This window comes from Bradyrhizobium sp. HKCCYLRH2047 (genome assembly GCF_051168175.1).
GTDB lineage: Bacteria > Pseudomonadota > Alphaproteobacteria > Rhizobiales > Xanthobacteraceae > Bradyrhizobium.
Window position 1 is genome coordinate 448,950 of the sequence record NZ_JBNPUM010000001.1, and the last position, 113,048, is coordinate 561,997.

Genomic DNA, 113,048 nt, shown 5'->3' on the forward strand with positions numbered 1-113,048 from the left:
GAAGCCCTCGATGCCGGCGAGATCCTTGAGGTCGACCAAAGCGAGCTCCTCGACCGAGGTGAAGCCTTCGGACGCCAGCAACTGGCCGACGACCTCGTCGACGTTCAGCGATTCCATGAACACGCGGGTGGAATTCTCGAAGTCGGCCTGGCGGCGCTCCGATTCCTCCTGCTCGGTCAGGATGTCGATGTCCCAGCCGGTCAGCTGCGAGGCGAGCCGGACGTTCTGGCCGCGGCGGCCGATCGCCAGCGAGAGCTGGTTATTGGTGTCGGGGACGACCACCTCGATGCGCTCGCGGTCCTCGTCGATGACGACCTTGGCGACTTCGGCCGGCGCCAGCGCGTTGACCACGAAGGTCGCGATGTCCGGCGACCACGGGATGATGTCGATCTTCTCGCCCTGCAGCTCGTTCACCACGGCCTGCACGCGCGAGCCGCGCATGCCGACGCAGGCGCCGACGGGGTCGACCGAGGAGTCGCGGGAGACAACGCCGATCTTGGCGCGCGAGCCGGGGTCGCGAGCGACCGCCTTGATCTCGACGATGCCGTCATAGATCTCCGGCACCTCCTGCGCGAACAGCTTGGCCATGAACTGCGGATGGGTGCGCGACAGGAAGATCTGCGGTCCCCGGGTCTCGCGGCGCACGTCGAACACATAGGCGCGGACGCGGTCGCCGTTGCGGAAGACCTCGCGCGGCAGCATCTCGTCACGGCGGATGATGGCCTCGCCGCGGCCGAGGTCGAGGATCACGCTGCCATACTCGACGCGCTTGACGACGCCGTTGACGATGTCGCCGATGCGGTCCTTGAACTCCTGGTACTGCCGGTCGCGCTCCGCCTCGCGCACCTTCTGCACGATGACCTGCTTGGCCGATTGCGCGGCGATGCGGCCATATTCCAGCGGCGGCAGGGTGTCCGCGATGGTGTCGCCGATCTGGGCGCCCGGGTTGGCGCGGCGCGCATCATCCAGCGAGATCTGGTTGGAGGGGTTCTCGACCTTCTCGACCACCAGCATGTGGCGCGACAGCCGCAGCTCACCCTTCTTCGGATCGATCTCGGCATGAACGTCGGTCTCGCTGCCGTAGCGGGCGCGGGCGGCCTTGGCGATCGCGTCTTCCATCGCGGCGATCACGATGCCGCGGTCGATCGACTTCTCGCGCGCGACGGCGTCGGCGATCTGCAGCAGTTCCAACCGGTTGGCGCTGACGGCCATGGCTCAAGTCTCCTCTAATCAGGATCGATCTCGCCCCTGCGCGCGCGGTCGGCAGCGAGGCGATGTTTCTTGGTGTTGGTCGGCAGCGGCTTCTTGGCCGGCTGCTTGTCTTTCAACTTCGGCTTCGGCTTGGCCTGGGCCGCCGGCTTGGCGTGCGGCGCCAGCGGCGGCGTAATGCCGAGCTCGCGCTTCTTCTCACGCTCGGCGGCCTTGCCGCGGCGCATGGATTCGGCGATCAGCTCGTCGGTCAGCACCATCTTGGCGTCGCCGATGTCGGTCATCGGCAGCACGACATCGGCATCCTGGTCCTTGGCGACGTCGTCGCGGGTGATGCGGACGCCGTCGCCTTCGACGCCCTTGATGATGCCGCGGAAGCGTTTGCGGTTCTGATGCGCCAGCGCCATCTCGATCTTCACGAGATGCCCGATATGGCGCTCGAAATCGGAGCGGCGGACCAGCGGCCGGTCGATGCCCGGCGAGGAGATCTCGAGCCGGTAGGGACGGTCGATCGGGTCGGCGATATCCAGCACCGGCGACAGCGCCCGCGACACCGCCTCGCAATCCTCGATCTGCATCGTGCCGTCGGGGCGCTCGGCCATCACCTGGACCGTGCAGCCGCCTTCGCCCGAAATACGGATCCGCACCAGGCGGTACCCCATTCCCTGCAGCACCGGGTCAGCCACTGCCGCAACGCGCGCCGCGACGCCCGGCTCGACGACGAGACGGGGCTCGGTCAGGAGGTCGGTGTCAGCGGTTGCGAACGTAGGTTCCGTCATCGAGGCGTCGATCGCGTGTCTTGCTTGGTTGGGCCGTCGGGCCTGTTCGATCGCGCTCACCGGACCGATCCCGCCCGTGGCGGAGCGATCCAGGTAACAAAAAAGAGCGGGTCCGGAAGGGCCCACCCTCACTACGCGATCGTATATGAGATGATGTTTGATGGCGCTCATATAGCCGCTTTGCCGCCTGACGGCAAGGGTCGTGTCGGCTCAAACGGCGCCTGGAACTGGGAATCTGCTCCGCGCCAGGAGTGCGGATCGGATCGTTTTCCCCGACCGGGAACGGCCGAATGCCGCGGGGTCTAACCCTTCATTCACCAAGATCGCTTAAAAATGAGCTGAGTTCGCGCTTTTCGCCTCCGTAGTCGTGCCGCACGGAGCGGAGCGCACGGAAACGTGTCGTGTTGCGTATCGAGTAGACGTCATGACCCCGGCAACCGCGCTGATCCCCGGCCTCGGCCGGATCGTCAGGCAGGGCAATGCTGAACGCGGCCTCGAGGCCACGCGCCGCATCGCCGACCTGTTCTTCGAGGATGCGACGAAGCTGCGTCCCGAGCACATCAATCTGTTCGACGGTCTCCTGATCGATCTGGTCCCGTTCGCGGATCTGCCGACGCGGATCGATCTGGCGGAGCGGTTGTCGCGGCTCCTCAGGGCGCCCCGTGCCGTCGTCAGCCGGCTGGCGCGCGACGACGAGGTTGCGGTGGCGGGTCCGCTGTTGCGCCGTTCGCTCGTGCTCGACGATCCCGTGCTCATCGCCATTGCGCGCGACAAGAGCCAGGGACATCTGCTCGCGATGGCAGAGCGGACGCGCCTGTCGGCCGATATGACCGATGTGCTGGTGCGCCGTGGTGATCGCGACGTGGTGCGGCGGACCGCTGCCAATGATGGCGCCGCGTTTTCCCCGCGCGGCTATGCCGCGCTGATCCACCGCGCGAGTTCAGACGGCGTGCTGACGCTCACGGTCGGCCGGCGCGACGATGTTTCCGACGATCATCTGAAACAGCTGCTGGCCGGCGCGCTCGATGTCATCAGGCGGCGGCTGTTCGATGTGGTGCCGCCGGACAAGCAGGCGAGGATCAAGCAGGCCCTCGCCGAGCTCGCCGATGCGGCGCAGCCAACAGACAGCGCGCGCAATTTCGTGCCGGCGCAGCGGACCATCCTGTCGCTGTATGAAGCCGGTGCCTTGGACCAGTCGGCGCTGTTCGGCTTCGCATCCGAGCACAAATACGAGGAGGTCATCGCGGCGCTCGCCCCAATGACGGGATTGAAGATCGCGACGCTCGACCGGCTCATGTCGGGCGATCGTCACGATCCGCTTCTGATCCTGGGGCGCATGATCGGGCTCGATTGGCGCACCGTGTACGCAATGATCCTGCTGCGCCTCGGACCGAAACGCGTGCCGGCGCCGCGCGACATCGATGCGATCAGGGTCAGCTACGCGCGCCTGCTGCCATCGACCGCCGAGCGGGTCGTCGCGTTCTGGAAGACACGGCATTGAATGACGCCTACGGCGCAGCGGTCAGCGGCGGCGGAAGATCAGATAGTTGGCGACGCGGCCCTCGCGCGTCGCCTTCCGTCCGTAGCGCGTCATGGTGTAACCCGGCCAGGGCAGACGCCAGTCGTCGGCGCGCTCGGCCGTCCAGGCGAACTCGGGCGACCGGAGCAGATGCCACAGCGTCCAGGCGCAATAGTCGGCGATGTCGCTGACGAAGCGGAACTCGCCGCCGGGCTCGAGAGCGCGCGCCATCGCGGCGATCGTCGCATCCTGCACGAAACGCCGCTTCCAGTGCCGCCGCTTCGGCCAGGGATCGGGATGGATCAGGTCGATCCGCTGCAGCGATCGCGGCGGCAGCCAGGCCAGCAGTTCGGCGGCGTCGCCGGCCAGCAGCCTGATATTGCCGATGTTGTCGGCCTCGATCGCCGACAGGATCTTGGCCATGCCGTTGACATAGGGCTCACAGCCGATGAAGCCGGTGGTCGGAAACGCCTTTGCTTCGGCGGCAAGATGCTCGCCGCCGCCGAACCCGATCTCCAGCCGCAGCGCGTCGACCGGCGGATCGTACAGCGTGGGCAGCACGGCATCCGCGGGAGCGGCGAGATCGAGCGCGAGATGCGGCAGCAGGTTGCCGACCAGGTCGGCCTGATGCGCCCGCAGCTTGTGGCCCTTGCGCCGGCCGAAGAACGAGCCCTGACCATGCAGGGCCGCGGTGTCGGTGTGATTGTCGTCGTCGACGGGCATGTTGATTGCGGTGCTCATCGCAGCGTTTCATAGAGGCGGTAGAGCAGCCTTGTCCGCGGCTCGATCGAGGAGATGTACATCTGCTCGTAATGTGTATGCGCGCCCTTGCCATCGACGCCGAGCCCATCGAGCGTCGCCGTGAACGGTGCGGTGAAATTGCCGTCGGAACCGCCCCCGGTATAGGTGTCGATCAGCTCGAAGCCGATTTCGTCGGCGAGCGATTTCGCATGCTCGAACAGGGCGGCGCCGGCGTTGCCCTTGACGTAAGGCGGCCGGTTCACCTCGCCGCTCACCTCGACGGTGACGCCATCGCTGCGCGAGGTCAGCCCCAGGATCTTGGGCAGGATTTCCTCGGCATCGGCAGGCGTCGGCAGCCGTGCGTCGACCTCGGCATAAGCTTCCTCGGCGATCACGTTCGGACGTGTGCCGCCGCGCACGACCCCGACATTCACGGTGATGCCGCGGGCGGGGTCGTTGAGCGCCTCGAGGGCGTGAATGACCTTGGCGAGTTCGCGGATCGCACTGCGTCCATCCTGTGGACGCGCGCCGGCATGCGCGGGCACGCCGCGGATCGTCACGTCGAACCGCGCCACGCCCTTGCGTCCGGTCACGATCTTGCCGCCGTCACGGGCGGGCTCGGTGACGAGAACGTATTTGGCCTTGCGGCCTTCCTCCTCGATCAGCGCACGCGAGGTCGGGCTGCCGATTTCTTCATCCGAGACGAACAAATGAGTAATGCCGAGCGGCGATTTTTGACCGTCTTCGCAGAGCTGACGAAAGGCGTGAAAGGCGAGATACGCGCCGCCCTTCATGTCGTAGATCCCCGGACCGTACGCGACGTCGCCGTCGACCGAGAACGGCAGCCGCGCGATGAACCCGATCGGATGCACCGTGTCGAGATGGCTCAGGACCAGGATGCCAGGCTCGTCCTGTCCCCACGACGACCGTGCGACGAGGTGGTCGCCGCAGCCGTCGCGTCCGGCGATCCGTTCGATCGTGGCATCGAGCCCGCGATAGCCACCCGCGACCAGGGAAGCCAGCTTGTTGACCTGATCAGGTGCATCGGTCGGGGTCTCGATCTCGACCCATTGGCGGATGCCTTCGAGGATTGTGCGACTATCGAACGGGCTGCTGGTTATCATGAGCTTTGTAAATCGTTCTCGATGGTTACGAAGTGGTAGCAGGCGGTTGGGCGCACTGGCGCGTGGCAGGGCGGGCTGGCGGCCGGGACGCCGGAGTTCCAGGCCACATGTGCATAAAAAGATTTAGAGCGCGATAGCCTTTCCCGAAGGAGAGCCATCGCGCTCTATTGGTCGTGATCCAACCTGTCTATCGGCTCATTCGTCTGTCGGAACGCAGCGTGCCCAGCGCGTCGTCCGCAAACGTGCCCCGCTGATGGCCCCCCGAGGGCGCTGACATTCCTATGAGAGTGATCACGATAGGAATGTCAGCGCCGGCGCATCAGCTAGCCTTCTTCCGGAGCTTCGCGATCAGCGATCTGCTCGACCAGGTCGACGATGCTGCGACGGAGCTTCGAATCGTGGATCCGCGTGAATGCGCGGGTCAACGCCAGTCCTTCGGAGGTCGCCAGGAAATCAGACACATAGGCGGGCGAAGCGCCTTCGCCGAAAGCTTCACCGTTGGTCCCGCCACTCGGGACCCCTTCGAACAGGAAGGAGACCGGGACCTGCAGAACCTCCGAGATCTGCTGAATCCGGCTGGCGCCGACTCGATTGGTGCCTTTTTCGTACTTCTGTATCTGCTGGAACGTGAGTCCGAGAGCCTCACCAAGTTTTTCCTGGCTCATGCCCAACATGATACGGCGCATCCGCACCCGGCTGCCGACATGCTTGTCAACAGGGTTGGGCGCTTTCGTCGACATCTCTCAACTCCTCAGAATGGGCCTCGGAACGAGGCGGTCGCAGTATGCCTCAGGCGCTCGCACCGTCAATTTATGTTCGCATGTCGTACTAACGAAGACGGCCGAGCAACGAACTGGACGGCTCATGCTGCCGCGCGAGAATGCGAATTGCAGCAGCTATCTGTCAACACTTGGGGTTTTGCTTGTCAAAAAAAATCTTACTGACCCGGAAAGAATCGAGATCTTGCTGTCGTCAGGGAAGCTTTTGAGCAACACGTCTGCGAACGACGGTGCTCAGGGCGATCACTAACAGGATCGCAACCGGAATGTCGCCGAGCCTTGCATAGACGGTCGGCTGCAACGCAACAGGCAGCGCGGAATCCAGCACGCCCTCTGCGCCGAGAGGCAATTGCTTAACGATACGGCCGACCGGATCGATCACTGCGGAGATGCCGGTGTTCGCAGATCGAACTAATGGAAGTCCTTGCTCGATCGCGCGCCACTGCGCCTGCTGCAGATGCTGATGAGGACCGGTCGATATGCCGAACCAGCCATCGTTCGTCAGGTTGACGATCCAGCCCGGTCGTTCTTCGCTCGGCACGCTGTCGCTCGGAAAGATCGCCTCGTAGCAGATCAAAGGAAGCACACGTGGGGCGTGTGGCACGTCCAGGTTGCGTCGCACCGTGCCGGGGATGAAGCCGCCCTGCACCCGCGTGAGCTGCTCGAGCCCGATCCGCTCCAGCAGAGTCTGGAACGGCAAGAACTCGCCGAATGGGACCAGATGGAGCTTGTCGTAGACCGACAGCACGGTGCCGTCGTGATCGATCACGTAGATCGAATTGTAGGCCCGGGTGATGGGGGTGTTGCGAGGCGCGTCAGGGGCGCGGACCGAACCGGTGATCAGCACAGTGCCCGGTGACAGCAGGTCGGCGATCTGGCCCATCGCGTCCGCCTCGCGGGTCAGGAAGAACGGGAACGCCGATTCCGGCCAGATCAGGACGTTGGCGTCCCGGACACCGGTGGCGTTCGGGCCGGAGGCGCGGTCCGACAGCGCCAGATAGCGGCGCATGACGTCGGCCTTGGCGCCGTAGTTGAACTTCACGTCCTGTTGCAGGTTCGGCTGCATGATCCGCAGCTTGAGGTCGGCGACGAAGGCGGTCGGATGCAGTCCGAGCCGGATGACGCCGAACACGCCCATCATCACGAGCAGGGCGGCCGCCGCGGCCGGCGCCCGCCAGCGTTCACGCCATGTCTTGCCGTCGATCAGCACCGCGGGGCTGGCAAAGATCGCGATCGCCAGGAACGTCATGCCCCAGATCCCGATCAGCGAGGTCGATTGCGCCAGCGCGAGCGGCTGCGACAGGGCATAGCCGAACGTGTCCCAGGGGAAGCCGGTCAGCGCGTGGCCGCGCAGCCATTCGCTCGCGGTCAGGCAGACGGCGAGCGCCAGGATGCGGGTTGCATCACGCGTCCAGATCAACCGGGCCAAGGCGAAGCCCAGCGCCGGAAACAGCGCGAGATAGGCCGGCAGGCCCAGCACGGCGAACGGCATCAGCCAGGCGAAGGTGTCGGCATCGACCAGGAACGCGTTGCCGATCCAGTACAGGCCGGGCACGAAATAGCCCATGCCGAAGCAGAAGCCGGTGAAGGCGGCAGCCGGGATGCCGCGCCGCCGTCCCGCGGCGGCGCCGTCGATCAGCCAGACCAGAACAGGGAAGGTGATCGCGAGCACCGGCCAGGCGTTGAACGGGGCCATTGCCAGCGAGGAGAGCGCGCCGGCGGCGAGCGCGATCGCCGCACGCTTCCAGCCCCAGGCCAGGACAACGCCGATGGCGAGGCCGCGAATCATCGATGGGCGGATCACTGTGAGCTGGCTCCGTCGCCCCGTGGCGGGCTGCTATCATCATGGACCGGCGCAGGGCCGGCCTCTGCCGGCGGCGGCTCGGCCGGGACGTCCGTGTCCGGCGGGGTCACTTCCGGCGCAACGTCTCGACGCCGGCTTTCGCGCGGCGGGCGGGGCGTGGGGCGTTCCTTGCGCGGCGCGATGCGCAGCCGCTTGACCCGGCGCGGATCGGCATCGAGCACCTCGACCTCGAAATTGCCGGGGCCGGAGATCAGTTCGCCGCGCACCGGCAGCCGGCCGACATGGTTGACGAGATAGCCGCCGAGCGTCTCCACGCCCTCGCCGGCCTCGCCCGTCACGAACTCCTCGCCGATCACCCGGCGGACGTCGTCGAGGCTGGCGCGGGCGTCCGCGATGAAGGCGTTGTCGGCCTGCCGCACGATCGCCGGCGGCTCGTCGCTGTCGTGCTCGTCGTCGATCTCGCCGACGATCTGCTCGACGATGTCCTCGATCGAGACCAGTCCGTCGGTGCCGCCATATTCGTCGACCACCAGCGCCAGATGGATGCGCGAGGCCTGCATCTGCGCCAGCAGATCGATCGCGCGCATCGATGGCGGCACATAGAGCAGCTTGCGGATGATGTTGGCCTCGAACAGCGGCATCGAGAGGTCGACTGCCTTCAGGTCGAGCCCGGCCGGCAGCGGCTTCTTGCGCCGCGCCTTGACCTCGTCCGAGACGCGCGCCTGTGCGGTGGTGAAGGCGAGCAGGTCGCGGATGTGGACCATGCCCTCGGGATCGTCGAGCGTGTCGTTGTAGACCACGAGCCGTGAATGCGAGGCACTCTCGAACAGGCTCATCAGCTCGCCGAGCGTGATGTCGCGCCTGACCGCGACGATGTCGGCGCGATGTACCATCACGTCGGCGATCCGCCGCTCGTGCAGATCGAGGATGTTGCGCAGGAGCGTGCGCTCGACCGCGGAGAAGCCGATGTCGTCGGGTGTCGAGGCGTCGAGCACGACCTGCAGGTCGTCGCGCACCGATCCGCCGCCCTTCCATCCGAACAGATTGCGCAGCGCGCGAAAAAGCCAGTTCTCGCTCGGCGAGCGGCCGAGCTCGGATGCCGGCACCACGGCCGGAAGATTGCGCGTGTTGCGCGGATTGTCGTGAATGGGTTCGGAGTCGGCCATGATCAATTCGTCCGCTCCCGGTCGGCATAGGGATCGGGGATGCCGAGATGGGCCAGGATCTCGCGCTCGAGCGCCTCCATCTCCTCGGCCTCGTCGTCGGTCTCGTGATCGTAGCCGATCAGGTGCAGGAAGCCGTGCACCGCGAGATGGCTGAGGTGCTGGTCGAACGGCTTCTGCTCCTCGTCGGCTTCGCGCCGCAGCGTCTCGTAGGCGATGGCAATGTCGCCCAGCATGCGCGGCGCGTCGTCGTCGCCACGCGGGCCGGTCGGCTGCAGCGCCGGAAACGACAGCACGTTGGTCGGCTTGTCGATGCCGCGCCAATTGCTGTTCAGGGTGCGGATGCCGTCGTCGTCCGTCAGCATCACCGCGATCTCGGCGTCGCCGACGTCCGCGTCGACCGTCTCGGCGGCGGCGACGATGGCGCGATGTATGACGTCCTCGGCGTCGGGCTGGTCCTGCCAGCAGTCGGCGGCGACGATCACCTCGGTGGTTGGAATGGGACTTTGTGGCATCCTGGTCGTTCTGTGCGGATGGCGCTTGGATCACGCGCCGATCGGCGAGCTTGCTCTCGGGGTCAGCGCGCCTTTGGGCTCTCATAGGCGGCGACGATACGCGCCACCAATTCGTGGCGAATGACGTCCTCGCCGGTGAACCTGACCTGCGCGATCCCGTCGACGCCGTCGAGCAGCCGCGCGGCCTCGGCGAGGCCCGACGTCTGGCCGTTCGGCAGATCGACCTGCGAGGGATCGCCGGTGATGATCATGCGGCTGTTCTCGCCCAGGCGCGTGAGAAACATCTTCATCTGCATCGACGTCGTGTTCTGCGCCTCGTCGAGAATGATCGCGGCATTGGTCAAGGTGCGCCCGCGCATGAAGGCGAGCGGCGCGATCTCGATCTCGCCGGCCTGCAGCGCACGCTCGACGATGCGCGCATCCATCAGATCGTACAGCGCGTCGTAGATCGGGCGCAGATAGGGATCGACCTTCTCGCGGAGGTCACCAGGCAGGAAGCCGAGCCGCTCGCCGGCTTCGACAGCCGGGCGTGAGAGGATGATGCGGTCGACTTCCTTCCGCTCGAACAGCTGCGCTGCATGCGCGACCGCGAGCCAGGTCTTGCCGGTGCCGGCCGGACCGATGCCGAACACCAGCTCGTGGCGCTTCAGCGCGCGGATATAGGAATCCTGCGCGGCGGTGCGGGCGCGCACCGGACGCTTGCGCAGGTTGATGCTCTCGAACGCGTTCTTGGCGTTCTTGGCGTCGAACTCGAACAGCGAGCCCTGCGCGACCACGGCGCGGATCGCGCCCTCGACGTCGCCCTGCGCCAGATCCTGGCCCTTGACGGCCTGCGCATAGAGCGATTCCAGCACGCGCCGCGCGGCATCGCAGCCGTCGCGGGTGCCGCCGATGGTGATGTGGTTGCCGCGGGAATCGACGACGACGCCGAGGCGTCGTTCGACCAGCGCCAGGTTCTGGCCGTAGGGGCCGACCAGGGCGGATGCGGCGCGGTTGTCGTCGAAATCGATGACGACCTGGGTCTCGGGGGGCATGGACATGTCGCGGTCGTACTTGCGGCTGGGAGCGAGGGAAGACGAATCCGATGCGCTCTTGGGCAAGTGCTCAGCCTCCGATGGACACGAGGGGCGTGGGGGAGATCACTGCCGGCGCGGCCGTGACGAGCTCGCCGAGCAGGCTGTAGCGTTCGAGACTGTCGATCCGCACCGGCAGAACCTGGCCGATGATGTCGTCGGACGCCATGACGTGAGCCGGCTGCAGATACGCGGTCCGTCCGACGAGCTGCCCGGGCCTGCGCGCTGGCCGCTCGAACAGCACGTCGACGACCTGGCCGATCGCGGCCTTGTTGAAGGCTGCTTGCTGGCTGTCGATCAAGCTCTGGAGGCGCTCCAATCGCTCGTCCATCTCGGTCGCTGACACCATCTCCGGCATGTCCGCTGCCGGAGTTCCCGGACGCGGCGAATACTTGAACGAATAGGCCGCAGCGTAGCCGATTTGGTCGATCAGGGCGAGGGTGGCGCGAAAATCTTCCTCGGTCTCGCCCGGGAACCCGACGATGAAATCCGAAGAGAATGCAATGTCGTCACGGACGGCGCGGAAACGGTCGACGACTTTGCGATAATCGGTCGCCGTGTGTTTGCGGTTCATGGCGCTCAGGATGCGGTCGGATCCCGACTGAACCGGCAGATGCACGAACGGCATCACCGCTGCGAGATCGCGATGCGCCGCGATCAGGCTGTCGTCGACGTCGTTAGGATGGCTGGTCGAGTAGCGGATCCGCGCCACGCCCGGAATCTCGGCAATCCTGTAGAGCAGCCGACCCAGCGTCCAGGGCAGGCCGTCGGGGCCTTCGCCGTGATAGGCGTTGACGTTCTGGCCGATCAAAGTGATCTCGCGAACGCCGTTGTCGGCGAGCTGCGCCACGTCGTCGACGATGCGCGCCACCGCGCGCGACATCTCGCTGCCGCGTGTATATGGCACCACGCAGAAGGTGCAGAACTTGTCGCAGCCTTCCTGCACGGTGACGAAGGCCGAGACGCCGCGGGCGCGGATGGCCTCGCGGCTGGGCTTCGCCAGGAAGCCGAACTTGTCGTCGGCCGGGAATTCGGTCTCGATCGCCCGCTCGCCGCGGCGGGCCTGGGCCAGGAGCTGCGGCAGATGGTGGTAGCTCTGCGGCCCGACCACGACGTCGACGGTGGGCGCGCGGGTGATGATCTCCTGGCCTTCCGCCTGCGCCACGCAGCCGGCCACGGCGATCTGCATCGTCCGGCCGGCCCGCGCGGCGTCCTCCTTGGCGACCCGCAGCCGCCCGAGCTCCGAATAGACCTTCTCGGAGGCCTTCTCGCGGATGTGACAGGTGTTGAGGATCACGAGATCGGCGTCGCTGGCCTCGGCGGTCTCGACGAAGCCCTCAGGCGCCAGCGTGTCCACCATGCGCTGGGCATCGTAGACATTCATCTGGCAGCCATAGGACTTGATGTGCAGCTTGCGCGGCGGCGTCATGAACCCTTGCATGCAGTCGGAGGCGCGCCCAATTGGCGCCGCGCTCAGATATAGGCTAGGGGGCCGGAAATCCAGCGATCGCGGGCTTTTTCTCGGCCAGCCGGCTCAGAATCGCCGGCAACTGCCGCATGTCGTCGAAAACCAGGGTGGCGCCGGCGGCGCGCAGGTCGTCGGCGTGCCCGGGCCGGCAGTGGCTGCCGCCGTGAAACCCAAGCACCGTCATGCCGGCGGCGACACCGCCCCGGATACCGGCCGTGCTGTCCTCGACCACCACGCAGGCCGCGGGACGCGCCTTCATCTGCGCTGCCGCGAACAGGAACAGATCGGGCGCGGGCTTGCCGTTCTCGACCTGGGAGGATGAGAAGATGTGCGGGGCGAGGCGATCGTAGAGCCGGGTGGCGCCGAGGCTGACGCGCATGCGCTGGTGCGATCCGGAGGAGGCGACGCACACCGGCACGTCGATGGTGTCGAGCGCCTCCATGATCCCGTCGATGGCCGCGAGGTCCTGCTCGAAGGCGCGGAACAGGCGATCCTGCAGTTTCGGGTTGAAATCGTCGGGCAGGCTGCGGCCGAGTTCGGCCTCGACCTCGAGCTTCGCCTGTTTCAGCGACCGGCCCAGGAACCGCGCGAACACCTGCTCGGTCGTGATCGGATAGCCGCACAGGCTGAGCACGTCGGCGTGCGTTTGACAGGAGATCACCTCACTGTCGACCAGCACGCCATCGCAATCGAAAATGACGAGATCGAAGTTCGAAGCCGGCGCTACGTCAGCCATTCGTCTCTTCGTCGAGCGGCACGCAATACAGCTCCAGCCGGTGGTCGACCAGCTTGTAGCCGAGCTTGCGGGCGATCTCGGCCTGCAGCTTCTCGATCTCCTCGGAGGTGAACTCGATCACCTTGCCGTCGCGCAGATTGATCAAATGATCATGATGGCTGTCGCGCATCTGCTCGTAGCGGGCGCGGCCCTCGCGGAAATCGTGGCGCTCGATGATGCCGGCATCCTCGAACAGCTTCACGGTGCGATAGACCGTGGAGATCGAGATCTTGTCGTCGACGGCGACGCAGCGCCGGTACAACTCCTCGACGTCGGGATGGTCGCAGGCTTCCGCGAGCACGCGGGCAATGACCCGGCGCTGCTCGGTCATGCGCATGCCGGTGGCGGCACAGCGGGCCTCGATTCCGGTGGAATTGAGCGCTGGCGTAGTTTTCAAGGAGGAGGTCATCGTGTCTCGCCTCAAGGATGCGCTTTCTGCCACCAAGCGCAGGTTACGACAAGTCCCGGCGCATCAGAAGCGCATTCAACTGTTCCCCGCCGGGCTGAAGGTAATAGCGTTCCCGACGGCCCACGGTCGCAAATCCGGCGCGTTCATAGAGTCGGCGGGCCGGCTGGTTGTTTTCCTCCACTTCGAGAAAGACCGTCCGGACCCCGCGCCCCGCGAGGTGCCCGAGATGCTGCAGCAACAGATCACGAGAAAATCCGCGGCCGCGCTGATTTGGGTCAAGTGCAACTGACAATATTTCCGCTTCGTCCGCGCCGATCCGCGAGACGATGAAGCCTATGAGCTTCCGCCCGAGCCGCAGCCGATGGATCATGGTGTTGCGCTCGGCCAGCATCGCCTCGAACTCGCCTTCGCCCCAGCCGCGGTGAAACGAGGCGGCGTGGATCTGGGCGAGTCTGGCGGCGTCGCGCAGCGAGGCCGCTTCGATCAACGGTTTGGGGCTGCCGAGCCAGCGGAAGAACATGTTCATGACGAGATGGCCGTCTGCACCGGTTGACGCGTTGCGCCGGCGGGCGGCTTGACGTCGGGTGCGCGCAGATAGAATGGCCGCGCCGGCGCGTGCACTGGGTCGGCGGCCGCGCCGAGCCAGGCGACCCAGCCGATGTCGGGTCCGTCTTGCGAGTCGACCGCAACTGGCGCGGCTGATTCCTTCGGCCACCGCTCGGCCAGCAGCGCCGCGGCGTTGCCGACGAGGTGTGGGGCGCCGAGCCGCGCGACCGCCAGAACGTCGTCCATCGCGGCGACCTGGGGCGCGACCAGCTCTTCGCCGCTGCCGCTCACCACTTGATAGTAGACATGGTCGTGCCGGGCATCGATCGCCGAGATCACCGGGTTGGCGCGGTCCTCGCTGACGATCGGCGCCGCGTAGGCGGACAGCGTGGTCACGCCGACGACCGGCTTGTGGGCGGCCAATCCGATGCCGCGGGCGGCGGAGAGCCCGACCCTCAACCCCGTGAAGCTCCCGGGGCCGGTCGTCACCGCGATGCGGTCGAGATCGGCGAAACCGACGCCGGATTGCTGCATCACGCGCGCGAGCAGCGGCATCAGGGCCTCCGCGTGGCCGCGCTTCATCGGGAGTGTCTCCTGCGCCCGCATCAAGGCCGAATCAGTATCCAGCACGGCAGCGGCGCAATGGTCGAGGGCAGTATCGATGGCGAGGATCAACATCCGGTCGGGTTCGCATTGAAGAGAGCGCAAATACCTATTGTGGTACCGTGATAAAGTTAGTTGACGCCTTCTTACATCCTCATCGGGAAAAACGCATCAAGGCGCAACTACTGATACGCTAAGTTACTGAACTATATGCCATTTAAGCAAATCTTTCCGCGCCTGTGGGAATTATCCGCTCGGCACGTTCGGGGGAGAGATGACGCGCCGCCCGTTGGCGGATGGCCGGCCCCGTCCCGAGAAGAGGAATTTCCATGTCATTCTGGTCAGGCAGTTCGGCATCGCGCGATGCGATGGCGCAGGTCGCGGCGATCAACCGCTCGCAAGCGGTGATCGAGTTCGACACCGACGGCACGATCATCACCGCCAACCAGAATTTCCTCGACGCGATGGGCTACTCGCTGAGCGAGATCCAGGGCCGGCACCACGCGATGTTTGTGGCGCCCGAGATGCGCGACAGTGCCGAGTACCGCGCCTTCTGGGCCGATCTGCGGGCCGGGAAGTTTCGTTCGGGGGAGTACAAGCGGTTCGGCAAGGGCCACCGCGCCGTCTGGATCCAGGCGAGCTACAATCCGGTGATCGACGGCGGCAAGCCGGTCAAGATCATCAAATTCGCAACCGACATCACCGAGCAGAAGATGCGCAGCATCGAGGACGCCGGCAACATCGCGGCGATCGGGCGCGCCCAGGCGGTGATCGAGTTCAATCTCGACGGCACCATCATCGATGCCAACGATCAGTTCCTGAGCGCGATGGGCTACACGCTGGCCGAGATCAAGGGCCGGCATCACAGCATGTTCGTGCTGCCCGACGAACGCGACAGCGCCGCCTACAAGGAATTCTGGACCAGCCTCAGTCGCGGCGAATTTCGCTCGGGCGAGTTCAAGCGTTGCGGCAAGGGCGGCCGGGAGATCTGGATTCTCGCGTCCTATAACCCGATTCTCGATGACGAGGGGCGGCCGTTCAAGGTCGTCAAATACGCCTCCGACGTGACGCAGCAGAAGCTGGCTGCGGCCGATTTCGCCGGCCAGATCGCCGCGATCCGCAAGTCCCAGGCGGTGATCGAATTCGACCTGAACGGCATCGTGCTCGACGCCAACGAGAACTTCCTCGCCACGCTCGGCTACACGCTGGCGGAGATCAAGGGTCAGCACCATCGCATGTTCATGCCGGCGGGCATGGGCGACAGCGCCGCGTATCGCGAGTTCTGGGCCGCGCTCGGCCGTGGCGAATTCCAGATGGGCGAGTTCGAGCGCGCCGGGAAGGGCGGACGACAGGTCTGGATTCAGGCGAGCTACAATCCGATCAAGGATCTCAACGGCAAGCCGTTCAAGATCGTGAAATTCGCGAGCGACGTCACTGCGCAGGTGATCAGCCGCATGAAGGGCGACAAGGTGCGCGGCATGATGGAGCACGTCGCCGCCGGCGCCGAGCAGCTCAATTCCTCGGTGCAGCAGATCGCCGATGCCATGGCGAAGTCGAAGGAGACGGCGACGGCGGCGGTATCGCGCGTCGAAGACGCGGACCAGCAGGCCAAGCGCCTGTCCTCGGCAGCCGGCGCCATGAGCAGCATCGTCGAGCTGATCGGCAGCATCACCGGCCAGATCAATCTCCTGGCGCTCAATGCGACGATCGAATCGGCCCGTGCCGGCGAGGCGGGGCGCGGCTTTGCCGTCGTCGCCGGCGAGGTGAAGAACCTGGCCACGCAGGCCAAGCAGGCCACCGATCGCATCGGCAGCGAGATCGGTAATCTCAACGGCATCTCGTCCGACGTCGTCGGCGCGCTCGGCGCCATCAAGAACGCGATCGAGAGCGTGAATGACTACGTTTCATCGACGGCGCACGCCGTCGGCGAGCAGAGCGCCGTCACCAGCGAGATGTCGGAGAACATGCGCCAGGCAGCTGCGGAGGCAGCGTCCATCGGCAAGGCGGCGTAGAGAGCGAATGGCGAATAGGGAGCAGCGAATAGGGAATGCATCTACTCGCTACTCACTATTCCCTACTCGCTCGCCCCCCTTGTCACATCGGCCGGACTTCGACCACCTCGGGCACGAAATGCTTCAGCAGGTTCTGGATGCCGTGCTGCAGGGTCGCGGTCGATGACGGGCAGCCGGAGCAGGCGCCCTTCATGTTGAGATAGACGATGCCGTCCTTGAAGCCGCGGAAGGTGATGTCGCCGCCGTCATTGGCCACGGCCGGGCGGACGCGGCTCTCGATCAGGTCCTTGATCATGCCGACCGTCTCGGTGTCGGCCTCGTCGTAGAACTCGTCGTCCTCGTCGGCGGATTCGTCATTGGCGGCGCTGCCGTCGGCGAGCAGCGTCGCGCCCGACATGTAGTGCTCCATGATCGCGCCGAGGATCGCCGGCTTGAGGTGCTGCCATTCACCGTCGCTCTTGGTGACGGTGATGAAATCGGCGCCGTAGAACACGCCGGTGACGCCGTCGACGGCGAACAGGCGCTCGGCCAGCGGCGAGCGCGCGGCGGCGTCGCGGCTGTTGAATTCCATCGTGCCAGCGGGCAGCACGACGCGGCCCGGGATGAACTTCAAGGTGGCGGGATTGGGGGTGGCTTCGGTCTGGATGAACATGGTTTTCTCCGGCAGCGCCGGTTCAAGGCCGGCCTGTGGTGTCCTCATAGCAGATGGCGCGAGCGCGCGCACGATCAAGGGGGCTCGGCCGGCGTTTCCGCTCTAAGCCTATGAAAGAGCGTCGAGATCGGCGTCACCGAGATCGCCCGGCACGATCACCAGCGGGATCGGGAAGGCGCCGCTCGTCTTGGTGACATGGGTGACCAGGGGTCCCGGCCCCTCGGGGCCCGAATGGGCGGCGAGCACCAGCAGCGCGATGTCGCTGTCATGCTCGATCGTCTCCAGGATCTGCGCTGTCGGCTCACCCTCGCGGATGACCCGTTCCGGCGCGGTCACGCCGATCGCGGACAGCAGCGCCGCGGCCTGGTCGAGCTCGGCATGCGCTTGCTCCTGCGCCTCCGCCCGCATCAGGTCGGCGACCCCCAGCCATTGCTGGTTCTGATCCTCCGTTTCGATGACGTGGAGCATGACGATGCGGCCACCGGAACGGACCGCCCAGCGGCCGGCATAGCGGACCGCGCGGTCCCATTCCTCGCTGTCGTCGACCACGACCAGGCATTTCGGCGCATGGCCGGTCTGGTAGCTCTGCCGCTGCGCCGCCATCGCGTTCCCGCCTGCTGCTGCGAGTCGATCCGGCCGCGATGCTGCCACAGCCCATCTCCGTTGGGGAGAGGGCTGCGGGTTCCATGGCGCCTGCAATGACACCGGTGGTGCGGCAGCAAGGCCGACTTCGGGAGCTCGCGCCGTGCTGGTCTGGTCAGGGCTTGCGGATGAAGCCGACGATGTCCTTGGCCGTCTTCATGGTCTCCGCGGCGATGGCCTGGGCGCGGTCGGCGCCGTCGACCAGCACGGACTCGACATAGCCGGGATCAGCGGTCAGGCGCTTCATCTCGGCGGCGATCGGCCCGAGCTTGGTGACGCACAGCTCGACCAGCGCATTCTTGAAGCTGGAGAACTGGCCGCCGCCGAAATCCCTGAGCACATCGGCCTTGCTGCGGTCCGACAGCGCGGCGTAGATGCCGACGAGGTTATCGGCCTCGGGACGTGCGTCCAGCCCCTTTTCCTCGGTCGGCAGCGGCTCCGGATCGGTCTTGGCCTTGCGGACCTTCTGCGCGATCGTATCGGCATCGTCGGTGAGGTTGATGCGCGAATAGTCCGAGGCATCGGACTTCGACATCTTCTTGGTGCCGTCGCGCAGCGACATCACGCGCGTCGCGGGACCGGTGATGAAGGGTTCCGGCAGCGGGAAGAACAGGCCGTCGCCGAAGCCGTGGCTGCGGATCGAGTTGCCAAAATCATTGTTGAACTTTTGCGCGATGTCGCGCGAGAGCTCGAGATGCTGCTTCTGGTCCTCGCCGACCGGAACATGGGTGGCGCGGTACAGCAGGATGTCGGCGGCCATCAGCACCGGATAGTCGTACAGGCCGACCGATGCGTTCTCGCGATCCTTGCCGGCCTTCTCCTTGAACTGCGTCATGCGGTTCAGCCAGCCGATGCGCGCCACGCAGTTGAAGATCCAGGCCAGCTCGGCGTGTCCCGAGACCTGGCTCTGGTTGAACACGATGTGCTTCTTCGGATCGATGCCGGCGGCGATGAAGGCGGCCGTGACCTCGCGGGTGTTGCGCGCGAGCTCGGCGGGGCCGCCCCAGACGTCGATCGGCATGGTGATCGCGTGCATGTCGACGACGCAATAGATGCAGTTGTGGGTCTGCTGCATCTTCACGAAGTTGACGATCGCGCCGAGATAGTTGCCGAGATGCAGGTTGCCGGTCGGCTGGACGCCCGAGAAAACCCGTTCCACGAAGGCCATGGTCACTGTTCCGGATGATGGATTTGGGCGTCGTTTGGCACGTGCGCCTCAAAGGTGCAAGTCGGCGGCGGGCTTTTGCCGGATCGCCCGGACTGTTTCGCGCCAGCTCACGGCGCCGAGGGACACGAGAAGCCCTCCGTAGAGGATGACGGCGCCGCCGATCAGGGCGCCGAGCAGCGCGGCCGCGCCGAGATGGCTGCTGCTCCAGGTGCCGGCAAAGCGTCCGGCGGCGATCCAGAGGACCGCGCCCATGACCATGGCGGCCAGCGTGATGCGCGGCAGCCGGCGTCGCGAGGCCGGGGAAAGCGCGAAGCCGAAGCGCGTGGCGCCGCGCCGGATCAGGACCGCGGCATTGGCCCAGGCACCGAGCGCGAGCCCCGCCGCGATGCCGCTTGCCGCGAAGACGTGTGCGAGCAGGAACGCCAGCGCGATCGCGACAGAGCATCCGATCAACGTCGCGCGCAGCGGCGTCTGCGTGTCCTCGCGCGCGAAGAAGGCGGGCTGCAGCGCCTTGGTCAGCACCTGCGCCGGCAACGCTGCCGCGAGCCATGTCAGCACCTGCGCCGTCGCGGCGCCATCGTCCGAACTGAATGCGCCATGTTCGAACAGCAAACGAATGATCGGCTCGTTCAGGATCATGAGTCCGAGCGTCGCAGGCAGCGCGAGCCCGATCGTCAGCTCGAGGCCGCGCGATTGCACCTCCGCGAGAGCCGCCTTGTTGCCCTCGTGCAGCGCGCGCGTCAGCTCCGGCACCAGCACCGTGCCCATGGCAACGCCGACGAGCCCGAGCGGCAGCTCGATCAGGCGGTTGGCGAAATACAGCCACGACACCGCGGACGGCGAGGTGGAGGCGATGACCGCGCCGCCGACCGCGAGCAGTTGCGGGCCGGCGCTGGCGACCATGCCGGGCAGCGCCTTGGCGAAGAAGCCGCGCATCTCGGCGTCGAGGGCGATACGCACCGGCGCGGCAATGCGGCTGCTGCGTCCGCGCCGCGCGAGCAACGCGAGCTGCAGCAGCCCGGCGATGCCGATGGTCGCGGCGAGCATCAGCGCGGCCCGCGAGGGATCCGGATGTTGCATCAGCAACACGATGGTCACGCTGATCAATGCCACGTTGAACAGCAGCGGGGCGAAGGCCGCGAGTGCGAAGCGTCGTTGCGCGCTGGACAGTGCGAGCAGCACCGTCGAGGGGCCGGCGAAGGCGAGATAGGGTAGCATCAGCCTGGCATCGTTGACGGCCAAGGTGAGCGTCTCTTCACCGGCGAAGCCCGGCGCGAGCAGGGTCATCACGAACGGCATCAGCAGCGCCAGCACCAGGGTGGCGGCGAGCAGGCCGGCGCTGACGGTGCCGAGCACACGGCCGGCAAAAGCTGCCGCATGTGTCGTACCAGCCTGCTGGTATATTCGCAGCCAGGCCGGCACCAGGGCCGCATTGAGGGCGCCCTCCGTCAGCAATCGCCTGATGACGTTGACGAGTTGAAACGCTGCGAGAAATGCGTCCGCAACCGGACCGGCGCCGAGCAGCGCGGCCATCAGCGCATCCCGGATGAAGCCGAGCAGGCGCGAAGCCAGTGTTCCTGACAACACAGTCACGAATGAGCGGATCATCAGGCTTCTATAGCAGCGCCGCTTGTGATAGGCCGCAGCGTTTGCAAAACGCCGTAAACGGGGCCAGTGGATGACTGACGCGAAATACGATGTTCTCGGGATCGGCAACGCGATCTTCGACGTGCTGGTGCATGCCGATGAAGCCTTTCTCGCCCGGCACGGCATGACCAAGGGCAGCATGGCGCTGATCGACGAGGCCCGCGCGGCCGCGATCTATGCCGATATGGGCCCGGCCACCGAGATGTCCGGCGGTTCGGGGGCCAACACCATCGCCGGCCTCGCCAGCCTGGGCGCGCGTGCCGCCTACGTGGGCAAGGTCAAGGACGACCAGATCGGCCGGATGTACCGGCACGATATCCGTGCCGCCGGCGTGACCTTCGATACCGCGCCCGCTGCCGACGGCCCGGCGACCGGCTGCTGCTACATCCTGGTGACGCCGGACGGCGAGCGCACCATGAACACCTATCTCGGCGCCGCGCAAAATCTCACCGCCGCGGACATCGATCCCGCGCAGATTGCGGCGGCGCGCATCATCTATCTCGAAGGTTATCTGTGGGACCCGAAGGACGCCAAGGATGCGTTCGTGAAGGCGGCGGCGATCGCGCATGACGCCGGACGCGAGGTCGCGCTGACCCTGTCGGATTCGTTCTGCGTCGACCGCTATCGCGAGGAGTTTCTCGACCTGATGCGCGGCGGCACCGTCGATCTCGTGTTCGCCAACGAGGCCGAGCTGCATTCGCTGTACCAGACCTCGGATTTCGACGGCGCGCTGAAGCAGCTGCGCGAGGACGCCACGCTCGGCATCGTCACCCGCAGCGAAAAGGGCTGCGTCGTGGTGTCGAATGACGGCGTGATCTCGGTGCCGGCGCATCCGATCGAGAGCCTGGTCGATACCACCGGCGCCGGCGATCTGTTCGCCGCCGGCTTCCTGTTCGGGCTGGTGCGCAAGACCGGCTACGAGATGGCCGGCCGCCTCGGCGGCCTGGCTGCGGCCGAAGTGATCCAGCACATCGGCGCAAGGCCGCAGGTGTCGCTGAAGGAGCTGGCGGTGCAGAGCGGGCTGAAGGTTTAGGCCTGGGCTGAGGCGGCTCGGCCATTCTCTGTCGCGTGTGACACATCTCTCTCCATCGTCATGGCCGGGCTTGACCCGGCCATCCACGATCTTCGGTTTGCAGGATCAAAGACGTGGATGCCCGGGACAAGCCCGGGCATGACGCGCAACTAACCACGATCTTGCCTGCGTGGATCGAGCGTTGGGTTCTCTCACGCCGCCTTCTTGCCCGCCGCATCCAGCCCGGCATACACGCCGCGCTCGAAGCCGGCAAAGGTCTCCAGGCACAGCCGGTCGGCGAACGGCAGCAGCTGCATCAGGATCACGCCGGTGACGTCACGCGCCGGATCGATCCAGTAGTAGGTGTTGGCAAGGCCGGCCCAGGCGAGGCTGCCGGCGCTGCGGCCTTCCGGAGTCTGCGCGGTCGTGATCATGAAGCTGAGGCCCCATTTCTTGACGATGTCGGGATAGAGATCGACGTCGTTGGTCACGCCGGGCACGGCCGCGGCCATCTTCGTCATCTCGAGCTCGCCGATGTGGTTGTCGCGCATCGCCGCGACCGTCTCGGGCTTGAGCACCTGGTTGCCGTTGCCGCGGCCATTGTTGAGGATCATCCGGGTGAAGCGGATGTAGTCGCCGGCCGTGCCGTAGAGCCCGCCGCCACCCATGTGGAATTCCGGCTCCTGCTCGAGTTCGAACGGAATCGGCGCGAGACTGCCGTCCTCGCCGCGCGCATGCATGCCGACCAGGCGGGCGCGCTGCGACGGACCGAGCTTGAAGCCGGTGTCGTCCATGCCGAGCGGCGCGAACAGATGGTCGCGCAAATAGGCGTCGAGCTTCTGGCCGCTGGCGGCCTCGACCGCCTTGCCGACGAAGTCGATGTTGATGCCGTATTCCCAGCGCGTGCCGGGATCGGAGGCGAGTGGCAGCGCCAGCGCATCGTTCTTGCAGGTAATGATGCCGGGCGTGCCGGCCTTCTGCACATAAGTGGCCATGTCGCCGTTCCACATGTCGTAGCAGAAGCCGGCGGTGTGAGTCATCAGATGGCGCAGCGTGATCGCGGTCTTCGCCGGCCGCAGGATCGGGTCGCCATTGGCGTCGAAGCCGTCGAGCACCTTGGGCGCCGCGAGGTCGGGCAGCACCGTGCCGATCGGCGCATCCAGCGACAGCCGGCCCTGCTCGACCAGCTGCATCCCGGCCGCGCAGGTGATGGCCTTGGTCATCGAGGCGATCCAGAACACGCTGTCGGCGGTCATCGGATCGTCGCGGCCGAGGTCTCGCCTGCCGAAGGCGCCTTCGTAGATGATGCCGTTGCTGTCGGCGGCGACGGCGACGACGCCGGGGATCGCTCCCGCCTCCGCCTTCTGCCGCAGCACGCCGTCGATGTCGGTCTTGTTCTGCATGGTCTCCTCCGTTCCGTTCTTGATGACGGTAGGCGATTGTTCCTCGCGCCGGCCCGGCCAGCAAGGACCGCCGGTCCCACGGCCGGTCGCGATCTCGTGATGATGCGGCGCGAACGAAGCAGCCGGGGACAACAGCGCTGCGGAGGCCACAGCGCTTCAATTTTCCGCCAGAATCATGATTAGTTCCACGTAGCCGCGAGACCGACACATGGGGGCCATGTTCCCACCACGGGCTTGCGCCTGTTGTGAGTTGCAACCATTTTTGCATTAAAGAGTTCGAGAACCGGCTTTTTCGAGCCGATGACGTGTTTTGGCGGCAATGTCCGCCGTTGGGGGCGATATGATTTCGACATGGAGCGAGTGGAAGCGGTATCCCCGCCCGGGGCGCGGTGACAATATCGAGGCGCCCATCACGCCCGGCATCTACGAAGTGCGCATTGCGGCGACCGGAGCGCTGTACGCGTTCGGCGCGGTCGACAATGTGGCGCAGGCGCTGGCGCTGCTGCCCGTGGGGCAGAAATCATGGTTCGGCCGTCGTGATCCCGCCACCTTGCCGGACCTGGAATACCGCACCTGCGCCACCTCGACCAAGGCCGACGCCAAGGCGGCGGCGGAGCGCATGATCGGCCGCCGCGAGACCTATATGAGCGGCGCGGCCTGATCCCGCGCCGGCGCGTCGGCATTCAGCATCCGGTGCCGTACAGGCACGGATCGCCGGATCGAATGTACCGTTGAGGAGGCGCACGAGTCGTGCGCTGCCGCCGGGGCTTGGCTATAGTCGGGGGAAAGATCGCTCGCTCCGAGGAGTAGCCCGATGACACCGCCCGCCGCCGCCCGTGCCTCCACTGCCGCTCCGAGCCTGCGTGACCGCCTGAAGGATCCGTCGCTGCTGCGTGAGCAGTGCTACATCGATGGTGCGTGGGTCGGTACGCCGGTGCTCCCGGTCAACAATCCCGCCACCGGCGCCGAGCTCGCCAAGGTCGCGCAACTCGGCGCGGCGGAGACCACGCGAGCCGTCGAGGCCGCCGCGCGCGCGTTCCCGACCTGGGCCAGGCTGACCGCCAAGCAGCGCTCCAACATCTTGCGCAAATGGTTCGAGCTCATCACGGCCAACCGCGAGGACCTCGCGCTGATCCTGACCTCCGAGCAGGGCAAGCCGCTGACGGAGGCGCTCGGCGAGGTCGATATCGGCGCCGCCTATATCGAGTTCTTCGCCGAGGAGGCGCGCCGCGTCTATGGCGAGACCATCCCGACGCAGAAGCCGGATGCACGTCTCCTGGCGCTGAAGCAGCCGATCGGCGTCTGCGGCGCCATCACGCCGTGGAATTTCCCGAACTCGATGATCACCCGCAAGGTGTCGCCCGCGCTGGCGGCCGGCTGCACCGTGGTGCTGAAGCCGGCCAACGAGACGCCGCTGTCGGCGCTGGCGCTCGCCGTGCTGGCCGAGCGCGCCGGGATTCCTGCGGGCGCGCTCAACATCATCACCGGCGATGCGCCTCCGATCGGCAAGGTGCTGTGCGAGCATCCGTCGGTGCGCTTCGTCGGCTTCACCGGCTCGACCGAGGTCGGCAAGATTCTCTATCGCCAGTCGGCCGGCACTGTGAAGAAGCTCGGCCTCGAGCTCGGCGGCAACGCGCCGTTCGTGGTGTTCGACGATGCCGACGTCGATGCCGCCGTCGAGGGCGCGATGGTCTCGAAATATCGCAACATGGGCCAGACCTGCGTCTGCGCCAACCGCCTCTACGCGCAGGACGGCATCTACGACCAGTTCGTGCACAAGCTCGCCGCCAGGGTCGCGGCGATGAAGATCGGCGACGGCACCGAGGCCGGTGTGGTGCAGGGACCGCTGATCAACGAGGACGCGGTCGAGAAGGTCGAGCGCCACATCGCCGATGCGGTCAAGGGCGGCGCCAGGATCGTCACCGGCGGCAAGCGCCATGCGCTCGGCCGCACCTTCTTCGAGCCGACCGTGCTGTCGGACGTGAAGGCCGATGCGCTGGTCGCGCATGAAGAGACGTTCGGCCCGCTCGCGCCGGTCATTCGTTTCCATAGCGAGGCCGATGTGATCGCGATGTGCAACGCCTCGCCGTTCGGTCTCGCGTCCTACTTCTTCGCCCGCGATCTCGGCCGGGTCTGGCGCGTCGCGGAGGCGCTGGAGTCGGGCATGGTCGGCGTCAACACCGGCCTGATCACCACCGAGGTCGCGCCGTTCGGCGGCGTCAAGGAAAGCGGCCTCGGACGCGAGGGCTCGCATCACGGCATCGAGGAATATCTCGAGATCAAATACGTGATGATGGCGGGCGTCTGAACCTCGGACGCCTGAGTTCAGGCGAGGCGATATTGGGAATCAGGCCGTCTTGGGCAGCTTGTCGACCGGTACCAGGTAGGACTTGTTGCCGACCTGGAAGATGACCTTGCCGCTCTTGCCGTCGGTCGTCGAGATCTGCGACTGGCCGAACATGATGACGTTGTTGTAGACGATCCCCGTGCCCTCGCGCGTGACGCCGTTGGTCGTCACGCTGACCTGCGCCTCCTTGCCGCTGACGGACAGCACGCGAAAGCTCGCGCTCTGGCCGTTCTCGCCGGAGTAGCCGGCCCAGCTGCCGACCAGATTGCTCTCGTCGGCTGGAGGCGCCTGCTTTTCAAGCATCGCGGTGGCCTTGCCGCCGCCGGCCGAGAACAGCAGCACCGCGTTCTTGCCGTTCTTGGTGCCGAGCGTGACCGCGCCGAAGTCGATGGTCGAGCCGTTCACCTGGCCGATGCCGCGCTCGGTGCGGCCGTTGTGGGTGTATTCCACCGTCGCCGCGGCGCCTCTGATGTTGATGACCTTGAAGCTCACGGCCTGGCCGTTGGCCGTCCAACTGCCCTTCCACTCGCCCAGCAGGTTGCTCTGGCGATAGACCCGCTCATTGGCGGGCGAGATCTGGTTGGTGCTTTGGATGGCGACCATGCGTGCTTCCAAGGAGCTCGATTGCTCGTTTACCCCGTATGTCGGATCGTTGCAGAGTGTTGCTAACGAGACGTAGGTCGAGGGGGTTAATGAAACGTAAACTGGCCCCGGCGAGCCGCCCGGGTCGCGGTGCGGCCCATCGTCTCAGCGTCCTCCGGAGCGATGGCGGTCATGGCCGGATGAATGCAGCAGCGAGGGGCACCTGGCGACCTGGGAGCGAGCGGACGCTTGCCGCGGAGCGCCGGATCGCCGACCATGATGCAGCGAACCACGCCCTCTCTTGTGCGAGCCCACTATGACCGCAGCCCTCACGCGCAGCAGCGTCGGCCAGCTTCAGGACGCGGAGGCGCGCCGCCTCGATGGGGATGGCTATCTGCTGCTGCGCGGTGCGATTCCGGCGGACTGGCTTGTCGCATTACGCGACGCCTTCGAGCTGGGCACGCGGCCGTCCGAGCAATGGCCGGTGCCGCGCGGCCGCGACTGGCGCCACGCCATGGTCGATCTCGATGCGACGGTGCAGCAGGTCTGCCGCCTGCCGGTGATGCTCGCCGCCGTGCATCATGTCCTGAAGGCGCCGTTCTTCCTCGGCCAGGTCGAAGGGCGCGAGCCGTGTGCCGATGGCGGCCAGCAGCCGCTGCATCGCGACGGCGTCGATCGCCGGCGCACCGACGCCGTGTCGGCGCTGGCCTTTCTCGATTCCTTCGGCCCCGACAATGGCGCCACGCAAGTGGTGCCGGGCTCGCATCGCCTCGACGCGGACGATGCGCGGGCCGCGTCGTCTGCGTTCGTCACGGCGGGCGAGGCCGGCGACATCCTGCTGTTCGACGTCAACCTGCTGCACGGCGCGACGCGCAACCGCAGCGGCGCCCGCCGCCGCTCGCTGCTGATCACTTACGCCGTCTTCTCGCAGCAAGAGGACTGGCGCAGGACGCGCAAGTTGCGCGCGGTGCGGATGGATCAGGACGAGATTTTCGGGGCTGACTGATCCGGCTGCGTCATGACCACCGAGGCCGCGGGCCTGGGAACATGCCACGACGTCGATCGTGACAGCGCAGAACGACCCGCGCCGACTCGTTCCGACGTCACGCGCCCGTGGTTTGGTCAGACAGAGAGAACGCTCATGAAGCTGTACGATGCCGCAGTCGCCCCAAGCCCGCGCCGCGTGCGGATCTTTCTCGCCGAGAAAGGTCTCGCCATTCCCATGGTTCGGCTTGATCTGCGTGCCGGCGAGCAGTTCGAGCCGGAGTTTCGCGCGCTGAATCCGCAATGCACCGTTCCGGTGCTGGAGCTCGACAGCGGGGCTGCCATCACCGACGTCATCGCGATCTGCCGCTATCTCGAGGAGCTGCATCCCGCACCGCCTCTGATGGGCCGCGACGCCGAAGAACGGGCGCTCATCGAATGCTGGATCCGGCGGATCGAATGGGACGGTCTCCACGCTCTCCAGGAGGCCTTTCGCAACGGCACCCCTGGGCTGGAGCGCCGGGCATTGCCGGGTCCGCTGCCGCTTGAGCAGATCCCGGCGCTCGCGGAGCGCGGACGCCTGCGCGTCGCGCACTACTTCGCATGGCTCGACGCGCGGCTGGCCGAGCACGCCTTCGTCTGCGGGCCCGATTTCAGCATCGCCGACATCACCGCCATGGTGTCGGTCGACTTTGCAGCCCGCGCCAAGCTCGATCCGCCGAATCATCTCCATCATCTCAGGCGATGGTACGGCGAGGTTTCGAGCCGTCCGAGCGCAAAGGCTTAGGGCGGATGCGCGCCCGCGAGTCTCTTCAGCGTGATCCGAAGCGCTGTCTGGCTGCGTCGCTCACCGGCGTATACAAACTCACGATCGTGCCCTCCGGGTCGCGGAACTGAGCGGCGCGGTTGCCCCACGGCATCGTCTTCGGCGCGTGCACCACCTCGACCTCGTCCTTCAACCGCGCGAAATCACCATCCACGTCATCGACCTCGAACTCCAGAATGGCGCTGCGATTGGCGCCGGGCTCGGCGCTGCCCTCCTTGAACAGCGCCACGGTCTCGGCGCTGCCGATCGCGAGCGTTGCGCGCGACGTGACGATCTCGGCGAACACCGGCGCCAGCCAATCCGCCGTCTGCTCGGTGACCTTTTCGTAGAAGCTGACCACGGCCTTGATGTCGGCCGCCACCAGACGGGTCGATGCGAACTTCATGACTTTTACCTTGCGTTCGAGGATCGGTCCCCGACCCGCTATCGCAGGGCTGCTGACAGCCTTGTGTCAGCAGTGGTGTCCCAGCATCGGCCGCATTACGCCGCGAGCTTCGCCAGCCCCTCCCAGTCGAACGCGATGCCATGGCCCGGCCGCGCCGGCGCCTGGGCCAGGCCATCCCTGAGCACGAGCGGATGCTCGATGTAGCGGTCGAGGCCAAAACCGTGCGCTTCGAGGAACGAGCGGTTCGGGCAGGCCGCCAGCAGGTGCACGGTGATATCGTGCGCGCCATGGCTGGTCACCGGCAGATTGAACGCCTCGGCGAGCCGCGCGATCTTCATGAACGCGGTGACGCCGCCGCAATTGGTCACGTCGGGTTCGGGATAGGACACCGCACCGGCGGCGATGTAGTTCTTGAAGTCCCACAGCGAGCGCAGATTTTCACCGGCCGCGATCGGCACGCCGCCGGCGCTCAGGATGCGCGCGTGGCCGGCGATGTCGTCGGGAATGGTCGGCTCCTCCAGCCAAGTGAGATCGAACGGCTGCAACGCGCGGGCGGCGCGGATCGCCTCCTCGACCGTCCACTTCATGTTGGCATCGGCCATCAGAGGAAAGCCGTCGCCGAGATGTTGCCGCATCGCCTGCACGCGCGCGACGTCGGCGGAGAGAGCCGGCCGGCCGACCTTCATCTTGATGGCGCGAAAGCCCTTGGCGAGATTGTCGTCGGTCTGCTTCAGCAGAGCGTCGACCGACAGATCGAGGTCGATGCCGCCGGCATAGCAGGGCACCCGGGCATCGAAGCCGCCGAGCAGCCGGAACAGCGGCAGCTTCGCGCGCCGCGCCTTCAGATCCCACAGCGCGATGTCGAGCGCCGACAGCGCCAGCACGACCGGACCGCCGCGCCCGCCATAATGCAGGCCCCACCACACCCGATGCCAGATCGCCTCGGTGTCGTCGGCCTCGTGCCGCGCAACCAGATCGGGGATCTCGCGCCTGACGATGTCGGCGACCGCGGGGCCGTTGCGGCCGACCGTGTAGGTGTAGCCGACACCCTCCGCGCCGTCGGCATCGCGCACCCTGCACGTGATCAACTCGAAGGCTGTCATCTCGCCATGCGTGCTGTCGGACAGCGTGACGGAAAGTGGGATGCGATAAAGACCGGTCTCGATCGATGCGATCACTGCCATCGGCTCGGTTCCTTCCCTGGCGTTTTTTATCAGCGTAGGCCTGCGGCGGACCGCGGGCAATTGCTCAAGCCATCGGCCTGATGCATTCATTGTCGCGGCGGAACTGATGCCCGCGTCTGCGCGGCGCGGAGCGGGCGTTTACGCGTCTCACACCGGCCGCTATGCTCGGACATGTCTCCGGTTCACTCAGTGCTGCTCGACCTCGACGGCACGCTGATCGACTCGCGCCCCGGCATTGCCGCGAGCGCGCTCGCGGCAATGCGGTCGCTCGGTCATGCGCCTGACGACACGCTCGACGTCACCGCCGTGATCGGTCCGCCGCTGCAGGACATGCTGCGTGTGCTGCTGCAGGCCCACGGCGACGGTCGCGTCGACGAGGCCGTCGTGGCCTACCGCGAGCACTATGGCGAGATCGGTCTGTTCGGCAGCACGCTCTATCCCGGCATCCGGGAGGCGCTGCAGGCGATGCACGATGCGGGCTTGCGCATCTATCTCGCAACGTCGAAGCGCGAGCTGTTCGCGCGGCGCATCCTGGAGCATCTCGATCTCATATCGTATTTCCAGGCCATTTATGGCTCGGTGCCGTCGGGTGCGCTGGATCACAAGCCCGAGTTGCTCGCGCATATCCTCACCGAACGGAATATCGCCGCGCGCGACAGCCTCATGGTCGGCGACCGCCGCCACGACATCGCAGGCGCCCATGCCGTGAAGATGCGGAGTCTCGGCGCGCTCTGGGGCTATGGCAGCCGCGACGAGCTCGAAACCGCCGGTGCAGACCGTCTCGTGGAAAATCCAGATGATCTGGCGCGCGCGGTGCTGACGATGCTGAGGCGTTAGTCCGGTTCGAGGCGGTGACGCAGATGATCGCCTGCGCGTCGCAACCTTGCACTGGAACCGGAAAGTCGCGAAGATCGCGGCCAGCTCAGGGATCATTCCGGGAATACCAGCATATGCAGTTTGACGACGTCATCCTCGGCCGCCGCAGCATCCGTGGCTACAAGCCGGATCCGGTGCCGCGGGCGCTGATCGAGGAAATCCTCACGCTGGCGATGCGCGCGCCATCGTCGATGAACACCCAGCCGTGGAATTTCTACGTCATCACCGGCGAGCCGCTCAACCGCATCCGTGCCGGCAACACCGAGCGCATGCTCGCCGGCGTGCCGCAGTCGCGCGAGTTTCGCATCGGTCAGCCGTTCGACGGCGCGCACCGCGAGCGCCAGATCGGCGTCGCCAAGCAATTGTTCTCCGCGATGGGCATCGCGCGCGACGACAAGGAGAAGCGCCAGGACTGGGTGCTGCGCGGCTTCCGCCAGTTCGACGCGCCGGTCTGCATCATCGTCACCTATGACCGCGTGCTCGACGGCAGCGACGACACGCCGTTCGACTGCGGCGCCGTCACGACCGCGCTGGTCAATGCCGCATGGTCACGCGGCCTCGGCGCCGTCATCAACAGCCAGGGCATCATGCAGTCCCCCGTCGTCCGCGAGCACGCCGGGATCGCCGACGACCAGGTCATCATGAAGAGCATCGCGCTCGGCTGGCCGGATCATGATTTCCCGGCCAATGCCGTGGTGTCGGAACGGAAGTCGGTGAAGGACGCGACGGTGTTCGTGGGGTTCGGGGATTAGTGGCGGGCCGGGGAGATGAGGTCCGTAGACCGATGAGGCCAATGACGTGCGTTGTCGGATCCAAGCTGTAGCGTGGGCAAAGCCGCCGCCGAAGGCGGCAGCGTGACCACCGTCGACCGGCGCATTCGTCTGGCGATAGCGTCACTGCACGTGCTGCAGCGGCAGCGGTGCCGCGGCCTTGCGGGTCTGGATCGCGATGTTGCTTTTGACCTCGCGGACGATGGGCAGGTTCAGCAGCCGCTCGACCAGGAACTGCCGGTAGTGCTCCAGGTCGGCCGTGACGACCTCGAGCAGATAGTCCGACTCGCCGGAGACCAGATGGCAGGCCAGGACTTCCGGCATCGCGCAGACGGCCTCTTCGAAGGCCAGAGCGTGCTCGTTCGCATGTCCCGCGATCTTGATCGCGAGGAATGCCGAGAATCCGAGGCCGACGCCGTCGCGATTCAGGACCGCGCGATAGCCCTGGATGACGCCGTCCTGCTCCAGCCGCTTGACGCGACGAAGACAGGGAGACGGTGACAGGCCGACCCGGTCGGCCAACTCGACATTGCTGAGCCGGGCGTCGGCCTGCAATTCCCCGATGATGCGCTGGTCGATCGCATCGAGCTTGGCTTTTGGCATATCTCTGACATCAGTCGCGGAAAACAGCGGGTTTATTGCGTAACGAGCCCGTACGTTAGCACAGTTCGCAAGGACATGCGCGCCGGTTCGGGGCGAGGATGACGTGCTTCCCACGAGCCTCCGGAGACCTGGATATGACCGACACCGCTGTGCCCCAGACGTTGCTCGATGCCGTCGAGCGATACTTCGACACCATGTTCGACTCTGATGTCGAACGATTTGACCGGGTGTTTGCGCCGACCGCGCAACTGCACGGCCTGCGTGACGAGGCTCTGCGCGTCCTGACCGCGGCCGAGTATCGTCAGCTGTTGACGACCACCCCCTCGCCGCAGTCGAAGAGCGCGCCCCGCCAGCAGGAAATTCTGCTCATCGACTTCGCATCATCCACGCAGGCGGTCGTGAAGGTTCGCGTCAGGATCGATCTGATTCTCTATCTCGACTATCTCTGCTTTCACCTGATTGGCGGCGAGTGGCTGGTGACGGCCAAGTCGTTTCATGTGGAGCGGCGTTTTGCGGACGGGAAGTAATTGTTCAGCCGACCTGCGCCAAATGCGCGCCGTACGCAACTGCCCGTCGGGCTATTCTGCCGCACCAGTTTGTGCTTGCTAATTTTCCGAAATCATGTTTCTATCCGCGCATCCCGTCCTCATGCAGAGGGGCGTACGCGTCGTCACGATACGTAGAGGCGGGGAGCGGTGGCCGCGGGTCTGTCAGGTGCTGATGCGCTGGACGATGGACAGCTCGCGGACGTTCAAGCTGTGTGGTCCTGGCGCCCCGAAGCTGGCGCCAAGTCCGCGGTGACGCGATCCCTGACAGGACGTGTCATCAGGGCGACGGGGGCAAACAAGCCGGTCCCCGGGGAGAGCGCGGAGCAGACGTAAACCCATCGCGCAGGGAGGGCCGGGATGTCTCGGCTGAACCTGTGGTACCTGCCGCCTGCATTTTTTTCCGCAGGCGGGCCATGGGAGCAGCCAGCTCCCGGCCTTCCCTGCGCCCTCGGCATTTCCAGAGGGCGGGATCGATCAGCAGAACTCGGGCCATTGCGCCGCGAGGCCGATCAGGCGCGTCTTAACATGGATGGCGGGGCTCATGCATGCTCGGCGCTCGCCTCGCTTGCAATAGGGCCATTTCATATGAGGTACGGGCTGTGGCGACAAACAATCCCGGACGTTAGTTACGCCGTCATGCCCGGGCTTGTCCCGGGCATCCACGTGGCGCTCAGCGTGCTGAACGACGTGGATGGCCGGGACAAGCCCGGCCATGACGATGTGGCGACGCATGAGCGCACGACTCTGATCGCCAGATACCATGGCTCTGCCCCTTCCAGGGGAGCTCGGATTGCCTCGAATGCGATCCGGATCAGCGGCTCCCCTCCCTGCCAGCGGGGTGAGGGGGAGCACTGCCGATGCGGCATGAGTTCAGCTCACACGTCCAAACAAGAGCGCTGGTCGTGCAACCGCTGACCGCAGAAAAGCGATCCTTAGATCTTCAGCTCGCTGCCCGTCACGCGCCGGAACGCCTCCAGATAACGCTGGCTCGTCGCGTCCACCACGCTCTGCGGCAGCGGCGGCGGTGGGGCGTCGCCGTTCCAGCGGCCGGCCTTGCGCTCGGCGTCGAGATAGTCGCGCAGCGGCTGCTTGTCGAAGCTCGGCTGCGGCTTCCCCGGCTGATAGGCGTCGACGGCCCAGAACCGCGAACTATCCGGCGTCATGACCTCGTCGATCAGGATGATGTTTCCATCCTTGTCGCGGCCGAACTCGAACTTGGTGTCGGCGATGATGATGCCCTGCTCACGCGCCAGCGTCTCGCCGAGCGTATAGACGGCGCGTGTCATGCTCTCCAGCGTGTAGGCCGTGTCGTCGCCGACCACCTCGCGCATCCGCGCAATGGTGATGTTCTCGTCATGGCCAGTCTCGGCCTTGGTCGCCGGGCTGAAGATGGCGGGCTCGAGCTTCTGGCTCTCGACGAGGCCGGCGGGAAGCTGCTCGCCGGCCAGCGTGCCGCTGGCGGCATATTCCTTCCAGGCCGAGCCCGAGAGATAGCCGCGGATCACGCATTCGATCGGAAACACGGTGGTGCGCTTGCACAGCATCGCCCGCCCGAGGATCTCCTCGCGATGCGGCTGCAGCGCCGGCACCTCGGCGATGATCTCGTCGGTGTCGGCCGAGATCATGTGGTGATGCACGACGCCTTCCAGCGCGTTGAACCAGTAGGCCGAGATCTGCGTCAGCACTGCGCCCTTCATCGGGATGGTCTCGTTCATCACGACGTCGAAGGCCGAGATGCGGTCGGTGGTCAGCAGCAGCACGCGGTCGTCGCCGACGGCATAGATGTCGCGGACCTTGCCGCGGCCGATCTTCGGGAGCGGCAGATTGCTGGCGAGAAGCGTGGTCATCGTTCGGGGCCTTCGAAAGGGAGCATCGCCTCCCATAGCCTATTCCGGCAGCGGAATGAACTCGTGCTCCTGGGGAACAGCGGCGAAGCGGCCGGTTTTCCAGTCCTGCTTGGCCTGCTCGATGCGCTCTTTGCTGGAGGAGACGAAATTCCACCAGACGTGGCGCGGCCCCTCCAGCGCGTCGCCGCCGAGGAACATCATCCGGGTCGGCTTCACCGTGCGCACGCTGATCGCATCGCCAGGCCGGAAGATCAGCAGCCGCGGTCCCTCGTGGCGCTCGCGGGTGATCTCGACCTCGCCGTCGACGATGTAGATCGCACGCTCCTCGTGGTCCGGATCGAGCGGCACCACTGTGCCGGCCTGCGCCGTCACCTCGACATAGAACCAGGGCGAAACCATCGTCACCGGAGAGGCTTTTCCAAACGCCCGGCCGGCAATGATGCGCGCGGAGAAGCCGGTGTCGCTGACCGTCGGCAGCGCGCCCGCCGCGTAATGCTGGAAGCTCGGCGCGATCTCTTCCGATTCCACCGGCAGCGCGATCCAGCTCTGCAGGCCCAGCATGTTCTGGCCGTTCTGCCGCTGCAGGTCCGGCGTGCGCTCGGAATGCGCGATGCCGCGGCCGGCGGTCATCAGGTTCATCGCGCCGGGCTGGATCTCCTGGACGTTGCCCTCGCTGTCGCGATGCATGATGGCGCCGTCGAACAGATAGGTTACGGTGGCCAAGCCGATATGCGGATGCGGCCGCACGTCCATGCCCTTGCCGGAAACGAATTGCACCGGACCGAAATGGTCGAAGAAGATGAACGGCCCGACCATCTGCCGGCGGCCATGCGGCAGCGCGCGGCGTACCGCAAAGCCGTCGCCGAGATCACGGGTGCGCGGCACGATGACGTGCTCCAGCGCATCGCACGAGGTGGGATCGCCGAATTCGGGATCGTTCGAAGGCTGCCAGCTCATGGGACGCTCCTGAGATGTGGTCACGCGAGCCTAGCAGCTTCGCGACGGCGAGGGCAGGGCATGAGGTCGCGGCGTCGGCGTGATTTGAACGGAGCGGCACTCCGGCCTAGAGTTCCGGCGCTGACAACGGATCCGTGACGATGACGCTCGACAGCCTCGATCTCGTGCTTCGCGCCGCCGCCATTGCGCTGCTCGCCGTGCTCGCCGTCGCGTTGGGACGTGACCTCGGTGGTCAATGGCGCGGCCGGCTGGCGATCGCGCTGGCGCTCGGCTCGGCCGCGCATGCGGCGACCTTCAACATCGGCGGGACGGCGGCGCCATCGCTCGCTTCCGCGCCGCTGATTGCGCTCGCGACGGCCGACATCGTCGTGCTCTGGCTGTTCTGCCGCGCGCTGTTCGACGACGGCTTTGCGTTGCGCGGGCTGCACGGCCTGATCTGGCTGGCTGTGTTCGGCTTCAGCCTGATCGGCTGTCTCGTGCTCGGACCTGCCGGACATGGCCGGCTCGTGATCGTCGCCAACAATGTGCTGGCGCTCGGCTTCCTTGGCCTGACCTTGGCGCAGACCATTCGCTCCTGGTCGGCGGATCTCGTCGAGGGACGGCGGCGCATCCGGGCCTTCGTCGTGATCGCGGCGCTGTCCTACGGTGGCGTCAATGCGCTGCTGCAGATGGCGTCCGCCGGCAGCGGCCCATCCGAGCTTGCCAATGTGGTCAATGCGGCGATGTTCCTGGTCGTGGTCGGCGCCGTCGCGCTGATGCTGCTCAGGGTCGGTGCCGGCGATGTGTTCGCGCCGGAGACACCGCCGGTCGCAGAGCCCGAAGCCACGGCTCCCAGGGCCGCGGACCGCAGGCTGGTCGACGCGCTGATGCGGCTGATGGCGGATGAGCGGATCTATCGGCGGGACAACGTCACCATCGGGATGCTGGCGACCAGGCTCTCCATTCCTGAATACCGGTTGCGGCGGCTGATCAATGGCGAGCTCGGCTACCGCAACTTCAACACCTTCCTCAACGCCCACCGTATCGAGGAGGCCAAGGCCGCGCTCGCCGATCCCGCACAGGCCGAGGTGCCGGTCATCACCATCGCCATGGACGCCGGGTTCCAGTCGCTCGGTCCGTTCAACCGGGCGTTCAAGGCGGTGACTGGGGTGACGCCGACCGAATACCGGCGCATGAGGCTGGCCGCAGCGTGATCTGTTCGGCCTTGAAATCACGGAGGAATTCCAGAATCGGCGAGGTCCCGGCCATTCCCGGCTGGTGCGATTTGCGAAATCGGCGAGCATCCGGGCCGCAGCCGCGGTCTGGTCCGGCGGATCCAACTTCCGGAGCTCCTCATGACCAGACGCCGCCTGCTGCCTGCTCTCGTTGCCACCACCGCGCTGACCGCCCTGGCGGTCGGCGGCGCCCGCGCCCGCGATGTGCCGAAGGTGGCAACCGGCTTCATCGCCAGCGTGCTGTGCTCGGAGACCTTCGTCTCCGGTCTCGACCCGGACCGCACGCTCTCCGAGACCCGGGCCGCGATGCCTGGCGCCGGCCTGCTGAGCTGGGCAATGGACGTCCGCGTCGATCGCGCCGCCAAGGACGTCAGCGTGACGCTGCTCGGGCTCGGCCGGAGCCACGCCGTGTATCGCGACGGGCTCGGCTGCCACATGGACCATGGCGAGAGCCGCGACTGGCCGGCCGTCCGGTTGTCGCCGCCGCAGCCGGCCTTGCTGCCCGACATCGCTCCGCCGCATGTCGTGGCGCCGGCGACACCGGCGCTCGCCGCGGCGCTCGACCGCGCCTTTGCCGAGCCGGAGGTGCCTCCGTTCCGGCGCACCCATGCCGTCCTGGTGATGAAGGACGGCAAGGTGATCGCCGAGCGCTACGCGCCCGGCTTCACGCTCGACACCCCGCTGCTCGGCTTCTCCGCGACCAAGTCGATGACCGCGACCCTGATCGGCATTCTCGTCCGCCAGGGCAAGCTCGCGCTGCATGCGCCCGCGCCGGTCGCGGCGTGGCAGAACGAAAGCGATCCGCGCCATGCGATCACCGTCGATCATCTGCTGCGCCACACCGCCGGTCTCGCGCTCGGCAGCTCGCTGCAGGCCTCGTTGTTGTCGGCGCTCGAGCCAGTCAACCGGATGAAGTTCGTCGAGCCCGACCGCGCGGCCTTTGCCGAATCCATGCCGATGGAGACTGCTCCGGGCGCGGTCAGCAACTATCACGACGGCAACACCGTCATCCTTTCCCATCTCATCCGCGATGCCGCCGGCGGCAGCGCCGCGGATGTGCTGCGCTTCGCGCATCGCGAGCTGTTCGATCCGCTGGGCATGGCCAGCGTCACGATCGAGTTCGACGCCGCCGGCACGCCGGAGGGATCGAGCCAGATGCTGGCCTCGGCGCGCGACTGGGCACGGCTCGGCCAGCTCTATCTCGACGACGGCGTGGTCGCCGGCCGGCGCTTTTTGCCCGCGGGCTGGGCGGACTACGTCGCCACGCCCACACCGAACGCCTATGTCGGCCTCGGCGCCGGCTTCTGGACCAACCGCGGCGACAGTTTTGGCGCCAACTACCGCATCGCGCACGGCTGGCCGCGCGATGCGGTCTTCGCCAAGGGCACGCTCGGCCAGTACGTCATCTTCGTTCCCTCCGAGCGCCTCGTCATCGCGCGCTTCGGTCGCACCGTGAACTGGCCGCCGGAGGCCGACGGCGTGGCGCAGCTCGTGAGCGACGTGATCGCAGCGACAAGAGGGGAATGACGCATGCGCTACGTTCTCCCCAACGCCGTCGCCTGCGCCACACGGTCGAAACGCTCCAGCGACAGGATCGCATCGGCAAAGCTTTGCGCGCGGCTGCTCAGCACCGGCCGTGCCAAAGTGATGAACTTGTCGCTCATCGCCCGCGCCGATGGAAACGAGGTCGGCTCGCCCGAGGGATCATCGTGCAGCCGCTCGTGCACGCCGTCCTCGGTGGTGATGGTCACGCGGGCGCCGAACGGATGGCTGCGGCCGATCTCCAATTTGTCATCCTGCACGACGTCGAACTTGTCGGCGAGCGCGTTGATCGCGGCGTCACCAAGGCGCGTGTAGTCGTCCCAGCCGAAGCGGCCCTGGTCGAGCGCCAGCGCGCCGGTGAAGAACATCGAGAACTGGCCGCCGACGATCGAGCTCGGATGCCGCTTGGTCGCGGCGTCGCCCGTCAAGGTGATGCCGTTGCGATGCAGGCCGATCTCGACGCGCTTGACCTGGTCCGGCGTCAGATTGTGCTCGCGGCGCAGCGCGATGATGGCGTCGATCGCGGCATGGGTGTAGCGGCAGCTCGGATACGGCTTCACGCCGATCTTCATCGTCTCATAGGTGGAGCCGAGCCCGGCGACGGCCTTTTCATGGTGCGGCGTGTCGGTGTAGCCGACCAGCAGGCCGTGCTTGCCCTCGACGGATTCGATCGCGCCGACGAAGTCGTTCTTGGCGAGCGTGGCCGCGATCACGCCGTTCATTGCGGACGCACCGACCTGATAGCGCTTGTTCCAGGCGCCGTTGACGAGAAACTGCAGCGAGCCCGCCGCCTGGCTGCCGGAGACGCCGAAGGCGTAGATCAACTGCTGCTCGGACAGCCCGAACAGCTTGCCGGCGGCGGCCGCCGCACCATAGGTGCCGGCGGTTGCCGTCGGGTGGAAGCCGCGCGCATAATGCGAGGTCGGATCGAGCGCGTTGCCGAGCCGGCAGCACACCTCGTAGCCTGCGACAACGGCGGTCAGCACCTCGCGGCCGGAGGCGCCGACCATCTCGCCGACGGCGAAAGCGGCCGGCACCACCGGCGCGCTCGGATGCAGCGAGGAATCGGCGTGGGTATCGTCGAAGTCGAGCGAATGGCCCATCGTGCCGTTGAGCAGCGCCGCCACCGCCGGGGTCCAGGTTCTGTCGTCGCCGAATACGGTCGCCTCGCCCGCCGCATCGAGCTTCAGCGCCGCCAGCATGTTCACGACCGAAGGCGTCGATTCCGCCTCGCGCCGGGCCCGGATGGCGCTGCCGAGAAAATCGAGCGTCAGCACCTTGGCGCGGTCGAGCACCTCGGGCGGGATATCGTCGTATTTCAGCTCGGCGACATAGGCGGCGAGCGTTGCGGTTTCCTGGGCCATCGTGTTTCCTCGCATTGTTGCAGCCAGGGTAGGCAAGCTGATTCCGCCTTTCAAGCCGGTCCGGTCCGGTGGGAGGCTGCCATGCCGACGCGCTGGTCCGTTCGAGGTGAATGATTGATGGCGTCGTTCAAGGAGCTGTTCGGCAGGTTGCGCGGCGGCAAAGCGCAGATGTCGCTGGCCGTCCGCAGCACGGTGGCGGCGACGCTCGCTTTTGCCGTCGCCACGGCCTTCCACCTGAAGCTGCCGCTGTGGGCGGTGCTGACCTCGCTGATCGTGACGCAAGGCAGTGTCGGGCGTTCGCTGAAGGCGACGCGCGACTACATGTTCGGCACCATCGGTGGTGCGATCTATGGCGGCGCCATCACCGTGTTCATTCCGCATTCCGGCGAGCTGCAACTGCTCGGCATGTTGATCCTGGCGGTGACCCCGCTCGCCTTCGTCGCCGCGATCAATCCCAGCCTCAACGCGGCCACCGTGACCGCGGTCATCGTGCTCCTGGTGCCCACGATGGGCCATCTCGATCCGCTGGGATCGGCGATCGACCGTGTGTTCGAGGTTGCGGTCGGCGCGTTCACCGGCCTCGCCGTGTCGTTCATCGTGCTGCCGTCGCGGGCGCATGTCCAGATGCGCAGCGCGGCGGGCCGCCTGCTCGAACTGATCGCCGCAGCAATGACCGAGCTTCTGGCCGGCCTGTCGCGGGGCCGCGACAACGACGCGCTGCATCGGATCCAGGACGGCATCGGCACCGCGCTCACCGAGTTGAACGCGACAGGGGCGGAGGCCGAGCGCGAACGCTCGGCGCGGCTGTCCTCCGGCGCCGACACCGGTCCGCTGCTGCGGACGATCCTGCGCCTGCGCCACGACGTCGTGATGATCGGCCGGGCCAGCGTGGTGCCGCTGCCCTCGGAGCTGCAGGCACGTTTGTCGGCGCCGGTGGCGCGCGTCAGCGATGCGATCGCGAGCTATCTGCGCGGCTGTGCCGCGGCCATTCGCAACGGCTCCGGCCCACCGCCGATCTGGCCGATCCATGTTGCGGTCAAAGCCTATGCCGAGCAGGTCGCCGCCGTCCGCAGCGACGGGCTGACGCGCGGGCTGCCCGGCGATGCCGCCGAGCGCTTCTTCGCGCTGGGCTTCTCGCTCGACCAGATGCGGCAGAACCTGATCGACCTCGAGCGCGTCGTCGCCGAATGGTCCGGAGCGTCGGCTGGAAAGGTGCATCGGCCGGAGCCCGGGGAGTCGTCCGATACGGCCGGCGCCTGAACTCTTCATCGGGTCAGCCGCAGGAAGCGCACCACCAGCAGCGCGGCGTAGATCGTGGTGCCGATCGACAGGCCGATCCAGATTCCGACCGCGCCGAGCGTGGTGTGGAGGCCAAGCAGATAAGAGGCGGGGAAGCCGATCAGCCAATAGCCGAGCACGGCGAGCAGCAGCGGCACCCGCGTGTCCTTGATGCCGCGCAGCGCGCCGACCGCGATGCTCTGCAATGCGTCCGTGATGAAGAACGTCGTGCCGACGAGCAGCAACGTGGCGGCCAGCGCCGCCGTCGTTTCGGCATCGGAGATCCCGGAGCCGAGGAACAGCTGCACGATGTCATGGCGCGCAATGACGATGCCGAGCGTGAACAGCATTGCGAGTGAAAGGCCGAGCAACATCGCCATCAGGCCGGCGCGGCGAACGCCGGTCGCATCATCGCGCCCGGCGGCGTGGCCGACGCGCACGGTCGCGGCCATGCTGATCCCGAACGGCACCATGAACAGGATCGCGGTGATCTGCAGCGCGATCTGGTGCGCGGCGAGCGCGGCCGTGCTGATCAGCCCCATCAGGATCGCGGCCGCCGAGAACAGGCCGTATTCGAGCAGGAACGACAGCGAGATCGGCGCGCCGATGATGAGGAGCTGTCGCATCAGTCGCCAGTCGATACGGCCCAGTCGCGCGAGGACGTGGTAGTCGCGGAACGGCGGTCGGAACGCTGCGAACCACAGCCCGGCGAGGAACGTCCCCAGGTTGACGGTCGAGGTGGCGAGGCCGACGCCGGTCAGGCCCAGCCGCGGAAAGCCCCAGTGGCCGTAGAGCAGCGGATAGACCAGCAGCGCGTTGAGCGGGATCGCGGCCAGTGTGATCCAGAGCACCGGCTCGGGGCGGTTGACCGCGCCCATGAAGCTGCGCAGCGCCAGGAACCACAGCATTGGCGCGATGCCCCAGGCGAGGCCGGACAGATAGTGTTGCGCGAGATGCGCCACGCCCGGGGCCTGTCCGAGCGTGAGCAGGATGGTCTCGCCATTCAGCGCGATCAGCATGATCGGCAGCGCGATGAGAAGACCAGCCCAAAGTCCAACGCGGAGCGCGCGCCGCACCAGCGCTGCGTCCGCAGCGCCGAACGCCTGCGCGGCCAGCGGCGCCACCGCCGACATCAGGCCCATGCCGAAGGTGGAGCCGACGAAGTACACGGTGCCGGCCAAGGCGGCAGCCGCGACGGCGTCGCCGCCGAGCCGGCCGATGAAGGCGAGATCGGTTGACATCATCGCGATCTGCGACAGCTGCGTCAGCGCCATCGGCGCGGCGAGGCGGATCGTGTCCCAGAGTTCGTGCGCGAGGGGAGGCGTCGGCGCCGCCGTCGGCGGTGCGTGGTTGGTTCCGGCTGTGGAGGTCATGGTCGGGGCTATAGCAGGCCCTGCGGCGTCGTGCACATCACGGCGGCATGTTCGGTCGCAGCCGTGTGCGGCACGGAGGCGCAGCTCAACCTGGCCAAATGCAGACGGCTGCGTGAGGCGCATCGTCAATCGCATTGACGTGATCGCGTGCATGACTGACCGGTCTCGCGGCGCTGACACGTCCGAGCTCTGCTTGATCGATGGCCCTCGGAAGCGAGAGGGCGCGGGGAATGCCGGGCGCTGGCCGCACCCATGGCCCGCCTGCGTAAAAAAATGCAGGCGGCAGGAACCACAGGTTCAGCCGAGACATCCCGGCATTCCCCGCGCGATGGTTGGAACGACTTATACGTACTCTCCCCGGGGACCGGGCTTTCTTGCCCCCGTCGTCAGCGGAATCGCCCGCCGGCTTGACCTCAGCGTCGGGAGGCCAGGACCATACGCTTTCGCCGTATGCGACCGCCCCTTCGTCCACACGCCAGCCTCGGGTTGCTACCCAAGTGCGCGCTGAGAGCCGCCGCATCCACCGCATCCCCGCCCTCAACGTCCGTGACGATCGCGAAGCGCCCCTCTCATGAGGACGGGATGGCGGCAGTATTTCTGACTTTCGGAATAAAAGCAAGCGAAAAGTTCGGAAAAACATCAGCCAGAAAAGATGGCCGGGGCCCAGATAGATCCGCGGTTCAACGCGAGAGCAGCGAAGCACGCGCCATCGTCTCCGCGGCGGAGTTCCGGATTGCTTCGCTGCGCGTGCAGTGACCGCGTGAGGGGAGAGCGAAAGGCTTGGGCGTGATCAGGCGGCCGCCGCGACCTGCCGGAGCATCGCCTTGACGACGAGGCGATGAAACGGCGTGACGACGGTGAGATAGACGCGGCCGAGCGCATTGTGGGTCTGCACCAGGGTTGTTGCTGTCACCTGCGATGTTCCGCCATGGGAGGAGGCGTCGACGAGGACCCGGAAGTCCAGATGCTTGTCGTCAAAGCCGAGCACGATCCGTGGCGGCGTTTCGTCGATGATCGGAAAGACTCCGATCAGGGGACGCGGGTCTCGTGCATCCGCGCCCGATGTCTTCAGCCCGAAAGGCCGGACCAGCAGATTGCGGAGCGTCAGCAGCGCGGTCATCCACCAGGGCGCGTGACCAAGCATGCGCTCGGCCGCCGTGCGGGCATCGACGGCCGGGCCGTCGATCGTGATGCGGAAGGCATCGGCAAAGTCCGCGCCAGCAAGCCATCTGTTGCGGTCGACATCGGGAGTGATCTCGCTGATGGTCATGAGCAGTGAGCCTCACATGTCATGGATGTCCCCATCCTGCGAAGCATCATCGCACGCGTACGTCCGCGAAGCCAGCGCGTGTCCGCCGTTGGCCGTCGCGCGCAGCGCGATGGGCGCGACGCGAGAACCATCGTGCATCAGTCGGGACGGTGCCGGCGTGCCTTTGCCGATCCTGAGGTTTTCTCGGCCATCGTTGCGAGGTGTCACCCATCCATGTGGGCGACGAGGGCTTCTGCGCCACGAAGCTCCACGACCAAGGTGTGATTGGGATCGGTCCGCGAATCGAACGACATCTCCCACTCGGCCGGGCCGTCACTCGGAAGCGGAATCGAAAAGCTGCTCAGGATGAACTCCGCCTCGAAGGGGCCTTCAGTCGGCTTTCGGAACCACCGTTCACAGATGGGGCGCGCGACCTGATCGACATTCCTGATGATGTCGGCGTAGTCGCGCTCGACCCACGCGAAGAATTCGCGCTGTCGTTGATTGGGAGGCTGCCGTTCGCCGGGCGCATCGATGAAGAGCTCGATTTCGGTTCGTGTGGGCGAAAACTGCCGCCTCGCTTCCCAGTAAGATCCCATCGAGACGAGGCGCCCGAAGAAGACGTCGTCCAGCTCTAATGGCTTGCTGACGAACCTGGAGAGCCATCTGCGGATCAACCCCATTTCTTGCCTCCGGCATATCGCATGTGGCGGTGCAGCCTGAGTTCGATGTTCAAGACCAGCCGAAATGGGCGAGGACGTCGCGCGCCTGCCGATCGAGTTCCTCCCGTCGCTCGTTGTCGCTCGGCGTGCTGCAGAGCCGATCGAGCTCCGGTCGAAATTGGAGGGCGACGTCCTCGGGAAGAGACGGTATGATCAGTTGGATGATCCAGTACTTCCAGACGTCATCGTCAGACGTCAGGACGTGCAGGATGTGCGGCGCCATCGGTGCGCCGAGCGAGGCCACGAAGGGAGCGAGAATGTGGGCCACGGGCCAGTTGTGGTCCTTCAGCCATGCCGTCAGCTCGCCTAGGACCGGGGCGACGGCGGGATAGCCGGCCCGCACGGCCGCTCGCGCCCGGTCGAGGTCTTGCTTGCCGCGTGGAACGAAATCGCGAATGTCGTGCATGGGTACCTCAGCCGCCGGCTCTACGTCTGGATCTCGCGAGGGACGACGGCGCCCGGTTCGCGCTCGCGCAGAGCGGCAACTGCCTTCGCCGCTGCCTTTCGTACATGACCGTCGCGGTCCGAGCTGAGCGTGTCGAGCAAAGTGGTTGCGTCCGGATGTCCGAAGTTGCCGGCGAGGTCGCAGGCCCATACGCGATGTCGCGGTATGTCGTCGGTGCGGAAGGCTTCGAACAGTTGAAGCCAATCGGAGCTCGTGACTTGCTCACGCAAGGTCCATGCGGCCTCTCGACGTACCGCAGGCTCGGTGTCGCCGCTATAGATGTGAAAGACGGGTTGAAAATCCGCCTGACGCCATATTGCGCTCAATGTGCGGATGGCGGTTCGTCGAGTTTCCCGTGACGTGCTCCTCAACAGGGCGGCAACGACGTCATGCACAGCGTCCCACTTCCAATCTTCGATGATCCTGCACCCTGCACGCACCACATATTCGGATGGATCGGTCAGTGCAGACAGAACCACGTTGTGGAGGTCCCGTCCGCTCGGATGCCGGCCTATGATTTCGATCGCGGTTCGACGGATGAACTGGTCGGGGTCTGCGGAAGCTTCGCGCAGCGCCGTCAGCGCCTCGGCCCCGTTGCGGGTCAAGAGCGCGCGGAGCGAGCCATGGGTGAGCGGATCTGGGGGAATGCGTGACATGGTCGTACAGCGAAGTTGGCAAGCAGCGACCTTACCTCCTTATCGATCATCGAAGTAGGGCAAGCCGTGCTATTCATATGCTGAGGCAAGCAGGGAAACGAGCGAGTAGGGTGGGCAAAGGCGCGCCACTCTGGCTCGGTTCGCACGCGGTGGCGATCGTGCCGTGCCCACCAGCCGTGCTCGCCACAGGGGTCGTAAGCTGCGCGACGGTGGGCACGAGCCGCCAGAAGGCGGCTCTTTGCCCACCCTACGAATTTATCGCTCCGTCATTGCGAGCGAAGCGAAGCAATCCAGGACCGAGCAAGGACTCTGGATTGCTTCGCTTCGCTCGCAATGGCGCCGTGGTGAATAGCCGCCCTGAACGTGTCTACCGCCCGCGCTCCGGGACCCGCGTGATCCTGGCGCCCAGCGCATTGAGCCGCTCGTCGATCCGCTCGTAGCCGCGTTCGATCTGGTCGGCGTTGTCGATGCGGGAGGTGCCCTCGGCGCACAGCGCGGCTAGCAGCATGGCCATGCCGGCGCGGATGTCGGGTGAGACGACGCGGGCGCCGCGCAGGCGGCTCGGGCCGGCGACGATGGCGCGGTGCGGGTCGCACAGCACGATGCGCGCGCCCATCGAGATCAGCTTGTCGACGAAGAACATCCGCGACTCGAACATCTTCTCGAACATCAGGATCACGCCCTCGCATTGCGTGGCGGTGACGAGCGCGATCGACATCAGGTCGGCCGGGAAGGCCGGCCAGGGCTGGTCCTCCAGCTTCGGGACGTGGCCGCCGAAATCGTCCTTGATCCTGAGCGTCTGCTCCGAGGGCACGATCAGGTCGTCGCCGGCGACCTCGCAGACGATGCCGAGCCGCTCGAAGCCCATGCGGATGGAGCGCAGATGCTCGGTACCGGCGCGCACGATGCGCAAGGGAGAGCGCGTCACCGCGGCGAGCCCGATCAGCGAGCCGACCTCGATGTGATCGGGCTGGATCGCGTAGGACGCCTGGCCGAGCGTGCTGGCGCCGTGGATCACCATCGTGTTGGTGCCGATGCCCTCGATGTTGGCGCCGAGCGCGACCAGGAAATGGGCGAGGTCCTGGACATGCGGCTCGGAGGCCGCGTTGCGCAGATAGGTCGTGCCGTGCGCAGCGACGGCGGCGACCAGCGCGTTCTCGGTGGCGGTGACGCTGGGCTCGTCGAGGAACACGTCGGCGCCTTTCAGGCCGGAGGCGCGCAGCTCGATCTTGTCGGTCGCGGTGACCGTGGCGCCGAGCTGCTCGAAGGCCAGGAAATGGGTGTCGAGCCGGCGCCGGCCGATGACGTCGCCGCCAGGCGGCGGCAGCGCCACTTCGCCGCAGCGGGCGAGCAGGGGTCCTGCCAGCAGGATCGAGGCGCGGATGCGAATGCACAGATCCGGATCGAGATCGGCGGCGCGGATGTCCTTGGCATGGATCGCGAGCCGGTTGCGGCCGCGCCATTCGGCGGAGGCACCGACCGAGCGGATCAGCTCGACCAGGGTCTCGGTGTCGCGGATGCGCGGCACGTTGTCGAGCGTGACCGGATGCTCGGTCAGCAGCGCGGCGGCGATGATCGGCAGCGCGGCGTTCTTGTTGCCGGACGGCTCGATCGCGCCTTTGAGCCGGTGACCGCCCTCGACGATGTATTGAATGGGCGCCATGCGCGGAAAGTCCGTTCTGAGAGGGTGATTTGCCCGGGCCGGCGAAAAGCGGAACAGCGGTCCGGCACGGAATTATCACGGAAGACGCGGTCAGGCCACTGCGGTCCATGGGTTGACGAACCCAATACCCGCGGCCTTGAATGCGCTCGTGTCGCGGGATGCGACAATGAAACCATGGCAGGCGGCAATCGCGGCGATGTAGCCGTCGGGCGTCGGAAACCCCTTTCCGGCGGCGCGGGCCTTGACGGCGAGTTCAGCATAGTGGCGGGCAGCGCTGGTATCGAAAGGCAAGATTCTGCTTCCAAACAGCTCCAGCAGGCCATTGAGCGCGGCGGCCAGCCGCTCCTTGCGTCGTCCTCTCGGAAGTGCGCCGATGCCGAACATCAACTCCGCAATGGTCACGCTCGACAGATAGAGCGTCTCTGCGACCTGCTTGTCGAGCCATGCCAACACCTCGGGTGAAGGCTCCGGCTTCATGGCTTCCGACACGACATTGGTATCGAGAAGGATCATTTGAAGCGGTGCGGTTCGGCGGGGCTGGTGGCTCGATGCTGCTCAAGCGCTTCGACATCGGCATTGGTGACCCCGATGTTCCGGCTCATGTCAGCCAGCGCGGTGCCAAGACGGACGCGTCCCTCGGGCTGTACAGCGGATTCGAGGATGGCGCGAATTTCCGCCTCTGTGCTGCGGTTGTGCTGAGCCGCCCGCGCCTTCAAGGCACGGTGGGTCTCGTCGGACAGATTGCGAATGGTCACGGCCGGCATGATTGCGCATCTCCAGAATGCGAGCGATATCAATATCAGAAAATGATATCACTGTCCAGGAGAGGGCCCGGGGCCGTCTCAGTCGAGATGACACGTCCACATTCGCCGACAGGCGCGTGGCGTCGTCGTCGCGCCGTGTTCTTGACGGCGGGTTGGGCCCAGTCGATGGTCGTGGCCGTCGCCACTGTGGCATGGAGAAACGCTGGAATGGCCGATGATCAAGCTGACGTCTGGACCTGCTCGCCGCAGCGGCAGGCGCGCGCCAACATCCGTCGGTATCTCGACTGGCTCGCGGCGCGCGGACACAGTTTCTCCGGCTACCACGATCTCTGGCAGTGGTCGGTCGACGACGTCGCCGGGTTCTGGCGTTCGATCTGGGATTATTTCGAGGTCATGGCCGACGGCGAGATCGGCGAGGTCGTCTCGCGCGATCCGATGCCGCGGACGCGCTGGTTCACGGGGACGCGGCTGAACTTCGCCGAGCACGTGCTGCGCCACGAGTTGAGCGGCAGTCCCGATCGAGCGATGCTGCATCACGGCTCGGAGCTGCGTCCGCTGGCGGCCGCGAGCTGGGGCGAAATCGCAGGCCGCGTGCGGCGGCTCGCCACGTCGCTGCGCGAGATGGGAATCGGCAAGGGCGACCGGGTCGTCGCCTACATGCCGAACATTCCCGAAGCCGTCATCGCGATGCTCGCGACCACGGCGATCGGCGCGGTGTGGTCCTCGGCGGCACCGGAATTCGGCGCGCAGACGGTGATCGACCGCTTTTCGCAGATCGCGCCGAAGCTCGTCTTCGCGGTCAACGGCTATCGTTATGGAGCGAAGGATTTCGATCGCATCGGCGATCTCGAGACGATCCTCGCGGCGCTGCCGAGCGCCGAGATGCTGGTCATGCTCGACTATCATCCGGCCGCGCGCAAGGCGCCGGAGTTTCGTGGCCGCATCCGGGCGTGGCCCGACCTGCTCGACGGTCCGGCGATCGCGCGCGACGCATTTCAGTTCGCACGCGTCGCATCGGATCATCCGCTCTGGGTGCTGTTCACCTCGGGAACGACCGGCCTGCCGAAGCCGATCGTGCACAATCACCACGGCATCGTGCTCGAGCACTACAAGTCGGCGGCGTTTCATTTCGAGATCGAGGCGGACGGCACGCTGTTCTTCTACTCGACGACAGGCTGGATGGTCTGGAACACGCTGATGTGGGGGCCGCTGATGAACGGCACCTCGGTGCTCTATGACGGCCATCCGAGCCATCCGGACGCGCGGCTGGTGTGGCGGCTCGTGGAAGCCGCCGGCGTGACCGTGCTCGGCATCAGCCCGAGCTACATCCAGCTGGTGCGGCAGCAGGGCGTCGTTCCGGGCCGCGAGTTCAATCTGGAGCGGCTGCAGTCGGTGATGCTGGTCGGATCGCCATCGACACCGGAGGTGTTTCGCTGGGTGCACGAGGCGGTCAAGCCCGAGGTCTGGGCCTCCTCGCAATCCGGCGGAACGGAGTTCTGTTCCGGTCTGCTGGCCGGCTCGCCGCTGCTGCCGACGCATGCTGGCGAGATCCAGGCTCCGGCGCTCGGCGTGGCCGCGGTCGCGTTCGACGATGCGGGGCGCGAGATCATCGACGAGGCCGGCGAACTCGTCGTGCGCGCGCCGATGCCTTCGATGCCGCTCTGCTTCTGGGGCGATGCCGATTTCGTCCGGTATACGGACAGCTATTTCGGCGTCTATCCGGGGGTCTGGCGCCATGGCGATCGCGTCCGCTTCAACGCGCGCGGCGGCTGCCATGTCTTGGGCCGTTCCGACGCCACGCTGAACCGTCATGGCGTGCGGATCGGCTCGGCGGAAATCTACCGGACGATGGAGGGGATTCCCGGCATCGTCGACAGTCTCGTCATTTGCATCGAGCAGCCGGACGGCGGCTTCTACATGCCGCTGTTCGTGCAACTCGCCCAGGGCATCGAGCTGACGGACGGGTTGCAGGACGAGATCCGCCAGCGGCTGCGCCACGAGCGCAGCCCGCGGCATGTCCCCGACGTCATCATCGGCGTGCCGGAAATCCCGATGACCCTGACCGGCAAGAAGATGGAGGTGCCGGTCCGTCGGCTGCTGCTCGGCGACGCTCCGGACAAGGTCGCGAGCAAGGATGCCACCCGCAACCCGGCGGCGCTGGACTGGTTCACGCAGTTCGCGGCGGCACGGCGAGGCGGATGACGGGGGCGAGCGTCAGCCCGATGAGGGGCAGGCCGGACGGCCGGAGCGTCCCGGCATCCGGGCTTACACGTCGACGTTCGCCGACAGCGAGTTGTCCTGGATGAACTCGCGGCGCGGCTCGACGACGTCGCCCATCAGCTTGGTGAAGATGTCGTCGGCCTCGTCGACCTCCTTGACCTTGACCTGCAGCAGCGTCCGGGCCTCGGTATCGAGCGTGGTTTCCCAGAGCTGTTCCGGGTTCATCTCGCCGAGACCTTTGTAGCGCTGCTGGGTGACGCCCTTGCGGCCGGCGTCGATGACGGATTCGAACAGATCGACCGGGCCATGGATCACGGTCTGGACGTCGCCGCGGCGCAAGGTGCCGGGCTTGGCATAGGCCTCCTGCAGGCGGGCCGCATAGTCGTCGAGCTTGCGGGCATCCGCCGAGGCGAGCAGCGCGTCGTCGATGACGGCGACGTCCTTGACGCCGCGCACGGTGCGTTCGAAGGTGAAGCCCTGGCCCTCGAGGAAGTGACCGATCCAGCCGCGCTCGACCTCGTCGGCCAGCACGTCGAGCCGTCTCGCGATGTACTCGGCCGCGGCGTCCGCGGTCGCCAGGTCGCGGGTGATATCCGGCCGCAGCACGCCGGCGATCGCGGCCTGCTCGACGACCTTGCGATCGTAGCGGCTGTGCAGATTGCGCAGGATGTTGCGGACGATCCGCGCTTCCTCGACCAGCCCCAGCAGGTCGCGGCCCTTGCGCTCCTCGCCCTCGGCGGTCTTGAACACGCAGTCGTCGAGCCCGGTGCCGATCAGATAATCCTCCAGCGCGCGCTCGTCCTTCAGATACTGCTCGGACTTGCCGCGCATCACTTTGTAGAGCGGCGGCTGCGCGATGTAGAGATGGCCGCGGTCGATGATCTCGCGCATCTGCCGGTAGAAGAAGGTCAGCAGCAGCGTGCGGATGTGCGCGCCGTCGACGTCGGCGTCGGTCATCACGATGATCTTGTGATAGCGCAGCTTGTCGATCGAGAACTCGTCACTGATGCCGGTTCCGAGCGCGGTGATCAGCGTGCCGATCTGCTCGCTCGACAGCATCTTGTCGGGGCGCACGCGCTCGACATTGAGGATCTTGCCGCGCAGCGGCAGCACCGCCTGGAACTCGCGGTTGCGGCCCTGCTTGGCGCTGCCGCCGGCCGAGTCACCCTCGACGATGAACAGCTCGGACTTGGCCGGATCCTTCTCCTGGCAGTCGGCGAGCTTGCCGGGCAGCGAGGAGACGCTGAGCGGGCTCTTGCGGGTCAGCTCGCGCGCCTTGCGCGCGGCCTCGCGTGCCGCCGCGGCCTGGATCACCTTGCCGACGATGGTCTTGGCCTCGCCCGGATGCTCCTCGAACCAGGCGGCGAGCGCCTCGTTCAGAACGTTCTCGACCACGGGACGCACTTCCGAGGACACCAGCTTGTCCTTGGTCTGGGACGAGAACTTCGGATCGGGCACCTTCACGGAAAGAACGGCGGTGAGACCCTCGCGACAGTCGTCGCCGGTCAGCGCGATCTTCTCCTTCTTCGCATTGGCCTCGGCGTAGCCGTTGACCTGGCGCGTCAGCGCGCCGCGGAAACCGGCGAGATGGGTGCCGCCGTCACGCTGCGGGATGTTGTTGGTGAAGCACAGCACGTTCTCATGATAGCTGTCGTTCCACCACAGCGCAGCTTCCACGGTGATGCCGTTGACCTCCGAGCGCACCATGATCGGCGCCGGAACGATCGCCTTCTTGTTGCGGTCGAGATATTTGACGAACTCCTCGACGCCGCCGTCGTAATGCATCTCCTCGCGCTTCTCGACCGCGTGGCGCATGTCGGAGAGCACGATGTTGACGCCGGAATTGAGGAAGGCGAGCTCGCGCAGGCGATGCTCGAGCGTCGCGTAGTCGTATTCGACGTTCTTGAAGGTCTCCGTCGAGGCCAGGAACGTCACCTCGGTGCCGCGCTTGCCCTTGGCCTCGCCGACCACCTTCAGCGGCGCAATCGCATCGCCATGGGCGAACTCGATGAGATGCTCCTTGTCGTCGCGCCAGACCCGCAGCAGCAGCTTGCTCGACAGCGCGTTGACGACGGAGACGCCGACGCCGTGCAGGCCGCCGGACACCTTGTAGGAGTTCTGGTCGAACTTTCCGCCGGCGTGCAGCTGGGTCATGATGACCTCGGCGGCGGACACGCCCTCGCCCTTGTGGATGTCCACGGGAATGCCGCGGCCGTCGTCGCGCACGGTGACCGAATTGTCCGGATTGAGGATCACCTCGACCGCGGTGGCGTGGCCGGCCAGCGCCTCGTCGATCGCGTTGTCGACGACCTCGTAGACCATGTGGTGCAGGCCGGAGCCGTCATCGGTGTCGCCGATATACATGCCCGGGCGCTTGCGCACCGCGTCCAGGCCCTTCAACACCCGGATCGATTCTGCGCCGTATTCGTTCGCGGTTGCAGGCTCGGTGTCGGCGATGGTTTGCCGGGCGGGTTCGGTCATGTGGGGCCTTCGGAAGGGTGGTCGAATCGGCATCGCAAACCGCATGCCGAGAGCGCTCTTTCTCTCACGAAAGAAGCCACACGCCTAGCGCAAAGTGGCCCTTCGTAAGACATTGAAGAGATAGCGTTTTTTAACGGTTTTTCAAGGCCTGGCGAGGGTCGTTTTCGTCCCCTCCGAAAGCCGGATTCAGGCCATTCTCACGGCTGGTTTTGAGGCGCGCGGCGGCGCTCTTTGGCCTGCGATCAGGGGTGAGTCCGGACGACCCAAGGGGATCCCGACCAACGGCCGAAGGGATCACCGACGCGAGCTGATCCGGCCCGCCTCGACGCTGAAGATCTCGCCGAGCTCGCGTAGTTCGGCAAACGCCGCGGGATCGGCGCCGGTCAGCCATACCTGGGCACCGAGCGTGCCGAGCTCGGTGAACAAAGCGGTGCGGCGGCCGGGATCGAGATGGGCGACGATCTCGTCGAGCAGCAGCATCGGCACGATGCCGGTGGTCTCGGCGACCAGCGTCGCATGCGCGAGGATGAGGCCGATCAGCAGCGCCTTCTGCTCGCCGGTCGACGCGTCGCGCGCCGGCATGTTCTTCGGCGCGTAGACGACATGGAGATCAGTGAGATGCGGCCCGTCGAGCGTGCGGCCAGCCGCGGCATCGCGCGCGCGATTGTCGCGCAGCATCGCGCGGTAGCGGTCCTCGACGGCAAGCGCCGGCTCGCTCAGCAGCGCATTCTCCATCCAGCCGTCGAGCGCGATCTCGGCGGATGGGAACGCCGAGGCTTGTCCGCGCTGGCGCAGCATCGCAGCGAGCTTCACCGCGGTCTGGCCGCGGCTCGCGGCGACGGCGACCGCGAGCTCCGCAGTCTCGCGCTCGATCGCGCCACACCAGTGGTCGTCGAAATTGCGCACCTCGAGCAGCCGGTTGCGCGAGCGCAAGCTGCGCTCCAGCGCCGACACGCGGCTCGAATGCTCGCTGTCGATCGCGAGCACCAGGCGGTCGAAGAAGCGCCGCCGCTCCGAGGCCGCGCCCATGAACAAGCCGTCCATCGCAGGCGTCAGCCACACCATGCGGATGTGGTCGCCGAAGGCGGCTGCGGAGCCCACCGGCTCGCGGTCGATGCGGCAGCGCCTGGTGGTGCTGGCGTCGCTGCGCGGCGGCTCGATGCCGGTGCCGAAGGTCGTCAGCCCCAGCGCCCCCTCGACCTCCGCCGAGACCGCCCAGGAGCCGTCGCCCTGGTTGTCGGCGACATCCTCGAGTGTCGCGCGGCGCAGGCCGCGTCCCGGCGCGAAGAACGAGATCGCCTCCAGGCAATTGGTCTTGCCGGCGCCATTGGCGCCGACCAGCGCAACCATGTCCGCCTGCACGCTGACGCTGGCAGCGCGATAGCTGCGAAAATGCGTCAGCGCGAGGCGGTGGATGCGGGAAGGGGTCATGGGAAATCTAGGCCACACATTCGAAATCCCCTCTCCCCTTGCGGGAGAGGGTGCCGCCGAAGGCGGCGGGTGAGGGGTATCTCACGGCTCGCTCAGCTTCGTGAGGATGTCCTCTTGAACGGCGGTCGAATTGTACAGCACGTCGTTGTTCCAATAGCGAACGATGCGAAATCCTGCAGCTTTCAAGATCGCGTCTCGCTCGGTGTCTTTCTCGTTGTCAGCATGCTGGCTGCCATCGATCTCGATGATCAGGCGCTTTTCGAAGCAAACGAAATCGAGGATGAATTGCTCTACGGGCGCCTGACGACGGAATTTGTATTTCTCAAACCTGCGATCACGTAGCAGTCGCCACATGGCCGCTTCGGATTCGGTCGGCTGACGTCGCATCGTCTTGGCGAAGCCGCGGATGCGTGTGGATGTCGTCCGATGGCTCGGTGATCGTGGAGGCATACCCCTCACCCGCCTCGCTTCGCTCGGCACCCTCTCCCGCAAGGGGAGAGGGGATTTTCGTCGTGTGGCTCGTCCCAAGCGTTGCGTGCAGCGCGCCTCACACCCGCATCGGCATCAGCACGTACAACGCATTCCTGTTGTCGCGGTCCTGGATCAGGGTCGGCGAGCCGGGATCGGCAAGCCGGAGCACGGCGACCTCGCCCTCGATCTGGGCGGCGATGTCGAGCAGATAGCGCGAGTTGAAGCCGATATCGAGGGCATCCGCGGCGTACTCGACCTCGAGCTCTTCGGTCGCGCTGCCGGAATCCGGATTGGTCACCGACAGCACCAGCTTGCCGGGCGCCAGCGCCAGCTTCACGGCGCGGCCGCGCTCGGAGGAGATGGTGGAGACGCGGTCGACGGCGGCGGCGAAATCGGCCTTGTCGACGACCAGCTCCTTGTCGTTGTTCTGCGGAATGACGCGGCCGTAATCCGGGAAGGTGCCGTCGATCAGCTTCGAGGTCAGCACCACTTGGCCGAGCGTGAAGCGGATCTTGCCCTGCGACAGCTCGATCCTGATCTCGCTGTCATTGTCCTCGATCAGCCGCTGCACCTCGCCGACGGTCTTGCGCGGCACGATCACGCCCGGCATCTCGGCGGCGCCGGCCGGCTGCGGCAGGTCGACCTGGGCGAGGCGGTGGCCGTCGGTGGCGACGGCGCGCAGCGTCGGCTGCTTGGCGGTGCCGCCGGCATGCAGATAGATGCCGTTGAGGTAGTAGCGCGTCTCCTCGGTCGAGATCGCGAATTGCGTGCGGTCGATCAGGCTCTTGATGTCCTTGGCCGGAACCCCGAAGGCGTGCGTCATTTCGCCCGCGGCGAGATCCGGGAAATCGCTCTCCGGCAGCGTCTGCAGGGTGAACTTGGAGCGGCCGGCGCGGATCGCGAGCACCGCGCGCTCGCCGTCGCTCTCCAGCACGATCTGCGAGCCGTCCGGCAGCTTGCGGACGATGTCGTAGAACATGTGCGCCGGAACTGTGGTCGAGCCCGCGGTGGCGGTCTCGGCGGCCAGGGTTTCCGTCACTTCGAGATCGAGGTCGGTTGCGCGCAGCGACAGCCGGGCGTTCTCGGCGCGGACCAGCACGTTACCCAGGATCGGGATGGTGTTGCGCCGCTCGACCACACGATGGACGTGGCCCAGCGACTTCAGGAGCTGCGCGCGTTCGACGGTCACCTTCATTGCACTTACCCGCCCGTTCCCAACTGATCTCGTCCTGGAATGCCGGCGGGCTAGAGCAGCGCCGCGGCCGATGGCACCTCGCGCCCGAACGGCGCTTGGCCAGCGTCCAGGAGCGTGAGGGGGAGGCGTAAAGTGGCGCGGATGAGGCTCAAGCGCAAGGGATGCGGAGCCGATTTCCCATGTTTCGGCAGGCTCTTCCGGGACCCGGAGGCAGGGGCCGAGCATGACGCCCGAGGGCAGCGTCGAGCCGCCGGGACAATGGCCCGGCTGGGGGCGAACCTTCTGTCCGCTCCCCTGGCCGTGCGTGCCCTCTAATCCTGCAGCTGGCGCTTCAGCGACTCGACTTCGTCGTTCAGCGTGACGTCCTTGCCGACCAGCGCCTCGATCTTGCGCACGGCGTGCAGCACGGTGGTGTGGTCGCGCCCGCCGAAGCGGCGGCCGATCTCGGGCAGCGAGCGCAGGGTCAGCGTCTTGGCGAGATACATCGCGACCTGGCGCGGGCGCACCACGTTGGCGGTGCGGCGCGACGACAACAGGTCGGAGCGGCTGACGTTGTACTGCCGCGCCACGACACGCTGGATGTCCTCGATCTTGATCCGCTTCGGCTCCTGCGGGCGGACCAGGTCGCGCACCTCGCGCTCGGCCATGTCGAGCGTGACCGGCTGATTGTTGAGCTTGGAATGCGCCAGCAGGCGGTTGATCGCGCCTTCGAGATCACGGCCGTTATGGGTGATGGAGCGGGCGAGATAGTCGAGCACCGGCTCCGGCACGTCGAAGCTCGCATGATGGGCGCGGGCCGCCGCGACGCGCGACTTGAGAATGCCGAGGCGGAGATCCTCGCCCAAAGTTGCCATCTCGACGACGAGGCCGCCGGCAAGCCGCGAGCGGACGCGATCATCGAGGCTTTCGAGGTCGGACGGCGGCCGGTCGGCTGCGATCACCACCTGGCGCCCCGCGTCGATCAGCGCATTCAGCGTATGGCAGAACTCCGCCTGGGTGGATTTGCCCTGCAGGAACTGCAGGTCGTCGATCACCAGCACGTCGATGCCGCGCAGTGCTTCCTTGAACGCCAGCGCGGTCTGCGATTTCAGCGCCGCGACGAAGCCGTACATGAACTTCTCGGCGGTGAGGTACAGCACCTTGCGCTCGCCGCCGGCGTTGCCGGCCCAGGTGACGGCCTGGAGCAGGTGCGTCTTGCCCAGCCCGACGCCGGCATGGATGTAGAGCGGGTTGAACATCACGGGATCGCCGCGGCGACCGTCGGCGACCTGGCGCGCCGCCGCATGGGCCAGCGTGTTGGCGCGGCCGACGACGAAGCTGGCGAAGGTCAGCCGCGGATCGAGCGGCGAGCCGCCGAGCGCGTCATGGCTGGTGGCGAGCGAAGCCGCAGCCGACGCCGTTCGCGTGTCGGCGCTGGTCGCCGGCTTGGCGTCGCTGCGCTCGGCGCGGCGGGCTTCGACGGCGACGGGGGCTTCCTTGACCGGCGTCGCGCAGCGCATCGCGGTGCGAACGGACAGATCGATACGGTGCACCTCCGGCATCTCGGCCTGCCAGCACGACAGCACGCGCTCGGCGTAGTGCGCCTGGATCCAGCTCTTCAGGAAACGCGTCGGCACCGACAGATGAACGCTTTCGTCCTGGACGGCTTCGAGGTCCATCCGCGCAAACCAGCTCGTATAGACATCCTCGCCGACGGTCGAGCGCAGCCGACCCTTCACGCGAGACCAGCGTTCCTGTTCCGAATTTGTCATGGCAGTCGCAACTTTTCGAATTGAGTGGTGGTGTCGTGTGATCGCCGGGCAGGCGTCCCGTGGAAGGACGCGTCTCCCGCAGCGAGACCTCGAGCGGAGGCTCAACTCCAGACATGGCTTGCCGTTCGGCGCGAGCGCCGTTGGGCTGATCAATGCTGGTGAAGAAAACTACTCCGCGAGGTCAGCGCATACTCGGACGAGCGGGAGGGCCGATGGCCGTGCTGGCGATGGCCGTGCTGGTCGTACCGGTCACTTCAGTGCCGACCGCCAAAGTGCCGACCGCCAAAGTGCCGACCGCCAAGGGTGCGTGATCCGGAACCAGCTTATGGTGTGTGCCCGCAATTTGTCCGTAAAGCATGCAACCTCCCCGCCCTGCCGTGATTGCTCACGGCAAGTTGTCATCCCAATGCCGCCGCGTCCGAACCCCAAGATTCAGCCGCACCGCCGTACATCCCGTCCAACTTGTCCACTCGGTGAGCGAAGCCGCCACGAGCTCCGGCCGGGTCGACCGATGTCGTATTTCTCTTGTTCAAAGCGGCGCAACGATGATGCTGCGCCCGAGAAATTTCGACAAAGTTCGGTCGTTCCCCATATTGCTATGGGTACAGATCCGGCCATCGCTTTGGAAAGCGTCGCCAACGCGCACACCGCCGCCGATTTGCACGTCCGCCCCGTTTCTAAAACCGCGCTGGTCTCAAGATCGTGGGCGCCGCGAGTGATTAAAGAAATACACGATGCGTCGGGACTCGCAATCCATAAGATCGGAGCACGCGTGACGAGTCTTCGCAGCGGTTGCGACGCGGTGTTGCGCGTTAAGAAAGCAACGTTTTGAATCATCGCGAGGAATCTCGGATGTGACAAACAACATCGTCTGCCCAAAATTTCTTCATAATTTTTTTATGTTTCGACCGGCCTCACCCGCTTTTCCAATCACTTGGTCGCGCTATGCGCTTAAGTCATTTTCGAGACGATGTTTTTCGCGATTGCCGGACGCGGGTAACTCCCGCGATGCGCGGTGCGTGACGTGAACGACGCGCCGCGCTCACTTGACATCGCTGCGCAAGCGCGACGCGCAGAGTCTTCGCTGTTTCACGTGAGACAATATTGTCACCGCGTAAAACTACGGAACGTCACGTAGGACTACGGAACAATGTCAGGCGCGTATGACGTCGCGCATCCTCCAACACGCGCAGATCGCATTCGCGACGCGATATCGCCATCAAATAGAAGGCGCGGCGAGGAACGAATGTGCTCCGGCGCAATGCGCAAAAAGAAAAGCCCGGCGCGAGCCGGGCTGTTTGCATCTTGATAGTTCGCCAGTGGCGCGGTCGCGTTACTTCGCGAGCTTGGCGATCTGATGCGTGAGGCGCGACACTTTGCGGCTCGCGTTGTTCTTGTGAATGATGTTGCGCTGCGCGGCGCGCATCAGCTGCGGCTCGGCGTTGGCCATCGCCTTCAGCGCAGCCTCGCGGTCGCCCTTCTTGATCGCGTCCTCGACGGAGCGAACGGCGCCGCGCATCTGGGTGCGGCGCGACTTGTTGATGATGGTGCGGCGGGCAATCTTGCGCGTCGCTTTCTTCGCGGAGGTCGTGTTGGCCATGCTCTCAAATATCCTTCGGCGGCGAGCAGTCGCCGCTCTTGCGGGTACGCGCGCGGCCCGCTTGACGCGGCCCCATCGACGCGGTGGGTTGTTCGGACGCCTCTCTGAGAATGCCATGACCGGAGCGGATGCTCGGCGGATCGGCGCTGCTCAAAGAACAGCGGCGGCGGGATTGCGCCCACCGCCAATGGCGACCTTATAGGGGCAGGCCTGCCGAGCGTCAACGGTCTCGGAGCGCCCGCGGCGGCCGGAATCGACCAAAACCCGGTTCTAAGCCCCTGACGAGGTTGAATTTCTGCGGGGGCCCCGCTATGGCCTTGCTGCCCGCAAGGGCGTGCGAGAGAGGGCAGGTGAGGCATGATCCGCGGTTTTTTCCGTCTGGTAGGGCTGTTGCTGCTGGCCGGAAGCTTCATCTTCCTGGTCTATGACGGCGCGCGCTGGGTGGCCGACCAGACCCTGCAGTTCACCCGTTTCGGCCAGCTCTGGAACGACGTCCACCAGGCGAGCCAGGCCGCCTTCAAGGCCTGGATCGAGGCCAAGGCCCCGTTCTTGTGGGAGTGGATCGTCAAGGTGTTTTTGGACCAGCCGGTGTTTGCGGTGCTTGGACTGCTTGGAATCCTGCTGATGCTGCTGTTCCGGCCGCGCAAGCCGCTGATCGGCTATGGACGCGACTGAGCGCGGCGGTTCGTCTCGCTGCGCCGGCAGCTGTATGCTGGCAGCATGCCGCGGGAACCGCTGGCGCGGCGTAACAGCGCTACTGCTGGACCCGTAGAGCCCTATATATTCCCCCTGAGGAGAGGTCATCGCGCCGTGGGCCGTCCCGCGGGCGCTGGCCATGAGCGGAGACATCCCATGTTCTTCATGCGCAAAGCCCCTGTCATGCCGTCTGCCGCCGAGGCGCTCCCCGGCCGCACTCAGCCGATCCCGACCGCCGCCACGCATTTCGTCAACGGTCGCCGCCTGTTGCCGCCCTATCCCGACGGCCTCGCGCAGGCCGTGTTCGGGCTCGGCTGCTTCTGGGGCGCGGAGCGCAAGTTCTGGCAGCTCGGCGACGGCATCCACGTCACCGCCGTCGGCTATGCCGGCGGCCATACGCCGAACCCGACCTACGAGGAGGTGTGCTCGGGGCAGACGGCGCACACGGAGGTCGTGCTGGTGGTGTTCGATCCCAAGGTCATGTCCTACGAGCGGCTCCTGAAGACGTTCTGGGAGAGCCATGACCCGACCCAGGGCATGCGCCAGGGCAACGACGTCGGCACGCAATATCGCTCGGCGATCTACACGTTCGGCGACGCGCAGCGCGAGGCCGCCGAGGCGTCGAAGACGGCCTATGAGTCGGCGCTGCGTGCCAAGGGGCTCGGCGCGATCACGACCGAGATTGCTCCGGCGGGGCCATTCTATTTCGCCGAGGATTATCATCAGCAGTACCTCGCGAAGAATCCGGCCGGCTATTGCGGCCTCGGCGGCACCGGGGTCGCGTGCCCGATCGGCGTCGGCGTGAGCGCCTAGGCCAGCCGCGCGCCGGATCGCGCCGAATATTCTCGGGTCCCTCTCCCACGCGGTGGGAGGGGGATTTTTTTCGAACCGCCTTCACCGCGGCGCGCTTGCGGATGCACGGACTGCACGCGCCAACGGTTTGTTAACCTTAACCGCGCATGACTAACGCACATCCTCATTCAAGGATTGTTCGAGTGCGCGCGTTGTTTGTTCCGGTCATTGCCGTCCTGTCCGCGATCCTGTTGTCGGGCTGCATGCAGACGATCTCCCCCGTCGCTGCCGTCCAGCCGCAGAGCGATCTCGACGCGATGGCCTATGGAACGCCTTCCTCCGGCCCGGTTGCCGCCACCGGGCAGGGCGGGGCGATCCCGGCGCTGCGCAACTCGTTCGCTGCCGCCACCCGCGCGGGCGCCTATGTCGTTCCCGCCGGCTACGTGCCGGCGCGGCGCGACTCCGCCTATCATCTCGACGCCGGCGACAAGCTGCGCGTCGTCGTCTACGGCCAGGAGGGCCTGACCAACACCTATGCGATCGACGCGTCCGGATCGATCACGATGCCGCTGATCGGCAGCGTGCCGGCGCGTGGCCGCACCACCGCCGGCCTCGCCGCCGAGATCACCGCCAAGCTCCGCAACGGCTACATCCGCGAGCCATCGGTGGCGGTCGAGATCGAGGCCTATCGCCCGTTCTTCATCCTCGGCGAGGTGCAGGCGCCCGGCCAATACCCTTACGTGCCCAACATGACGGTGGAGAGCGCAATCGCGATCGCCGGCGGCTTCTCGCCTCGGGCGCGGCGCGACATCGTCACCCTGACGCATACCGATGCGTCCGGAGTCGCGCGCTACGAGGTTCCGCTCGGGACCTCGCTCAAGCCGGGAGATACGATCCAGGTCGGCGAGCGCTGGTTCTGATATCAGCACGTCTCGCCCGGCTACAGGGATACATTGCCGCCGAGTGGCGCGCTGCTCCATCCGCCGTCATTGCGAGCCAACGGGTCCGCGCACATGCGCGGCCCGATGACAGGCTCCGCGAAGCAATCCAGAGCGTCACGCGCGACTCTGGATTGCTTCGTCGCTTCGCTCCTCGCAATGACGGTGGTGAGGTTCAGCGCAAATGCGTTCCGAGGAACGCGAGGCTACGGGTCCACGCCAGATCCGCGCTCGGCTTGTCGTAGCTCGCACGCTCGTCGCAGCCGAAGCCGTGCTGTGCGCCGGGATAGACGAAGATCTCGACGTCCGGCCGCTTGGCCTTGATGGTCTCGACGTCGCTCAGGGGGATGCCGGCGTCCTTCTCGCCGAAATGCAGCTGCGTCGGAACCGTCGGCTTGTCGTCGGCGAAGCGGATGATGGCGCCGCCGTAGTAGCCGACCGCGGCCTTCAGCCCGGTGAGCTTGGTCGCAGCCGCATAGGCGATGCTGCCGCCGAGGCAGAAACCGATGATGCCGACCGGCCCGACATTCCTCACGCCGTCGATTGCGGCCTGGGTGTCGCGCAAAAAGGCCGCCCAATCCGGATTGGCGACGAACTTGCGCGCGACCGCGATCTCGTCAGGCGAATAGCCCGAGGTGAAGCCGGGCTCGACGCGGTCGAAGATCGCCGGTGCGATCGCGACGTAGCCTTCGGCCGCGAGCCGGTCGCAGACATTGCGGATGTGATGATTGACGCCGAAGATCTCCTGGATCACGACCAGCGCGCCCTTCGGCGCCGCCGTCGGATCGGCGCGATAGGCGCCGAGCTGGAAGCCGTCGGATGCGGTGAGCTTGATGTCCTGTCCCACGTTCTGTCCTTTACGAAGTCGCGGCGCACGCTTCAGCGCCACATCCAGTTGGTACCGTAGTCCTCTTTCCAGCCGGTCAGCCGTCCCTTGCGGAACTGGAGGAACAGCCGATGACGGTGCGGGACCAGTCCGCTGCCGCCGAGATTACGCAGTGCCAGAAAGGTCTCGTTGCCGGACGTGCCGTTCAGATAGATCAACGGCTGATCCAGCACGCGCGATGTCTCCCCGACATCCATGCCGAACGCAAGCGGCGACACGTTGGATGACGTCGCTGTGAATGGCAGGCGGGTGATTCCGTGCGGCTGCCCGGCTCCTGCGGGCTGTGCGGCTGCCAGGATCGGCAGCACGGCCGCAGCCAGGCACAGCGTCATACGTACGGACGGTCTCATGGGCTGAAATCTCCTTTCGCTGTCGCGCGGCCTGCACCTCTTCTTAGCGCGCCCGGCGTCACCAGCCCAGCATCGTTCGCGCTGCACAACGCAAATGCCGTTTCATTTGCCAAGCCGACGCTCAAATCCCGTTGCGTCGCCGCGGCAACGCGATCATTCTTATGATGGCTGGCATCTATCCGGTGGGTTCCAGCGAATCGATAAAACCGAACTTCGCCGTAAGCGAAGTCGCACGCCGGGCGGGGAAGAAACCACATGCCCAATCTCACCATCAACGGGCGGACCATGTCCGTCGACGCGGCGCACGATACGCCGCTGCTATGGGTCATCCGCGAGCAGTTGCAGATGACCGGCACCAAGTTCGGCTGCGGCGCCGGGCTGTGCGGCGCCTGCACCGTGCATGTCAACGGCGAGGCCGTGCGCTCGTGCCAGACCATGGTCGGCGACGTCGCGAACAAGAAGATCACCACCATCGAGGGGCTGTCGCAGAAGGGCGATCATCCCCTGCAGAAGGCGTGGATCGCCGAGCAGGTGCCGCAATGCGGCTACTGCCAGTCCGGCCAGATCATGCAGGCGGCCTCGCTGCTCGCCAAGACCACGAGCCCGACCAAGGAGGAGATCGTCGCACATATGGACGGCAATCTCTGCCGCTGCATGACCTATTCGCGGATCCAGAAGGCGATCCAGCGCGCCGCGTCCGAAATGCGTACCGCGTCGAACACCAGCGACCGGAGGGCGACATGAACCAGCACGTGAAAGCAGCGCCTTCGATGGCCCCCGATCTCAGCCGCCGCTCCTTCCTGGTCGGCACCGCCGCGACCGGCCTCGTGCTCGGTTACGCCGGCCTCGCCGACAGCGCACTCGCCGCCGCGGCGCCTGCAAACTTCGAGCCCAGCGTGTGGTACGCGATTGCGCCGGACGGCATCGTGACCGTGACCTGCGGCAAGGCCGACATGGGCCAGCACATTGCGTCCACCATGGCGCAGATCGTTTGCGAGGAGCTCGGCGCCGCCTGGAAGGACATGCGGGTCCAGCTCGCCTCCAACGATCCGAAGTTCAACGATCCCGTGCTCGGCGCCCAGATCACCGGCGGCAGCTGGAGCACGATGATGAACTTCGATGCCATGAGCCGCGCCGGCGCAGCCGGCCGCATCGCGCTCACCGAGGCGGCTGCGACCGCGATGGGCGTGCCGGCCAAGGAGCTGGTCGTGCGCGACAGCGTCGTGATGCATCCGAAGTCCAAGAAGCAGATGAGCTATGCCGAGATCGTCAAGAGCGGCAAGATCACCAAGAGCTTCACGGCCGACGAGCTCAAGGCGCTGACGCTCAAGACGCCCGATCAGTACACCATGATCGGCGTCTCGGTGCCGCAGCTCGACATTCCTTCCAAGACCAACGGCACGGCGAAATACGGCATCGATACGATGCTGCCGGGCATGGTCTACGGCAAGGTCGTCACGCCGCCGGTGCGCTTCGGCGCCACGGTCACGGCGGTCGACGATTCCGAGGCCAAGAAGGTGCCGGGCTTCATCAAGGCGGTGACGCTCGACGACAAGACCGGTTCGACCTCGGGCTGGGTGGTGGCGGTCGCCAACACCTATGCCAACGCCAGGAAGGCGGCGGACGCGCTCAAGATCAGCTACGACAAAGGCCCCTACGCCAATGTCAGCACCGACACCATCATCACCGAGGCGATGCGGCTGCAGGCGCAGGACGATGCCGGGCAGTTCTTCGTCAAGGATGGCGATCCCATTGCAGCGCTATCGGGCGCGGCCAAGGTGCTGGAGGCGGAGTACACCACCAGCATCAACATCCATGCGCCGCTGGAGCCGATGAACGCGACCGCCGAGTTCAAGGGCGATATCCTGCACATCTACTCCGGCAATCAGTTCGCGACCCGTTCCGGCGCGATCGCGGCGGGTGCTGCCGGGATCGATCCGAAATATGTCGTTATGCACCAGGCCTGGCTCGGCGGCGGCTTCGGCCGCAGGCTCGATGCCGACATGATGGTGCCGGCGGTGCAGGCGGCGAAGGCCGTCGGCAAGCCGGTCAAGGTGATCTACTCCCGTGAGAACGACATGACGATGGACTACTCGCGGCCGCTCACCTACCAGAAGGTCAAGGCCGGGCTCGACAGCAACGGCAAGCTGATCGCGCTCAGCCACGACGTCGTCTCAGCCTGGCCGACGGCGCGCTGGGGCATCCCGGACTTCCTGTCGCCCTCGGTCGACAAGAAGGGGCCGCTCGACTCGTTCACGGTCAACGGCGCCGACTTCTTCTACACCGTGCCCAACCACCATGTGCGCGCGATCAAGAACGAGCTCGCGCACAATGCGACGCCGTCCGGGCAGCTCCGCTCTGTGGCGCCGGGTTGGACGTTCTGGGCGGTCGAGAGCATGATCGACGAGATCGCGGTGGCCTCGGGGCAGGACCCGGCGCAGTTCCGCATCGCGCTGCTCGACGGCAAGGGCAAGAACGACGGCGGCGCGCAGCGGTTGCGCAACACGCTGCTGGCAGCGATGGGCCTGTCCGGCTACGGCGCGAAGAAGCTGCCCAAGGGCGAGGGCATGGGCGTGTCCTGCGTGTCGTCGCAGGAGCGGGCGACCGCGAGCTGGACGGCGTGCGTCGCCCATGTGGCGGTTGCCGACACCGGCGAGGTCACGGTGAAGAAGCTCACCGTGGCGACCGACGTCGGCACGCAAGTGCATCCCGACAATATCCGCGCCCAGGTCGAGGGTGCGGCGCTGTGGGGATTGTCGCTGGCGATGTATGAGAAGGCGACGCTGAAGGATGGCGGCATCGAGCAGACCAACTTCGACAGCTACACGCCGCTGCGGATGAGCCAGGTGCCGGAGGTCGCAATCGCCGTCATCGCCAACGGCGAGAAGGCGACCGGCGTCGGCGAGCCCGCGGTGACCGTGGTCGCGCCGGCGCTCGGCAACGCCATCTACAACGCCTGCGGCGCGCGGCTGCGCTCGCTGCCGATCACGTCGGCGGCGGTCAAGGCGGCGATGAAGGCCTAGCGTCGTCGCGCGGCCAGCGCCGTATCTGGGAACCGCCGGAGCCAGTCTCCGGCGGTTGCTTTTTGCGCTGCGGTCAGGTCTCCGCGCCGGACGATTTGACCAATTCCCTTAACCTCTCGCTCACCTGAAACGATACAGCTTGAATGATCGGCTTAAGCCGCGACGAACCCGTATCCCGGTAACTTGCATGAGCAGCAAACCGCAGGGGGCGAGCACGTATGAGCGCGACAGCCAAGCAGACCGTGACCCAGACCGCGAACAGGCGCCATCTCCTGCTCGCGTCGGATCGCGGTGACCAGAGCAGCGAGCTGGCGCGCATCCTGCGCTCGGTCGGCGACGTCGACATGATGCCGACCACCGAAATCCCCGAGAACCCCGGCAACCGCTTCTCCGGCGTGATCGTCGACATCAACCTGCGCTCGCCGGAGAGCGTGCAGCGGGTGCGCAAGAAGCTGTCGTCGCGCGCCTATAGCGAGGTGCCACGGCTGTTTGTGCTGGCCGAGGCGCTGCACCACGCCACCATGCAGGCGTGGGCGCTGGGCGCCACCGACACCATCGCGCGGCCGTTCAGCCCCGCCGATGTGCTGCAGCGCATCCGCTCGGCGCTCCCCGCCGACGACGGCTATGACGAGACTGATCGCGGCAAGCTGCTCAATCGCGGCGTCGAGGCCGCGCAGGCCATCATGGTCAAGATCTTCGAGAAGCTGCCCACCGGCGCGCATCTGACGATGGAGGACATCGTCGCGGCCGAGAACAAGATCCTGAAGGCGATCAAGCACTCGTCCTTGCGCGAATGGATGACCGTGGTCGGCTGTCACCACAACGACACCTACCGGCATTGCCTGTTCGTGACCGGGCTTGCGGTCGGCTTCTCGATTCATCTGGGCATGCGCGACGACGACCAGCGCCGGCTGGTCCGCGCGGCGCTGCTGCACGACGTCGGCAAGGCGTTCATTCCGGTCGCGATCCTCGACAAGCAGGGCAAGCTGACGGCGGAGGAGATCGCGCTGCTGCGCCAGCATCCGCGCCGCGGCTACGAGGCGCTGTGGCGGCAGGGCGGCTTCCCGCCGGAGATGCTCGACGTCATCCTGCATCACCACGAGTTCCTCGACGGCTCCGGCTACCCTGACGGGCTGCACAACGAGCAGATCAGCGACATCGTGCGCCTCACCACGATCGTCGACATCTACGCCGCGCTGATCGAGCACCGCGCCTATCGGCCGGCCTTCACCCATGCCCGTGCGTTCCAGATCATGGAGAACATGGGCCCGAAGCTCGACCAGCAACTGCTGCAGGCGTTTCGCCCGGTCGCGATGGGCGCGCATTGACGCGATCGCCTGAGAGCGCATCCATCGCCCGGCGGTAGCTGCTCGACGCAAGTGCATCTCGGCGGAGGCGCACTATCCTACCCGCCAATCGATGAAAGGCGGGAGGAGCAGCATGGGCGCAGCCGAACAGGCCGGCGAGGTCATTCCCGGGCATATCGCCGCCGCGCTGGTCGATCCGGCCTGTTACGCCGACGACCGCATCCATGATGCCTATCGCTGGCTGCGCGCCAACAATCCGCTCGGGCGGGCCGAGCTCGACGCGTTCGATCCGTTCTGGGTGGTGACGCGGCACGCTGACATTCTCGCCATCAGCCGTCAGAACGATCTGTTCCACAATGCCGACCGTGCGACCACGCTGACCAACAAGGCGGTGCTGGAGCGCGTTCACAAGATCACCGGCCAGCCCAATCTCGTGCGTTCGCTGGTGCAGATGGATGCGCCGGACCATCCGAAATATCGCGCGCTGACGCAGGGCTGGTTCATGCCGGCCAACATCGCCAAATTCGAGCCGCGCATTCGCCAGATCGCGCGTGCGACCGTCGACCGCATGGCGGCGAAGGCCGCGGCCAATGGCGGCGTCTGCGATTTCGTCGCGGACGTCGCGCTCGGCTATCCGCTGCATGTGATCATGGAGATCCTCGGCGTGCCGGAAGAAGATGAGCCGCGCATGCTCAAGCTGACGCAGGAGCTGTTCGGCCCGCAGGATCCGGACACCGCGCGGGTGCGCGAGGCGCTGTCGGCGGAGGTGTTCGCGGCCATGCTGCAGGCCGTGGTCGCGGATTTCGCCGCCTACTTCCAGCGCATCACCGACGACCGCAGGGCCAATCCGCGCGACGATCTCGCCACCGTCATCGCCAATGCCAGGATCAATGGCGAGGACATGCCGCTGCATGACCGCACCAGCTACTACATGATCGTTGCGACCGCAGGCCACGACACGACGTCGTCGTCGACCGCCGGCGCGATCTGGGCGCTGGCGGAAGACCCCGAACAATTCGCGCGCGTCAAGGCCGATCCCGCGCTAATCCCCGGACTCGTCGACGAGGCGATCCGCTGGATGACGCCGGTCAAGCACTTCATGCGCAGCGCCACCGCCGACACCGAGCTCGGCGGCCGCCATATCGCGAAGGGCGACTGGCTCATGCTGTGCTACGCGTCAGGCAATCGCGACGAAGCCGTGTTCGACGAGCCCGACACGTTTCGTTGCAACCGCAAGCCGAACCGGCACGTCGCCTTCGGCTATGGCGCGCATCTCTGCCTCGGCCAGCATCTCGCCAGGCTCGAGATGCGCATCCTGTTCGAGGAGTTGCTGCCGCGCCTCGCGTCGCTGTCGCCGGCGGGACCGGTGAAGATGACGCAGGCGACCTTCGTCAACGGGCCGAAGAAGCTGCCGATCCGCGTGGAGATGTCTTGAGGTCGAGCCGCTCGATCCTGCTCAATCCAGCAGCTTGCGCAGCTCGGCCTTTGCGACCTTCTCCAGGGTCGAGCGCGGCATCTCACCGACGAGCTTCACCTCGCGCGGCACCTTGAAGTCGGCGAGACCGGCGCGGCAGGCGGCCAGCACCTTCCCGGGAAGTTCGTCGCGCGCGATCCCGGGCTGCGGGATCACGAACGCGACCGGCACCTCGTCCAGCATCGGATGCTTCCTGGCGACGACGGCGGTCTCGCGCACGCCGGGCACGGTGATGATCACCTGCTCGATCTCGGACGCCGCGACGTTCTCGCCGCCGACCTTGAGCATGTCCTTGGTGCGATCGCCGAACTTGATGAAGCCGTCGGCCAGGCGCGTGACGCGGTCACCGGTGAGGAAGAAGCCGTCGGCATCGTAGCTCGTGCGGGTCGCTTCGGCGTTGTAGAGATATTCGGCGAACAGCGACAGGCCGGGCACGCCCTTGATGGCGAGGTTGCCGGTGGCGCCGACCTCGGTGGGCCGGCCGTCATCGTCGGTGATGCGGATGGTGTATTCCGGTGCGGCCCGGCCGATCGACATCGGCGCGTTGGGCTGGTCGATCTCGCCGACGATGCCGTGGGTGATGGTCTCGGTCATGCCCCACCAGCCGATGATCTTGATGCCGAACCTGGCAAACGCAGGCGGCTCGGATACCGCCGTGCCCCACAGCCGGAACTTGTGATGCTTCGGCACCTCCTGGTCGAGCAGCGCCTTCATGCAGAACGGGATGGTCGAGGTCCAGGTGCAGCCATGCTCGAGCGCGACGCTCCAGAAGCGGCTCGCGGAGAAGCGCGGCTGGATCACGCAGGTCGCGCCGACCCAGAGCGTGGCCAGCATCGAATAGGCCAGCGCGTTGGTGTGGAACAGCGGCAGATAGGTCTGGTGCACGTCGCCCTGATGCAGGTCCTCGTGCACGGCATTGACCTTGGCGCCCCATAGCGCGTTGGCATGCGTCCACAGCACCGCCTTCGGCCGCGACGTCGTGCCCGAGGTGTATTGCACGCTGCAAGGCGCCAGCGGGTCGGCCGGCCGCCGCGGCCGGTCGGCACTGTCGGCAAACAGCGCTTCGAAGCGCTGGCCGCGTCCGACGGCCGGCGCCTCCGCCTGACCGGGATCGTGCGAGATCACGGCCATCCACTTGAGACCGCGGCAATGCGCTGCGATCATCTCGGCATAGGCCGGCTGGGTGATCGCCGCCACCGCGCGACAGTGCTCGGCGAAGTAGCTCATTTCGGCGGCTGCCGAGCGCGTGTTGGTCGTGACGGCGAGTGCGCCGAGTTCGACACAGGCGAACCAGGCGAGCATCGCCTCGACGCAATTGTCGAGATGGATCAGCACGGCATCGCCAGGCCGGACGCCGCGCTTGACCAGCCCTGCGGCCAAGGCGCCGACACGGTCGTGAAAGGCGCCATAGGTCCAGCGGCGCGCCGGCGCATCGAACGGGGCGGAGATCAGGAACGGATGGTCGCGCCGGGTCTCGCTGCGCAGCTTCAACAGCCAGGGCACGTCCATGCCGTCGAACGGCGTCACCGTGCCCGCTGCCATCGTCGTTCCGTTCATCTTCGCTCCCGCCATTCTTGAGTACGGCCTGTCTCCGGCCGCTTCGTTCTTGTCGTCATCTTTTGCCACCTCGCGCCGCCGCGATCAAATCGGGATTGAACCCGTCTCCGTCTGCGGGCGACCAATGGCGCGGCAAGACACGCCCGGAGGTTTGCATGCAGGCCGAGCCACGACCATGGCGGCTGCCCGATGCGCGCTATTTCCAGATCGCGGCATTGGCGACGCTGCTGGCGATCAATTTCGCCGCGATCGATTTCGGCGCGCGTCCCGCCGCGAGCGTGATCGCGGTCACCATGGCGCTGCTCACGCAGGTGGTCTGCTGCCGCATCGCCGGCGTGCCGCTCGATCTCAAATCGCCGCTGATCACCGGCCTCTCGCTCAGCCTGCTGTTGCGCGCCGATGCGCTGTGGCTGCATGCGGCGGCGGCCATGATCGCGATCGGCTCCAAATTCGTGCTGCGCATCGACGGCAAGCACATGTTCAACCCGGCCGGGCTCGCGATCGTGGGGCTGCTGCTCGGCTCCAAGAGCGTGTGGATCTCGCCGGGCCAATGGGGTACGGAGATCTGGTTCGCGAGCCTCGCCGGCTTCTTCGCGATCCTCGTGCTCAGCGCGTCCCGCCGGGTGGATATCGCGCTGTATTTCTTCGCAAGTCACGCCGCGCTCCTGCTGCTGCGCGCCGCCTGGCTCGGCGATCCCCTGGCGATTCCGCTGCATCAGCTGCAGAGCGGCTCGCTGCTGATCTTCACCTTCTTCATGATCTCCGACCCGCGCACCTCGCCGGACTCGCGCGTCGGCCGGCTGCTGTTCGCGCTGAGCGTTGCGGTCGCGGCGCACTACCTCACCTTCGCCCTGCAGATGCGGCCGGCGCTCTATGTGGCGCTGATCGCGCTGTCGCCGCTCACGCTGCTGCTCGATCGGCTCGTCCCTGAGACCCGCTTTTCCTGGCGTTCATCCGTTCCCGAAGGAGTGTCGACATGACCCCGCGTGACAACAAGCTCTTCCGCACCGGCGTCGCGGCCACCGCGATCCTGGCCAACGCGGCGATGGCGCCGGCGAATGCCTTCTGCGGCTTCTATGTCGCCCAGGCGGATGCAAAGCTGTTCAACCAGTCGTCGAAGGTCGTGCTGGCCCGCGACGGCGAGCAGACCGCGATCACGATGGCCAGCGACTTCGAGGGCGACGTGAAGGAGTTCGCGGTCGTCGTTCCCGTGCCGACCTTCATCGAGCGCAAGCAGATCGGTGTGGTCGAGCCGAAGACGATCGATCATCTCGACAAATACACCGCGCCGCGGCTGGTTGAATATCATGATGTCGACCCTTGCGCGCCGGTCGTCGTCGCGGCGCGGGCCATGTCCGCGGCGCCAATGATGGCAGGCGCCGTCTACGAGATGGCCCGGCGGAACTATGGCGTCACCGTCGAGGCCAGCTACGACGTCGCTGAATACGACGTGCTGATCCTGTCGGCGCAGGAGAGCGACGGCCTGACCCGCTGGCTGACCGACAACGACTATCGCATCCCGGCGGGCGCGGAGTCCGTGCTCGGCAGCTACATCAGGCAGGGCATGCGGTTCTTCGTCGCCAAGGTCAATGTCGAGCGGATGAAGGGACTGGGGAACGGCCAGCTCCGGCCCCTGCAGGTACGCTACCGGAGCGCCAAGTTCATGGTGCCGCTGCGGCTCGGCACGGTCAATGCCAGGGGACCGCAGGACCTCATCATCTATGCCCTGACGAGGAGCGGCCGCATCGAGGCGGCCAATTATCGCACGGTGAAGATCCCATCCGACATCGATGTCCCGCTCTATGTGAAGGACGAGTTCGGGCCGTTCTACAAGGCGCTGTTCGAGCGCGCCGTCGCGCGTGAGAACATGCAGGCGGTGTTCGTCGAATATGCCTGGGACATGGGATGGTGCGACCCCTGCGCCGCCGATCCGATGAGCAACAGGGAGCTGGTCGAGCTCGGCGCGCGCTGGATCGGCAGCGACGATGACGCCTCGTTCCGCACCACGCGCCGTGGCGGCTCCGATGCCTACGCGACCCGGCTGCACGTGCGCTACGATGCCAAGACGTTCCCCGAGGACATCGTGTTCATCGAGACCAAGGACCGCAGCAATTTCCAGGGCCGCTATGTCCAGCACCACCCCTGGCGGGGCGAGGCGTCCTGTCCAGCGGCGAAGACCTACCAGGACAATCTCGCCGCACGCTTCGCCAGGGAGGCGACGGATCTCGCGCAACTGACCGGATGGTCGCGCAGCGAGATCGCCGCCAAAATGGAGAAGAGCGGCGAGACCGCGAGGCAATGACCTCGGCGTGGCCCCGGCTCAATCCTGATACGACGAGATCTCGATCAGGCTGCCGTCGGGGTCGCGGCAATACACCGAGCGCAGGGTGCCGCGCGCGCCCTGCTTGGCGACCGGGCCTTCCTCGATGGCGACGCCGAGCGCCCTGAGATGCGCCACAACCTCGTCGGGGGTGCTGGTGGTGAGGAAGCAGAGGTCGTCGCTGCCGGCCACGACGTGGTCGGCCGTGAACCAGTCGACCTTGTCCGCGTCCTTCGGTCGCACGTTGATCTTCTGGTTCCCGAACAGCAGCGACGTGCGCCTCGCCTTGCCTTGTCCGGGATCGAACACCTGGACCGTCATGCCCAGCACTGCTTGATACCACGCCGTCGTGCGCTCGACGTCGGCGACATTGATGACCAGATGATCGAGCGCATCGACCTTGACTGGCATGGGCCCTTCCCTCCTGATGGGACATCGATCTCGCCGCCATCGCGGCACTCTGTTACAATCGATGTTACAATAGATCCTGGCGGCTCGTTGACCGCCGCCCAACGATAATGCCTGAGGAAACGCATGATTTCACGTCGTACCGCGCTTGGTCTGATCGCCTCCGCCGTCCCGTCCATCGCTGCTGTTCGCAACGCCTCCGCGGCCGACTATCCCACCCGTCCCGTCCGCTTCGTGGTGGGGTATCCTCCGGGCGGCGCGACCGACATCCTGGCGCGGCTGATCGGCCAGCGGCTGTCCGAGACGCTCGGTCAGCAGTTCATCGTCGAGAACAAGCCGGGAGCCGGCAACAATATCGGCACCGATGCCGTGGTGAACGCGGCGGCGGACGGCTACACCGTGTTGCTGGTCAATCCGGCCAACTACATCAATGCCAGCCTCTACACCAATCTCAAATTCAACTTCGTCCGCGATATCGCGCCGGTGGCCTCGTTCAACCGCGTCCCCAACGTGATGACCGTCAACAAGGACATCGAGGCCAAGACCGTCGCCGAGTTCATCGCTTATCTCAAGGCAAACCCCGGCAAGGTGAACATGGCCTCGTCCGGCAACGGCACCTCGGTGCATCTGTCGGGCGAGATGTTCATGGCGATGACCGGAACCAAGATGCAGCACGTGCCCTATCGCGGCGCGGCGCCGGCGATCACCGACATGCTCGGCGGCCAGGTGCAGGTCATCTTCGACAACATGCCCTCCATCATCCAGCACATCCGCTCCGGCTCGTTGCGGGCGCTCGGCGTCACCACGCAGCAGCGTTCGCCGCAATTGCCGGACGTCCAGACCGTCGCCGAGACCGTGCCCGGCTACGAGGCGAGCGCGCTGTTCGGTATCGGCGCGCCGAAGAACACGCCGAAGGAGATCATCGAGAAGCTCAACAAGCAGGTCAACACCATCCTGGCCGAGCCCGAGATCAAGACCCGTCTCGTCGATCTCGGCGGCGAGCCGCTGATCCAGTCGCCGGAGCAGTTCGGCGCCCAGATCGTCGCCGAGACCGAGAAGTGGAAGAAGGTCGTCGAGTTCGCCGGCCTGAAGGTCGAATGAGACGAGTAGGCGACGCCGCGATCGCCGGGCCGCGCGCCGCGGCAGGTCTTCGATGAGGCGCCAGCCCGCCAGACGGGTGTCGAGGGCTGAAGGTGACGTGCCGCGCAGGCGACACGTCACTGCCTTGGTTGGTGATCCGTTCCGCCGATTTGTCGTTTTTTGACCATGCCGGTGTGGTGCAACCCTCCGGCCAGAAGAGGAACAGATCATGCGCAAGGTTATGATGATGGCAGCCGGCCTCGTCGGCGTTGCACTTGGTGGCGGTATCGCGCCGGCCTCCGCAGGCGGTTACGACTATCCCTGGTGTGTGCAGGGCCGAGGCGTCGGTTACCCCGGTGACTGCTCCTACCAGACCTTCGAGCAATGCCGGGCGAGTGCCTCCGGGCGCAATGCAGGCTGCGGCATCAATCCGCGCGTCGCGTTCGATCCTGCCCGCCGCCGCCCCTCGGTCTATGTCGATATGCCGCCGCCGCGCCGCGTGCACCGCTATCAGTATTACTGACACCCTCGACCGAGTGGGTCGGCGTGCGCGACCGATCGGCTGACGCAGGCGCGCTTCCGGGATCGCGCGGGCTTGCATCGACTTTGCGTTCGTATATACTTTGTACCGCAAAGTTATACGAGCCGGTCACCGGCTTCAGGTGAGACATGCGCGATCTCGATAAGGCGCTGGCGGACATCATCGCGATCCGCAGCCAGCTTGCGGCGGGCACGGCATTTCGCGGCTACGGGCCGGCGACGATGGCCGCGACCTCGGCCGTCGCGCTGGTCACTGCGCTCCTTCAGCAGCTGTTTCTGCGCGACCCGACGGCCGACGCGTGGACGTTCCTGCTCGGATGGGCGGCGGCAGCCTGCGTGTCGCTGACCATGATCTGGTTCGAGATGCGGGCGCGATCGCGCCGGCATCATTCCGGCCTTGCAGATGCGATGATCCATCAGGCGGTCGAGCAGTTCCTGCCAGCGGGCATCGCCGGCGTGCTGCTCGCGGTGCTGTTGTGGAAGTTCGCGCCGGAGGCGCTGTGGATGCTGCCGGGCCTGTGGCAGATCCTGATGTCGCTCGGCGTGTTCGCGTCGGTGCGCTCGCTGCCGCGCACGGTAGCGCTTGCCGGGGCGTTCTATTTCATGGCCGGCTTCGCCGTGTTGCTGGTCGGCAGCGCCACGCATGCGCTGTCGCCGTGGACGATGGGGCTTCCGTTCGCGATCGGACAGGGGCTGATGGCGGGCATTCTGTATTTTGCGACCGGAGAGTCCGATGTCGAAGACTGATGGCAGCGCGCCGTTCTCCTATGACGGCCTCGATCGCGTCATCCACGAGAAGGCAAGGCTCGGCCTGCTCACCTCGCTGATGGCGCACCCGAAGGGTCTCGCCTTTGCCGACCTCAAGCAGCTCTGCGGGCTGACCGACGGCAATCTGTCGCGGCATCTGCAGGTGCTGCAGGAGGCCGGTCTCGTCGAGGTCACCAAGGGCTATGAGGGCAATCGCCCGCATACCACCTGCCGGCTGACGAAGGCGGGACGCCGCCGCTTCCTCGACTATCTCGCCGTGCTCGAGCGCCTCGTCCGCGACGCCGCGGCCGCTGCCGGCAAGGAGCACACGCCATCGTCGGTCGGCCTGATCCCGGGCCGCGTCTGACTCTCGCATCGCGTTTATTTTTGACCTGGAGCTTTGCAATGCAAAGTAGTCTGCAACCTCAATCGCCTGCTGTGGTGGATGGCCTGCATGTTGGCATCATCATGGATGGCAATGGCCGCTGGGCGACGCGCAAGGGCCTGTCGCGGCTGCGCGGGCACGAGGCGGGCGTCGAGGCGATTCGGCGCGTCGTCGAAGCCGCGCCCGACCAGGGCATCGGCACGCTGACGCTGTATGCGTTCTCCAGCGACAATTGGCGACGCCCGCGGGCCGAGGTCGCAGCCCTGATGGCGCTGCTGCGGATCTATCTCGCCAGCGAGGTGGAGGCGCTGGTGCGCAATGGCGTCCGCCTCACCGTGATCGGCCGTCGCGACCGGCTGCCCGGCGGCATCGCCGACGCGATCGGCCGGGCCGAAGCGGCCACCCGCGACGGCAGCACCCTGCATCTGCGCATCGCCGTCGACTATTCGGCGCGCGACGCCATCCTCGCGGCGGCGGCGAAGGCCCGCGACATCGACGGCCTGACGCGTGCGGCGTTCTCCGACCTCGTGACCGGCCAAGCCGGCTTGCGCGACGTCGACCTGATCATCCGCACCTCCGGCGAGCAGCGCCTGTCCGACTTCCTGCTCTGGGAAGGTGCCTATGCCGAGCTGCATTTCACCCAGCGCATGTGGCCCGATTTCGATGCCGCCGATCTGGCCCAGGCGCTCGCCTCCTTCCGCGGCCGCGAGCGCCGCTTCGGCGGCCTCGAGGCGGCGCCGCTGGCACCGGCGCCGGTCGCCTGACGACGGCGCAATCTTTCCGCGCATCGGGGAATCATCTACCGCTTGCAGCACGAGCGCAGAGATCCCCTGATGAAGCACAAGCCGCGCCGGTCCGCCGGCAAGCCCCCGGCCAAATCCGGATCGATGGGCCACAGCGATACGCCTGACGCGCTGTGTGCCGCGGCCTTGCGGCTGCTGCGCGCCGGACAGCCCGCGCAGGCCGAGGATGCGTGCCGCCGCGCGCTGACGCTGGACGCAGCCTCGCTCGACGCGCTGCGTGCGATGGGACAGGTCTGCCTGGCGCTCAAGCGCGCCGATGATGCGATTGAGTGGTTCGCCCGCGCCGTTCGGCAGGACATGTCGGCCGCGGAGTCCTTCGTCGGCCTGGCGCAGGCGCTGCGGCTCGCCGGCCGCACCGATGAAGCGATCAAGGCTTACGATCGCGCGCTGCAGCTGCAGCCGGATGCGATCGAGAGCTGGGATGCGCTTGGCGAACTGCTGCAACTGAGGCAGCGGCACGCCGAGGCGGCGCTGGCCTGCGATCGGCTGCTGCAGCTCGCGCCCGATCGCGCCGCGACCTGGTTTCGTCTCGGCGAGGTGCTGGAAGCGCAGGGGCGGCGCGACGAGGCGGCCCTGGCCTTCGATCAGGTGGCGCAGCTCAGGCCTGACCACCTCGAGGCGGCCAACAAGGCCGGCGCGCTGCATTTCGATGCCGGCCATTACGAGCAGGCCATCACGCGCTTTGGGCAGTCGCTGGGGCTGATGCCCGATCAGGCGGGCGTGCTGTATCTGAAGGGAATCGCCCTGCGGCGGCTGCGCCGCTACCAAAAAGCCGAGACGTTCGGCCGCCGTGCGCAGGCGCTGGCGCCTGACGATCCCGACGTCGCCAATGGCTATGGCTGCATCCTGCAGAACCTCGGCCGTCACGATGACGCCGTCGCCATGTTCGACAAGGCGATCGCGCTCCGGCCGCAGACCGCGGATTTCCATAATCATCGCGGCACGTCGCTGGCCGAGCTGCATCGCTTCGCAGAGGCGTTCGACAGCTTCGATCGCGCCGTCGCGCTGAAGCCGGACCTCGCCGATGCGCATTGGAACGCGGCGCTGTTCCGGTTGCTGACCGGCGACTTCGCCCGTGGCTGGGCGGCGCGCGAATGGGGACGCAAATGTCGCGCCGTCGGCTTCGTCGAGCGCAGCTTCGAGGCGCCGCTGTGGCTTGCCGATGCGCCGCTGGCCGGCAAAACGATCCTGCTGCACAGCGACGAGGGGCTCGGCGACACCATCCAGTTTTCGCGCTACGCCACCCTGGTGGCGGCGCAGGGCGCGCGCGTGGTGCTCGAGGTCGACGCGCCGCTGCAGCCGCTGTTGTCCGGCCTGGATGGCGTGGCGCAGTGCCTTGCCCGCGGCATCGATGCGCTGCCTTCCATCGACTATCACTGCCCGCTGTCGAGCCTGCCGCTCGCCTTCGCCACCCGGCTCGACACCATCCCTGCCGCGCCGTGCTATCTGCCGCGCCCTCCCGAGGCGCGCCGGGCGATCTGGGAGCAGCGATTAGGTCCGCATGACCGCTTGCGGGTCGGGCTCGTCTGGTCCGGCAACCCCGCGCATCTCAACGATCACAACCGTTCGATTCCGCTGCTGGCGCTCGCGCCGCTGCTCAAGATTGGGGCGCGGTTCGTCAGTCTGCAGAAGGAGCCTCGGCCGTCCGACAAGGCCGCGCTCGCCGCGCGCGACGAGATTCTCGATCTCACCGCCGACATCCGTGACTTCGTCGACACGGCTGCGCTGATCGACAGTCTCGACCTCGTCCTCACCGTCGATACCAGCGTGGCGCATCTGGCCGGCGCGCTGGGCAAGCCGACCTGGATCATGCTGCCCTTCACGCCGGACTATCGCTGGCTGCTCGGCCGTGACGACAGTCCCTGGTATCCGAGCGTGCGGCTGTTCCGCCAGGACGCGCGACGTGACTATGCCGACGTCGTCGTGCGCGTGCGCGATGCGCTGGCGCAGCAGGTCGCGGCGTTTTCCGCGACTTCCGCGACTTAAGGATCGGCATTCAGCAGACCGATCGAGATTTCGTGGATGCGCCGCGTCAGCTCGGCGACGCTGCGCCATCCCGTCTTCTCCCGAGTGCGCTTGAGATGCGTGTAGACCGTCGTGACCTTGATGCCGCGATGCGCGGCATATTCGACCGCAGTCATGCCGGTACTCAGCGCACAGGCCAGTTGCGCCTCCGCCCTGGTCAGACCATGAAGGTCCTGAAGCAGATGCGCCGCCGGGCTGTCCCGCATCGGATCACGCACCAGCATCACCACCATCGCAGCGGGCCAATCCGAACGAGGGTGTCGTTTGTGCAGGGAGCGCAGCGATATCGTGCAAGGCGGCAAGCCGCCTGGACGCGGCGCCAGGAAATCGAGCGCGGCATCCGTGCCGATCAGGCCGTCGGTACGCGTCGCCGCGCTGAGCGCGCGCGCATAGCGATTGCGCAGATCGGCCGAGGCGAAGACGATGCCGCGCCTCTCGATCCGGAACATGGCGCCGTCTGCCGAGATGGCTTGCAGGCTCGGATTGAGGTAGACGATCTCGCCTCTCGGATCGAGCAGTGCGACGCCGTCCTTCAGCACATCGAGTGCGGTCGTGCCGATATCGTTGCCATAGGCTGTGACGAGGCTGTTTCGCATTCTAAGTGCGCGCTGCAGATGGGGCGTGAGGCGGTGCATCAGGGCGATGTCGGCCTTGCCGACATGGCCCTGCCGCGGCGTTCGCTGCAGGGTCAGGGCGACCATCCGCTGCGGCGACCGCTCCAGCACCGCTGAGAGGAAATAGCGAAGCCCGGCGCGCGGCAGGAACTCTGCATAGAACGGATCGCGGTTCATGGCGCTCTCGTCCATGACCTGATAGTCCCAGGCCAGTTCGCCGCGCTGTTGGTTCAGCGCCATGCGCAGGCGCGGATTGCGGGGCGCGAAGTAGGCGAGGTAGTCGTCGCCCTCGGCCGCAGCAACACCGCTGCTGTGAAAGGTCAGGGGCTGCCGGACGATCGGGTCGATGACCTCGAAGGTGGCACCCTCGGACCTCGTCAGTTCCCGGACGCAATCCAGTGCGTCCGTGATGCCATCCGGTTCCGCAAAGCCCTGATAGATGGCGTCCAACGCCCGCGAATAGAACTCGCTCTGCACGGTGACCTCGCTGCCATGACCGGGAACGGGTGCGCCGGTCTGAATAATCAACCCTGGCGCGTGGACGATATTCCCCTTCATGGGTCGGCATGCGGCGGGTGAGGTTCATCGCGCAACGGTCGCGCGAAGCCGCGAGATTGGCAGGCCTGCCCAAGCCGTCGGCTGAGGAGTGGCGCACGATGGGAGCTTCACTTGGCCGGAGATGAGTGATGAGGATCCCTGTGCCGCGCGTGCGGCGACAGTCGCACAGAATTCGACGTCGGATGCGCCGGATGGCGCGGGCCGTGCTCGCCGCGCTTCAGGAGTCGCGGTTGCGCACCGCGCGCCGATTGATCCACGATCATCGGCATCTGCTCGACTGATGAGATATGAGAAGGACGCCGGCCGAGCCCCGGAGCCTGTCATGCTCCGGGGCTCGGCATCGCCAGGCTACTCAGCGACGGCGTCGCCCGAGCCGCCGAACTCGCGCGGAAAGTCCTTCAGCTTCGGCAGGCCGTCGCGCATCGGCAGCACGGTCTCGGCATAGTTCACGTGCACGGCCGGCTTGAAATCGAGATCCGGAAGCGTTGCCGCGAACACGTCGACCAGCCCGAGCGGCGGATGAGTGGTCATCAAATGTCCACCGCATTTGGCGCAGTACTGCCGCTGGCTCAACGGCGTCTTCTGGAACATCGCCACGTGCTCGGCGCCCACCGCGATCCTGACCGCGTCCGGCTTCCACAGGCTGAAGGCGTTGACAGGGCCGCCCGACCACGAGCGGCACGACCGGCAGTGACAATAGCCCATCGCCTCTGGCGCCCCGGACACCTCGACTTCGACCGCTCCGCAAAAACATCGTCCAGTGAGTGTCATCCTCGTCCTCGTTGGTTGTAAGGCCGCAGACGGCATCACTCCCGAAGCCCTGTGTCTTGGCGCGCGGCGACGATCGGCAGGGCTGGCACGACCGCGCGTGACCCAGTTCACATTCGGCCATCCTCCGACAGGCGACATCCTCTGATCGGAGGACGCCGCGTTTGCGGCGATGACGCTATCGATTCCGCCTTGGATGGAGCGCGCGGCTCCAGGTTTCAGTTTCGGATTGTCTCGGGTGATCGCATGTCAGGTTTCAATTCGCGCATCGTCGAATTCTCGACCGACAACATTCCGGAACCGGAGCGCGCGACGTTCTGGCGCGAGCACTACGGCCAGGTCATGCTGCGTGTCGATTTCGAGCCCGCGCCGGATCTCGCGTTCAAGGCGCGCAATCGGGCCCTGACCCTGCCGGGGCTGCAACTGCTCGATGCCTGGGCCACGCCGGCGCGCATCTCGCGGTCCGGCCGCTATCTTGCCGACGGTGCGGACAATGTGATCCTCGCGATCAATCGCCAGGGAACAGCGTTCGTCGAGTCCGCCGGGCAGATCCGCGAGCTGCGCGAAGGCGAGGCGGCGATCCTCAGCGGCGCCGATGCGAGCGCGTTCCATCGCACCAGCAATGGTCGATCGTTCACGCTGCTGATGCCGCGCGTGATGGTCGAAGCCGCGGATGTCAGCATCGCGGATGCCTTGATGCGGCCGATGCCGGTCGATCGCGGCGCATTGCAGCTGCTCGACCACTATGCGGGCTGGCTCATGGCCAGCAGCGGCGCGATCGATGCGCAACTGCTCAATCTGTCGGTACGCCACGTCCAGGACCTGCTCGCGCTGTCGATCGGGCCGGCCGCCGACCTGGCCGAGACGATGCGCGCGAGAGGATTGCGCGCGGCGCGGCTGAAGCTCGCAAAATCGTTCCTCATCGCCAACAGCCGGCGCCGCGACATGTCGGTGGCGACGATCGCGGCGAAATTGAACGTCACGCCACGCTACGTGCAGCGCCTGTTCGAGATCGACGGCACCACCTTCTCCGCGTTCCTGTCCGGCGTGCGGCTTGCGAACGCGCATCGCATGCTCTGCGACCCGGCCCATGGCCAGCTTGCGATTGCCAGCATCGCCTATGATGTCGGCTTCGGCGATCTCTCGCACTTCAATCGCTCGTTCCGACGCCAGTACGGGCTGACCCCGCGGGAGGTCCGGGGCGATTGCGGAGGCAGCCGCGGGCAGCCGACCGCGCGCGTGTCCTTAACGGGGAGCACGCCATGACGTCCAAGACGATCGTGTTGAGGATCCTCGATGGCATCTTCGTCGCGGCAACCGGCCTTCTCCTGCTCATGCTCGCCGGTCTGCCGATCGAGTGGATGCTCGTCCTGCTCGATATGTCGCCACGCGAATTCCAGGCGTTCGCCTTGTTCGTCATCTTCAGCAGTCTGCTGCTGATCCATGCCATCGCGACGTCGGATTCCGCGCCGTAACCCAAACGTGATCACAGGCTTCGGCGGCATGCGCGGGGCTGGTTGAGCTGTGTCAACGGATTCTCCCGCGCCTATGGCAAACGAGCGCCATGCTTCAGCGGAGAAGGTTTTTCGGAATGGATCCACAGGACACGCAACTCGCCGGCGACGAACGGCCCGTTCAGCGCGTCCGTGCTGAAACCGCAGCCGTCGTTCCCACGCCGGCGATGCCGGTTCCTGTGTCCCATCAGCCGCGGCGCAGGTGGGCAGTGTGGCCGCTTCTCGTGCTCCTCCTTGCCGTCGGGGCGGCCGGTGGTGGCGGCTACGTCTGGTGGCAGCGGCTGCATCCGCCGCTGCCCCTCGGCATCAGCGTCAGCAATGGCCGCATCGAGGCTGACGAGATCGACATCGCGACCAAATATGCCGGCCGTGTCGCCGAGCTGCGCGCCGATATCGGCGATCGCGTCGAGGCCGGGCAGATCGTGGCGCGGATGGACACGAAGGAGCTGCAGCAGTCGCTGTCGAAGGCGCAGGCCCAGGCCGAGCAGGCGCGGCACGTGGTCGATCAGGCCCGTGCCAATCTCGCGCAACTGCAGGCGCAGAAGACGCTCGCCGAGCAGGAGATGGAGCGCACCCGCAGCCTGCTGCAGAGCGGCTGGACCACACGGGAGCTGGCCGATCAGCGCCAGCAGGCGCTCGACACTGCGACCGCCGGCCTTGCCGGCGCGCAGGCGCGGATTTTCGAAGCCGAACGCGGGCTCGAAGCGGTCCGTCACGACGTCGCGCTCTACACCGTTCAGATCGCCGACAACTCACTGATCGCGCCAAAGCCCGGCCGCATTCAATATCGTCTCGCCAATGTCGGCGAAGTCCTCGCCGCGGGCGGCAAGATCTTCACCATGCTCGACATCGGTTATGTCTACATGGACGTGTTCCTGCCGACCGAGGAGGTCGGCAAGGTCAAGATCGGCACCGACGCGCGGATCGTGCTCGATGCCTATCCGGATCGTCCGATCCCGGCGAAAGTGTCGTTCGTGGCGAGCCAGGCGCAGTTCACGCCGAAGACCGTCGAGACCCGCAGCGAGCGCGACAAGCTGATGTTTCGCATCCGTGTGCGCGTCGATCAGGACAGGCTGGCCGCACATGCCGATGCCGTGAGGAGCGGATTGCCCGGCGTGGCGTATGTCCGGTGGAATCCCGACGTCGCATGGCCGGCGCGTCTGCAAGCAGCGCCATGATGGCCGACATGATCGGCGATGCGTCTCCGGTCGCGATGGTCAGGGACGTCTCGCAGCGCTATCGCGACGTGATCGCGCTCGACAACGTCTCGATCGACATTCCCGCCGGCCGCGTGGTCGGCCTCATCGGCCCGGATGGCGTCGGCAAGTCGTCGCTGCTGTCGATCCTGGCCGGCGCGCGTGCGATCCAGGCCGGGCAGGCGCGCGTGCTTGGGGCCGACATGGCCGACCGGCGCGCCCGCACGCAGGTGTGTCCGCGGATCGCCTACATGCCGCAGGGCCTCGGCAAGAATCTCTACCCCGATCTCAGCGTGCGCGAGAATATCGCGTTCTTCGCCCGGCTGTTCGGCCAGTCGCGGTCCGAGCGCGACTGGCGCATCGCCGAACTGATGGAGGCGACGGCGCTGTCCGATTTCGCCGACCGGCCGGCGAAAAAGCTGTCCGGCGGCATGAAGCAGAAGCTCGGCCTTTGCTGCTCGCTGATCCATGATCCCGATCTTCTCATCCTCGACGAGCCGACCACCGGCGTCGATCCGCTGTCGCGGCGGCAGTTCTGGGACCTGATCGACCGCCTGCGCGCGCGCAGCGCGGCGGGCATGAGCGTGATCGTCGCCACCGCCTATATGGAGGAGGCCGAGCGTTTCGACTGGCTGATCGCGATGAACGACGGGCGCATCCTCGCGACCGGTACGCCGGCCGAGCTCAAGGCGCAGACGCAGGCCGCCTCGATCGAGGATGCGTTCGTCGCGCTGCTGCCCGACCGCTCGGCGCGCGACCGCGCCGAGATGCCGGCCAAGACCGAGCTCGACGGCAGCCACGAGACCGTGATCGTCGCGCGCGACCTGACCTGCCGCTTCGGCGATTTCACCGCGGTCGACGGCGTCAACTTCCAGATCCGCAAGGGCGAGATCTTCGGCTTCGTCGGCTCCAACGGCTGCGGCAAGACCACGACGATGAAGATGCTGACGGGGCTGCTGCCGCCGACCGAAGGCGAGGCACTGATCTTCGGCCGCTCCATGGAGGCCGGCAATCACGAATCACGCAGCCGGGTCGGCTACATGTCGCAGGCGTTCTCGCTGTATGGCGAGCTCACGGTGCGGCAGAACCTGGTGCTGCATGCGCGGTTGTTCCATCTGCCGCGCGACGCCGCCGAGAAGCGCATTGCCGAGCTGGTCGAGCGCTGCGACCTGACCGATCACATCGACGGCCTCGCGGCCGATCTTCCGCTCGGCATCCGCCAGCGCTTGTCGCTCGCGGTGGCGATCGTCCACAGGCCGGATCTTCTGATCCTCGACGAGCCGACGTCGGGCGTCGATCCGGTGGCGCGCAATCAGTTCTGGCGCCTGCTGATCGAGCTGTCCCGCCGGGACGAGATGACGATCTTCGTCTCGACGCATTTCATGAACGAGGCGGCGCGCTGCGACCGGCTGTCGCTGATGCATGAGGGGCGGGTGCTGGCGACCGACACGCCGGACGGCCTGATCCGCGCCAAGGGCGCGCAGACGCTGGAGCAGGCCTTCATCGCCTTCCTCGAGCAGGACGCTGGTGTCGCCGATCCGCCGGTCACGCTGACCCAGGCGAGGCCCGATCCAAAGCCCGCCGACCGGCCGCGCGAGGAGCGACGGCGGGGCGCCGTCAGCCTGCGGCGGCTGTTGGCCTATACGATCCGCGAAGGTCTCGAGCTGATCCGTGACCCGATCCGTCTGATGTTCGCGCTGTTCGGAACGGCGTTCCTGATGATCGTGATCGGCTTCGGCATCTCCACGGACGTCAACAACCTGACCTTCGCCGCGCTCGACCGCGACCAGTCGCCCGAGAGCCGCGCCTATCTCGCGGAGCTCAGAGGCTCGCGCTACTTCGTCGAGCGGCCGCCGCTCGCCGACTACGCCGAGCTCGAGCGGCGGATGAAGAGCGGCGACATCAAGGCCTCGATCGAGATCCCGCCGAACTTCGGCGTCGACATCAAGCGCGGCCGGCCCGCGTTCGTGTCGGCCTGGATCGACGGCGCGATGCCGTTCCGCGCCGAGACCATCCGGGGCTATCTCGAAGGCACGCATCAGCTCTATCTGTCCGATCCCGCCGTCAAGACGACGCAGCCATTGCCGGCCTCGCCGGTCAATGTCGAGATCAGGTTCAAGTACAACCAGGCGTTCGACAGCATCTACGCCATGGCTCCGAGCACGATCGCGCTGTTGCTGGCGCTGTTTCCAGCCATCCTGATGGCGCTCGCGGTGGTCCGCGAGAAGGAGCTGGGGTCGATCACCAATCTCTATGTCACGCCGGTGACGCGGCTCGAATTCCTGCTCGGCAAGCAACTGCCCTACATCGCGGTCGCGCTGGCGAACTTCGCGCTGATGTATGTGATGGCGATGGTCCTGTTCCGGGTCCCGCTCAAGGGCGCGTTTCTGCCGCTGATGGTCGGCACCTTGGTCTATGTCATCACCACGACCGGCTTCGGCATGCTGATCTCGACCTTTTGCCGGACCCAGATCGCGGCGCTGTTCGGCACCGCGATCCTCACCGTGCTGCCGGCGACGCAGTTCTCGGGCATGCTGGTCCCGGTGTCGTCGCTGTCCGGCGTGGCCAAGCTGATCGGCATGGTGTTCCCGATGACCTACTACCGCCCGATTGCGGTCGGCACCTTCACCAAGGGACTTGGCTTCGCCGATGTCGGCGCCGATATCCTGATCCTCTTGATCTTCATTCCCGTCCTGACAGGGTTCAGCCTGGCGATGCTGCCGAAGCAAGAGGCCTGAGCGATGATGCGCTCGCTCTCCAACGTGTTCTGGCTCGGAACCAAGGAGCTGCGCAGCCTGTTCGGCGACGCCGTGCTGATCGGGCTCGTGATCTATTCGTTTACGGTGGCGGTGATCAGCCAGGCGCAGAGCAGCTCGCAGGAGCTGCATCGCGCCTCGATCGCCGTCGTCGACGAGGACAGCTCCGAGCTGTCGCGTCGGATCGCCAGCGTATTCCAGCTGCCTTACTTCCAGCCGCCGGTCTACATCAGCCAGAGCGAGGTGGAGCGGCTGATGAACAACGGCCGCTTCACGTTCGTGCTCGACATCCCGCCGAATTTCCAGCGTGACGTCCTGGCGGGGCGCAAGCCATCTGTGCAGGTGAACGTCGATGCGACCGCGATGATCCAGGCGGGGATCGGATCCGGCTATGCGCTGCAGATCATCAACACCGAGGTCGCCTGGTTCGTGGCCCGCTCGGAGACGTCCTCGTCCTCCCCGGTCAACCTGGTGACGCGGATCGCGTTCAATCCCAACGTCACAACCGCCTGGTTCGAAGGCGTGATGGGCATCATCAACAGCGTCACCATGCTCGCGATCATCCTGGCCGGCGCGGCGCTGGTGCGCGAGCGCGAGCATGGCACCATGGACCATCTGCTGGTCATGCCGCTGTCTCCGTTGGAGATCGCGATGTCCAAGATATGGGCCAATGCGCTGGTGATCGCCGTCGCCGTCGCCATCGCGCTCTACGCCGTCGTGCGGTGGTATCTGCGCGTGCCGATCATGGGCTCGATCCCGCTGTTCATGGTGGGCACCGTGCTCTATCTGTTCTTCGCGACCGCCGTCGGATTGTTTCTCGGCACCATCGCGCGGTCAATGCCGCAGCTCGGCCTGCTCTACATCCTCGTGGCCGTGCCGATGAACCTGTTGTCGGGCGGAATGACGCCGGTGGAAAGCCAGCCGGAGTGGCTCGCCACCATCATGAAGGCGTCGCCCTCGACGCATTTCGTGTCGTTCGCCCAGTCGATCCTCTATCGCGGCGCCGGCATCGATGTCGTATGGCCGCAATTCGTCGCGGTGGCGGCGATCGGCGCGGTGGTCCTGGCGTTGACCTTGCGCCGCTTCCGGGCGGCGATCGCGGCGGCCTGAGCCCGCCCTCGACCCCAACAAAAAAGCCTCGGCACCGGGCCGAGGCTTTTCCTTGAACGGCATCGGTATGGATGACGGCGATCAGTAGCGCGCGACCGCCGGGCCGCCAAACTTGTAGTTCACGCCGACCCGCACCGTGTGGAATGAAAAATCCTGCGACAGGCGCTCGACGTAGTTCGAGCCGGGCGGAGCGAATGTGCTGCCCGGGACGTAGGCCGAGGTGTAGTTGATGCTGCCGAGATCGGTGTAGAGATATTCCGCCTTGACCGTCCAATTCGGCGCAAATGCATGCTCGACACCGGCGCCGACCGTCCAGCCGACCCGCGTCTCGTTGGCCGAGGCGGTCTTGGTGTAGCCGTTGGCCGAGGTCAGATCCCAGCTGCCCTTGACGTTGCCGACGGCGAGGCCGCCAGTGACGTAGAACAGCGTCGTATCGACCGCGTAACCGGCGCGGCCGCGCAGGGTCATGAACCAGTCGTTCCGGATGCTCTCGTTGAAGGTGCGGGTCGTGGGCGGGTTGGCCGCCGTGTAGACCGTCCGCTTGTTGAGGTCAGATCCGTTGATGTCGGCCTCGATGCCGAAGACGCCGGCGCCGCTCTGCCAGTTGTAGCCGGCCTGCAGACCGCCGAGCACGCCAGCCGGATTGAGCCGGTTGTTGCTGATGTTGACGAACTGATTCTGGAAGGCGGCGCCCTCGACCGCCCAGCTGCTGGTCTGGTCCAGCGTCGTGTTCAAGTTCGACCGGCCCCAGCCATAGCCGACGCTGCCGCCGAAGTAGAAGCCGGTCCAACTGTAGATCACGGCCGGGGGAGGCGCCTTGGTGTAGCGGGCCGGCAGATCCGCGGCGAATGCGCCGAGCGAGCTGGCGAGGAGCAAAGAGACGGCGGAGGCAAGGGTTTTCATCGGTCACAATCCTCAATGAATATCAGCAACATTGAGACAAGGATTTCTCACAATTCGGCCTATTAGGCTGTAGTTCAACTACAACACTCGTGAGCGTAAGTATCTGTGACGACGTCACTTTATGCGAGTGCGTCCTTAACCTTAAGTCGTTGTAAATTCGAGCGTGCGGCGGGGAGGCGGTCGATCGATACCGTCGTCGATCGACGATCCGGACAATTCGACGCACCGCGTTAGTCAACGATTCGCCAACCATCCGCACGCTCCATCGCGCCCGCTAACGATTTCGCAAATTGCATGCGTGCACCTTCGGCACGTCCTGGGGGACGGAGAGGGGAGAGCATCATGATGATGAATGGGGAAGCGGTTCTCGAGAACGTGCGGCGCTATCGTACCATCGCCTCCTTGTACCGCCAGACCGCGGCGTTCCGTCCGCATCAGCGCGACTCACTGCTGGCGCAGGCTGCCGAATGGGAAAGCCGCGCGGTCGCCGAACTCGAGGATTACTTCCTCGCCCGCCATGCACCGTCACAACCGCCGGCGAACTTGAACTTCAATATCAGCCATCATGGGGCCTCCTACAGGTCGTCGCACCGGCAGATGGCTGCGGCGTAGCGCCAGATCACGGCACCGTTTTTTCGCTGCGCTCATCCGGATGGCGCCTTATGCTGCATCTCACTCCGGTGCCATGCGCGCTGCAGCGAGCAGGCCGATCAGGGCGGACAGCGCGCCCACGCTCATCGCGTTGATTGCGATCAGCGAGGCGTAGTTGAGATCCACGACGCTCATCACCGGCTCGCCGAGCCGGGAATCGATCAGCAGATAGCAAACGAACGGCAACGCGAGCAGCGGCAAGGACCGCAGGCGCTCCGTGGGTGCGAACAGCAGCGCGGCCAGCAACACGCAGGGAATGAGAAACAGCTCGACGCCGCTCTGGGCGCCGAACAGCTTGACGCAGAACACGGTGTTGGCAGTTCCGGCGAGCACCATCAGGGCGCGGCCGGCGAACGGCTGGCGCTTCGCGAGCACAGGCACGGTCGCGAACAACGGCGTCGTGAGCAGCGTCAGCCAGGCCGGCCAGGCCGCCCGGCCTACAATGGCGTGGAGATACAGCGGGTAGAACGGCTGGTTGGAGACGATGACGAGCGCCACTTTGGCGGCAATGTCGGAGCGCGCATCATCGGCCGATGCATAGGCCTGCACGGCGGCCAACCAGCGTCCGAACGTCTTGCCCATTCAAGTCCCTCAATTCCGCAGGCCGCCGCGCGCGCCTCGGCCTGGAAACGCGCTGGCGTTCAAGGCAGATCATTCGTCTCGGGAATGGGGGCCGATCACGCGTTCAACGCGGTGCGGATCATGCGGGCAAGGTCGGCGCTCTGATAGGGCTTGGTGAGCAGCAGCACGCCGGCATCGAGGCGGCCGTGATGGACGATGGCGTTCTCCGTATAGCCCGACGTGTAGAGCACCTTGAGGTTCGGGCGCCGCTTCAGCGCCTCGATCGCGAGCTGGCGACCATTCATGCCGCCGGGCATGATGATGTCGGTGAACAGCAGGTCGATGCGGGGGTGACTGTCGATCAGCGCCAGCGCCTCGTCGGCCTTGCTGGCGGCGAGCGTCGTGTAGCCGAGCCGCTTGATCTGGGCGATGACATATTCGCGCACCAGCGAATCGTCTTCCACGATCAGGATCGTCTCGTCGCCGCGCTCCATGCCCTCGGCGCTGATGGTCGACAGTGCCGCGTCGGCGTCGGCATTGGCCTGCGGCAGGTACAGCTTGACCGAGGTGCCGTGCCCCGGCTCGCTGTAGATCTTGATGTGCCCGTTGGATTGCTTGACGAAGCCGTAGACCATGCTGAGGCCGAGGCCGACGCCCTTGCCGACGTCCTTGGTGGTGAAGAACGGCTCGAAAACCTTGTCGAGCAGATTGGCGGGAATGCCTTCGCCGGTGTCGCTGACCGCGATCATCACGTAGTTGCCGGGGATCACCTCAGGGTTCATGCGCGCATAGGCGGCGTCGAGCAGGACGTTCTTGGTTTCCAGGGTCAGCTTGCCGCCGTTCGGCATGGCATCGCGCGCGTTGAGCGCGAGGTTCAGGATCGCGGTCGACAGCTGGCTCGGGTCGATCATGGCCGGCGCCGAATCGTGCGCCAGCATGGATTCGATCTCGATCTGCTCGCCGAGCGTCCGGCGCAGCAGGCGCGCGGTGTCGACGACCATGCCGTTGATGTCGACGCTGCGCGGCTGCAGCGGCTGGCGGCGGGCGAAGGCCAGCAGGTGTTTGGTCAGGTCGGCACCGCGCGCTGCGGCCGAGTTGATCAGGCTGGTGATCTGCACCAGCTGCGGACTGTCCTTCACCGCCTCGGCCAGGATCTCGATGGTGCCCGTGATCACGGTGAGGATGTTGTTGAAGTCGTGCGCGACGCCACCGGTGAGCTGGCCGATCGCCTCCATCTTCTGCGCCTGCCGCACCTGCGCCTCGGTGGCCTCGATCTCCTGGAAGCGCTTGACCATGGCTTCCGCGGTGCGGCGCTGCCGCGTCTCCTCCTCGAGCTGTGCATAAGCGTTCCGGAGTTCGGCGCGGGACGGCATGGTCAGGACCCGCGGCAGCATCAACAGCAGCGCCGCGGCGATGCCGACCGACATGAAGGCCAGGAAGCCCTTGGTGGCCGCCTCCAGGCTGTAGGCTGGAACCCAGATCGTGAGCACCTCGATCAGCCGCGTCATCCCACAGAAGGACACCCACAACGCGAAGGCCCAGAAGATGTAGCTGAACTGAAAGTCGCGGCGGCGATAGACGATGAAGGCAAGCACGAACGCAATGGTGAAGAAGGCGAACGAGGTGAGGATGTCGGACACCGTATTCACCCATATCAGCTCAGGTGTCCACAGCAGGCACTCGCCATGCGGCGTGAGCATCGACATGTCCGATTTCCCCAAAACATGTAGCCGACGGACCGTGTCGCCCCCGCGGCTCGGCCGGTTCCCTTAGCAGATCATCGAATTTCCGTTGAGCACACAAGGGTTCTCACTGTCGCGACACACACATTCGGTAAACGGGCACCGCAAGCATGGTGGGCTCCGCGTCGATCCGATTGCTTACGGCTGAGCTTGTGCCGGGAGCTCTCTTTAACATGCGCGGCTTGACGGCTTGTACCGATCGGTACATAGTATTCCGAATGGTATACAAGGAGATGTCCCGTGAGCACTCTCGCCCCGCCGTTTACGCTGCAGACCGCCACCCAGAAGGTGCGCATGGCCGAGGATGGCTGGAACAGCCGCGACCCCGAGCGGGTGTCGCTGGTCTACACGCCCGACAGCCGGTGGCGGAATCGCGCAGAGTTCATCACCGGCCGCGCCGAGATCGTCGCCTTCCTCACCCGCAAATGGGCCAAGGAGCTCGACTACCGCCTGATCAAGGAGATCTGGGCCCACAGCGACGACCGGATCGCGGTGCGCTTCGCCTATGAGTGGCACGACGACAGCGGCAACTGGTTTCGCTCCTACGGCAACGAGAACTGGGAGTTCGACGCGCAGGGGCTGATGCAGCGTCGCTACGCCTGCATCAATGACCTGCCGATCAAGGCGGCCGATCGCAAATTCCACTGGCCTCTCGGGCGCCGGCCGGACGATCATCCCGGCCTGACCGAATTGGGACTTTGAAGCAGGGAGAGCCATGCGGACGCTCAACGAGCGCGCCGACGTCGTCCCGCTGATTGCCGAGGTGTTCCGCGAATTCGGCTTCGAGGGCACCTCGCTCAGCCGGATCACCGAGACGACGGGACTGGGCAAAGGCAGCCTCTATCACTTCTTTCCAGGCGGAAAGGACGAGATGGCGCGCGCGGTGCTGGCGCATGTCGACGCCTGGTTCGAGCGCGAGATCTATGCGCCGCTGCGCGATGATCCGCCGGAGCAGTCGATCGCGCGGATGTGGCGCGGCGTCGACGACTACTTCCGTTCCGGCCGCCGCGTCTGCCTGGTCGGGGCGTTCGCGCTCGACGAGACGCGGGATCGCTTCGCCGCCGCCATCGCCAGCTACTTCACGCGCTGGATCGAGGCCTTGCGCGATGCGCTGATCCGCGACGGCTGGCCGGCGGCACAGGCCGCCGACGGCGCCGAGGAGGTGGTGCTCGGCATCCAGGGTGCACTGGTGCTGGCGCGGGCAACCGGTGAGGCGGCCGTTTTCGGCCGCGCGCTGATGCGGTTCCAAGCGCGTCTGCAACGATCATCCGTCGTCTGACTCTCGAAACGCCGGCGGCCGCTGCCTCCGCAAGCGGCAAATGGCGGGCTGAAATATCGGCGCGCGGCTCTCGTGAAATCGTGGTTGTCTTGGGCAACGTCTCGAGCAGCGGCGACACCAGGGAGGTCCGGCATGAACGGGTTAGGCGGTCTCAATAAATCCGATAACGGCGTGGTCATCGGCCTGGTGCAGCTGCAGCTCCCGGTCGTCGTGACCAAGGACGACCTCGCGCGGCAGACCGAGAAGATCGTCTGGATGGTCGGCAAGGCCCGGCGGAATCTCGGCACCATGGACCTCGTGGTGTTCCCGGAATATTCGCTGCATGGGCTGTCGATGGACACCAATCCCGAGATCATGTGCCGGGTCGACGGGCCGGAGGTCGCCGCGTTCAAGCAGGCCTGCATCGACAACAAGATCTGGGGCTGCTTCTCGATCATGGAACACAACCCCGACGGCAATCCCTACAATTCGGGTCTGATCATTGACGACCACGGCGACATCAAGCTGTATTACCGCAAGCTGCATCCATGGATTCCGGTCGAGCCGTGGGAGCCCGGCGATCTCGGCATCCCCGTGATCGAGGGACCGCGCGGCGCCAAGATCGCACTCATCATCTGCCATGACGGCATGTTCCCGGAGATGGCGCGGGAATGCGCCTACAAGGGCGCCGAGATCATGATCCGCACCGCCGGCTACACCGCGCCGATCCGCGACAGCTGGCGCTTCACCAACCAGGCCAACGCGTTCCAGAACCTGATGGTGACGGCCAATGTCTGCATGTGCGGCTCCGACGGTTCGTTCGATTCGATGGGCGAGGGCATGATCGTCAATTTCGACGGCAGCATCATCGCGCACGGCACGACGGGGCGCGCCGACGAGATCATCACCGCCGAGGTGCGCCCCGATCTCGTGCGCGAGGCGCGCATCAACTGGGGCGTCGAGAACAACATCTATCAGCTCTGGCACCGCGGCTATGTCGCGGTGAAGGGCGGCGCGATGGATTGTCCCTACACCTTCATGCATGACATGGTCGCCGGCACCTATCGCTTGCCCTGGGAGGATCAGGTCAAGATCACCGACGGCACCTCCTGCGGCTTCCCGGCGCCGACGCGCGCTTTCGGCAGGCTCGGCAAGGCGGCGGAGTGAGCGAATGCGGCGGCGCGTGCGGCCGCCGCAAGCTTGACAGATCGATCGTCCGCGAATTATTTTATACTTAAAATAATTGGCGGACAGGTTTTGTCATGAGTGCATCGGCGAAGGTGATCCCCCGCGACTGGCTCGACTGGCCGTTCTTCGAGCCGCGTCACCGCGCCCTGTGCGACCAGCTCGACCGCTTCGTCGGCTCGGGCGTTCTCGACGAGGTCGATCACGGCGACGTCGACACCGCCTGCCGCAAGATCGTGCGTGCGCTTGGTGCCGCAGGCTTGCTCGACAGCGCCGTCGTGGCGCCCGATGCGGATGCCGGCGCGATCGACTCGCGCGCGATCTGCCTGTCGCGCGAGACGCTCGCTTATGCCGACGGTCTGGCCGATTTCGCCTTCGCCATGCAGGGCCTCGGCTCCGGCGCCATCGCGCTCGGCGGCTCGCCGGAGCTGCGCGCCAGTGTCTTGCCGAAGGTGCGCGCCGGCGAATGGCTCGCCGCTTTCGCGTTGTCCGAGAAGGAGGCGGGCTCCGACGTCGCCGCGATGGCCTGCGCGGCGCGGCTGGACGGCGATACCTACGTGCTCGATGGCGAGAAGACCTGGATCTCCAACGGCGGCATCGCCGACGTCTACACGCTGTTCGCCCGCACCGGCGAGGCGCCCGGCGCGCGCGGCATCTCCGCCTTCGTCGTGTTTCCCGATGATCCCGGTTTCTCCGTCGCCGAGCGCATCGAGGTGATCGCACCGCACCCGCTGGCGACGCTCCGCCTGCAGAATTGCCGCATCCCGGCCAGCCGCCGGCTCGGCGCGCCTGGCGGCGGCTTCAAGCTGGCGATGCAGACGCTCGACATCTTCCGCTCATCGGTGGCGGCTGCCGCCCTCGGCTTCGGCCGCCGCGCGCTCGACGAGGCGCAGGCGCACGCCTCGAGCCGGCAGATGTTCGGCGGCGCGCTGGCCGACCTGCAGATGACGCAGGCCGCGTTCGGCGAGATGGCGACCGATACCGACGCCGCGGCGCTGCTGACCTATCGCGCGGCCTGGCGCCGCGACGTCCAGAAGCTGCCGACCACCCGCGAGGCCGCGATGGCCAAGCTCACCGCGACCGAGACCGCGCAACGCGTCATCGACCGCGCCCTGCAGATGTTCGGCGGCCGCGGCGTCCGCAAAGGCGAGATCGTGGAGAGCCTCTACCGCGAGATCCGCGCGCTGCGCATCTACGAAGGCGCGACCGAAGTGCAGAAGCTGATCGTCGCGCGCGAGTTTCTGAAGGCGCGGGCCGGCGTGGTGCGCGGCTGAGACCAGACGCGGGCGAGACCGGAATAGGGCTGGCGCACCCGACACGATTCGAACGTGTGACCTTTGCCTTCGGAGCAAGATAACGTGCCCATCCGAAAATACGATAGGGCACGCTATTCTACGCTATCCGGCTGAAGCAACTGGATATTCTCGACAACAACAGCGACGTTCCTGTCCGAAAACCCGCACCGATTTTCTCCCGCCTGCTTACGTCCTGCTTACGCGAGAGATCGGGCCCGGAACGCAGGAATGTCATGGTCAAGATCACGAAGAGGGTTGTCGAGGCAGCGGAAGCCCAAGAAAAGGACTACCTGATCTGGGACGACGAACTGCCCGGCTTCGGACTGCGGGTCTTTAGCTCCGGCAAGCGCAGCTATGTCATCCAGTATCGAATAGGAGGGCGCTCACGCCGATACACCATAGGTCTTCACGGAGCCTGGGCGCCCGAGACGGCACGCCGAGAGGCAAAGGTGCAACTCGGTCGGGTCGCCGGGGGTGAGGATCCGGTCGAAGATCGCCAGCTCGATCACAAGGCGATCACTGTGAAGGAGCTGTGCACCCGGTATCTCGCTGATCTCCAGGCCGGGCTCATTCTGGGGAAGGGTGGGCGACCGAAGAAGGCTTCAACAATTGTCACGGATACTGGCCGCATCGAGCGTCACATCATTCCTCTCATAGGGACCCGGCGGGTCAAAGATCTCACCAAGACCGACATCAACAAGGTTCTCAAAGACATCATGGCCGGAAAGACGCGGGTTTCGGTCAAGACCAAGAAGCTGCGCGGAAAGGCCATCGTTCGCGGCGGCGCTGGAACTGCCACCCGCACCGTTGGTCTTCTCGGTGGTATCCTCACCTACGCCGTCGAAGCGGGCGTTATTGAAAGCAACCCGGCGCACGGCATCCGCAAGCCAAAGGACAACGTGCGAATGCGTCGGCTATCGGAGGCGGAGTACCGAATACTCGGTCGGATGCTCCGCGACGCCGCCAGGCAGGAGAAATACACGACGATCGTGGACATCATTCGCCAGCTTGCGCTGACCGGCTGCCGGCGCAGCGAGATGATCGGTTTGAAATGGACGGAAGCGGACACCGAGGCGAGCTGCTTGCGGTTGGAGGACAGTAAGGAGGGTGACTCCATTCGCCCCATAGGGTTGCCTGTCGTCGACTATCTCGAGCGACGGCGCACCGACAATGCTGGCACATACGTCTTTCCGGGGCAGGGGGAGGACAACGCTTTCGGCAGCTTCCCGAACCATTGGAAGTATATCTTCGAGGACTCCCCACTATCCGATGTCACGCCACATGTCCTGCGCCACAGCTTCGCGAGCATCGCCAACGATCTCGGGTTTACCGAGGTGACCATCGCCGCCCTGGTTGGTCACGCCAAAGGTTCGGTGACCAGCAAATATATCCATACGCTTGATACAGCCCTCATCATGGCGGCGGATACAATCTCCGGCTACGTCCAAGGACTCCTTGATGGCATCGAGTTCAAGCAGACAGCCTACGCTTTGGACCGGCATTCACGAAAGGCTGCGCTGGCGCGGTTCCTGAAAAGAGCTTCGAGCGATGAGCCGGCGGCGGTCGGCTGCTTGGCTGCGTAGGTTCAGGAGCGCAGGTCGGATCGCATTTGATCTGCCAACTCCGTACATTTCGGCCGATGGGCCGACATCGCATCGGCGCGATCTAGGCTGGTAAACCTAGTCGACCTCCAGCCACTCAGGCTATCGACCCTCGTCATCTGCATGACAGGCCGCGCGGTCCAGCAAACAAAGCTGCTGGTCCATAATGAAGCCGAACGTAGCGGTTGAAGAGATGGGCTAACATCCGCCTTCCGAGTATTGAGTCGGAAGAAACAAAACAGGAACAGATCTAGCTACAGATGCAAAAATGAGGCCGATTTTGATTCAACACTTGTGTGAGAATGCACACAAATGTTACGAGGCTATCGTCATGAACGCGCACGAGCTACGCAGGTTACTCTCCAAGTACGACTGCAAGTTCGAAACGCACCATGGCGGCAGCGGCCACATCACCGTGATTCGAGCCGATCGTCGGACGCAGCTTCCGATGCATGGCGGAAAGAAAGATCTGGGGAAGGGGCTTGTCAGGAAAATCTTGAAAGACCTGGGAATTAAATAATGGGACGCTGGTATGAGCTAAGGCTATCCAAAGACGATAACGGGACACTGCTTGTGACTTCGCCGCAGTTTCCCGAGGTGACGACCTTTGGAAGGGGAAATCAGGACGCTCTTCGAAGAGGGTTGGACGCGATCATCGAAGCGATGGCGGCGCGGATCGCTGCCGACCTTCCTATCCCAACGCCGCTTGCCAAGCCGCATAACCGGTTTGCGAAAGTGGAGCTCCCGGCCCTGATCTATCTGAAAGTCGCCCTCTATATGGTTGCTCTCGAAGCCGGGATGAATCGAGCCGAATTGGCAAGAAAGATGAAAGTTCATCGCGAGCAGGTCGACCGTCTCTTTCGTCTTAAGCACAGATCTAGATTAGAGCTCATCGAGAAAGCCGCTAACGCTCTGGGAGTAAGCGTCCAGGTCGAGCTTCCGAAGCGAGAAACCGAGGCGGCGTAGCCCATCGAACGGAGCGGGAGAGTATGTATTTTTATCAATCAAAGGTTGCGCATCACAACTTTGTGAAGCATATTCCTAGCCCTGGGTGGGAGGGCTCATGTCAATATTGGACTATATCCGCAATTTCGCGGGTAATGATCTCGGTCGCATAGTGAGTGCGAACGCGTGCGATGGCGAGGTAATTGGTCTCCATCCGCGCGGATTTTGCGACCGCGTGTTAGCGGCGGCATACGCGAATGCTCCGAGCGATCCCGATAAGACCGATCCTAGAGAGTTTATCCGGCTCATTGCGGATCTTGCGATCAATGACCCGAGTTTTCGCGGGCAAGCCGTTTTGGGTGCGGGGTGTAGTATCGACACCGATCGCGCCGAGGTGATGCTGCCAATTGGTGTGTTGGAGGGCTTCGCAAGTAGCGACGATGTAACAAGATTCGCAAGGTTGACGGGCCAGATGCCCGACTTCAAGAATCCTCGCTGGATCGAGATGCTGAGTGGCATTCCAAGCAATGAGCGATATTTTCGTCTGAAGCCGGGCCGCACGCTGGGCACAAGTTTTATTTGGTTTAGTTCAAAGCGCAGTCTGGATCGCGCCTCGCAGGCTGCGAAGCGCAACGGTGTGAAGCCAGATGAGGTAGCTAACTATCTCCGCGACCTGCTCGGCTTGGTGCACCGAGAGCCAACTTCTCCGCCGCTTTATCTAGTCGTCTACAGTTTTCCTGCATCGGTGGTTGAGAAGGCGGTACACTTCCGCCCCACGTTCGTGGAGGCAGGAAGCCATAGGAGATTCGCCGCGCGCCCTCGCGGTAGAGGTGCTCCTCGGCGGAACGATTGGGGCAAAACTGTCGATCTTGCTAGATTGGAGTTAGGCGGAGTTCTAGCTGCCGGTCTTAGAGAGCGTATCTGTTGTCCAATAAATCGTTCGATGTTTGAAGATGACGAAAATATTAGATTTCGCGTCGTCGGCCAGGTGACCCGATCAAATAAGTTCACTGATCGCGAATTTTCTTTGGCTTTGGCGGACGGAAGAAGTGATGACGAGCTAACAAAGACTCTCGGGAATACGCTGTGAAGGTTGAGCGCGCCGACATAGAGCCTTTGAACTCCTGGTCCGACCGGCAATTCGGGGACTGGCTTAGAGGAAGCCTGCACGACTATTTTATAGCTAACCGAGGGCGTTTCGCGTTCGCGCCGCTTCATACATTTTTCGGTGAAGATTACGACGTCACCGAGGAAGTAATGTCAGTGTTCGCATTGCTCACTGAACAAGCGAAGGGACGCTTCAAGGCGGGCCTGTCTATCGCTCTATCCGAAACAGAATTGATTCAGGAGACTGTTGTCGACGCCATCCTAAATTTGGCACGTCGGACCGACGCCACCCATCTGCTTAGGATATTCTCAGGAAAGGTGCTCAAGGATTGGCAAAACCAGCCGTCGCTTAATACTGAAATCGACAATGCGATCTTTTGGACGATTGGCGTCCTCGCAAGGTACGCTGGCGAAAGCTCTCTGACAGACGAAAGTGTTAATTGCCTCGAAACAATGGCACGATCGGGAAAGATGCCGAAAGACTATGTGTTGCCACTTTTCAAACTGCTTTGTGAGATCCGTCCGACCGCTCCAGTCGAGAATCTAAACTCTTTCTGGTATCAGTTAAATTGCCACTTCGGCGAAGCGCCGGACTCGGGCTCGCTCAAAAAGCTCATGAGTGAGCACGAAGAGCTCGTCGAAAGCGTTTATGCCGCCAGTGGGCGCGAAGGCCTGCTTCGGACGGTCGTCGCTCGGCTCCACAGGCCTGAAGCGCCTTATGCTTACAGTTGGTGGCAGGAGGCCGCTGTGAGATTTCTCTGGCGTCGGCATATAGAGTTGCCAGGAGATGCGGAGGTGGTCCCCGATCCTGACAACGAAGTCGCGCCATTTCCGGCAATTGAGGAAACGGGATCAGTTGAGCCATCGCCGTGGATGGTACATCTCCGCCAAAACTTGCCCGACGCCTACTCCGCCATCCGAGGATTCGGATCTCAAAGGGAGAAGGTAAGCGAATGGTAGCTGAGAGCGAGCTTGTCTCCCGTACGCGAGATGCGGCAATTCAGCTGCGCTACATGCTCCCCTGGCTGGAGGATCGCAGATTTGAAGGCGCTGGCGGACGCATCATTTATGCCGTCGACGCCGACGTATTTCATGCCTATGGAGCTCCTCACGAGGGGGCAAACATAGAGTTAGGTAAAGTTTTCTTCGACGATGATCCAGATCTCAGTGCAGCACTCACCCAAAGGCTCGCAGATCATATTTTCTTTAGAGTCTCTCCCGAGAAGCCTTTGCTGATACCGCCGCCTATCGAACAAGACGTCGCGTCCATATTAAATGGCCTTGTAGGCAAGTTTGGCGCAGACCCTCCGGCCATCGACCTCAACGTTGGTGAATTGCAGGTCAACGTCGAAAAGCTAAATCAGGTTGGAATAGTGGGTGCAGATTCCAACGTGATCTACGAGCTTGTTCTCCGCTTGTTATATCTCCGGACTGGTGCGGCAGCGACCTACCGCGCGCTCGCCCGGTTGATTAGTCTTGATCGCATTGCGGGGCCGGAGGTTTTCGCAGAGACCGATAAGGGTTCGGAATCGCTTAGGAGGGTGCTGCGGCCCTTTGAAAGTCTCCCTGACATTTACGACCATATCTCGCTGCGAGATCAGTGGTCGGAGAGGCTTACGGCTCACCAAGATCTTGGCGCTCGAAGACGCGCGAACAGAACGAGAGACGCGGATTGCCTTGCAAGGCTTGAAATCTGGAATCGCAGGCTCGAAATATCGAACATCAAAATACTGTACATTACCGCAACGCCCTCGATCCATGAAGTGAACTTGCGATACGAGCCGCCTATCTCATTCATCAGGCATCCGAGATACTTCTTGGCAAGCGAAGCGGTGTTTCGTGATCTGCATCCGATCGATCTTCCGACAACCGAGAGTGCCTTTTTTGGTTGGCTGTATACATTCGTAGGTAATATTTCGGACGGCGAGCGCTTCGAAGATAAGCGCCCCTCCAAGCTCAATAAATCGTTTGTGGACGCCGTCCTGAGGACGGAAGAATTACGGCCCGGGTCGTCCGACGAAATTAAGAATGGTTGGGCGAAGTTCACACGCGAGTTTCGTGAGGCGTATCGTCCGCCGCATGAAATTCAGGCTCGATTTATCGAGGAGTTGGGCCAATTAGCGAACGGAATACAGACGTTAAGAGAGTGGAACGCGCTTCGCGAACGTCTCGATAGCCAAATCCGCGAACTCACCACAGAGGCGTGGAACGATTGCTTTTTCGTGACCACACGTACGGGATTCACCGTCAGAAGTGAGTCTCCGCTCCATCAGGCTACGCCGGCTCGAGTAGTCGTTCCCATCTATTTCGATAGCTGGAGGAAGACTCGAAAGTTCATCCAGTCAGTCGCGAGCTGGCATGAACCGAGCGATTTCGATCAGGGGCGTTACGACGAAGGCATACTCGACGTGCTCAATGAGGATCCCACTGGATACGCGTACTACCTGGCTCATGCGGCACTCTTCTCGGGGCGAGGCGAATGGCGAACGGCGGCTGCTCTATGTGATCAAGCGATCGCAGTCGTGTCATCGAGGCGCGACGCAGAGGAGACGCAGGCCAACGGACGAGAAGCTCACTATTTGGGTGGCTTTTGCCGTCGACATACAGTGAAGCAACGTCGCGAGCTAGAGCCTCTGTACGCTTATGTGCGTCGAGCCAAGAAAATCTATGATGACGAAAGAAAGGTACGGCCGAAGTTAGATGTAATCGGAGAGCGCTTTGAGTCAGAGGAGTTGTCGATTGGCATTACCGAGCTCATGTTCGATAACTATGTTCCCGATGAACTGAGCGCTGGAAAAGAAGCCCTTGTGGCAAGGGCAGACGATCTCTTGCGACGTACGGCAGACTTAAGAAGCCGATTGAAGCGACGCATCTCCGAACTCGAGGTAAGCCCCGATGAGCTGGATAAGGAGCGTCGGTGCGAGGCAGCGAGACAGCTGTTGGGGCGCATAAATGCGAATATCATCAGCATAAATCTAAGCTTCAGAGCGCTGAAATCCGCGGATATACGTGAATTACGCGAAGCCTTCTCCGAGCTCGCCGAATACAGCCGATTGGAAGACTACGGAGGGAAGGAAATGGGCAAAAGCCTTTTCATCCGTTCGGCTCTGCTGGTGGCTGGATTGGTCCTCGGTGTAACGAGGTCGCGCAAGAGAGAGATCGAGGATCACTTCGAGAAGGCAATGGCGAACGCAATATTCCCATATGATCGCGCGCGGTTCCTCGATTGGACTAGGGTGGCTTTGTCGAAGCTCTAGTCGATGAAATGATCGGTTAATGGCGCAGCCGGTAGCGACTAAGAGGGTTAAGAATGTCTGCTCAAGGTGGGCTATACTATCCCTACATAAAATTTCGAAATGAGCAGTGGCTGAAGAGCACTCTGCTTGTTTTTCCCAAGGTCTTTCGAATGATTCCGGATAGATTCCACCCGGAAGACTCAGAGGGGGTTCGCGACCTGGAAAGCAAAGGTCTTCTTGACTACGCAGATCTGTCAACTCCAGGAGTTAGACGCGCGCTGGGTATTTTGCTGAAGAAGATTGAGCGCGACGTCGAGGCCGACCCGCGGTTCGCCGCGCGTTTTTCCAAGGCCGCTTCAGATCGCATGAAGCGGCTGACCGGCGACCCTTATGGGTATCAGCTCCATTCGTTCAAGGCGAAACAGCTCCTGGAGCAGCTCAAGGATTTAGACCTCGCATGGGCTCCAGAAATGCCGGACGGGGATCATTACCTGGAGATGCACCCGCATATTGGCGAAGGGATCATGTCAACGCTGGCCGTTGCCTGCGCGCTTGATGACGGCCTCGACATTGTTGCAGATGAGGCGCCTTTGCATGATTGCGTCGTCCGGCACGCCGAGGATGAATTGTACAGCAAACTGATAAAACGGCGTCGGCGCGACGCGTTTCACACCTTCAGTGTTGACCGGTGCAAAATCGAATTGCTGGTGTTCCAGCAATTCGATTTATCAAAGCTGACCGCGACGAACATTATAAAATTGCACAAAGAAGGAAACGAGCTTGCGCGGTTTCACGATGAGATGACCAAAGTTGCGCAATCAATTCGGGCGATGCGGGAAGAGGCGCGCTTTGAACACAGATTGAAGGAGAAGGTGGGCACGATTATTGCGGATTGGGAGAAAAGCAAGGCAAAGCCTAGGTCTTTCATCAAAGAATTCTTTGGCGGCAGCGAGAAACCTGCAGGCGATTTCTTGAAGAAGGTAGCGGAGCTGGCTGCCGGGCCGACTGTCGCCGGAGCAGCTGTTGGTGGGCTCACTACGGGCGCGCTCCTAGGCGCCGCGGCCGGCCTCGGTGTAGCCCTAGTCATTCACACGTCATCTTCTGTTCGGGCGGTCCAGAGGAATGCGCAAGACAGCCCGTATCGTGTGCTGACCTTGCTTGAGAAGTCAGGTGCTGCCTTCACGGCGGGGAGTTAGCGGCAACACCACTGTTGACGCTAACCCGTGGGTAGCCAATTACTTTCCTTAAGAGTTGTCGTTTCAAGGCGCAGCTTGAACCCAATTGACCCTCCATCCTATGCATGCCAGCGATGTTAGTTAGCCGTGGCCGATCTAACCCGTCGCTCATGCCAGATTGAAATCGATCGAGGTGATTTCCAGCAATGTGCGACTTGCCGGTCCGGGATCGTCGGTCGCAAGTTTGACGCGCAGGCGCAAGGCCGCCTGCACATCTGGCGGGACATGGGTACCGAGCAACTCCTTGTATAGCTTATCATAGACGAAGCTGGCGTAGTCCTTGGCCAATCCGCCGCCCGGGGTGATGTCCGCAGGCAGGATCGAGAAGGGCGTGACACCAGTCAGTTTCCCACTCTGCCATTTCAGGGACGCGCCGATTTCAATTTTCATCCCCGAGAGAGGCGCCTTCAAAAACAGCTCCTCGAAGAAGTGACGAAGCGCCGTATCCAGCGATTCTCCTGCGGTCATCTTGTACTCGAGACTGCCCCACATGTTTTGAGCCCAGCATACCAAGGCTGACTCGACCGAAGCGCACTCATAGATCAGGCTCGGATCGGCCGGCTTCTCGGAAATCGGCCCGAAGGACTCGTTGCGCAGCAGCTTGAGGGCAAGGCGATAGTTCCTGACCGCCTTGGTTCCGGTGAGAAACGCATTGTTTCCTGCCGCTTCCGCGGCAGCGAGGACGGTCGCGGTCTGTGATACCGGAGTCACCGTCCACGTCACCGTGATCGGGCCCTGCATGACCGACAACCCGCCCGTATCCGGGCCGGGGACTGCATTGAGAGGATCGGTCGTCTTCCGAGCCTTGATCGTAAAATGATCTTCCGGACGACCGGCGGCAAATGCAGCAAACGCGGCTGTCGGCGACAGCGTCTCGCGAAGAAAGGCGGCGAGATCGGCGACGATCTGAAGGCGGTCCGGTTCGACGACACGCTCGACGTTGTCATGCAGCAACTTGAACGCAACGAGACTGTTGAGCAACGATTGCGGCTTCCATCCCGAGGTGACGTTGAATGCGCTGAGGGCAGCCGATTGAACGGTAGCCGGTTCGTTGTAGCGAACCGTCACATGAACGACATCGTTGGCGCCCGGGTCGACGAGGCCGAAATCAAACTTCCAGCCCCAACGCGCCAGCAATGCTGCATTCTGCTGGGTAATTGGCGTTGCCGAGCCGATCGCCGGCGTGACGGTCTTCGTCGACGTAATGAACGGCTTCGCAGGGAACCTGCGATCGGCGACCGGAATGTAATCCCCGGGCCCCTTCCATTGCATCTCCTGCGGTTGAACCAGTTCAAGCCATGCACCCTGGTTGAACAGATTGTTCTGCACGGGCGGGCCGTCCTCGAGCGGGAGTTGCACGTGGTGCAGCCGCGCCTTGACGATGTCGAGTTTCGGCACGTTGCTGGCATCGCGGGTTCCTGGCGGCAGGTCGTACAGCAGCGTGACCTTGCGGCTTCCCCCGCCGAGAAGCACGTTGGACAGCACGGGAGGAGACGCTGTCGAGCCTGCCGCGAACGTTGCCGTGACGCTGCCCTCGAATATCAGGATGCTGCCGCTGCCCGCTTTCGTCAGCGGCAATTGCAGGATCGAATCCACATTGTAGAACGCAGCCATGTCGGCGAGGAAGGCATCCCTCGCGATCCGGACCACGTTCTCGGGTTCGAGATCGTCGGGAGTCTGGTGCAACGGCACGAGATAGCCGGGTCCGCCGTCGCCGCGAAAACTGCTGAGCGCAAGCGCGATCTGTTCCCGTTCGGCAAGCAGCTTCCTCGCCGCATCCGCATTTTTCTTGGCGGTCATGACGGCCAGACTGATGCTTTCCTGCTCGATGAAGCGGAAGGCGATGCGGCCTAGGTCGTCGAGATCTTGGTCGGTGACCGAGAGGGGAACGATCGGATGCTTGTTCCAGCAATCCGGGCCACTTGTCGTGCAGCTTGCATTGAAGTCGGGCACGGTGAACGTTTCGGCGCCCAGCTTGTTGCTGAGCGGCCGCGCGGTGGCGAACGACCAGGCGGAATATGCCGCCGAACTGGGAGTTTTCGGAAAGAAGTCCTGAGGAACGAACCACAATTGGTGAAGGTTCAGGCGATCGCGCAGGAAGCCGACTTGCGCCTTCATCGGGCTTGCGAGACTGGCCTGGAATGCGCTCGCGATGACACGAAATTCCTCGTCCGCCCGGTCGGTTGCCGCGGGCCCGGGCTGCGGCGCGGCGGTTGCCGCCTGCAACGTGATCCGGCTTTTCGTCCAGGTGATCTGATCGCCGATCGGCACAGCCAGCGATTGATCGGACGGCAGTTCGGTGGCCGTCGGCAGGTAGTCCGCCTTCGTTCGGGTAATTTTCAGCTCGGGTTTGAACTCGACGACTTCGGTAACCGAACCGGTGCACTGAACGGCAGCCAGGGGGATGACTGCGGTCGGAAGCTTCTTCGGACCGGTGTTGGCATCTTCCTTGTTGAGCCAGTCGGTGATCTGGGTCGCAAGCTTCGCGGCGTTGAGCTGATACTCGGCAATCAGCGGCTTCGCCGTGAAGCTGACGGCAACATCCGCCTTGGCGCCCTGAAGCTGCGTGCGAACAAGCTCGAGCCTTTGCCGACGCGCCTTCTTGTCATCACGAGTATTCGGACCCGGCTCGAGATAGCGGTATTGCATTTCCAGATAGACGTACGGCTTACCGCCCTGCAGGCCGCAATAGATCGCAAATCGGATACCCGGCCATTCGGAAGGATTGATAAGTGCGTCGGTATAGAACAGCCGACGGCGGAACGCGGGCGCGGCTGCGGCTTCAAAACGATTGCCGAACACGTCGCGGAAGCCAGGGCTAAATACGATCTGGCTACGAAGCGGGTCGGCGATGCGGACATAGGGTGACTCGGTTTTCGGATCGTAGCACGTCAGTGTCGAACGGTAGTGACGCAGGACCGAATCGCCCGCCGCGAAGCTTGTGACGGACATCGCCCGGATCTCGTGTGGCGCGAGCAGCCGCATGGCCGCCGCATTGCCCGTGTGCAGATGCTGATCGGACGTGTCATCCGCCGTGGCAGCGCTCTTGCGATCGAACAATTCGCCCGGCAGCGGCTGTGTCGGCGAGATTGCGACGACCGTGTCCGCGGAATACAGCCCGACCTGCGTGCCCGTGCCGTCGACGGCGGAATAATCGACAAGGCTGATGGTGCCGAAACCGAACCTGTCCTCATCGGTGTCCTTGGCCGCCGGCTCGCTCCGCGTCCATCCGAACGCCACGTTGCCGGGCGGCACCGCCGGGATGACCTGAATGTGGTCGTGGCCATGGAAACGAACGGAATCCGCGATCGAGGTTCCGGATACGAGCGCCATCGCGTTGGCGGCTCGCGGCAGCAACAGGCCGTCGGCGTTGTCGGGGTCGGGCGTGGCCTTGAGCGTGATGCTGAGCACGAGCGACTCGGCATTGGCGATGGTTGTGGCCGCCCGGAGAAAGTAGCCGCCGGAGTTTGTGATGCTGATCATCTGCAACAAGGTGACGGCATCACGGTTCTGCGCTGCGCTGCCGTCGGATATGGCGACATAAGGCAGCGTAGCGGGTGCAACTGCGGTCGCCATGATGCCGCTGCCGGAGCGCGCTTCCCGGGTCAGATTGGTTCGGATGATCGTCCAATCACTGATCGGCGATGGTGCGGCCTTCGGCGGTTCGACTGCCAATGAAATGGCTTCGATTTCGGGCGGATTGGGATCGGCTTTTGCGGCCAGGTAATCATCGAGCAGGCCGAGCCGGTCGAGGAAATAACGGTCGCCCTGCGGAACGCCCTGGATCTCGAATATCTGCATTCCCGCGGGAAGATCTGGAGTCGGCGGCGGCTGTTTCAGCTTGAAACGAAGCATGATTGCCGGCTGCCACTTAGAACGGGGAATGGGCTGCCACTCCTTCCGGACTCCGTCGAAGGTTTGGAGGGAGACGAAATTGTCGACGTCGGCCTTGACTTCGCCGAGCGCCGCCGCAGGCAACTTCACCACGTCAAGGTTGGCCGGTACTGCGATGGAAATCTTGTCTTCATCAGGCACGGGGTTCGGCATGGAGTAGGAGCGCTGGCTGAAGACCCATGTCGGGATCGCGTCATCCGCGCTCAGCGTCAGGTACCTGGCCTTGTCGGTACCGATGGCCTTCTGCATCAGGTCCTGACTCTTGCTGGCATCCGACTGGCTGATCAGAACCCTCGCCGTCGAAGCGGACGACGTGAACTCGAAGTTCATCGGGCCGCTCGCAGGCAAGTCGACCTGTATCTGCTGCGCAGCGGCGACGGTTGCCGGCCTGGTGTGCCCGGCATTGTCGGTGACGCGGCTGCCGTGAAGCCAGGTCCGGGAGAGATCGCGGGCAATGCGGTCCAGACGGGTCTTGGGTTCATTTGCCATTGGTCGTTCCTTCGGACTTCAGAGGGGGGCAAGCATCTTCTGCCAGAGCTCGGACCACTTCAGCGATTTGCGTGGATCCTGCGCCGGCAGCGAGGCGTTGGGTTCGACTGTTCCGTCCGCGTGGAGGAAATAGCCGTCGTCCCGGATCAGTTGCTGGATTTCCGGAATCGTGCCGGCAATCAGGTGCCGGCAGAAATCGGAAAATGCCGCATCGGTTGCGGACATCGACGCTCCGTGGGCGGACACGACCGCGGAAGTGCCCTCGGTCGGGGCGGGGGTGCCGCCGACCGGGACGTATTTGAAGGTGACGCCGGGCCACAGCGGGATGGTCGCGAACGACTCCGTCGAACCGCTGGTCAGCTCGGTGAGTTGTGCGGCAAACTGCTTTGTCGTGACGTCGAGCGCGACGGCCGGGAATCCATCCCAGAACGTTGTCTTGGGATCCCGCATCTGGTCCACAATTCCATTCACCTGTCCCAGGGTCAGTTGATAGGCGTCGGCGGCTGCCGGGTCGGGGCCGATCGTCGCGGGCAGCAGCACCCAGCCCAGCAGGAACCGCGCAAGGTCGGCAAGTCCATGGTCCGGCCCCAGCGCAGGGAGCAGCAAGGTGCCGACCGCGCACGTCTTGGGGCTGCCCATCTGTTCGACGTCAGACGCACGGGCCATGCAAGGCAGTACGGTCGCGAAGATCGTGAGATCGCGCGTCGCTGGCCAATATCGATAGGCCGGATTCCAGGTGAATGCGGCCTCCGCCGTCAGCAACGCGTCGAAGGAGGGCGAGAACACGTCGTACGGACCCTGGTCCTTGAACTGGGTGAGGGCTTCTTCGTAGCGCCAGGTCGCGTTGAACGAAAGATGGATCGTGATGTCGACGCAACCGATGTGGATTCCGACCTCGACGGTGACCGTGAGTCCGATTTCGGCAAAGATGATGATGGGAAGGTCGACGATGCGATGTTGGCCGGCGGGATTTTTGGCCAGCACGCGTCGAATCTCGAAGCCAACTTCGACATAGGCCAGGATATGCGCCGAAGCCCTTATGATCGCGAAATTGACGGTGGCCCTGATGTCGACCATCAGGCCGACATAGCCCTTCACGGCATACAGCGTCGGATGGAACAGGTCGTTGCCGGGGCGATAGGCAATCGCTCCCTCGACGCCGCCGAAGATGGTTACCGACGCTTCGGCTTCGAGAATTCCAATGGTGAAGCTGCGACCGATTCCGACCCGCGCGGCGAAGCCGAGGCGCAGCGTCCGCAGCTCGTTCAGCTTCGTGCTGTCGGGCGGCGAGTAGCCGTAGCCCCCCTCGAACTGCAGCAGGTCTGCGGCGGCAGCCGATGTGATGCCGTAGTAGAATCCGCCTGAGCCGAGGAAGATCGCTATTTCGACCTGGCAACTGCGCGAGAAGTCGTTGTTCCACGGGAAGCCGAAGTCGAAGAGGAAGCCGCCATCGGTGTGAATCTCGATGCGGAAGACCGGCAGCCGAACGGTCGCGACACCGATCTGGAATTGCCGCAGCGGACCGGGCAGGGCGTATTCGATCGAGAAGATGCCGAGCTGGCTGTTGACGCGCCGGTACATCACGTCGAGTTCGCCGAGCGCCGGAATCTCGATTGCGATGCCATAGAGAGTGGGGTCGGAAATCGCGAGCTGGACGTTCAGTTCACCGCTGTAGCGTCCCACGATGCTCCAGTTGTCACTGGAGGCAGAGGCCTGGGACGCGAGGCTGCAAATTTGGTTATCGCTGCTACCGACGTCGTTCAGTGTGTCCTCAAAGTTCTTGACGACACCTTTGATATCTTTTGGCTCCTTTGCGCTGGCGGTCGGCAATTTGAGACGGTAACCGCCGCCGACATACCAGGGGTCGTTCTTGACGCCGAATGCCCAGCTCGGCTTCCGTCCCGATGCTATCGGGACGAAGAAGGCAAACGACGTGTCGGCATCGGGCCATTTGTGGCCGAGCATGACGATTCGTGCCTTGACGGCCTGGATGGCAAACGTCAGCAGATTGTGGCTTCCGTCGTAGCAGGGCACCAGGTTGAGCTTTTCAGCCTGCAGGCGGATGAATTGCTGGATACCGATGTCGATGCCCTTGCCTTCCCGGCTGGGAAACTGGATGCCGAAGGCGAGGCCCTTGCTGGAGCCGCCGCCCCAGCCGAGCAACATCGGAAACTTCATGCCGCGCAAGTCGCCGGCGAGGTTGCCGAACGAGCCAAAATCGAGCTCCATCAGGAAGCCGAAATGGAATTTCGTGCCGAGGCCGCCGAAGTTGATCGGCGCGAAATGCAGGTCATTGAGATCGAGCACCTGACCCAGGGCGATGCTCATGCCCTTCAGCTTGACGGGCAGGAACGACAGCAGACCCTTGAGGCCGCTGAGGTTGAAGTCGATATCGACGGACATGCCACTCGGCTTGAAGCGGAATTTGAAGTCCGGGTTATCCCCCTTCTTGAAGCTGTATTCGAAGCCGAACGAGGACAAGCGGATCAGCTTGACGCTGAAGATCGGCAGGTTGGCGATCTTCTCGCTGAGCTGGAGCTCGCCGTCGATGCCGATGAACGCAGTCAGCTGGTCATTATCGCTGGATACGACGCCGAGCTGTGCCCGCGTGATCGTCAGCTGCTTCAGATAGGAGGCATCGGGAAATTTGATGACGAACTTGTTGGGACTGATGAGACTGAAAACATCTTCGGTGCCGCGGCGCTCGTAATGGCCGTCGAGTTCCAGCGAATAGAGCCCGTCAGCGCCCAGGCCGTCCAGACCGTCCCAGAACAGATGGTCGAACTTGATGAACAGCTTTGCCTTGAAATCGGCGATCTGACTGTTCTCGAACACGATCTGAAGGGAGTCGACGATGAACCGGTACTGCCGGTCGGGATCATGTGTTGCGCCCGGCTCGACGTCGTCCTTTGTGGGAACATCTGGCTCGGTGCCAACCTCTGTCTTGTCATACCTGATCATGCCGAAGACGGAGCCAGGCCGTTTCGGATCAGCCTTCAGGTCGGCGGCAGTGGCCTGAAGCGCGTTGAGTCCGAAATAGGGCGCCTTCAACTCCACTTTCGTCGCGCCAGGTTTTTTAGCCAACCCTGGCCGCAACGCCTTGATGAGGCCAGGCTCGTCATCCAAGGGGAAGTCGAGCACCAGCACCCCCTGCCAGTTTTCGTCGGTCCAGACATCATGCAGCCGCTTTAAATGCGGGGGGACCGGCTGGCCTTTCGGGAATGGAGTCCATTTGTCGAGATCGCTGTTGCCCTTGGGCGCCAGGTCGTGCGCGCACAGCCATACAGCGGGGTCCTTAAGCAAGTCTTCGATGCTCTGGCCCTTGTAGTACTTCACCAGGAAGGCGGCCGCCTTCAGGCTGGAGGCGGAAGCCGCCCCGTCGTGGATAGCAAATTCAAAATCGCGTGCGTTGAGCGTCAGCGAAGGCGTGACGACCTTGAGCGCATCCGGCGATGGATTGCGAAGCACCGCGAAAAGCTGACTGGCCTTCAGCCCTTGCTGGACGTCGAGATAGAGTTGGGCTGCCGCGTTGTTAATGTTGAGGACGAAGTCGGGCCTCTCTGTCTTGCTGTCCGGATTGCCGAAATAGAGCTGCTGATAGTTGCCGTCGGGGCCCACCCTTGCGAGGATCCCCTGCGGCGTAACTGCGAACGTCGGAGCCGCATCGAAAGCCGTCAGGGGTGAAGGCGGGGGCGGCGAATTCTTGCGGCGATACGGCGCGAGATGGGTCGTTTCATGCCTTTGCAGCCGGTCGTAGTCTCCGCTCGTGTGCCCGGCGTGGGGGAACACCGGCAGGGCGTCCTTTGCGAGGCCGTATCGCTGCCGCCGTCGCCGCAGATGCTCGGGAGTCGCGACGGCCGCTTCGAACAGCGGGGCCTCGGACGACTGCGAGTGAAGCTCAACCGCAACTGCCGTTGGATTCCCCTCCTTCATGAACTTGACATGCGACGTCACCACGGACCCGTCCTTGCCGTGGGCGAGGAATTCGCGGGCGTTCGAAGGCAGTGCGGCTTCGTTCGGCAAGAAGGCAGGGCCGCTGACGAATTCGATATGCGTGACGTCGCTTGCCGCGCCGAGGTTGAGGAACTCGCTCGTTGCGCCACCGGCGACGAAATCCCGGCGCGAAATATTGAGATCGGATGCCAGCGCGAAGGGGGCAGGCGATGGGGCTGCACTTTTCAACTCGAACCGCCCCTCCGGATGGAAGACCATCGCCCCGCTCGGGTGCATGTCCTTGCTGCCATCGATCATGTCGCGGAGGAAGCCGATCCTCGCCACTGCGTTGTCGGTTGCCTTCATCAGAAAGCGGTCGCCGGCGGCCCCGAAGAAGGTCGAATGGAGGTCGGCATCGCCGAATATGAGCCTGGAATTGAGACCGCCCGCATCGAGCCATCCCGGTGTGTTGACACCGTCCCTGGGATCCAGGTGCACGCCGCAAACCGCGCTGGCAGCGCCTTTTACCTCGTGGATGATTCCGGATTGCCAGGCTTCGCATGTCACCGGGTCATCGCCGGGTGCGGGAAGAGCCGTTGGCTCCGCGACATAGGCTACCCGGGTGCGCTGATATGGATGTGTGCCGGCGGTCGTAAGATTCCAGGGGATGTTCATCCCGATCGAGCCCGCAGTGAATTTGCTGCCGGGATCGAGCGATACGACGAGTTCGACGCTCGGGGTGTTCACGCCGTCGACGCTCCATTTGGCGCCGGACGCGGCAAGCTTCAGCGTCAGGTCTTCACTCGCGGACGCGCTGATGGTGAAGTTGTCCAGGCTAGTCGGAATGGTGCCGGTTTCCAGGCGAAGCGACACCTCGCCTACCTTCAGAAGTGTGCGCGAACCGGGACTGGAATCGGGAAACCGGGCGTTGAAGGGGCCTCCGCTGAATGACTTGTCGCGCCAATAGACGAGCTTTCCCCAGCACTGGCCGACTGCGCCCGACGTCACCAGCAAATCGAGCGCTGTCGTGATCGTTGCCGGATCGAATAGCTGACAAAACAGGATTGAGCGCTGAGCGGGACGGCCCGAGGCTCCGCTCCACGCAGCGAGCATCGGTGCAAGCGAAGCATAGGTATCGGGTGGATTGGCCGCAGACGCAAAAATAAACAGATGATGTCTTGGAGCGCCGTTCCGGGCGTAAGCGAAAATGCCGTTCTTAGCGTAACATTTCTGATATTGAGATGACATGAAGATCGTCTCCCTCAAGCACAATGGCTTGATCCAAAATATCGCTCATGGTCGTGAAAAAACGAACGCGCACCCGCTGCTGAACTGACCCGTCCTGCCTCCAGGGCGAAGCTCTCCAGAGATCCAGCAGGGCGCCCGAACCCGGCGCGGCTTCCACATTGGCGCGGGTGCCAAGGGACGGGCCCAACGCCTGTCCCACGGTTGAGAAATGGAGGATGCCGTCTTCAACGAGGCGTCCGTCAATGCTGAAGCGATTTCTCAGTTCTACAAATGCTTTTCCGGCGAACAGCCCGTGTAGATACTTGCCGCAGCGAGGATTATGTCCCTGAGGGTTGCCGCTTGCAGTATCGAGCATTCTCTTCCATTCGTCCGCGACGGCACTACGGTCCGCCACGTTGCAAGCCAGAATGACGAACTGCCGTGTAAGCGAGAGGAATTCATCCTGAGTGTCGGCGGTGGGCACCCGGCTGTCAGTTTCCGCCCGGGCAATTTCACTGCTGGTGTCCGGCTTGATGTAATAGCTTGGCGCAAGCAGGAACAGATGTGGCGGCGCCTTGCGCGCCCTGTCAGGACAGGGGAGGCGGTCATTATTCAGGTCGACGATTGTCAGGAGCCTTGGATTGTGCAGATCGAACAGATTGTAGACCGGCATTACCCAGTTGCTGAACAGCGTCTTGAACGTCTCGGGAAAGGGCAGCGTCGCGGTGTCGCCGGGATCGATGCCAAATTCGCGCGTTTCACGAATTCTGCAGTTCGGTGTCGGAAACAGTCGCAAGCCGGCATCGGATACAATCTGCAGCCGCGTCGTCCCGCCCGACGTAATGCGGCTGTAACTCGTACCGAGGAGAGGTGTTGAGCTTGTGCCGGGGTAGAAGTTCTGATTTCCCCAGGTAATGGCGAGCTGCTGTCGCGGGAAAATCTGCGTAGCCAGCATATTTCCGCCGCCCTTCGATTTGAGGGATACGGGCGGTGGAGGATTGAGATAGCTGGCCGCGAAGCGTGCGAAGGTCGCGTCCTTCAGCACGTGATTCCTCCAGAAGTCACGCAAGCTCAGCGCGGACTCGTTCGAGAAGCAGTCGATCGACCAGCAACTGCTCTGCGCATAGAGCCACGACAGATAAGCAGCCTGGAGCCCTCGAAACTGCTCCCAGTCGAGCCGATGGATCTGCGCCATCGATGCTGCGTCGATGTCGACCACCAGATTCTGATCCAATCGCGCGGTTCTGATTTCGACGGCCTGATCGATTTCGGTGGCCGGCAGTCGGACGAATGTTCCGTTCTGGAACCAGGTGTTGGGACGGAAAAAGCCGGGGACATCGACATGAAGCGGCGTGCGTGACACCCTGACCGTGGGCAATGACGGGAACGCGAAGGCAACTCTGACGCCGCTCGGGTCCTGCCCGGCGCCAAGAGACCTGCCGTCTGCCGTGATCCAACCCGGCGGCACCACATCGAACTGGCTCACACTATCCGCGAACGACGTCACCGCGGGAACGTCGGAGCCCGTCGACACACAACCGGCCGCGAGCGACACCAATAAAATAGCT

At 64.9% G+C, this 113,048-nt stretch carries 99 protein-coding genes (2 of these 99 cut by a window edge); 47 read left to right on the plus strand and 52 right to left on the minus strand.

The window, feature by feature from the left end; translation table 11 throughout:
* Positions 1–1,212 carry the 5' portion of a transcription termination factor NusA gene (gene nusA / locus ACQR1D_RS02085; protein ID WP_316179038.1) on the minus strand. It extends 411 nt beyond the left edge of the window, so only the first 1,212 of its 1,623 coding nucleotides appear in the window; the start codon lies at positions 1,210–1,212; its stop codon lies beyond the left edge, outside the window.
* Positions 1,213–1,226: 14 nt separating this feature from the next.
* Positions 1,227–1,988 carry a ribosome maturation factor RimP gene (gene rimP / locus ACQR1D_RS02090; protein WP_434893660.1) on the minus strand — a complete coding sequence of 254 codons (762 nt, stop codon included), beginning with the start codon at positions 1,986–1,988 and terminating at the stop codon, positions 1,227–1,229.
* A 424-nt stretch (positions 1,989–2,412) separates the two neighbouring features.
* Here rimP and ACQR1D_RS02095 point away from each other — a divergent pair, with 424 nt between their 5' ends.
* Positions 2,413–3,489, plus strand: coding sequence for a DUF2336 domain-containing protein (locus ACQR1D_RS02095; RefSeq protein ID WP_434893659.1), 1,077 nt, complete (start codon positions 2,413–2,415; stop codon positions 3,487–3,489).
* 21 nt (positions 3,490–3,510) lie between these two features.
* Here ACQR1D_RS02095 and ACQR1D_RS02100 read toward each other — a convergent pair whose 3' ends face one another.
* The 12 genes from ACQR1D_RS02100 to tsaB all read right to left on the minus strand — a co-directional run bounded on the left by ACQR1D_RS02100 (position 3,511) and on the right by tsaB (position 14,582).
* Entirely contained in the window at positions 3,511–4,248 is a 738-nt protein-coding gene (locus ACQR1D_RS02100) for a tRNA (guanine(46)-N(7))-methyltransferase TrmB (protein WP_315803928.1), read from the minus strand.
* The gene (locus ACQR1D_RS02105) at positions 4,245–5,372 is read right to left on the minus strand and encodes a M20 family metallopeptidase (RefSeq protein ID WP_434893658.1); all 1,128 of its coding nucleotides are present in this window, start codon (positions 5,370–5,372) and stop codon (positions 4,245–4,247) included. Before ACQR1D_RS02105 ends, ACQR1D_RS02100 begins: the two co-directional genes overlap by 4 nt.
* 323 nt (positions 5,373–5,695) lie before the next feature.
* Positions 5,696–6,112: a helix-turn-helix domain-containing protein gene (locus ACQR1D_RS02110; protein WP_006615449.1), complete on the minus strand. Its 417-nt coding sequence runs from the start codon at positions 6,110–6,112 to the stop codon at positions 5,696–5,698.
* Between the two features lie 232 nt (positions 6,113–6,344).
* A complete protein-coding gene (gene lnt / locus ACQR1D_RS02115; protein WP_434838887.1) occupies positions 6,345–7,940 on the minus strand; it encodes an apolipoprotein N-acyltransferase in 1,596 nt (531 codons plus the stop codon).
* Between the two features lie 11 nt (positions 7,941–7,951).
* Complete coding sequence (locus ACQR1D_RS02120) at positions 7,952–9,121, minus strand: hemolysin family protein (RefSeq protein ID WP_315803926.1); 1,170 nt, start codon at positions 9,119–9,121, stop codon at positions 7,952–7,954.
* 2 nt (positions 9,122–9,123) lie between these two features.
* Positions 9,124–9,633, minus strand: coding sequence for an rRNA maturation RNase YbeY (gene ybeY, locus ACQR1D_RS02125; protein WP_315803925.1), 510 nt, complete (start codon positions 9,631–9,633; stop codon positions 9,124–9,126).
* 62 nt (positions 9,634–9,695) lie between these two features.
* Positions 9,696–10,673, minus strand: a complete 978-nt coding sequence (locus ACQR1D_RS02130; protein ID WP_316215359.1) for a PhoH family protein — start codon at positions 10,671–10,673, stop codon at positions 9,696–9,698.
* A 64-nt stretch (positions 10,674–10,737) separates the two neighbouring features.
* Positions 10,738–12,135: a tRNA (N6-isopentenyl adenosine(37)-C2)-methylthiotransferase MiaB gene (miaB, locus tag ACQR1D_RS02135; RefSeq protein WP_434838680.1), complete on the minus strand. Its 1,398-nt coding sequence runs from the start codon at positions 12,133–12,135 to the stop codon at positions 10,738–10,740.
* A 55-nt stretch (positions 12,136–12,190) separates the two neighbouring features.
* Positions 12,191–12,910 (minus strand): HAD family hydrolase, encoded by a 720-nt coding sequence (locus ACQR1D_RS02140; protein ID WP_315803922.1) that lies wholly within the window; start codon positions 12,908–12,910, stop codon positions 12,191–12,193.
* Positions 12,903–13,358 (minus strand): Fur family transcriptional regulator, encoded by a 456-nt coding sequence (locus ACQR1D_RS02145; RefSeq protein WP_315803921.1) that lies wholly within the window; start codon positions 13,356–13,358, stop codon positions 12,903–12,905. The genes ACQR1D_RS02140 and ACQR1D_RS02145 overlap by 8 nt, the downstream gene beginning before the upstream one ends.
* A gap of 43 nt (positions 13,359–13,401) precedes the next feature.
* Positions 13,402–13,884, minus strand: coding sequence for a ribosomal protein S18-alanine N-acetyltransferase (rimI, locus tag ACQR1D_RS02150; RefSeq protein WP_315803920.1), 483 nt, complete (start codon positions 13,882–13,884; stop codon positions 13,402–13,404).
* Positions 13,881–14,582, minus strand: a complete 702-nt coding sequence (gene tsaB / locus ACQR1D_RS02155) for a tRNA (adenosine(37)-N6)-threonylcarbamoyltransferase complex dimerization subunit type 1 TsaB (protein WP_434893657.1) — start codon at positions 14,580–14,582, stop codon at positions 13,881–13,883. Before tsaB ends, rimI begins: the two co-directional genes overlap by 4 nt.
* A gap of 254 nt (positions 14,583–14,836) precedes the next feature.
* Here tsaB and ACQR1D_RS02160 point away from each other — a divergent pair, with 254 nt between their 5' ends.
* A complete protein-coding gene (locus tag ACQR1D_RS02160) occupies positions 14,837–16,519 on the plus strand; it encodes a methyl-accepting chemotaxis protein (protein WP_434838679.1) in 1,683 nt (560 codons plus the stop codon).
* Positions 16,520–16,601: 82 nt separating this feature from the next.
* Here the strand turns inward: ACQR1D_RS02160 and ACQR1D_RS02165 are convergent, their stop codons facing one another.
* The 4 genes from ACQR1D_RS02165 to murJ all read right to left on the minus strand — a co-directional run bounded on the left by ACQR1D_RS02165 (position 16,602) and on the right by murJ (position 20,589).
* Entirely contained in the window at positions 16,602–17,171 is a 570-nt protein-coding gene (locus ACQR1D_RS02165; RefSeq protein WP_316179056.1) for a NifU family protein, read from the minus strand.
* Between the two features lie 108 nt (positions 17,172–17,279).
* Positions 17,280–17,774 carry a universal stress protein gene (locus tag ACQR1D_RS02170; protein ID WP_315716941.1) on the minus strand — a complete coding sequence of 165 codons (495 nt, stop codon included), beginning with the start codon at positions 17,772–17,774 and terminating at the stop codon, positions 17,280–17,282.
* Between the two features lie 154 nt (positions 17,775–17,928).
* On the minus strand, positions 17,929–18,981 hold the full coding sequence (gene trpS / locus ACQR1D_RS02175; protein WP_434893656.1) for a tryptophan--tRNA ligase: 1,053 nt from the start codon (positions 18,979–18,981) through the stop codon (positions 17,929–17,931).
* Between the two features lie 48 nt (positions 18,982–19,029).
* Positions 19,030–20,589 carry a murein biosynthesis integral membrane protein MurJ gene (gene murJ, locus ACQR1D_RS02180; protein ID WP_434893655.1) on the minus strand — a complete coding sequence of 520 codons (1,560 nt, stop codon included), beginning with the start codon at positions 20,587–20,589 and terminating at the stop codon, positions 19,030–19,032.
* A gap of 70 nt (positions 20,590–20,659) precedes the next feature.
* Here murJ and ACQR1D_RS02185 point away from each other — a divergent pair, with 70 nt between their 5' ends.
* Entirely contained in the window at positions 20,660–21,661 is a 1,002-nt protein-coding gene (locus ACQR1D_RS02185; protein WP_315803914.1) for an adenosine kinase, read from the plus strand.
* A gap of 191 nt (positions 21,662–21,852) precedes the next feature.
* On the opposite strand, the gene ACQR1D_RS02190 is transcribed toward ACQR1D_RS02185, so the two are convergent.
* On the minus strand, positions 21,853–23,043 hold the full coding sequence (locus ACQR1D_RS02190; RefSeq protein ID WP_316179059.1) for a serine hydrolase domain-containing protein: 1,191 nt from the start codon (positions 23,041–23,043) through the stop codon (positions 21,853–21,855).
* Between the two features lie 340 nt (positions 23,044–23,383).
* Between ACQR1D_RS02190 and ACQR1D_RS02195 the strand changes: the two genes are divergently transcribed.
* Positions 23,384–23,704: a hypothetical protein gene (locus ACQR1D_RS02195; RefSeq protein WP_315803912.1), complete on the plus strand. Its 321-nt coding sequence runs from the start codon at positions 23,384–23,386 to the stop codon at positions 23,702–23,704.
* Between the two features lie 153 nt (positions 23,705–23,857).
* Positions 23,858–25,351, plus strand: a complete 1,494-nt coding sequence (locus ACQR1D_RS02200; RefSeq protein ID WP_316179061.1) for an NAD-dependent succinate-semialdehyde dehydrogenase — start codon at positions 23,858–23,860, stop codon at positions 25,349–25,351.
* A gap of 39 nt (positions 25,352–25,390) precedes the next feature.
* Here ACQR1D_RS02200 and ACQR1D_RS02205 read toward each other — a convergent pair whose 3' ends face one another.
* Positions 25,391–25,993: a hypothetical protein gene (locus ACQR1D_RS02205; RefSeq protein WP_316179062.1), complete on the minus strand. Its 603-nt coding sequence runs from the start codon at positions 25,991–25,993 to the stop codon at positions 25,391–25,393.
* 295 nt (positions 25,994–26,288) lie between these two features.
* Here ACQR1D_RS02205 and ACQR1D_RS02210 point away from each other — a divergent pair, with 295 nt between their 5' ends.
* Both ACQR1D_RS02210 and ACQR1D_RS02215 read left to right on the plus strand, forming a co-directional pair.
* Positions 26,289–26,978: a phytanoyl-CoA dioxygenase family protein gene (locus ACQR1D_RS02210; protein ID WP_315803909.1), complete on the plus strand. Its 690-nt coding sequence runs from the start codon at positions 26,289–26,291 to the stop codon at positions 26,976–26,978.
* Positions 26,979–27,113: 135 nt separating this feature from the next.
* Positions 27,114–27,743: a glutathione S-transferase family protein gene (locus ACQR1D_RS02215; protein ID WP_316179413.1), complete on the plus strand. Its 630-nt coding sequence runs from the start codon at positions 27,114–27,116 to the stop codon at positions 27,741–27,743.
* A gap of 25 nt (positions 27,744–27,768) precedes the next feature.
* On the opposite strand, the gene ACQR1D_RS02220 is transcribed toward ACQR1D_RS02215, so the two are convergent.
* On the minus strand, positions 27,769–28,167 hold the full coding sequence (locus ACQR1D_RS02220; protein WP_316179064.1) for a VOC family protein: 399 nt from the start codon (positions 28,165–28,167) through the stop codon (positions 27,769–27,771).
* 95 nt (positions 28,168–28,262) lie between these two features.
* Positions 28,263–29,351 (minus strand): mandelate racemase/muconate lactonizing enzyme family protein, encoded by a 1,089-nt coding sequence (locus tag ACQR1D_RS02225; RefSeq protein ID WP_316215349.1) that lies wholly within the window; start codon positions 29,349–29,351, stop codon positions 28,263–28,265.
* Between the two features lie 171 nt (positions 29,352–29,522).
* On the opposite strand from ACQR1D_RS02225, the gene ACQR1D_RS02230 reads away from it, so the two are divergent.
* Together ACQR1D_RS02230 and ACQR1D_RS02235 are read left to right on the plus strand one after the other, a co-directional pair.
* Positions 29,523–30,188 carry an HAD hydrolase-like protein gene (locus ACQR1D_RS02230; protein WP_434839977.1) on the plus strand — a complete coding sequence of 222 codons (666 nt, stop codon included), beginning with the start codon at positions 29,523–29,525 and terminating at the stop codon, positions 30,186–30,188.
* A 113-nt stretch (positions 30,189–30,301) separates the two neighbouring features.
* Positions 30,302–30,979 carry a nitroreductase gene (locus tag ACQR1D_RS02235; protein ID WP_315803904.1) on the plus strand — a complete coding sequence of 226 codons (678 nt, stop codon included), beginning with the start codon at positions 30,302–30,304 and terminating at the stop codon, positions 30,977–30,979.
* A 141-nt stretch (positions 30,980–31,120) separates the two neighbouring features.
* Here the strand turns inward: ACQR1D_RS02235 and ACQR1D_RS02240 are convergent, their stop codons facing one another.
* Positions 31,121–31,600: an Lrp/AsnC family transcriptional regulator gene (locus tag ACQR1D_RS02240; protein WP_315803903.1), complete on the minus strand. Its 480-nt coding sequence runs from the start codon at positions 31,598–31,600 to the stop codon at positions 31,121–31,123.
* Positions 31,601–31,734: 134 nt separating this feature from the next.
* Between ACQR1D_RS02240 and ACQR1D_RS02245 the strand changes: the two genes are divergently transcribed.
* On the plus strand, positions 31,735–32,127 hold the full coding sequence (locus ACQR1D_RS02245) for a nuclear transport factor 2 family protein (RefSeq protein ID WP_315803902.1): 393 nt from the start codon (positions 31,735–31,737) through the stop codon (positions 32,125–32,127).
* 953 nt (positions 32,128–33,080) lie between these two features.
* Here the strand turns inward: ACQR1D_RS02245 and ACQR1D_RS02250 are convergent.
* Positions 33,081–33,995, minus strand: coding sequence for a phosphoribosylaminoimidazolesuccinocarboxamide synthase (locus ACQR1D_RS02250; RefSeq protein ID WP_434839976.1), 915 nt, complete (start codon positions 33,993–33,995; stop codon positions 33,081–33,083).
* A 39-nt stretch (positions 33,996–34,034) separates the two neighbouring features.
* Entirely contained in the window at positions 34,035–34,952 is a 918-nt protein-coding gene (locus tag ACQR1D_RS02255; protein WP_315803900.1) for a pirin family protein, read from the minus strand.
* 140 nt (positions 34,953–35,092) lie between these two features.
* Here ACQR1D_RS02255 and ACQR1D_RS02260 point away from each other — a divergent pair, with 140 nt between their 5' ends.
* Together ACQR1D_RS02260 and ACQR1D_RS02265 are read left to right on the plus strand one after the other, a co-directional pair.
* Positions 35,093–36,145, plus strand: a complete 1,053-nt coding sequence (locus ACQR1D_RS02260) for a helix-turn-helix domain-containing protein (protein ID WP_434839975.1) — start codon at positions 35,093–35,095, stop codon at positions 36,143–36,145.
* A 141-nt stretch (positions 36,146–36,286) separates the two neighbouring features.
* Positions 36,287–37,693: a serine hydrolase domain-containing protein gene (locus ACQR1D_RS02265; RefSeq protein WP_434839974.1), complete on the plus strand. Its 1,407-nt coding sequence runs from the start codon at positions 36,287–36,289 to the stop codon at positions 37,691–37,693.
* A gap of 8 nt (positions 37,694–37,701) precedes the next feature.
* Here ACQR1D_RS02265 and ACQR1D_RS02270 read toward each other — a convergent pair whose 3' ends face one another.
* Positions 37,702–39,072, minus strand: coding sequence for an MmgE/PrpD family protein (locus ACQR1D_RS02270; RefSeq protein ID WP_434839973.1), 1,371 nt, complete (start codon positions 39,070–39,072; stop codon positions 37,702–37,704).
* 117 nt (positions 39,073–39,189) lie between these two features.
* On the opposite strand from ACQR1D_RS02270, the gene ACQR1D_RS02275 reads away from it, so the two are divergent.
* Positions 39,190–40,332, plus strand: a complete 1,143-nt coding sequence (locus ACQR1D_RS02275; RefSeq protein ID WP_434839972.1) for an FUSC family protein — start codon at positions 39,190–39,192, stop codon at positions 40,330–40,332.
* A 5-nt stretch (positions 40,333–40,337) separates the two neighbouring features.
* Here the strand turns inward: ACQR1D_RS02275 and ACQR1D_RS02280 are convergent, their stop codons facing one another.
* From ACQR1D_RS02280 to ACQR1D_RS02315, 8 genes are all read right to left on the minus strand, one after another.
* Positions 40,338–41,723 (minus strand): MATE family efflux transporter, encoded by a 1,386-nt coding sequence (locus tag ACQR1D_RS02280; protein ID WP_434839971.1) that lies wholly within the window; start codon positions 41,721–41,723, stop codon positions 40,338–40,340.
* A gap of 790 nt (positions 41,724–42,513) precedes the next feature.
* Positions 42,514–42,993 (minus strand): DUF2867 domain-containing protein, encoded by a 480-nt coding sequence (locus tag ACQR1D_RS02285; RefSeq protein WP_434839970.1) that lies wholly within the window; start codon positions 42,991–42,993, stop codon positions 42,514–42,516.
* A 203-nt stretch (positions 42,994–43,196) separates the two neighbouring features.
* Complete coding sequence (locus ACQR1D_RS02290) at positions 43,197–43,655, minus strand: hypothetical protein (RefSeq protein ID WP_434839969.1); 459 nt, start codon at positions 43,653–43,655, stop codon at positions 43,197–43,199.
* 49 nt (positions 43,656–43,704) lie between these two features.
* Positions 43,705–44,100 carry a DUF5071 domain-containing protein gene (locus tag ACQR1D_RS02295; RefSeq protein ID WP_434893654.1) on the minus strand — a complete coding sequence of 132 codons (396 nt, stop codon included), beginning with the start codon at positions 44,098–44,100 and terminating at the stop codon, positions 43,705–43,707.
* Positions 44,101–44,120: 20 nt separating this feature from the next.
* Positions 44,121–44,795 carry a HEAT repeat domain-containing protein gene (locus tag ACQR1D_RS02300; protein ID WP_434839967.1) on the minus strand — a complete coding sequence of 225 codons (675 nt, stop codon included), beginning with the start codon at positions 44,793–44,795 and terminating at the stop codon, positions 44,121–44,123.
* Between the two features lie 367 nt (positions 44,796–45,162).
* Complete coding sequence (murA, locus tag ACQR1D_RS02305) at positions 45,163–46,458, minus strand: UDP-N-acetylglucosamine 1-carboxyvinyltransferase (RefSeq protein WP_434839966.1); 1,296 nt, start codon at positions 46,456–46,458, stop codon at positions 45,163–45,165.
* A gap of 90 nt (positions 46,459–46,548) precedes the next feature.
* A complete protein-coding gene (locus ACQR1D_RS02310) occupies positions 46,549–46,971 on the minus strand; it encodes a type II toxin-antitoxin system VapC family toxin (RefSeq protein WP_434839965.1) in 423 nt (140 codons plus the stop codon).
* Positions 46,968–47,222: a FitA-like ribbon-helix-helix domain-containing protein gene (locus tag ACQR1D_RS02315; RefSeq protein ID WP_434839964.1), complete on the minus strand. Its 255-nt coding sequence runs from the start codon at positions 47,220–47,222 to the stop codon at positions 46,968–46,970. The genes ACQR1D_RS02310 and ACQR1D_RS02315 overlap by 4 nt, the downstream gene beginning before the upstream one ends.
* Positions 47,223–47,429: 207 nt before the next feature.
* Between ACQR1D_RS02315 and ACQR1D_RS02320 the strand changes: the two genes are divergently transcribed.
* A complete protein-coding gene (locus tag ACQR1D_RS02320) occupies positions 47,430–49,424 on the plus strand; it encodes an acetoacetate--CoA ligase (RefSeq protein WP_434893653.1) in 1,995 nt (664 codons plus the stop codon).
* A 63-nt stretch (positions 49,425–49,487) separates the two neighbouring features.
* Here the strand turns inward: ACQR1D_RS02320 and gyrB are convergent, their stop codons facing one another.
* The 5 genes from gyrB to dnaA all read right to left on the minus strand — a co-directional run bounded on the left by gyrB (position 49,488) and on the right by dnaA (position 56,771).
* Complete coding sequence (gene gyrB, locus ACQR1D_RS02325; RefSeq protein WP_434893652.1) at positions 49,488–51,923, minus strand: DNA topoisomerase (ATP-hydrolyzing) subunit B; 2,436 nt, start codon at positions 51,921–51,923, stop codon at positions 49,488–49,490.
* Between the two features lie 294 nt (positions 51,924–52,217).
* The gene (gene recF, locus ACQR1D_RS02330) at positions 52,218–53,354 is read right to left on the minus strand and encodes a DNA replication/repair protein RecF (protein WP_434893651.1); all 1,137 of its coding nucleotides are present in this window, start codon (positions 53,352–53,354) and stop codon (positions 52,218–52,220) included.
* A gap of 81 nt (positions 53,355–53,435) precedes the next feature.
* Entirely contained in the window at positions 53,436–53,804 is a 369-nt protein-coding gene (locus ACQR1D_RS02335; protein WP_316179097.1) for an endonuclease domain-containing protein, read from the minus strand.
* A gap of 97 nt (positions 53,805–53,901) precedes the next feature.
* A complete protein-coding gene (gene dnaN, locus ACQR1D_RS02340) occupies positions 53,902–55,020 on the minus strand; it encodes a DNA polymerase III subunit beta (protein WP_315803888.1) in 1,119 nt (372 codons plus the stop codon).
* Between the two features lie 311 nt (positions 55,021–55,331).
* Complete coding sequence (gene dnaA, locus ACQR1D_RS02345; protein WP_315803887.1) at positions 55,332–56,771, minus strand: chromosomal replication initiator protein DnaA; 1,440 nt, start codon at positions 56,769–56,771, stop codon at positions 55,332–55,334.
* Between the two features lie 511 nt (positions 56,772–57,282).
* Here dnaA and ACQR1D_RS02350 point away from each other — a divergent pair.
* Positions 57,283–57,603 (plus strand): hypothetical protein, encoded by a 321-nt coding sequence (locus ACQR1D_RS02350; RefSeq protein ID WP_315803886.1) that lies wholly within the window; start codon positions 57,283–57,285, stop codon positions 57,601–57,603.
* A gap of 501 nt (positions 57,604–58,104) precedes the next feature.
* Here ACQR1D_RS02350 and rpsT read toward each other — a convergent pair.
* The gene (rpsT, locus tag ACQR1D_RS02355) at positions 58,105–58,371 is read right to left on the minus strand and encodes a 30S ribosomal protein S20 (RefSeq protein WP_012047584.1); all 267 of its coding nucleotides are present in this window, start codon (positions 58,369–58,371) and stop codon (positions 58,105–58,107) included.
* A gap of 357 nt (positions 58,372–58,728) precedes the next feature.
* Here rpsT and ACQR1D_RS02360 point away from each other — a divergent pair, with 357 nt between their 5' ends.
* From ACQR1D_RS02360 to ACQR1D_RS02370, 3 genes are all read left to right on the plus strand, one after another.
* Entirely contained in the window at positions 58,729–59,046 is a 318-nt protein-coding gene (locus tag ACQR1D_RS02360; RefSeq protein WP_315715027.1) for a hypothetical protein, read from the plus strand.
* 177 nt (positions 59,047–59,223) lie between these two features.
* Positions 59,224–59,880 (plus strand): peptide-methionine (S)-S-oxide reductase MsrA, encoded by a 657-nt coding sequence (gene msrA, locus ACQR1D_RS02365; RefSeq protein WP_434893650.1) that lies wholly within the window; start codon positions 59,224–59,226, stop codon positions 59,878–59,880.
* A gap of 182 nt (positions 59,881–60,062) precedes the next feature.
* The gene (locus ACQR1D_RS02370; protein ID WP_315803884.1) at positions 60,063–60,779 is read left to right on the plus strand and encodes a polysaccharide biosynthesis/export family protein; all 717 of its coding nucleotides are present in this window, start codon (positions 60,063–60,065) and stop codon (positions 60,777–60,779) included.
* Positions 60,780–60,972: 193 nt separating this feature from the next.
* On the opposite strand, the gene ACQR1D_RS02375 is transcribed toward ACQR1D_RS02370, so the two are convergent.
* Both ACQR1D_RS02375 and ACQR1D_RS02380 read right to left on the minus strand, forming a co-directional pair.
* Positions 60,973–61,644, minus strand: coding sequence for a dienelactone hydrolase family protein (locus ACQR1D_RS02375; protein ID WP_434839960.1), 672 nt, complete (start codon positions 61,642–61,644; stop codon positions 60,973–60,975).
* 32 nt (positions 61,645–61,676) lie between these two features.
* Entirely contained in the window at positions 61,677–62,033 is a 357-nt protein-coding gene (locus tag ACQR1D_RS02380; RefSeq protein ID WP_434839959.1) for a hypothetical protein, read from the minus strand.
* Positions 62,034–62,288: 255 nt separating this feature from the next.
* Between ACQR1D_RS02380 and ACQR1D_RS02385 the strand changes: the two genes are divergently transcribed.
* The 4 genes from ACQR1D_RS02385 to ACQR1D_RS02400 all read left to right on the plus strand — a co-directional run bounded on the left by ACQR1D_RS02385 (position 62,289) and on the right by ACQR1D_RS02400 (position 67,798).
* Positions 62,289–62,777, plus strand: a complete 489-nt coding sequence (locus ACQR1D_RS02385) for a (2Fe-2S)-binding protein (RefSeq protein ID WP_315735504.1) — start codon at positions 62,289–62,291, stop codon at positions 62,775–62,777.
* A complete protein-coding gene (locus tag ACQR1D_RS02390; protein WP_434839958.1) occupies positions 62,774–65,056 on the plus strand; it encodes a molybdopterin cofactor-binding domain-containing protein in 2,283 nt (760 codons plus the stop codon). Before ACQR1D_RS02385 ends, ACQR1D_RS02390 begins: the two co-directional genes overlap by 4 nt.
* A 218-nt stretch (positions 65,057–65,274) precedes the next feature.
* The gene (locus ACQR1D_RS02395; RefSeq protein ID WP_315803881.1) at positions 65,275–66,384 is read left to right on the plus strand and encodes an HD-GYP domain-containing protein; all 1,110 of its coding nucleotides are present in this window, start codon (positions 65,275–65,277) and stop codon (positions 66,382–66,384) included.
* Between the two features lie 112 nt (positions 66,385–66,496).
* On the plus strand, positions 66,497–67,798 hold the full coding sequence (locus tag ACQR1D_RS02400; RefSeq protein ID WP_434839957.1) for a cytochrome P450: 1,302 nt from the start codon (positions 66,497–66,499) through the stop codon (positions 67,796–67,798).
* A 21-nt stretch (positions 67,799–67,819) separates the two neighbouring features.
* On the opposite strand, the gene ACQR1D_RS02405 is transcribed toward ACQR1D_RS02400, so the two are convergent.
* Positions 67,820–69,394 (minus strand): AMP-binding protein, encoded by a 1,575-nt coding sequence (locus tag ACQR1D_RS02405; RefSeq protein ID WP_434839956.1) that lies wholly within the window; start codon positions 69,392–69,394, stop codon positions 67,820–67,822.
* A 155-nt stretch (positions 69,395–69,549) separates the two neighbouring features.
* Between ACQR1D_RS02405 and ACQR1D_RS02410 the strand changes: the two genes are divergently transcribed.
* A complete protein-coding gene (locus ACQR1D_RS02410) occupies positions 69,550–70,374 on the plus strand; it encodes an RnfABCDGE type electron transport complex subunit D (protein WP_315803878.1) in 825 nt (274 codons plus the stop codon).
* A complete protein-coding gene (locus tag ACQR1D_RS02415; protein WP_434839955.1) occupies positions 70,371–71,696 on the plus strand; it encodes a DUF2330 domain-containing protein in 1,326 nt (441 codons plus the stop codon). Before ACQR1D_RS02410 ends, ACQR1D_RS02415 begins: the two co-directional genes overlap by 4 nt.
* 18 nt (positions 71,697–71,714) lie before the next feature.
* On the opposite strand, the gene ACQR1D_RS02420 is transcribed toward ACQR1D_RS02415, so the two are convergent.
* Positions 71,715–72,125 (minus strand): VOC family protein, encoded by a 411-nt coding sequence (locus ACQR1D_RS02420; RefSeq protein ID WP_315803876.1) that lies wholly within the window; start codon positions 72,123–72,125, stop codon positions 71,715–71,717.
* Positions 72,126–72,248: 123 nt separating this feature from the next.
* Between ACQR1D_RS02420 and ACQR1D_RS02425 the strand changes: the two genes are divergently transcribed.
* The 6 genes from ACQR1D_RS02425 (at position 72,249) to ACQR1D_RS02450 (ending at position 77,663) form a co-directional block, all read left to right on the plus strand.
* Complete coding sequence (locus tag ACQR1D_RS02425) at positions 72,249–73,223, plus strand: Bug family tripartite tricarboxylate transporter substrate binding protein (RefSeq protein WP_316215333.1); 975 nt, start codon at positions 72,249–72,251, stop codon at positions 73,221–73,223.
* 208 nt (positions 73,224–73,431) lie between these two features.
* Positions 73,432–73,725, plus strand: coding sequence for a DUF3551 domain-containing protein (locus tag ACQR1D_RS02430; protein ID WP_315803874.1), 294 nt, complete (start codon positions 73,432–73,434; stop codon positions 73,723–73,725).
* 146 nt (positions 73,726–73,871) lie between these two features.
* Positions 73,872–74,489: a hypothetical protein gene (locus ACQR1D_RS02435; RefSeq protein WP_315715042.1), complete on the plus strand. Its 618-nt coding sequence runs from the start codon at positions 73,872–73,874 to the stop codon at positions 74,487–74,489.
* Positions 74,476–74,856 (plus strand): winged helix-turn-helix domain-containing protein, encoded by a 381-nt coding sequence (locus ACQR1D_RS02440; RefSeq protein ID WP_315735483.1) that lies wholly within the window; start codon positions 74,476–74,478, stop codon positions 74,854–74,856. The genes ACQR1D_RS02435 and ACQR1D_RS02440 overlap by 14 nt, the downstream gene beginning before the upstream one ends.
* 38 nt (positions 74,857–74,894) lie before the next feature.
* Positions 74,895–75,638: a di-trans,poly-cis-decaprenylcistransferase gene (locus ACQR1D_RS02445; RefSeq protein WP_316179114.1), complete on the plus strand. Its 744-nt coding sequence runs from the start codon at positions 74,895–74,897 to the stop codon at positions 75,636–75,638.
* Between the two features lie 69 nt (positions 75,639–75,707).
* Positions 75,708–77,663, plus strand: a complete 1,956-nt coding sequence (locus tag ACQR1D_RS02450) for a tetratricopeptide repeat protein (RefSeq protein WP_434839954.1) — start codon at positions 75,708–75,710, stop codon at positions 77,661–77,663.
* Here the strand turns inward: ACQR1D_RS02450 and ACQR1D_RS02455 are convergent.
* Positions 77,660–78,874 (minus strand): helix-turn-helix transcriptional regulator, encoded by a 1,215-nt coding sequence (locus ACQR1D_RS02455; protein ID WP_434839953.1) that lies wholly within the window; start codon positions 78,872–78,874, stop codon positions 77,660–77,662. The genes ACQR1D_RS02450 and ACQR1D_RS02455 overlap by 4 nt on opposite strands.
* A gap of 348 nt (positions 78,875–79,222) precedes the next feature.
* Complete coding sequence (locus tag ACQR1D_RS02460) at positions 79,223–79,645, minus strand: GFA family protein (RefSeq protein WP_434839952.1); 423 nt, start codon at positions 79,643–79,645, stop codon at positions 79,223–79,225.
* 243 nt (positions 79,646–79,888) lie between these two features.
* Here ACQR1D_RS02460 and ACQR1D_RS02465 point away from each other — a divergent pair, with 243 nt between their 5' ends.
* From ACQR1D_RS02465 to ACQR1D_RS02485, 5 genes are all read left to right on the plus strand, one after another.
* On the plus strand, positions 79,889–80,908 hold the full coding sequence (locus tag ACQR1D_RS02465) for a helix-turn-helix domain-containing protein (protein ID WP_434893648.1): 1,020 nt from the start codon (positions 79,889–79,891) through the stop codon (positions 80,906–80,908).
* A complete protein-coding gene (locus ACQR1D_RS02470; RefSeq protein WP_316179121.1) occupies positions 80,905–81,117 on the plus strand; it encodes a hypothetical protein in 213 nt (70 codons plus the stop codon). The genes ACQR1D_RS02465 and ACQR1D_RS02470 overlap by 4 nt, the downstream gene beginning before the upstream one ends.
* A 116-nt stretch (positions 81,118–81,233) precedes the next feature.
* Entirely contained in the window at positions 81,234–82,334 is a 1,101-nt protein-coding gene (locus ACQR1D_RS02475) for an HlyD family secretion protein (protein WP_434893647.1), read from the plus strand.
* Positions 82,335–82,342: 8 nt separating this feature from the next.
* On the plus strand, positions 82,343–85,090 hold the full coding sequence (gene rbbA / locus ACQR1D_RS02480; protein ID WP_316179418.1) for a ribosome-associated ATPase/putative transporter RbbA: 2,748 nt from the start codon (positions 82,343–82,345) through the stop codon (positions 85,088–85,090).
* 3 nt (positions 85,091–85,093) lie between these two features.
* Complete coding sequence (locus ACQR1D_RS02485) at positions 85,094–86,218, plus strand: ABC transporter permease (protein WP_316179123.1); 1,125 nt, start codon at positions 85,094–85,096, stop codon at positions 86,216–86,218.
* Between the two features lie 81 nt (positions 86,219–86,299).
* On the opposite strand, the gene ACQR1D_RS02490 is transcribed toward ACQR1D_RS02485, so the two are convergent.
* Positions 86,300–87,121, minus strand: coding sequence for an outer membrane protein (locus ACQR1D_RS02490; RefSeq protein WP_434893646.1), 822 nt, complete (start codon positions 87,119–87,121; stop codon positions 86,300–86,302).
* 342 nt (positions 87,122–87,463) lie between these two features.
* Here ACQR1D_RS02490 and ACQR1D_RS02495 point away from each other — a divergent pair, with 342 nt between their 5' ends.
* Complete coding sequence (locus ACQR1D_RS02495; RefSeq protein WP_316215327.1) at positions 87,464–87,733, plus strand: hypothetical protein; 270 nt, start codon at positions 87,464–87,466, stop codon at positions 87,731–87,733.
* 60 nt (positions 87,734–87,793) lie between these two features.
* Here the strand turns inward: ACQR1D_RS02495 and ACQR1D_RS02500 are convergent, their stop codons facing one another.
* Together ACQR1D_RS02500 and ACQR1D_RS02505 are read right to left on the minus strand one after the other, a co-directional pair.
* A complete protein-coding gene (locus tag ACQR1D_RS02500) occupies positions 87,794–88,354 on the minus strand; it encodes a hypothetical protein (protein ID WP_316215326.1) in 561 nt (186 codons plus the stop codon).
* 95 nt (positions 88,355–88,449) lie between these two features.
* The gene (locus tag ACQR1D_RS02505) at positions 88,450–90,039 is read right to left on the minus strand and encodes an ATP-binding protein (RefSeq protein WP_316237994.1); all 1,590 of its coding nucleotides are present in this window, start codon (positions 90,037–90,039) and stop codon (positions 88,450–88,452) included.
* A 276-nt stretch (positions 90,040–90,315) separates the two neighbouring features.
* On the opposite strand from ACQR1D_RS02505, the gene ACQR1D_RS02510 reads away from it, so the two are divergent.
* From ACQR1D_RS02510 to ACQR1D_RS02560, 11 genes are all read left to right on the plus strand, one after another.
* Positions 90,316–90,777 carry a nuclear transport factor 2 family protein gene (locus tag ACQR1D_RS02510; RefSeq protein WP_315803861.1) on the plus strand — a complete coding sequence of 154 codons (462 nt, stop codon included), beginning with the start codon at positions 90,316–90,318 and terminating at the stop codon, positions 90,775–90,777.
* A 13-nt stretch (positions 90,778–90,790) separates the two neighbouring features.
* Positions 90,791–91,354: a TetR/AcrR family transcriptional regulator gene (locus tag ACQR1D_RS02515; protein ID WP_315803860.1), complete on the plus strand. Its 564-nt coding sequence runs from the start codon at positions 90,791–90,793 to the stop codon at positions 91,352–91,354.
* A 132-nt stretch (positions 91,355–91,486) separates the two neighbouring features.
* The gene (locus ACQR1D_RS02520; protein WP_434882816.1) at positions 91,487–92,500 is read left to right on the plus strand and encodes a formamidase; all 1,014 of its coding nucleotides are present in this window, start codon (positions 91,487–91,489) and stop codon (positions 92,498–92,500) included.
* 95 nt (positions 92,501–92,595) lie between these two features.
* Positions 92,596–93,792, plus strand: a complete 1,197-nt coding sequence (locus tag ACQR1D_RS02525; protein ID WP_316179133.1) for an acyl-CoA dehydrogenase family protein — start codon at positions 92,596–92,598, stop codon at positions 93,790–93,792.
* Positions 93,793–94,046: 254 nt separating this feature from the next.
* Entirely contained in the window at positions 94,047–95,396 is a 1,350-nt protein-coding gene (locus ACQR1D_RS02530) for a tyrosine-type recombinase/integrase (RefSeq protein WP_434839947.1), read from the plus strand.
* A gap of 349 nt (positions 95,397–95,745) precedes the next feature.
* Entirely contained in the window at positions 95,746–95,934 is a 189-nt protein-coding gene (locus ACQR1D_RS02535; protein ID WP_434896495.1) for a type II toxin-antitoxin system HicA family toxin, read from the plus strand.
* A 122-nt stretch (positions 95,935–96,056) separates the two neighbouring features.
* The gene (locus ACQR1D_RS02540; RefSeq protein WP_434893645.1) at positions 96,057–96,380 is read left to right on the plus strand and encodes a helix-turn-helix domain-containing protein; all 324 of its coding nucleotides are present in this window, start codon (positions 96,057–96,059) and stop codon (positions 96,378–96,380) included.
* Positions 96,381–96,477: 97 nt separating this feature from the next.
* Positions 96,478–97,449 carry a hypothetical protein gene (locus ACQR1D_RS02545; RefSeq protein ID WP_434839944.1) on the plus strand — a complete coding sequence of 324 codons (972 nt, stop codon included), beginning with the start codon at positions 96,478–96,480 and terminating at the stop codon, positions 97,447–97,449.
* Positions 97,446–98,426 carry a hypothetical protein gene (locus ACQR1D_RS02550; protein ID WP_434839943.1) on the plus strand — a complete coding sequence of 327 codons (981 nt, stop codon included), beginning with the start codon at positions 97,446–97,448 and terminating at the stop codon, positions 98,424–98,426. Before ACQR1D_RS02545 ends, ACQR1D_RS02550 begins: the two co-directional genes overlap by 4 nt.
* Positions 98,420–100,723: a hypothetical protein gene (locus ACQR1D_RS02555; protein ID WP_434839942.1), complete on the plus strand. Its 2,304-nt coding sequence runs from the start codon at positions 98,420–98,422 to the stop codon at positions 100,721–100,723. The genes ACQR1D_RS02550 and ACQR1D_RS02555 overlap by 7 nt, the downstream gene beginning before the upstream one ends.
* Positions 100,724–100,776: 53 nt before the next feature.
* Positions 100,777–101,898 carry a hypothetical protein gene (locus tag ACQR1D_RS02560; protein WP_434839941.1) on the plus strand — a complete coding sequence of 374 codons (1,122 nt, stop codon included), beginning with the start codon at positions 100,777–100,779 and terminating at the stop codon, positions 101,896–101,898.
* A 147-nt stretch (positions 101,899–102,045) separates the two neighbouring features.
* Here ACQR1D_RS02560 and ACQR1D_RS02565 read toward each other — a convergent pair whose 3' ends face one another.
* The 3 genes in view from ACQR1D_RS02565 to ACQR1D_RS02575 are tightly spaced (at most 18 nt apart) and all read right to left on the minus strand, a layout consistent with a single transcriptional unit that may run on beyond the window.
* Entirely contained in the window at positions 102,046–106,320 is a 4,275-nt protein-coding gene (locus ACQR1D_RS02565; protein ID WP_434839940.1) for a hypothetical protein, read from the minus strand.
* 18 nt (positions 106,321–106,338) lie between these two features.
* On the minus strand, positions 106,339–111,501 hold the full coding sequence (locus ACQR1D_RS02570) for a hypothetical protein (RefSeq protein WP_434839939.1): 5,163 nt from the start codon (positions 111,499–111,501) through the stop codon (positions 106,339–106,341).
* Positions 111,470–113,048, minus strand: the 3' portion of a protein-coding gene (locus ACQR1D_RS02575; RefSeq protein WP_434839938.1) for a hypothetical protein. It continues 38 nt past the right edge of the window; only the last 1,579 of its 1,617 coding nucleotides appear in the window; its start codon lies beyond the right edge, outside the window; its stop codon occupies positions 111,470–111,472. Before ACQR1D_RS02575 ends, ACQR1D_RS02570 begins: the two co-directional genes overlap by 32 nt.

What these genes read in the sequence shown, in the direction of transcription:
- rimP (WP_434893660.1), bottom strand. Translation starts at nt 1,988, where the DNA reads ATGACGGAACCTACGTTCGCAACCGCTGACACCGACCTCCTGACCGAG.
- ACQR1D_RS02095 (WP_434893659.1), top strand. Translation starts at nt 2,413, where the DNA reads ATGACCCCGGCAACCGCGCTGATCCCCGGCCTCGGCCGGATCGTCAGG.
- ACQR1D_RS02100 (WP_315803928.1), bottom strand. Translation starts at nt 4,248, where the DNA reads ATGAGCACCGCAATCAACATGCCCGTCGACGACGACAATCACACCGAC.
- ACQR1D_RS02105 (WP_434893658.1), bottom strand. Translation starts at nt 5,372, where the DNA reads ATGATAACCAGCAGCCCGTTCGATAGTCGCACAATCCTCGAAGGCATC.
- ACQR1D_RS02110 (WP_006615449.1), bottom strand. Translation starts at nt 6,112, where the DNA reads ATGTCGACGAAAGCGCCCAACCCTGTTGACAAGCATGTCGGCAGCCGG.
- lnt (WP_434838887.1), bottom strand. Translation starts at nt 7,940, where the DNA reads ATGATTCGCGGCCTCGCCATCGGCGTTGTCCTGGCCTGGGGCTGGAAG.
- ACQR1D_RS02120 (WP_315803926.1), bottom strand. Translation starts at nt 9,121, where the DNA reads ATGGCCGACTCCGAACCCATTCACGACAATCCGCGCAACACGCGCAAT.
- ybeY (WP_315803925.1), bottom strand. Translation starts at nt 9,633, where the DNA reads ATGCCACAAAGTCCCATTCCAACCACCGAGGTGATCGTCGCCGCCGAC.
- ACQR1D_RS02130 (WP_316215359.1), bottom strand. Translation starts at nt 10,673, where the DNA reads ATGTCCATGCCCCCCGAGACCCAGGTCGTCATCGATTTCGACGACAAC.
- miaB (WP_434838680.1), bottom strand. Translation starts at nt 12,135, where the DNA reads ATGACGCCGCCGCGCAAGCTGCACATCAAGTCCTATGGCTGCCAGATG.
- ACQR1D_RS02140 (WP_315803922.1), bottom strand. Translation starts at nt 12,910, where the DNA reads ATGGCTGACGTAGCGCCGGCTTCGAACTTCGATCTCGTCATTTTCGAT.
- ACQR1D_RS02145 (WP_315803921.1), bottom strand. Translation starts at nt 13,358, where the DNA reads ATGACCTCCTCCTTGAAAACTACGCCAGCGCTCAATTCCACCGGAATC.
- rimI (WP_315803920.1), bottom strand. Translation starts at nt 13,884, where the DNA reads ATGAACATGTTCTTCCGCTGGCTCGGCAGCCCCAAACCGTTGATCGAA.
- tsaB (WP_434893657.1), bottom strand. Translation starts at nt 14,582, where the DNA reads ATGTTGATCCTCGCCATCGATACTGCCCTCGACCATTGCGCCGCTGCC.
- ACQR1D_RS02160 (WP_434838679.1), top strand. Translation starts at nt 14,837, where the DNA reads ATGTCATTCTGGTCAGGCAGTTCGGCATCGCGCGATGCGATGGCGCAG.
- ACQR1D_RS02165 (WP_316179056.1), bottom strand. Translation starts at nt 17,171, where the DNA reads ATGTTCATCCAGACCGAAGCCACCCCCAATCCCGCCACCTTGAAGTTC.
- ACQR1D_RS02170 (WP_315716941.1), bottom strand. Translation starts at nt 17,774, where the DNA reads ATGGCGGCGCAGCGGCAGAGCTACCAGACCGGCCATGCGCCGAAATGC.
- trpS (WP_434893656.1), bottom strand. Translation starts at nt 18,981, where the DNA reads ATGGCCTTCGTGGAACGGGTTTTCTCGGGCGTCCAGCCGACCGGCAAC.
- murJ (WP_434893655.1), bottom strand. Translation starts at nt 20,589, where the DNA reads ATGATCCGCTCATTCGTGACTGTGTTGTCAGGAACACTGGCTTCGCGC.
- ACQR1D_RS02185 (WP_315803914.1), top strand. Translation starts at nt 20,660, where the DNA reads ATGACTGACGCGAAATACGATGTTCTCGGGATCGGCAACGCGATCTTC.
- ACQR1D_RS02190 (WP_316179059.1), bottom strand. Translation starts at nt 23,043, where the DNA reads ATGCAGAACAAGACCGACATCGACGGCGTGCTGCGGCAGAAGGCGGAG.
- ACQR1D_RS02195 (WP_315803912.1), top strand. Translation starts at nt 23,384, where the DNA reads ATGATTTCGACATGGAGCGAGTGGAAGCGGTATCCCCGCCCGGGGCGC.
- ACQR1D_RS02200 (WP_316179061.1), top strand. Translation starts at nt 23,858, where the DNA reads ATGACACCGCCCGCCGCCGCCCGTGCCTCCACTGCCGCTCCGAGCCTG.
- ACQR1D_RS02205 (WP_316179062.1), bottom strand. Translation starts at nt 25,993, where the DNA reads ATGGTCGCCATCCAAAGCACCAACCAGATCTCGCCCGCCAATGAGCGG.
- ACQR1D_RS02210 (WP_315803909.1), top strand. Translation starts at nt 26,289, where the DNA reads ATGACCGCAGCCCTCACGCGCAGCAGCGTCGGCCAGCTTCAGGACGCG.
- ACQR1D_RS02215 (WP_316179413.1), top strand. Translation starts at nt 27,114, where the DNA reads ATGAAGCTGTACGATGCCGCAGTCGCCCCAAGCCCGCGCCGCGTGCGG.
- ACQR1D_RS02220 (WP_316179064.1), bottom strand. Translation starts at nt 28,167, where the DNA reads ATGAAGTTCGCATCGACCCGTCTGGTGGCGGCCGACATCAAGGCCGTG.
- ACQR1D_RS02225 (WP_316215349.1), bottom strand. Translation starts at nt 29,351, where the DNA reads ATGGCAGTGATCGCATCGATCGAGACCGGTCTTTATCGCATCCCACTT.
- ACQR1D_RS02230 (WP_434839977.1), top strand. Translation starts at nt 29,523, where the DNA reads ATGTCTCCGGTTCACTCAGTGCTGCTCGACCTCGACGGCACGCTGATC.
- ACQR1D_RS02235 (WP_315803904.1), top strand. Translation starts at nt 30,302, where the DNA reads ATGCAGTTTGACGACGTCATCCTCGGCCGCCGCAGCATCCGTGGCTAC.
- ACQR1D_RS02240 (WP_315803903.1), bottom strand. Translation starts at nt 31,600, where the DNA reads ATGCCAAAAGCCAAGCTCGATGCGATCGACCAGCGCATCATCGGGGAA.
- ACQR1D_RS02245 (WP_315803902.1), top strand. Translation starts at nt 31,735, where the DNA reads ATGACCGACACCGCTGTGCCCCAGACGTTGCTCGATGCCGTCGAGCGA.
- ACQR1D_RS02250 (WP_434839976.1), bottom strand. Translation starts at nt 33,995, where the DNA reads ATGACCACGCTTCTCGCCAGCAATCTGCCGCTCCCGAAGATCGGCCGC.
- ACQR1D_RS02255 (WP_315803900.1), bottom strand. Translation starts at nt 34,952, where the DNA reads ATGAGCTGGCAGCCTTCGAACGATCCCGAATTCGGCGATCCCACCTCG.
- ACQR1D_RS02260 (WP_434839975.1), top strand. Translation starts at nt 35,093, where the DNA reads ATGACGCTCGACAGCCTCGATCTCGTGCTTCGCGCCGCCGCCATTGCG.
- ACQR1D_RS02265 (WP_434839974.1), top strand. Translation starts at nt 36,287, where the DNA reads ATGACCAGACGCCGCCTGCTGCCTGCTCTCGTTGCCACCACCGCGCTG.
- ACQR1D_RS02270 (WP_434839973.1), bottom strand. Translation starts at nt 39,072, where the DNA reads ATGGCCCAGGAAACCGCAACGCTCGCCGCCTATGTCGCCGAGCTGAAA.
- ACQR1D_RS02275 (WP_434839972.1), top strand. Translation starts at nt 39,190, where the DNA reads ATGGCGTCGTTCAAGGAGCTGTTCGGCAGGTTGCGCGGCGGCAAAGCG.
- ACQR1D_RS02280 (WP_434839971.1), bottom strand. Translation starts at nt 41,723, where the DNA reads ATGACCTCCACAGCCGGAACCAACCACGCACCGCCGACGGCGGCGCCG.
- ACQR1D_RS02285 (WP_434839970.1), bottom strand. Translation starts at nt 42,993, where the DNA reads ATGACCATCAGCGAGATCACTCCCGATGTCGACCGCAACAGATGGCTT.
- ACQR1D_RS02290 (WP_434839969.1), bottom strand. Translation starts at nt 43,655, where the DNA reads ATGGGGTTGATCCGCAGATGGCTCTCCAGGTTCGTCAGCAAGCCATTA.
- ACQR1D_RS02295 (WP_434893654.1), bottom strand. Translation starts at nt 44,100, where the DNA reads ATGCACGACATTCGCGATTTCGTTCCACGCGGCAAGCAAGACCTCGAC.
- ACQR1D_RS02300 (WP_434839967.1), bottom strand. Translation starts at nt 44,795, where the DNA reads ATGTCACGCATTCCCCCAGATCCGCTCACCCATGGCTCGCTCCGCGCG.
- murA (WP_434839966.1), bottom strand. Translation starts at nt 46,458, where the DNA reads ATGGCGCCCATTCAATACATCGTCGAGGGCGGTCACCGGCTCAAAGGC.
- ACQR1D_RS02310 (WP_434839965.1), bottom strand. Translation starts at nt 46,971, where the DNA reads ATGATCCTTCTCGATACCAATGTCGTGTCGGAAGCCATGAAGCCGGAG.
- ACQR1D_RS02315 (WP_434839964.1), bottom strand. Translation starts at nt 47,222, where the DNA reads ATGCCGGCCGTGACCATTCGCAATCTGTCCGACGAGACCCACCGTGCC.
- ACQR1D_RS02320 (WP_434893653.1), top strand. Translation starts at nt 47,430, where the DNA reads ATGGCCGATGATCAAGCTGACGTCTGGACCTGCTCGCCGCAGCGGCAG.
- gyrB (WP_434893652.1), bottom strand. Translation starts at nt 51,923, where the DNA reads ATGACCGAACCCGCCCGGCAAACCATCGCCGACACCGAGCCTGCAACC.
- recF (WP_434893651.1), bottom strand. Translation starts at nt 53,354, where the DNA reads ATGACCCCTTCCCGCATCCACCGCCTCGCGCTGACGCATTTTCGCAGC.
- ACQR1D_RS02335 (WP_316179097.1), bottom strand. Translation starts at nt 53,804, where the DNA reads ATGCCTCCACGATCACCGAGCCATCGGACGACATCCACACGCATCCGC.
- dnaN (WP_315803888.1), bottom strand. Translation starts at nt 55,020, where the DNA reads ATGAAGGTGACCGTCGAACGCGCGCAGCTCCTGAAGTCGCTGGGCCAC.
- dnaA (WP_315803887.1), bottom strand. Translation starts at nt 56,771, where the DNA reads ATGACAAATTCGGAACAGGAACGCTGGTCTCGCGTGAAGGGTCGGCTG.
- ACQR1D_RS02350 (WP_315803886.1), top strand. Translation starts at nt 57,283, where the DNA reads ATGTCGTATTTCTCTTGTTCAAAGCGGCGCAACGATGATGCTGCGCCC.
- rpsT (WP_012047584.1), bottom strand. Translation starts at nt 58,371, where the DNA reads ATGGCCAACACGACCTCCGCGAAGAAAGCGACGCGCAAGATTGCCCGC.
- ACQR1D_RS02360 (WP_315715027.1), top strand. Translation starts at nt 58,729, where the DNA reads ATGATCCGCGGTTTTTTCCGTCTGGTAGGGCTGTTGCTGCTGGCCGGA.
- msrA (WP_434893650.1), top strand. Translation starts at nt 59,224, where the DNA reads ATGTTCTTCATGCGCAAAGCCCCTGTCATGCCGTCTGCCGCCGAGGCG.
- ACQR1D_RS02380 (WP_434839959.1), bottom strand. Translation starts at nt 62,033, where the DNA reads ATGAGACCGTCCGTACGTATGACGCTGTGCCTGGCTGCGGCCGTGCTG.
- ACQR1D_RS02385 (WP_315735504.1), top strand. Translation starts at nt 62,289, where the DNA reads ATGCCCAATCTCACCATCAACGGGCGGACCATGTCCGTCGACGCGGCG.
- ACQR1D_RS02390 (WP_434839958.1), top strand. Translation starts at nt 62,774, where the DNA reads ATGAACCAGCACGTGAAAGCAGCGCCTTCGATGGCCCCCGATCTCAGC.
- ACQR1D_RS02395 (WP_315803881.1), top strand. Translation starts at nt 65,275, where the DNA reads ATGAGCGCGACAGCCAAGCAGACCGTGACCCAGACCGCGAACAGGCGC.
- ACQR1D_RS02400 (WP_434839957.1), top strand. Translation starts at nt 66,497, where the DNA reads ATGGGCGCAGCCGAACAGGCCGGCGAGGTCATTCCCGGGCATATCGCC.
- ACQR1D_RS02405 (WP_434839956.1), bottom strand. Translation starts at nt 69,394, where the DNA reads ATGAACGGAACGACGATGGCAGCGGGCACGGTGACGCCGTTCGACGGC.
- ACQR1D_RS02410 (WP_315803878.1), top strand. Translation starts at nt 69,550, where the DNA reads ATGCAGGCCGAGCCACGACCATGGCGGCTGCCCGATGCGCGCTATTTC.
- ACQR1D_RS02415 (WP_434839955.1), top strand. Translation starts at nt 70,371, where the DNA reads ATGACCCCGCGTGACAACAAGCTCTTCCGCACCGGCGTCGCGGCCACC.
- ACQR1D_RS02420 (WP_315803876.1), bottom strand. Translation starts at nt 72,125, where the DNA reads ATGCCAGTCAAGGTCGATGCGCTCGATCATCTGGTCATCAATGTCGCC.
- ACQR1D_RS02425 (WP_316215333.1), top strand. Translation starts at nt 72,249, where the DNA reads ATGATTTCACGTCGTACCGCGCTTGGTCTGATCGCCTCCGCCGTCCCG.
- ACQR1D_RS02430 (WP_315803874.1), top strand. Translation starts at nt 73,432, where the DNA reads ATGCGCAAGGTTATGATGATGGCAGCCGGCCTCGTCGGCGTTGCACTT.
- ACQR1D_RS02435 (WP_315715042.1), top strand. Translation starts at nt 73,872, where the DNA reads ATGCGCGATCTCGATAAGGCGCTGGCGGACATCATCGCGATCCGCAGC.
- ACQR1D_RS02440 (WP_315735483.1), top strand. Translation starts at nt 74,476, where the DNA reads ATGTCGAAGACTGATGGCAGCGCGCCGTTCTCCTATGACGGCCTCGAT.
- ACQR1D_RS02445 (WP_316179114.1), top strand. Translation starts at nt 74,895, where the DNA reads ATGCAAAGTAGTCTGCAACCTCAATCGCCTGCTGTGGTGGATGGCCTG.
- ACQR1D_RS02450 (WP_434839954.1), top strand. Translation starts at nt 75,708, where the DNA reads ATGAAGCACAAGCCGCGCCGGTCCGCCGGCAAGCCCCCGGCCAAATCC.
- ACQR1D_RS02455 (WP_434839953.1), bottom strand. Translation starts at nt 78,874, where the DNA reads ATGAAGGGGAATATCGTCCACGCGCCAGGGTTGATTATTCAGACCGGC.
- ACQR1D_RS02460 (WP_434839952.1), bottom strand. Translation starts at nt 79,645, where the DNA reads ATGACACTCACTGGACGATGTTTTTGCGGAGCGGTCGAAGTCGAGGTG.
- ACQR1D_RS02465 (WP_434893648.1), top strand. Translation starts at nt 79,889, where the DNA reads ATGTCAGGTTTCAATTCGCGCATCGTCGAATTCTCGACCGACAACATT.
- ACQR1D_RS02470 (WP_316179121.1), top strand. Translation starts at nt 80,905, where the DNA reads ATGACGTCCAAGACGATCGTGTTGAGGATCCTCGATGGCATCTTCGTC.
- ACQR1D_RS02475 (WP_434893647.1), top strand. Translation starts at nt 81,234, where the DNA reads ATGGATCCACAGGACACGCAACTCGCCGGCGACGAACGGCCCGTTCAG.
- rbbA (WP_316179418.1), top strand. Translation starts at nt 82,343, where the DNA reads ATGATCGGCGATGCGTCTCCGGTCGCGATGGTCAGGGACGTCTCGCAG.
- ACQR1D_RS02485 (WP_316179123.1), top strand. Translation starts at nt 85,094, where the DNA reads ATGATGCGCTCGCTCTCCAACGTGTTCTGGCTCGGAACCAAGGAGCTG.
- ACQR1D_RS02490 (WP_434893646.1), bottom strand. Translation starts at nt 87,121, where the DNA reads ATGAAAACCCTTGCCTCCGCCGTCTCTTTGCTCCTCGCCAGCTCGCTC.
- ACQR1D_RS02495 (WP_316215327.1), top strand. Translation starts at nt 87,464, where the DNA reads ATGATGATGAATGGGGAAGCGGTTCTCGAGAACGTGCGGCGCTATCGT.
- ACQR1D_RS02500 (WP_316215326.1), bottom strand. Translation starts at nt 88,354, where the DNA reads ATGGGCAAGACGTTCGGACGCTGGTTGGCCGCCGTGCAGGCCTATGCA.
- ACQR1D_RS02505 (WP_316237994.1), bottom strand. Translation starts at nt 90,039, where the DNA reads ATGTCGATGCTCACGCCGCATGGCGAGTGCCTGCTGTGGACACCTGAG.
- ACQR1D_RS02515 (WP_315803860.1), top strand. Translation starts at nt 90,791, where the DNA reads ATGCGGACGCTCAACGAGCGCGCCGACGTCGTCCCGCTGATTGCCGAG.
- ACQR1D_RS02520 (WP_434882816.1), top strand. Translation starts at nt 91,487, where the DNA reads ATGAACGGGTTAGGCGGTCTCAATAAATCCGATAACGGCGTGGTCATC.
- ACQR1D_RS02525 (WP_316179133.1), top strand. Translation starts at nt 92,596, where the DNA reads ATGAGTGCATCGGCGAAGGTGATCCCCCGCGACTGGCTCGACTGGCCG.
- ACQR1D_RS02530 (WP_434839947.1), top strand. Translation starts at nt 94,047, where the DNA reads ATGGTCAAGATCACGAAGAGGGTTGTCGAGGCAGCGGAAGCCCAAGAA.
- ACQR1D_RS02535 (WP_434896495.1), top strand. Translation starts at nt 95,746, where the DNA reads ATGAACGCGCACGAGCTACGCAGGTTACTCTCCAAGTACGACTGCAAG.
- ACQR1D_RS02545 (WP_434839944.1), top strand. Translation starts at nt 96,478, where the DNA reads ATGTCAATATTGGACTATATCCGCAATTTCGCGGGTAATGATCTCGGT.
- ACQR1D_RS02555 (WP_434839942.1), top strand. Translation starts at nt 98,420, where the DNA reads ATGGTAGCTGAGAGCGAGCTTGTCTCCCGTACGCGAGATGCGGCAATT.
- ACQR1D_RS02560 (WP_434839941.1), top strand. Translation starts at nt 100,777, where the DNA reads ATGTCTGCTCAAGGTGGGCTATACTATCCCTACATAAAATTTCGAAAT.
- ACQR1D_RS02565 (WP_434839940.1), bottom strand. Translation starts at nt 106,320, where the DNA reads ATGGCAAATGAACCCAAGACCCGTCTGGACCGCATTGCCCGCGATCTC.
- ACQR1D_RS02570 (WP_434839939.1), bottom strand. Translation starts at nt 111,501, where the DNA reads ATGTCATCTCAATATCAGAAATGTTACGCTAAGAACGGCATTTTCGCT.